Origin of the sequence: Cryocola sp. 340MFSha3.1, assembly GCF_000383315.1 — a bacterium.
GTDB lineage: Bacteria > Actinomycetota > Actinomycetes > Actinomycetales > Microbacteriaceae > Leifsonia.
On sequence record NZ_KB911087.1, the window covers coordinates 904,310 to 1,017,349 of the forward strand.

Genomic DNA, 113,040 nt, shown 5'->3' on the forward strand with positions numbered 1-113,040 from the left:
AGGCGATGGCGCAGATCTCCCTCGCCCTCGCGCTCCTCGCCGGCGAGAAACCGGACACCGACCGCGCATCGGACGTGATGGAGCGGAGCCTGCGGCTGTTCCGCGAGACCGGCGACGTGTGGGGCGAGGCGATGGCGCTCGTCCTCCTCGGCCGGGTGGCGCTGCTGCGGCAGGAGCTGCACGCCGCCTTCGAGCGGTTCGACGAGTCCCTCGCCCTCACGCAGCGGGCCGGGGATGCCGTCGGTGGCCGGATCGCCTCCTACCACCTGGGCTGGGCGCACCTCCTGCTCGGTTCGCCCGAGGACGCCAGGAAGGACTTCTCGCTGAGTGTGACCCTGTCCACGTCGCTCGGACACATCGAGGGGATCGCATACGGGCTCGAGGGCCTCGCGGCCGTGGCCGCCCTCGCCGGCGACGTCGAGCGGGCCGGGCGCCTCGCCGGGGCCGCACACGCGCTGCGGGAGCGGTCGGGAACCCACAACGGGCCGACGTTCACCTTCCACCAGCGGTACCTGGACCGCCTCGCCTCCGTGGCGCCGGCCGGGCGGCTGGCGGCCGCGGTGTCCGAGGGTCGCGAGCTCAGCGTCGAGCAGGCCGTCGCCGAAGCCCTCGCGGAGCCGAGCCTGAACTGAGCGCTCGTCAACGATGGGAGCCCCGGCACCAGAAGAGGCGCCGGGGCTCCGTCGGATCCCGGTTGGCGCACCCGAAACGCCGGCCGGGATGGTTCAGGGGGTCAGGCGATCAGCGCCTGCTCCTCGGCCGGTGCCGGTGCGACCCAGGCGCCGTAGACGGCGACGCGTGCGGACTCCAGCGTCCCGTACACGCCCAGCTCACGGCCGGTGCAGTCGGTGGCGACGAAACCGTCGTGGTTGCGGTCCACCATGCCCACGTACGCGGTCGGCGTCGAGGCGACCCAGAGGGCGGCCGCCGGCGAGTGCCACGAGACGTACTCGGTGGGCAGGTCGACGATTTCTGCGAGGGACTCGGCCATGGCTCTTTCCTAACTTCTCTTCCGTCGTGGTGCGATTCGAAGATCTAGTTAGATGATCGAACTACCCGCTCGGTGAAGCAAGAAAATCGGGGGGCCTTGTTTTCGCGAAACGCTTCCGCTATAAGCGCTGGGCCAGCCTCAACGACCCTGGTTCGGGCGCATCTCGGACTCCTCCATCACGATCATCCCGGAGGCCCTGCTGGCGGTCTGGATCATGGCCTCGATCCAGTCCTTGTTGAGGGTCGGGACCTTGGAGCCGGAGAAGAAGATGTGCAGGGGGACGCCGTTGTCGACCCAGACGGTGTGACGACCGCTGCCGAGCTCTGCCGGCACCGGCCAGGTGAGGAAGAAGTTCTCCCCGCGGCGGAGCTTGGTGCTGATCGCGATCTGCATGTGGAACAGCAGGCGGTCGTCGAGTTCGTAGCTTTCGCCGTCGTAGCGCAGTGTGCCCACGGATGCCTTTCCTCTGGTCGTTCGTGGCGCCTTGCGGCGCTGCTGCGAGCTTACCCGTCCGGAATACAGGTGTATCGTGACCGCGCGATAGTCTTCTACATCATCCCCACGGAAAGGATCGCCGCATGATCGTTCACCGCCTCACGGTCGATGGAAAGGACTACTTCCTCCCCGATCCGGTGGACGACCTGCGCGGGAAGATCCTCGAGGCCGTACGAGCCGGCGGCGGCTACGTCACCATCCCCCCGCTTCGCGGCGGCCCCGGCGTGGACGTGCTCTTCTCCCCCGGCATGCCGGTCACCTGGGCGCAGATCGAGGTCGACCCGCCCGCTCCCCGTCAGGAGGAGTCGCGCGTCGACATCGACTCGTTCGACGCACTCTGAGCACCGCTCACCGGACGACCTGGACGCGCTCGGCCTGACCACAGGCCGGGCGCGTTCTGTGTCAGGACTCGCGGGTGCGCATCCGGTACCACGAGAGCAGCGACGTGGCCGGTTGCGGGCGTGCGATCCAGTACCCCTGGGCACGGTCGCAGCCCGCGGCGGCCAGCCGGTCGAGCTGCCCGCGGCTCTCGACGCCCTCGCCGACGACGCGGATGCCGCGGCGGTGCGCCTCGCCGATGATCTGGGCGACCTCGTGAACCCGGTCATCCGCCTGCACCAGGCTCTTGTCGAGCTTCAGCTCGCTGGCATGCAGGGATTCGACCCGCGCGAACGACGAATGCCCTGTCCCGAAGTCGTCCACCGAGATCGTGACGCCGGCCGCGGCGAGCGCCTCCAGTGGAGCAGCGACCCGCTCGGGATGCTCGATGCTGTAGCTCTCGGTCACCTCGACGATCAGCGTCTCCGGGTCGCACCGGCCGGTCGCGAAGGCGCCCTCGAACATGTCGTAGAGGGAGGGATCCTCCAGCTGGGTCGCCGAGACGTTGACCGCCACATCGATGGTGCAGCCCGGGATGTACTCCGACGTCACGTCGGAGATGATCCGAGCCGTCAGCAGCGGGAGCAGCCCGGTCTTCTGCGCGACGTCGACGAAGACGTCGGGAGCGACCTCGCCGTGCTCCGGATGCGTCCAGCGAGCGAGCGCCTCCACGCCGACGACCGTGCCGTCGGCGACGTCGATCTGCGGCTGGTAGGCGGCCGTGACCTGGCGCTGCGCCAGCGCGATCTCGAAATCGCGGGCGAAGTCCTCGAGGGTCCCGTCCACCAACGTCACCTTCGTGATGATTCCCACGCCAGGCTGGGTTGTCAACTTTTGAGGGACCCCTTGCGGAGAACGGGGGTGTGGCGCTAGCGGGCGCGTCGGCGGCGGTGCCGCTGACCTCCCGCGATGCTCAAGAACGTCGCTGCGGCCGCCCCCGCGACCCCGGCGACCACCAGATCCACCGCCTGGACGACAGGCGACACCGCCTCGCCCACGGGCGCGAGCAGCAGGACGATCGCCGCGACAGCGACCGCTGCGGCGAATGCTCCCGCCGATGACAGACCGTACATGGCCCTTCCCCCTCCGGATGGCCTTCCCCCCCGAACGATCCGAAGCATAGCCAGTCCACAGCTTACGGGGCAGACCTGACTCGGCCTGTTCACCGAATCGTCATCACCGCATCCGTGGCGGTCCCCCGGTACTCCGCCGAGAGGAGGCGGTAGGAGCGGGTGAGGAACGCGCCGAGCGCCAGCGCGACCATGATGAGGCCGGAGACGAGGAACACGAGGGCGATCCCCCGCGCGCTGCCGTCGCCGAGGAGCCAGCCCCACGTCGCCGAGCCCGACTCGGACGCCATGTACGGGATGATCAGGAACTGCGCCACCGGCGCGATCAGGAACGCGGTGATCGGGGCCGCGGCCGACTCCAGCGCCTGCGCGAAACCGAACACGCGACCCTGCCGGGCGAACGGCACGATCTTCTGGATGACCGTCTGCTCCGACGCCTCCACGGCCGGGATGAGCGCCATGTACGCCCAGATGCCGGCCGCGTACAGCAGCCACCACTCACGGAGGGTGAAGGTCGCGCCGAGTAGTCCCATGATGGCGACCAGGATCAGCATGGTCCGGATGGGGTTCTTGCCGAGGCCGACCTTCGCCACGACCAGCCCGCCGATGATGAACCCGGTGGAGGCGACACCGAGGACGATGCCCCACACCTCCACGGCGAAGAGCTCGAGACCGTACGGGTCCATCAGCGCGAGGTAGACGCCGCCGATCAGGTTGTTGAACGTCGAGAAGATGATGAGGGCGAACAGTCCGGGCGCCTGGCGGATGGCCGCGATGCTCCCACGCAGGTCGACGGCCGACGCCGACGCGTCGCGCTCCGGGAGCTCCTCGGGGATGCGCAGCATGAGCAGGTGGAAGGCGGCCAGCCCGGTCAGGACGATCGCGATGACGAGCGTCCACCCCATCCCGAGCAGGCCGATCGAGAGGCCGCTGAACACGCTGGTGACGATGAAGGCGAGACCCTGGACCGTGCCGACGAGACCGTTGGCGTTGGCGTGGCGCTCGACGGGGACGAGCAGGGTGACCGTGGTCGACAGGGCGATGTTGCGGAGGTTCTCGACGACGGCGCCGAAGAGGATGATGCCCGCGAAGATCCAGAACATCGGGCCGCCCAGGTCGAGCAGCGCCTCCTCGGGGAAGATCAGATAGAGCACACCGGCGATCGAGAAGGACGCGAGCGTCAGCAGCGAGGCGAGCATCATGACGGACTGCTTGCGATGCCGGTCGACGATCGTGCCGAAGCCGATGGAGAACACCGCGACCAGGAGCATGTAGGCACCGCCTACGATGCCGGTCGCGAGCACCGACCGGGTCTCGAGGTAGACCCAGAAGGTCAGGGCGAACCAGAGGTAGCTCGTCGTGACGTTGGCCACGGCCGTGTTGACGAGCACCTGCGCGAAGGTGCGCATGCCCCGCTCAGCTGACGCCGCCGTCATACGCGAACCCTACCCGCCCCTCCGCCCCACCGTCGAGTACGCACAAACTGCACGCGGAACGCCGCGGGGATGTGCAAAGTTTGCGGACTCGACGGTGGTGCGGAGGGGCGCGAGAGGGTCAGGCGGCGGGCGGGAAGGGGACGGGGTAGGGCTCGGCGGCGTCGGCGGAACGCGAGACGGGCGCCCACGCGAGGTCGGAGGCCAGGAGGCGACGGTCCTGCGCGACGCTCATCTCGGTGGCGTTCACCCCGAGCGGGAGGTTCTGCGGGATGTCGTCGCTCTTGGCGAGGCGGACGAGGATCTCGGCCGCGCGGTCCGGGTCGCCGGCCGGTCCCTCGTCGGACTGACGGACCCGGCGGTTCATCGCGCCGACGGTGCTCTCGTATCCCTCGGGGATCTCGCGCACCTCCATCGACGAGCCCGCCCAGTCGGTGCGGAAGCCGCTCGGCTCGACGACGAGGACCTTCACCCCGAACGGAGCCGTCTCCGTCCGGAGCACGCGGCTGAAGCCGTCGATCGCGAACTTCGCGGCCTGGTAGGAGGCGATGCCGGGCGACCCGCCGACGCGCCCGCCGACCGACGAGAACTGGATGACGAGCCCCCCGCCCTGCGCACGCAGCAGCGGGATGGCCGCCTTGCTGATGTTGTACACGCCCCAGAAGTTGGTCTCGAACTGGGTGCGGAAGTCGGCGTCGTCCGTCGTCTCGATCGGCGACACGTTCGCATAGCCGGCGTTGTTGACGATCACGTCGAGCCGGCCGAACCGGTCGTATGCCTCGCGGAGCGCCTCGGCGGCGCGGGCGGGGTCGGTGACATCGAGCCGGAGCGGCAGGATGCGGTCGCCGAACTCGGCGACGAGGTCGTCGAGCTGTTCTGGGCGACGGGCGGTGGCGGCGACGCGGTCACCGGCGCGGAGCGCGGCGACGACGAGGGAGCGGCCGAAGCCGCGGGAGGAGCCTGTGATGAACCAAGTCTGTTCCATGACGTTAATGAAACACCGTTTCTTTAAATAATGCAACTCGGTTGCGCTAAACTGGCGGCATGACCCAGCAGGAGACGCGAGAGAGCGGGCAGCGACGAGCCCGATCCCCCGAGGCGAAAGCCGCCCGCGAGCAGGCGATCCTCGACGCTGCCCGCGCCCTCGGCCGCGATCGGGGCATCCGTACCGTCACCCTGACCGACATCGCCGACGCGGTCGGGATGCACAAGTCGGCCATGCTGCGGTACTTCGAGACCCGGGAGGAGATCTTCCTCCGGCTCACCGCCGAGGCGTGGCGGGAGTGGACGCCCGTGCTGTGCGAGCGGGTCCGTCGCGCCTCCACCGCCGACGGCGTCGCCACCGCCTTCGCCTCCACCCTCGCCGCGCGCGGAGCGTTCTGCGACCTGCTCGCGCAGGCGCCCCTGAACCTCGAGCGCAACGTCTCCGTCGAGGCCGTGCGCAGCTACAAGCTCACGAGCGGCGAGAGCCTCGCGGCGATCAGCGACGCGGTCCGGGATGCGCTCCCGGCCCTCTCGGACACCGCCGCACGCGATCTGGTCGCCGCCGCCACCTCCCTCGCCGGCACCTTCTGGCAGATCTCCACCCCGCCGCCGGAGATCGCCGAGCTCTACCGGACCGACCCGCGGCTCGGGCACGCGCTGATCGACCTGGAGCCGCGGCTCCGCCGCATCCTCCGCGCGTACCTGACCGGAGCGCTCGCCGACTGAGCGAGGCGTACGGTGTCGGCGTGACCGACGTTTCACAGGGCCCCTCCGGAGAGGACACCGCTCAGGGAACCGTGCGGCGCGCGGTCCGGCCTTCGCGGTCTGCATCGCCGTGGGCGCACTGACCATCCTCGATCTCTCCGGTGTGAACGTCGCGCTGCCGTCCATCCAGCGCTCCCTGCACGCCGACTCGACGCAGCTGCAGCTGATCGTCGCGGGCTACGCGCTCGCCTTCGGCCTCACGCTCGTGCCCTCCGGGCGCCTCGGTGACACCCGATCACGCCGGGCGATGTTCGTCATCGGCCTGGTCGGCTTCAGCCTCGCGAGCGCCCTCTGCGCGCTCGCCCCGAACATCCTCTGGCTGACCATCGCGCGCTTCGTGCAAGGGGCCGCGGCCGGCGTCCAGATGCCCCAGGTGCTCGGGATGATCCAGCAGCTCTACCGCGGACCGGAGCGCGGGCGCGCGTTCGGGGTCTTCGGTGCGATGGTCGGCATCGCCACGGCGATCGGCCCGAGCCTCGCCGGCTCCCTGATCGCGCTCGGCGGCGCGGAGGAGGGCTGGCGGCTGCTCTTCTGGTTCAACGTGCCGTGCGGAGCCGTCGCGCTCTTCTTCGCTCTGCGGTTCCTGCCGCGCAGGCAGGAGAGGCCCGCGGGAGGGACGCAGCTGGATCCGGTCGGGCTGATCCTGCTGGCCGGGGCCATCCTCGGCCTGATGCTGCCCTTCCTGCTCACCACGGGCTCCCCCACCGACGACCCGCTCCGCTGGCTGTGGCTCATCGCATTCGCGGCCTTCGGGTCGGCATTCCTCCTCTGGGAGCGCCGCTACGCGAAGCGCGGGCTCTCGCCGATCGTCCACCTCGACCTGTTCCGGCTGGCGTCGTACCGCAACGGCATCCTCATCGCCGCGGTGTATTTCGCCGGTCTCCCGGCGAGTTTCCTCGTCACCACCCTGTTCCTCCAGGAGGGGCTGCACGCTCAGCCGCTGGCCGCCGGACTGGTCAGCGTCCCCTTCGCCCTCGGCGCGGCGGTATCGGCGTTCATCGGGGGCCGTCTCGTCCAGCGCTTCGGACGCGCCCTCGTCGTCGTGGGGCTCGTCATCGTGATCGTGGGCATCGGCGCCCTGCTCGCCTCGGCGACCCTGGCACCGCCGGCCGCGGCGGAATGGCTGATGGCCGCATCCACCCTGGTCGGCGGCATCGGCGGCGGGTTCGTCATCTCCCCCAACCAGACGCTGACGCTCTCGGAGGTGCCGCCGGAGGAGGGCAGCGCGGCCGGGTCGATCGCGCAGCTGGGCCAGCGGGTCGGAACGGCCGTCGGCGTCGCACTGGTCACGGCGGTGTTCTTCGCGACCGTCCCGGGCGGCGGCGACCATCCGATCGATCAGTACCACCAGGCGGTCCGGGACGGCTACCTCGTCACCCTCGCGCTGCTCGCGGTCGCCCTCGTCGTCGGGTTGGTCGACCTCCGTGCCCGCAAGAAGGCAGGGAAGACCGGCGTCTGACCCGGCAGCCGTTCCCCGCAGAGCGCGCGTCACTCCGCCGATCGGCGCGACCGACGCCGTAGCCTATGCAAGTATTTACGCCCGTTCGGGGATGGGGTGGTTCCGATGGTCTCGCAGCTCGGGCGCGTGCGCGCGCTCACCGTGGCGGCGGCCGTGCTCGCGCTGGCGCTGGCCGGTTGCGCGCCGGAGTCCGGCGCCGACGCCGGGACCCAGACGCCGTTCCCGACGTCGACGCTCACCGCCAGCCCGACGCCGACGCCGACGGCCCCCGCGACGCAGACTCCCGCGCCGACGACCGGCCCGGATGCCACAGACGCGCCGGACGCCCCCGCACCGACCGGGGCGCCCGTCGACACCGCCGGGGCGAAGGCGCTGGCCGTGCAGGCGTGCCAGCAGGTCGCCGACGGCTTCGCCGCGACGCGAGTCGCCGCCGCGACGCCTCTCGCCGCCGCTGCCGCCGAGAAGGACGGCGTCTGGAAGCCGCTGGCCGCGAACCTCGCCTTCATCAATGCCAACCCCATCAATCCGGAGACCGGCGCGGGCCCGCAGAAGACGGTGGACGACTCCTCCGCCGTCGCACGCGACTGCTTCACGCTCGCCGGCGTCACCGTGAGTCAGGACTGACATGCGCCGCCTCCGCCGAACGTCCCTCCGCGTCGCCTTCGCGCTGATCGCGGTGCTCGTGGTCGCCGGGTTCTCCGCCGCAGCGCCCGCGCCCTCCGCCCGGGCCGCTCTCGCGCAGCCGGCGGAGAGCACGTGCGTCGAGACGTGCGTCGACGTGCCCGCGACGGCGCAGGCCGCCGCACAGAAGCTGCTCGAGGACTACAACCAGGGCACGCTCATCATCGAATGGGCCGAGCGCGCCATCATCCCGAACGAGTTGCAGCCGATCGCCAACGGCACCATCGGGCAGACACCGCAGTGCAACATCGACAAGCGGACGCTGCAGACGCTGGTGATCATCATCCGCAACTACGGCTCGGTGCAGGTGAGCGACCTCAACCGGCACTGCGCCAACGACGGCGTCGCCACCTGCGCGAGCAACCCGACCTCCCGCCACTGCACGCCGCCGGGCGCGCCCAACGCGATGGACCTCACCTACATCGGCTCCGCCAGGACGCGCGGCAACGACGGTCCGACGAACATCCTGCTCCCGTTCCTCGACTCCTTCCTGCCGGCCGGATCGCGCGCCGGGCAGGCCTCGGGGGCCGACGGCTGCGGGGCGTACTGGATGCCGCCGCTGCGCAACATCTCGCGCTTCGCCGACTACTGCACGCACATCCACATCGACTTCGGATCGTCGACCGGTGAGCTCCGCGGCCTGACCCGCTCGGGCGGCTGACCCGCTCGGGCGGCTGACCCGCTGCGCCTACTTCACCGGGTCGACGGGGTTGGTGCGCCCGACGATCAGCGGATCGACCGGTGTGAACGGGAACTGCGGCAGTTGCGCCTCCGGCACGCCGAACGCCGACGACAGCACCTCCCGCGAGAAGGCGGATGCCGTGGCGCGGTATCCGATGTCACCCGGCGTCGGCTGGTCGAAGAAGATCAGGAAGTGGATGCCCTCGTCGCCCAACGCCTCGATGTGGTGCGGGTACGCGCGCGGGATGAAGTAGGCGTTCCCGGGCTCCAGCTCGTACGTGTCGAGCGAGCCGTCCGGGTCGAGCACCGTCATCCGCGCGTGCCCGCTCTGTACGTACCCGAGCTCGGCCGTGACGGGATGCCAGTGCGGCTCGCGCATCCCGGTGTTCGCGATCTCGAGCGAGTACATGGAGAGGTCGTCGAGCGCCGCCCAGAACTGCTTACGGGCGAGCCGCGCGCTGCCGTACGCGTACGAGAGCGGTGGATTCTGCCCCGCGGCATCGAACAGGTGGGCGTTCGGCAGGCCGGCGGTGTCCGGGATGCGGGCCGGGCCCTCCCGACGCACGATCTGCTGCGCGTCGTGCCGGTCGAAGGCGGCGAACGCCGACGACGGAAGGTCGTAGGTGTTGCCGAGCACCGCATCCGTCATCGCATTGAAGCTGTTCTGCAGCGAGAAGTGCGCCGGACGCGAGGTGCGGAGGGAGGCGATGATCTCCGCGGTCTCCTCCCCCACGTTCTCGATGTGGTAGATCGCGCCGGACGCGACGTGGTACATCTGCCCCGCCGTCACGACGAATGACGCGAACTCGTCCGCGTTCGCCAGCATCGACACCAGCACCGTCCCGCGCACCACGTAGGCGATCTGGTTCGCGTTCACGTTCCACTGCGGCTCGCGGACGCCGCCCGGTTCGAGGACGATGCGCTTGAGCGACATGCGCTTCAGGATCGGGAAGTCGTCGGCGGTGAGCTGCGAGATGCTGCCGAAGTCGTTCTCGTAGGTGTCTGTGGCATCGGTGAGCGAAGCGACGTGCGGCGAAGTCGTGGGCATGCGGGTCTCCCTGTCGATGGTGTTGTGTCACCGTCACGCTAGGGGCGACCGGGCCGTCAGGACAACGCTTGTGTTGGCACGCCTACTGCGGGTAAGGCGTCTCGCCGCGCTCGAGCATCCCGATCAGCTTCGCCAGCCGGTTGCCGCGGGTGGTCGCGTTCGGTGCGGTGGTCACCCGCCACAGCACGGCGTAGCGGTTCTGGGCGTTGAGCCGCTCGAACGTGGCCGTTGCCGCCGGTGAGGCCTCGAGCGCGGCCACCAGATCCTCGTGCATCTCGATCCGCCCGGCGCCCGCGTACGCGCGTTCCCAGCGACCGTCCGCCTTGGCCCGATCGATCTCCGCCTGCCCGGCCGGCCGCATCCGCCCCTCGGCGATCAGCGTCTCGACGATGCCGATGTTGCGCTCCGACCACAGCGAGGTCTTGCGCCGCGGGGTGTACCGCTGCACGAAGGTCGTGTCGTCGCGGGATCGGCGCTGCCCGTCGATCCAGCCGCTGCAGAGTGCCTCGATCAGGGCCTCCTGATAGCCGAGGGACGTCGGGTCGGTGACGCCCTTCTTGGCGAGCACCAGCCACACGCCGTCGGAGCTCTGCTCGTTCTCGTCGAGCCAGGCGCGCCACGCCGCCTGGTCGGCGACCACCAGGGGTTCGGGAGCTGTTCGCTGCGGGTCGTCGGCCATGCCCCGATCGTAGGGGCGACCGCCGACGCCGGGCGGCGGCGTGGCCGCTATGCCGGCCCGGCCAGGCGCGATCAGGGACGGGCAGGCGCGCTCAGGGCTGCGCGGTGGCCGCCGTGTCGGTGTCCTCGGTCGCCTGCAGCGCGCGGATCAGCGACTGAGCATCGTACGGACCGACGTGACGGCGGCCGTTGATGAAGAACGTCGGGACGGCCGTGATGTCCATCGCCTCCGCATCCAGCATGTCGTCGCGGACGCGCGCGGCCACCTCGGGCGAGCTCAGGTCGGCCTCGAAGCGATCGAGGTCGAGGTCGAGCTCCTGGGCACGGCGCAGGATGTCGGACGGCAGCTGGTGCTCCTGATCGGCGAAGAGGGCACGCTCGAACTCGAAGAACTTGCCCTGCCGCGACGCCGCCTCCGACGCCTCCGCCGCGGCGAGGGCGTTGGGGTGGTACCGCGTCAGCGGCGCGTGCCGCCACACGTAGCGCAGCCGGTCGCCGAGCTCCCGCTGCACCTCGAACACCGAACCCGTCGCCTTCAGGCAGAAGCCGCACTGGAAGTCGCCGTACTCGACGATCTCGTACGGCGCGTCCAGCGCACCGAAGATGTGGTCGCGTGCCGGGTCCACCGGGCGCACCAGGGTCAGGCCCGCCTCCTCCTTCGGCCGGCGCGCGTCGGAGATCCGGAAGACGATGGTCGCGACGACGAACGCCACGATCGTCGCCGCGAGCACGCCGACGCGGGCGGCGTTCTGCGCCGCCTCATCCGGGACGCCCAGATCGACGATGAACAGCGAGATCGTGAAGCCGATGCCGCACAGCGCCGCTCCGCCGGCCAGGCGGTCGAGGGTGAGGCCCGGCCCGAAGTCGCCGATCTTGAGCAGGCGCAGCACCGCGGCCGAGCCGAACACCCCGACGAATTTGCCGACGACGAGCCCGGCGAGCACACCCCAGGCGATCGGCGAGACGAGCGCGCCGGCGAGGATGTCGCCGTCCAGCCGCACGCCCGCGTTGGCGAGGGCGAACAGGGGCAGCACGACATACGCCACGTACGGACCCCACGCCGACTGCAGCCGCTCGTTGATGGAGATGGACTCGCGCAGGCTGTTGGCCGCCGCCCGCGCGTACTCCGTGTTCGGTGACTGCCGGAAGGTGCGGGCGAGATCGAGGGCGTGCTCCACATCCCGCCGGTTGGGCCGGTAGACGGGCACGAGCAGGGCGATCGCGACACCGGCCAGCGTCGGGTGCACGCCCGAGGCGAGGAACGCGAGCCAGACGATGATGGCGAGGGTCGCGTAGACCGGGCCGCGGCCGCCGCGCAGGTAGCGGGTGAAGTAGACGCCGACCAGGCCGACCGCGGCGATGATCAACGGATACGGGTTGAAGTTCTCCGTGTACACGAGCGCGATGATGCTCAAAGCGCCGATGTCGTCCACCACGGCGAGCGCCAGGAGGAACACCCGGAGACGGCCGGACGCGCGCGGGCCGATGAGGGCCAGGGCACCGACCAGGAACGCGGTGTCGGTGGAGATGACCACTCCCCACGCGTGCTCCATGCCCGTCCCGAGGGTGAACAGCACGAAGATGACCGCAGGGACGGCGAGCCCGAAGACGGCGGCGACTACCGGGACGACGGCGCGCGCCCAGCTGGTCAGCTCCCCGATCGCGAACTCTCGCCGCACCTCCAGGCCGACGGTGAAGAAGAAGATCGCCATCAGGGCGTCGTTGACGAGCGCGTGGAGGGTGAAGTCGAGCTGCAGGTCGCCGACCCCGACGATCAGATGCGTGTCCCAGAACTGCTCGTACCCCGTGAACGAGATGTTCGCCCACACGATCGCGATGAGCGTCGCCGCTACGAGCAGCAGCGCGCCGATCCGGCTCCGGCCCATCGAGCGGAAGCGCTCGGCGATGCTCGGCCGGCGGTCGCGCGACTGCCCGACCGACTCCGGGTCGGGAGAACGCTGGATGAGCGTGAGCGGGGTGGTCACGGAAAAACTCTAGCGACTCCCGCGCCCGCGGTCACTCGGCGGCGAGGACGGCCGCGAGCTCGCCGAGGGTGAAGCTCCAGCCCTGCCGGTACGACTCGGCGGGCGACGCATCCGTCCAGGGCCCGGTGTGGCGAACGACGAGCCGTGTGCCGGAGCCTTCGTCGGTCAGCCGCAACTCCACGGCTTCGTCGGTGGTGGGACCGTCGTCGTCGCTCCACCTCCATTCGAACGCGAGGCGCTCCAACGGCTCGACGGCGAGATAGTGCCCCTCCACGACGATGCCCGCGCCTGGTGCGACGATCCGGTAGGCGCCTCCCACCCGCACGTCCGCGACGATCGACACGTCGTGCCAGTGCCGCCACCACCACGTGCGCAGTCCGTCGGCCGAGGCGATGGCGCTCCAGACCCGGGACCGGTCCGCATCGATCGTGCGCGTCAGTTCGAGGGGATGCGAGGCGAGCGTCCGCCAGACATCTCGCCCGGCCGCGCGTCCGGCAGAGCCGCCTGCGTCATCCTCTCGGCCCGAAAGCACCCCGTCGAGCACGGAGAGCGCGTCATCCCATCCGCCGCCCGCCGTCACGATCTCGTCCCGCCGTGCGAGCCGATGGTGCAGGGTCAGTTCGGCGCGTCCGTCGGCGGTGTCCCTCCACTCGGCGGTGACGATGCTCGGCGGCTCCCCGTCGACGGTCCAGGACACCCGCAGGGCGTCCGTGCCGCACTGCAGCACCCGGCCTTGCGCTCGGGTGTCTTCGTCGAGCTGCACGGTGAACTCCGACCCGACACCCGACGGTTCGCCCGCGACGACGCCGAACCAGCGGGACAGTCGTTCCGGCGACGTGCATGCGTCCCTCAGCTCCGCGGCGGTCGAGCGGTACTCGTGGCGGAGGATCAGCTCGGGATGGTCGTCGGTGCCGACGAGAGCGCGGATCGTGCGCGCATCCATCATCGTCCCCCGTCGGGCCGTGCGCTCCCGTGTCCGCCGCTGCTCCCGCGGGCGAGCTCGGTCTCCAGGGCGTCGAGCCGTTGAGACCACAGCCGCCCGTACCGGTCCACCCAGGCCGCGATATCGTCCAGCGCGCCGGGGACGATGCGATAGATGCGCTGCGATCCCTGGCGCTCGGCCGAGACGATCTCCGCCTCCCGGAGCACGCGCAGCTGGTTCGAGACGGCCGGCTGGCCGATCCCGAACTCCGCCATGACGACGGCGCCGATCCGACCGGCGGGCGCTTCCACCTCGGAGAGGAGTTCCACCATCCGGCGACGGACCGGGTCCGCCAGCACCGCAAACGAGTTCATGGGTGCATGATATCACCGCTCACTGATATGACGTAGGCATGCCTTGCCCCTTCCGCGGACACGTGGCAGCGTGCACGGTGAACGGGACGGAACGGAGCGCGCATGGCGAAGCAGAAGAAGCTCGAGAAGGCGGCGAAGAAGGCGTTCGAGCGGGCGGAGGCGGCCGTCGCCGACGCCAGGAGAGCGGCCGAGAAGCTCGACAAGAAGAAGGCGAAGAAGCGTGTTCGCACCCTGGAGCAGGAGCTGGCGACGCTCGCCGGCAGCAGCACGGCCGAGCACGCCGACAGCGCTGCGGACACGGCCGACCTCGACCTCACCCCGCCGCTCCCCTCCGTCCGCGACGAGACCGTGGAGGCGACGGTCGAGTTCGCCGGGTCGGTCACCACATCCGTCACGCACGACCCGGAACTCGACCAGCTGACCGTGCAGGCCCTGCGCGATGCGGCACGCGCCCGCGGCCTCCTGAACGTCTCCCGGCTGACCAAGGGGCAGCTGATCGAGCGCCTCAGCGAATGACCGGGTGAATCCCACCGCGCCGTTCGGCAGACGCGGACCGTTTCGGGGGTTACGTTTGCAGTCACGGAAGGAGACCAGGTGGACGACGAGGCACTCGAGGTGACGGAGCAGGACGCGGTGACGGCACCCGACGAGGCAGCTGCTGAGGAGCAGGCGGCGCCGGAGGAGATCACCTACGACGAACAGCTCTACCCCGCCCGGCCCCGCCGGCTGCGCCCGCGCGCCAACCTGCGCGGCGGCAGCATCCGCCGCACGTTCTCCGACCCCCGGGCGGCCAACGGCCAGAACCCGGCCTACGTCGAGTGGCTGGTGCGCCAATCCATGCTGAAGGATGCGGACGTGCTCAGCCGGCAGCTGTCCGGCTCACCCAGCATGTGGCGCAACCCCTACGCCCGGCCGGACGCCCGCCGCGCCGTCTCCACCTCGGACGTCTGGTTCACCGCGTACCCGATCTCGCTGATCACGCGACCGGGCGAGTCGTTCCTCACGGCGCTCGCCGACCCGGAGCTGTGGCGGGCGTTCCAGCGGATCGGGATCAACGGCATCCACACCGGTCCGGTCAAGCGGGCCGGCGGCATCCGCGGCTGGCAGGAGACCCCGAGCGTCGACGGCCACTTCGACCGCATCGGCACCCAGATCGACCCCGCGTTCGGCGACGAGGAGACGTTCCGGCGGCTGACCGACGTCGCCGAGGAGCACGGCGGCAGCGTCATCGACGACATCGTGCCGGGCCACACCGGCAAGGGCGCCGACTTCCGCCTCGCCGAGATGGCCTACAAGGACTACCCCGGGATCTACCACATGGTCGAGATCCCTCCGGACGAGTGGCACCTGCTGCCGGAGGTGCCCGAGGGCCGCGACTCCGTCAACCTCGACGAGTCGACGGAGGCGGCGCTCGCCGAGCGCGGCTACATCATCGGCGAGCTGCAGCGCGTCATCTTCTACGCCCCCGGCGTGAAGGAGACGAACTGGAGCGCCACCGCTCCCGTCATCGGCGTCGACGGCATCACCCGACGCTGGGTGTACCTCCACTACTTCAAGGAGGGCCAGCCGTCGGTGAACTGGCTCGACCCGACGTTCTCGGGCATGCGCCTGGTCATCGGCGACGCCCTGCACTCGCTCGGCGACCTGGGCACGAGCGCCCTGCGACTGGATGCGAACGGCTTCCTCGGGGTCGAGAAGAGTGCGGAGGGGATGCCGGCCTGGTCGGAGGGGCACCCGCTGTCGCACGCCGCGAACCACATCATCGCTGGGATGGTGCGCAAGGTCGGCGGCTTCACCTTCCAGGAGCTCAACCTCACCGTGGAGGACATCCGCGACACCGGCGCTGTCGGCGCGGACCTCTCCTACGACTTCATCAACCGCCCGGCGTACCACCACGCCCTCGCAACCGGCGACACCGAGTTCCTGCGGCTCACGCTGCGCACCTCACTGGAGCTGGGCGTCGAGCCGGTGAGCCTGGTGCACGGGATGCAAAACCACGACGAGCTGACCTACGAGCTCGTCCACTGGGCGACGCTGCACCAGAACGACCTCTACACGTTCCGCGGCGAGGAGATCAGCGGCGGCGAGCTGGCCCAGCGCATCCGCGCCGACCTCGTCGAGGCGATCACCGAGCCGACGGCAGACTACAACCTGGTGTTCACGACCAACGGGATCGCCTGCACGTCGGCCTCCCTCATCGCCGCCACCCAGGGGCACGCGACCCTCGACTCGATCACCGAGGACGACATCCCGGCGATCCGGGACGCGCACCTGCTGCTCGCCGCGTTCAACGCGTGGCAGCCGGGCGTCTTCGCGCTGTCGGGATGGGACCTGCTGGGCGCACTGACCGTGCCCCGCGGCGAGGTGGCCGACCTGATCGCGGAGGGCGACACGCGCTGGGTCGAGCGGGGAGCGCACGACCTGCTGGGGTCCGCCCCCGACGCCGAGCGCTCCGCGTACGGGATGCCGCGGGCGCGCTCGCTGTACGGGCCGCTCCCCCAGCAGCTGCGCAACCGCGACTCGTTCGCGAACCGGCTTCGGGAGCTGCTGCGCATCCGCGACCGCTGGGGCATCGCGAGCGCGCGCCAGGTCGACGTGCCGGATGTCGCGCACCCGGGCATGCTCGTCATGGTGCACGAACTCGAGACGCTCGACGAGCAGGAGCTGCCCATCGTTCAGCTGACCGTGCTGAACATGACCGACTCGGCGGTCGACGGCACCGTCCGCTCGGAGGCACTGCCGCATCGGGCGACGGTGACGGACGCCGCCGATGGCAGCGAGGTCGGCACGGTGGATGACCTGGCCAGTTTCCCGGTCAGCGTGCCCGCCTACGGCGCGCGCTTCCTCATCCTGAGCCGCACCCCCCTCGACCAGTAGCCCCCCCCCCCCTCGCTCCATCCCCCCACCGTCGAGTCCGCAAACTTTGCACGCTCTGACGGCGCGTCGCGTGCACAGTTTGCGGACTCGACGGTGGGAGGGGACGGGATGCGCGGGCGGCTAGACGCGGACGGCCGCTTGGGCGGCGGCCTCGATGTCGGCGTCGCTCGCCGCACTGAGGTCGAGCTCGGTGAGCGCGGTCACGCGACCCGCGACATCCGCGTGGGCCGCCCGCAGCCGCTCCACGAACTCGGCAGCGACATCCGCCTTGCCCGACCCGTGGCCGATCACGACGAACGAACGCTCCGGGGCGGTCGACCGGAGCGCCTCGGCGACGGCGTCGAAGAAATGGTTCAGGTCGCGCTCGTCGTCGTGACCGGTGTGCCGCTCCACCGTGCGCAGGTGGTGGGCGCGGCGGTCCTCGTCGGCGACCGTGTGCTCTGTGTCGCTGACGGTGCGCGCATCCAGGTCGAAGTCGAAGATGCGGGCGTGCTCGGCGTCGATCGCGACCGCGAGCAGGTCGCCGTGGCCCTTCGGCTCCGGGGTCGCCGCCAGCAGGTGGCGTGCGCGCTCGATGTCCTCGATGGAGACGCTGCCGTCGTGCTGGCGCCGGAAGACCTCGCGGTGCCCGTTGAGCTTCACGGCCAGACGATCGCCGGTCTCCTGCTCCACCTGGTCGGCGCGGTCCTGCCAGAAGCTGATGAACTCGGTCCACTCCAGGTCGCGCGGCGCCGGGGAGCCGGTGATGCGGGCGTAGGTCTTGTCGGCGTGCGTCGTCATGCGTCCTCCTGAGCTCGGTGTGTCGGTTGGGTGCAGGCTAGCAGCCGTCGAGTCCGCGAACTTTGCACGCGACGCGCCGTCGGGGTGTGCAAAATGTGCGGACTCGACGGTGGGCGGATCCGCGAGGGAGGAGGTCAGGCGAGGAGGGCGCGGACGCGCGGGACGACCTCGGTGCCGTACAGGCGGATCGCCGCGAGGAGCGACTCGTTCGTCATCCCGGGGATGCCGTACTTGAGGTCGAAACGGTTGGCGCCGACAACGCGCAGGTTGGCGGCGATCTTCGCGGCGACCGTCTCCGGCGAGCCCACGTAGAGGCTGCCGTCGGGGCCCAGCTCGCGTTGGAACGACGCCTCGGTCGGGATCGCGAAGCCACGCGTCGCGCTGACCTTCGTGATCATGTCGCGGTAGTGCGGCCAGAACTCCTCGCGCGCCTGCTCGTCGGTGGCCGCCACGTGGCCGGGCGAATGCAGGCCGATCTGCTGCGGCTCGCGGCCGAACTGCTCCAGCGCCTTGTGGAAGAGCTCGCTGTACGGCGCGAAGCGGGAGGCCGGTCCGCCGATCACCGCCAGCATGAGCGAGAAGCCGTAGTGGGCGGTGCGGATGACGGATTCCGGGCTGCCGCCGACGCCGATCCACGTCGGCAGCGGTGTCTCGAGGTGCGGCACCACATCCTGCTCGCGGAGTCCGCTGCGTGTGCTCCCCTCCCAGGTGACCGGTCCGCCCTCACGCAGGTGCGCGAACAGGTTCGTCTTCTCCTCGAACAGCTGCTCGTAGTCGGACAGATCGAAGCCGAACAGCGGGAACGAGTCGATGCTCGAACCGCGGCCGAGGATGATCTCGGCGCGGCCGTCCGACACCGCGTTGAGGGTGGAGTAGCGCTGGAACACCCGGACGGGGTCGTCCGAGCTCAGCACGGTGACGGCCGACCCGACGTGGATGCGCTCGGTGCGTGCGGCGATCGCGCTCAGCACGATGTCGGCCGCCGAGAGGGGCATGTCGTCGACGTGGTGCTCGCCGATGCCGAAGAAGTCGATCCCCGCCTGCTCGGCGGCGACGCCGTGGCCGACGAGGTCGCGAATGGTCTGGGCGTGCGAGATGGGCCGGCCGCCGGCGTCGCTCGTGACGTCACCGAAGGTGTTCAGGCCGAAGGTGAGCGGAAAGCTCTGGGGTGCGTGTTCATTTGTGTGCTTTCGGGTGTGGATGCGAGGGAAAAGATGCGGTCGCCGCCGGGTCAGGCGGCGGCCTCGGCGGAGGCGAGCTCCGACTCGCTCTCGCCCGCGACGGCGGCCCGGAAGCCGCCCGCGTCGAGGCGCGCACCGAAGACCGGGCCGCCCGGCTCGAACGTGACTCCGTCGCGAAGACTCTCGACGAGGACGGTGTCGTAGCCGACGTCCTGGATGAGGGAGGCGACGAGTGCGGCCGCTTCCGGGTCGTCCGAGGCCACGCCGAGAGCGCGGCGGTCCGGATCTCCGGGGAGGCGGCGGTCCTCCTCCATCTCGTGGTAGCCGATGTGGTTGAACGTCTTCACGACGGTGGAGTTCGGGAGCTCGCGCTGGACGATCTCGCTGCTGGTGAGGGACGTGTCCTCGAACAGCGGCTGCACGCCGTCGGTCGGCGCCCAGTAGTTCATGGAGTCGATGACCAGCTTGCCGTCGAGCATCCCGCGGTCGAGTCCGGCGAACCGGTGCAGCGGGATGGCGAGGATCACGACATCCGCCGCGGACACGGCCTCCGCGGCCCACGCCGGACGGGCGCCCGGCATGACGACCGAGGCGATGAGCTGGATGCGCTGCGGGTCGCCCGAGGCCGCCACCTCCACCTCGTAGCCGGCGCCGAGCAGGATGCGCGCGAGCGCCGAGCCGACATGTCCGACGCCGAGGATCGCGACGCGGGGTCGCGCGGTAGCGGTGGTGGTCATCGGCGGTGTCCTTCTGTCGTGTCGGTGTTGGTATCGGTGTTGGTGTTGGTGTTGGTGTCAGGGTCGGCCGCGGCGCGGTCGAGGTGGTTCTGGATGCTCTCGAGCGCCCCCGCGAGCGCGTCGAGCTGGTCGGGGCGGAGCGCGTCGGCGAAGAGCCGCTTCACGGCCCGCAGGTGGGGCCCGGACGCGCGGCGGATGGCCTCGTAGCCGTCTTCGGTGAGGACGACGAGCGCCCCGCGGTTGTCGCCGGGACACTCGGTGCGGCGGATGAGGCCGCGCTTCTCCATGCGCCCCAGGTGGTGCGACACCCGGCTGCGCTCCCAGTCGATCGCGTCGGCCAGCTCGGACGACCGCAGCGTGCGGTCGTCCGCCTCCGTGAGCGCGAGCAGCACTGCGTAGTCGCCGGTCGAGAGCTCCACGCGCTGCAGCTCGGACGACAGCAGCCGGCGCAGCTCGCCGGTCGTGTCGAGCAGCGAGCGCCACACGGCGAGTTCACGGTCGGTGAGTCGCTCAGTGGCTGTAGTGGGGGTCATGCGGGTCCTCGTTCTCGATCACGCCAGCCGGATAGCTGACGTGTCAATCAACCGCTGGCCGAGTGGATTTGTTCCCGCCATGGCGCGCGCCTTGTAGCGTTGCATCATGAGCGATCTGCCCGACGCCCTCCCCGCCGATTACGACCCCGCCCACGTCTTCCGCGTGGTCGCGATGCCGGTCTCGCAGGGCTGGGGTGTGTGGCTGCGCGCGGCGGACGACAGCATCATCCACAGCTTCGGCCTCGGCTTCCCGCCCGGCACCCCGTTCCAGCCAGACGTGCTCGATGTGCTCGGCCCGCTGCTCAACGTGCAGTATCGGCTGGCGTTCCACGGCCCCGAGTCGTGGGACGAGCTTGGCGACCACTGGTCCGCCGTCGTCTACGAGTACACCCCGCGCTGACGCCCGAGTTTCGTGCCGAATGTGCGGAATGCGGCGCGCAAAGCGCACATTCGGCACGAATGTTGCCGCCCTCTCCCCATCGCTGCGTGTGAGATTTGCGCCAAATCGTGGTTTTGGGCGCCGCATTCCCGCGATTTGGCGCACATCGTGCGGGTGATCCGCCGTTGTCTGCGAGCACCCCGCGCTAACAAGCCCCGAGTATTCGTGCCGAATGTGCGGAATGCGGCGCGCGAAGCGCACCGCCCTCTCCCCATCGCTGCGTGTGAGATTTGCGCCAAATCGTGGTTTTGGGCGCCGCATTACCGCGATTTGGCGCAAATCTCGCGAGGGGATCAGGCGTCGGCGTCCTCGCGCGCGGGGACGGGGGCGTTGCGGAGGGGCTGCAGGCGGGTGAGTTGGGTGACGTGGTGGGGGCCGAGCTCGGCGAGCGAGGTGACTTGGAGGAGTTTCATGGTTCGGATGAGTTGGTCGGTGAGGATGTGGATGGTGCGGTCGACACCCTCCCGCCCGCCGGCCATCAGCCCGTAGAGGTAGGCGCGTCCGATGAGGGTGAACTTGGCGCCGAGGGCGTAGGCGGCGATGATGTCGGCGCCGTTCATGATGCCGGTGTCGATCGCGATCTCCGTGTGCCGGCCCACTTCCCGTGCAACGGACGGGAGCAGGTGGAACGGGATCGGGGCGCGGTCCAGTTGCCGGCCGCCGTGGTTGGAGAGCACGATCCCATCCACCCCATGGTCGACCAGGGTGCGCGCATCCTCCAGGGTCTGCACGCCTTTGATCACGAGCTTCCCCGGCCACATGTCCCGGATGATCTTCAGGTCCTCGTAGTTGATCGACGGGTCCATCGCCGCATTCAGCAGATCCCCGACGGTCCCGCCGGTGGAGGACAGCGAGGCGAACTCGAGTTTGGGGGTGGTGAGGAAGTCGTACCACCACCACGGCCGCGGGATCGCGTTCACGATCGTCCCCAGGGTCAGCTGCGGCGGAATGGAGAACCCGTTGCGTTTGTCCCGCAACCGGGCTCCGGCGATCGGGGTGTCCACGGTGAAGAACAGGGTGTCGAACCCGGCCGCCGCCGCCCGCTCCACCAGGCCGTAGGAGATCTCGCGTTGCCGCATCACGTACAGCTGGAACCAGTTCCGGCCGTGCGGGTTCGCCGCCTTCACATTCTCGATCGACGTGGTCCCCAGGGTGGACAGGGTGAACGGGATGCCCGCCGCACCGGCAGCACCCGCCCCCGCGGTCTCCCCCTCGGTCTGCATCAACCGGGTGAACCCGGTCGGCGCGATCCCGAACGGCAACGCCGACGGCCCACCCCAAATCTGGCACGACGTATCCACGCTCGACACGTCCCGCAGGATCGACGGATGGAACTCCACATCCTGAAACGCCTGCCGCGCCCGCGCCAACGACAACTCCCCCTCGGCGGCGCCCTCGGTGTAGTCGAACGCCGCACGAGGGGTCCGGCGGCGCGCGATCCGCGCCAGGTCCTCGATCGTGAGCGCGGACTCCAGCCGCCGTTTCTTCCCATTCAGCTCCGGCCTCCGGAACTGCATCAACTCCAACAACTCCGCCGGACGAGGCAACTGGCGATCAACCATGGGCAAGGATCCTAACGGGGTCGTAGCGCGTGATCTGAGTGGTGCGGGCGACCAGGGCGCGCAGCGTTTCGAGGTCGCCGGTGAGGAGGCCGGCAGCGCGAGCCTGCACGAGCACGTTGCCGATCGCGGTCGCCTCGACAGGTCCCGCGAGCACCGGCAGCCCACTGCGGTCGGCGGTCGCCTGGCAGAGCAGGGCGTTGCGGGCTCCCCCGCCGACGATGTGGATGGTGTCCACACCCACGCCCGTCAGCGCGGCCGCGCGGTGCACCGCGTCGGCGAACGCCGCAGCGAGGCTCTCGACGATCACGCGCACCATCCCGGCCGGCGACGCCGGTGCGGTCGACCCGTGCTCGGCGAACCACTCCGCGATGCGCGACGGAAGGTCGCCCGGCGCCATGAAGCGCGGGTCGTCGGGGTCGAAGAGGTCCGACGGCCGAGGCAGCTCGGCCGCCTCGGCGAGCAGCGACTCCAGCGTCACCCGCAGCCCGCGGCGCTGCCACTCGCGCACGGACTCGCTCAGCAGCCAGAGGCCCATGACGTTGTGGAGGTAGCGGATGTGCCCATCTACGCCGCCCTCGTTGGTGAAGTTCGCGGCCCGGCCCTCCTCCGACACGACGCGCTGCGGAAGCTCTACACCGACCAGTCCCCACGTTCCGCAGGAGATGTACGCGGCGCGGGATGCGTCCATCGGCACAGCCACGACCGCCGAGGCGGTGTCGTGCGAGCCGACCGCCGTGACGACCGGGCCCGCGCCGTCGAACGGCAGGTCGCCGCGCAGGGACGGCAGGAGGCGCCCGACCGGCGTCCCCGCATCCACGAGCGGCGGGAACACGGACCGCGGAAGCCCGAGCCGCGCGATGAGCGCGTCGTTCCACGCGCCGTCGGCCGTGAGCAGCCCGGTGGTGGAGGCGTTGGTCCGCTCGGCTTGCGCGACCCCGGTCAGCCAGAAGGTGAGGAGGTCGGGGACGAGCAGGAAGCGGTCCGCGCGCTCCAGAGAGCCGCTCGCGGCATCCACCGCCAGCTGGTAGAGGGAGTTGAACGGCAGGAACTGGAGTCCGCCCTCGCGGTACAGCTCCCCCGGTTCGACGGCGGCATGCGCCGTCGAGACCCCGGCCGCCGTACGCTCGTCACGGTAGTGGTACGGCTCGCCCAGCAGCCGCCCGTCGCGCAGCAGGCCGTAGTCGACGGCCCACGCGTCTACGCCGATGCTCGCGAGCGCCGGGTCGGACCGCGCGACCGAGGCGAGCCCGTCGAGCACGTTCGCGTACAGCCCGGTCAGGTCCCAGTGCAGTGCAGCGCGGTCGCCCTCCCACACCCGCACGGGCGTGTTCGGGAACCGGGCGGCCTCGGTCAGCTCCAGTGTGTTCGCGCCGACGCGGGCGTGCATGACGCGTCCGCTGGTGGCGCCGAGGTCGACGGCGGCGACCGTGCCGACCCCGGGAGGCGCGGCATTCATCGGAGGAAGGCGGCTGCGACTCCCGCATCCACCGGGATGTGCAGGCCGGTCGTGTGGTCGAGGTCGCTGGTGCAGAGCACGAACACGGCGTTGGCCACGTGCTCGGGCAGCACTTCGCGTTTGAGCAGGGTGCGCTGCGCGTAGTACTGGCCCAGCTCCTCCTCCGGCACTCCGTAGACGGCGGCGCGTTTGGCGCCCCAGCCGCCAGCGAAGATGCCGGACCCGCGGACGACTCCGTCGGGGTTGATGCCGTTGACGCGGATGCCGTGCTCGCCGAGTTCCGCGGCGAGCAGCCGCACCTGGTGCGCCTGGTCGGCCTTCGTCGCCGAGTAGGCGATGTTGTTCGGTCCGGCGAAGATCGAGTTCTTGGAGGAGATGTAGACGATGTCCCCGCCGAGCTTCTGATCGATCAGCACGCGCGCGGCGGCGCGGGAGACCAGGAACGACCCCTTGGCCATCACGTTGTGCTGCAGGTCCCAGTCGGCGTTCGTGGTCTCCAGAAGCGGCTTCGAGATCGACAGGCCGGCGTTGTTGACCACCAGATCCAGCCCGCCGAACGCGAGCAGCGCCTCCCGGATGGACGCGTCGACCGCCTTCTCGTCGGTCACGTCCGCGGCCACGCCGATCGCGACATCCGCGGTCCCGATCTCGGCCGCGGCGGCCTGCGCCTTGACCAGGTCGAGGTCGGCGATGACCACGCAGGCGCCCCCGGCGGCGAGCCGGGTCGCGATGGCCTTCCCGATCCCGGACGCGGCCCCGGTGACCAGGGCGATGCGCCCGGCGAGCGGCTTGGGCTTCGGCATCCGCTGCAGCTTGGCCTCCTCGAGCGCCCAGTACTCGATGCGGAACTTCTCCGCCTCGTCGATCGGCGCGTACGACGACAGCGCCTCCGCCCCGCGCATCACGTTGATCGCGTTGACGTAGAACTCGCCCGCGACCCGGGCGGTCTGCTTGTCCTTGCCGTAGGAGAACATCCCGACGCCGGGGATCAGGACGATCGCCGGGTCCGCACCGCGGATCGCCGGCGAATCCGCCGTCGCGTGGCGGTCGTAGTAGGCCTGGTAGTCGGCCCGGTACTGCTCGTGCAGCTCCTCCAGCCGCGCCACCGACTCCTCGATGGTTGCGTCGGCCGGCAGGTCGAGGACCAGCGGCTTCACCTTCGTGCGCAAGAAATGATCCGGGCACGAGGTGCCCAGCGCCGCCAGCCGCGGATGCTCCGCCGACGCCAGGAACTCCAGCACCACGTCCGCGTCGGTGAAGTGCCCCACCTGCACCCGGTCGGTGGAGGCGATCGCGCGCAGGTGCGGAGCCAAAGCCGCCGCCTTCGCCCGCCGCTCGCCCTCCGGCAACGGCTCGTAGCCCGGCAACACCGGCCCGAACGGCTCCGGACGACCATTGGCGGCGATGTAGTCCGCCGCGGTCTGGATGATCCACAGCGAGTTCGCCTCCGCCTCCTCGCTCGTGTCCCCCCACGCCGTGATGCCATGCCCGCCGAGGATGGTGCCGATCGCCTCCGGGTTCGCCTGCTTGATCGCCGCGATGTCCAGGCCCAGCTGGAACCCGGGACGCCGCCACGGCACCCACACCACCCGGCCGCCGAAGACCTTCCCGGTCAGCTCCTCCCCGTCGGCCGCCGTCGCGATCGCAATACCCGCATCCGGGTGCAGGTGATCCACGTGGACCGCATCCACCAGCCCGTGCATCGCCGTATCGATCGACGGAGCCGCACCGCCCTTCCCGTGCAGCGTGTAGTCGAACGCGGCGACCATCTCGTCCTCGCGCTCCACACCCGGGTACACGTTCTGCAGCGCCCGCAGACGGTCCAGCCGCAGCACAGCGAGCCCGGTCTCGGTCAGCGTGCCCAGGTCACCGCCCGAGCCCTTCACCCACAGCAACTCGACCGGCTCCCCCGTCACCGGGTCGATCTCAGTCCCCTTCGCGGACGTGTTCCCGCCCGCGTAGTTCGTGTTCGCCGGGTCCGACCCGAGACGGTTCGAACGGGCCAGCAGGGATGCGACAGCGTCGTTCGTCATGCTCAGGCCCCCCATCCGGCCTGGGTGCCGCCGACGCGGTCGGCCTCGATCTTCTCCTGGTACCCGGAGGCCTTGTACGCGGCCATCGGATCCGCGGGCAGCCCGCGCGACTCCCGCCATGCAGCCAGGTCGGCACGCACGTCGGTGTTGAACGCATCCATGAACACCGTGTTCGCGGCCAGCACGTCGTTCGCAGCCTGCGCGGCGGCCAGCGCGTCGGTGTCCACCAGCAACGCCTTCGCCGTGGCCTCCTGCACGTTCAGCACCGAACGGATCTGGCCCGGGATCTTCGCCTCCAGGTTGTGGCACTGGTCGAGCATGAACGCCACCTCCGGGTTGGCGTAGCCGCCGCCCTGGATCACCTCGAAGATGATCCGGAACAGCTGGAACGGGTCCGCCGCCCCCACGATCAGGTCGTCATCGGCGTAGAACCGGCTGTTGAAGTCGAACGACCCCAGCTTCCCGAGCCGCAGCAGCTGCATGACGATGAACTCGATGTTCGTTCCCGGGGCGTGGTGGCCGGTGTCCAGGCACACCACCGCCCGGTCGCCCAGCGCCGCGGTCTGGACATAGCTGGTCCCCCAGTCCGGAACATCCGTGTGATAGAACGCCGGCTCGAAGAACTTGTACTCCAGAACCAGCCGCTGACCCTCGCCGATCCGCTCGTAGATCTTCTGCAGACTGTCCGCCAGGCGGTCCTGCCGGGCGCGCATCGAATCCTGACCCGGATAGTTCGTGCCGTCCGCCAGCCAGATCTTCAGATCCCGCGACCCGGTCTCGTTCATCACATCGATGCACTCGAAATGGTGGTCGATCGCCTTCTGCCGGATCCGGTCATCCGCGTGGGTGACCGAACCGAACTTGAAATCGTCGTCCTGGAACGTGTTCGAATTCACCGTCCCCAGCTCGACCCCGTTGTCCTCCGCGTGCTTCCGCAGATCGGCGTACGAATCGACCCGGTCCCACGGGATGTGCAGCGCGACCGTCGGCGCGAGCCCGGTGTGCTTGTGCACCTGCGCGGCGTCCGAGATCTTCTCGAACGGGTCACGGGCGGTGCCCGGCGTCCCGAACACACGGAACCGGGTGCCCGAGTTGCCGAACGCCCAGCTCGGCAACTCGATCGCCTGCAGCGCCAGCTGGTCCCGGATCTCGACGGGGAGGGTCATGGGAGTTTCGCTTTCTCTCTGCCGCTGCGGGATGCGCGGCCGCGGTTGTGGTCGGAGCGGTCGCCGGTCAGCGGGCCACGTCTGCGACCGCCGGGAGGGCGGTCGTCTCGGTCGTGCGCCCGGCGCCGATGGTCTGGTCGTCGCGTCCGGGGAGCCGGAGCACACCCTCCACGCCGTCGGGAAGCTCGGCATCGACGGTGAGGTCGTCGCCGTCGAGCGACCACCGCACGCTGACCGTGCCGTGCGGGGTGGCCAGCGAGGTCTCTGCCTCGGTCAGACCGCCGCCGGGCTGCGGTGCGACGAGCACGCGGGCGTAGCCGGGCTCCAGGGCCGAGAGGCCGCCGACGACGCGGTGCATCCAGTCGGCGACGGCGCCGAGGGCGTAGTGGTTGAAGCTCGTCATCTCGCCCGGGTTGATCGTGCCGTCCGGCAGCATCGAGTCCCAGCGCTCCCAGACCGTCGTCGCACCCATCGTCACCGGGTACAGCCACGACGGGCACTCGCGCTCGAGCAGGAGTCGATAGGCGTCGTCCAGGTGGCCGGTCTGCGTGAGGGCGTCGGTGATGAACGGCGTGCCCGCGAATCCGGTCGAGATGCGGTAATCTGCCTCGGCGACCAGCTCGGAGAGCCGGGTGCCGGCGAACTCCTCGTCCGCGACGCTCAGCAGCCCGAAGACGATGGCGAGGGCGTACACGGTCGTGCAGTCGCTCTTCACGACGCCGTCGCGCACGTACTCGGCGTTGAACGCCTGACGCAGGCGCGCGGCCAGGGCCTCGAACTCCGCCTGCTCCTCGGTGCGGCCGAGCAGCTTCGCGGTCTCGGCGACGATCGTCGCCGAGCGGTAGGCGCAGGCCGTCGCAACGACGCCCGTGTCGGCCTTCGCCTTCGCCGGGTCCTCCGGCGGAGCGTCCGGGTCGAGCCAGTCGCCGAACTGGAAGCTGGTGTCCCAGACCCCGGCGGGCGAGAGCAGCGACTCCACCCGACGGACGTGGGCGGCCATCGAGCCGAACTGCCGCCGCAGGACCGCGTCGTCGCCGTACGCCTGGTACAGCGTCCACGGCACCCAGACCGCTGCGTCGCTCCAGATCGCCGTCGAATCGACCGGTCCGAAGTCCGTCGGCTGGTCGATCATCTTCAGGATGTCGGGGATGACGAAGCCGACGATCCCGTCGTGGTGCTGCTGCTCCAGGTCGAGGTCGACCAGCCAGTCCGAGAGGAACCCGTCGACGTCGTAGAGGAACGCCGCGGTCGGCGCGAACGCGGCGATGTCGCCCGTCCAGCCGAGACGCTCGTCGCGCTGCGGGCAGTCGGTGGGCACGTCGACGAAGTTGCCGCGCATCCCCCACACCACGTTCTCGTGGAACTGGTTGAGCAGCGGGTCGGAGGTGCGGAACTCGCCGATCCGCGTCAGCTCGGAGCCGATCGCGATCGCCGTCAGGTCCTCCGCCTTCAGCTCGCCCGGCCATCCCTCGATCTCGGCGTAGCGGAAGCCGTGGAAGGTGAACGTCGGCTCGAACTCGTCGACCCCGCCGCTCAGGATGTAGCGGTCGGTGGCCTTCGCACTGCGCAGTGGACGGGTACCCAGTTCGCCGTGCTCGAGCACCTCGGCGTGCCGGACGACGATCTCCGTTCCGGCCTCGCCCTGCACCCGCAGCTTGATCCAGCCGACCAGGTTCTGACCGAAGTCGACCAGGGTCTTGCCCGACGGGGAGGTCGTGATCTCCTGCACGGGCAGCGCCGCCCAACGGGTCACCCGTGGGCCGATATACGGCGTCAGCGACGCCGTGTCGAATTCGAGCTCGCGCACGCCGATCCATCCGTCGCCCGCGAAGCCCGGCCTCTTCCACGCGTCGTCCCGCAGGCGGGCGTCGATCGTCTCGCCGTCGTACAGGTCGTTGGCGAGCACGGCGCTCGGGCCGGAGGTCCACTCCTGGTCGGTCACGACGAGCTGCGTCGTGCCGTCGGCGAACTCGACCTCCAGCTGGGCGAACGCACCGAGGCTGTCGCCGTAGTACGAACCGCCGCCGGCCCAGCCGAGGCGGCCGCCGAACCAGCCCTTGCCGAGGGCGAGCCCGAGCACCGACGTGTCCTCGAGAAGCTCGGTCACGTCGTAGTCCGCGTACCGGAGACGCCACTCGTAGGCGCTCCAGCCGGGGGTGAGCAGGTCTCCGGACACCGGGCGGCCGTTGATCCAGGCCTCGACGATGCCGTGCGCGGTGAGGTGCAGCGTCGCACGCGTCACCGCCCCGTGTCCCGTCTCGAGCGCGAACTCGCGCCGGAGCAGCGGTGCTCCGTCGAAGGTCTCTCCAGCGGCGATCATAAGGGCGTGCCAGTTCATTGCGTTGTCTCTCCGGTTCTGTGTCGTGTCGTTCGCGGTGTCGGTGCACATGGCGGTGTCGGTGCTCGTGGCGGTGTCGGCGAGCATGGCGGTCAGCCCTTGACCGCGCCGCTCGTCATGCCGGCGATGATCTGCCGGTTGAAGAAGATGTAGGCGACGAGGGGCGGGATGGTGATGAGCAGGAAGTCCATGAAGAGCAGGTTGTAGAAGCTCAGGTTCTGCCCCGCGAAGCTGTACAGCGTCGTCTGGACCGTCGCGTTGTCGGCGCCGGGGAGGAAGTACAGCGGGTTCTGGAAGTCGTTGAAGACGAACACCGACTGCACGACGATGACGGTCACGATCACCGGCCGGAGCAGCGGGAGGATGACCTGGAAGAACATCCGCACCCGTCCGGCACCGTCGAGCACTGCGGCCTCGTCGACCTCGCGGGGGACGGTCCCGAAGAACGCGCGGAACATGAGGATCGAGAACGACAGCCCGAAGGTGGTCTCGATGAGGATCATGCCCGGCATCGTCTTGAACAGCCCGAGCCCCTGCAGCACCCAGATCGTGGGCACGACCGCCGGCGGCACGATCAGGCCGGCGAGGACGAAGAAGTTGACGACCGGGCCCCACTTGCTGCGCTTGCGGGCGAGCACGTAGCCGGCCATCGCCGCGATGATCACCATGAGTGTGACCGAGAAGACGGTCAGGACGGCCGAGTTGAAGAACGCGCGCCAGATCAGGCCGTCGCCGCTCTCCAGCACCGCGACGAGGTTCGGGAAGAAGCTCCACTCCTTCGGCCAGGTGAAGGCGAGGCTGGATGCGTCGTCCGGCGTCTTCGCCGCCTGCAGGAGCACGAAGGCGAGGGGGACCAGGAAGACGATGACGGAGACCGCGATCGCGATGATCCCGATCGTCCAGGAACGGATGCGCTGCCGCTTCACAGCTCCACCTGCTTTCTGTTCAGGAAGGACGACAGCGGCACCATGATGATCGTCACGACGAGGAACAGCACGACGTTGCCGGCGGTCGAGAGGCCGTAGAAGCCCGCCTGGTACTGCTTGTAGATCACCGACGCGAGCACGTCGCTGGTGAAGCCCGGACCGCCGCCGGTGGTCGCCCAGATGATGTCGAACGAGCGCAGCCCGCCGATGAGCGAGAGGATGATGACCGTCGCGGTCGCACCGCGACTGAGCGGGATGGTGATATCCCGCAGGATGCGCCAGCCGCTGGCCCCGTCCATCCTCGCCGCCTCGAAGTACTCGCCGGGGATGGCGACGATGCCGGCCATGAAGATGAGCGTCGCGATGCCGACGCCCTTCCAGATGTCGACGCCGGCGATCGTGTAGAGCGCCAGGTTGGGGTCGGTGAACCAGCCGGGCTGCGGGAGCCCGAAGAACCCGAGCACCCCGTTGACCATGCCGTGGAACGGGTCGAGCAGTGCCTTCCACAGGATGCCGACGCCGATCGTCGACAGCAGCACCGGGAAGAACACGATGGCCCGGAGGTAGCCGCGACCGACGACCGGGGAGGTCAGCAGCAGGGCGAGGAAGAAGCCGATGATGACCTTGGCTCCGGAGGTGAGGACCGCGTACACGAGCGTGTGGATGAAGCTGGTGTAGAGCTGCGGATCCTGGAAGAACTGGACGTAGTTCGCGAACCCGATGAACTGGGCGTCGAACAGCGACCACCGCGTGAGCGAGAAGTAGAACGACGACAGCGACGGGATGGCGAAGAAGACCGCGTAGAGCACCAGCGCCGGGATGAAGAACCAGGTCGGGTAGTGCGACCGCGTGGCCTTGCGTGCTGTCTTCCGCCCGCCGGGCCTCCTCCCTCCTGGACTCTTCACGTCCGTCAGGATCTCGGCCGCCTGTGCCGCGGTCGAAGGGGTAGCCGTCGACATGTCCGCTCCTCGTCGAGTGTCTCGTGTGGCCGTTACCGGGTGCCTGCGGCCGGGCCGACGTCATCCGCCGACCCGGCCGGGCGGATCACCAGCCCTTGAGCCCCAGCTGCTGGGCCTGGGCCTTGACGTCCTGGTCGTAGAGGGCGGCGCCCTCCTTGGCCGAGGAGATCCCGGAGCCGACCTGGATCAGGATCTTCTCCAGGTTCGGGCCCTTGATCGGCGAGAGGAACTCGAGCGCGAGCCCGGTCTTCTTGGCGTCCTGGTAGGCCAGCTCGTCCTTGACGAGCGCAGGGGCGTCGTCGGGGATCTTGCAGGTGCTGATCGCGAACGGCCCGGCGGGGGTGCCTGCGCTGTTCTGGATGTCGCATCCCTCGGACGTGTTGATGAAGGCCACCAGCTTCTTCGCGGCCGTCAGCTTGTCGCCCGACGTCGACTTCGGGATGTACGCCGCGGTGGGCTCCCAGACGGTCGCGTGCGGCTCGCCCGCGTCGGTGGGCATCGCGAAGTAGCCGATGTCGTTGATCTGGTCCGGGTTGCTCTGCAGCACGTTGCTGATGACCGCGGTGATCATCGGATACTGCGCGCCCTCACCGGTCGCCAGCATCTTCAGGGCGTTCACGTTGGTGAGCGACGCGTAGTCCTTGTTCAGCAGGTCCTTGTCGAAGACCTCCTGGGTGTGCTCGAACCCGGCGAACGCCGGTTCCTTCGAGTATTTGGCGTCGGCCTTGTTGGCCGTGTAGTCCTTGGCCCAGTTCGGGTCCTGCGCGCTCACGTTGGCGAAGTCGCCGAGCACGAAGAGCTGGCTGGTCCAGGTGTCGCCGTACGACTGGATGATCGGCGCGATTCCGGCGGCCTTGATCTTCTCGCTGTTGGAGATGAACTCGCTCCAGGTCTTCGGAACGGTCAGCCCGAGCTTCTCGTAGACCTTCTTGTTGTACATGATGCCGCCGTTGAAGGTGGTGCCGGTCGGCGCTCCGTACAGGCCCTTGTCGGTGCTGACGGAGTTCTTGAAGTCGTCCGTCACATCCTTCGCCCACGACTCGTCGGTGAGGGGCTGGAGCTGGCTGTCCGGGCGAAGAGCCTGGAACAGCGAACCGGAGTTGTACAGGAAGACGTCGTTCATGTCTCCCGTCGACAGGCGCGTCTTCACCAGGTTGTCGCCGTCGGTTCCGCCGGGGCGGGTCTCGACCTTGACGGTGATGGACGGGTTGGCCTTGTGGAACGCCTTGGACAGGTCTTTCGCGAAGCTGGTGCTGGCCGGGTCGTTGCCTGCGGCGAGCAGGGAGATGGTGGTGCTGCCGGACCCGCCGGATGAGCTGCAGCCGGCCAGAGCAGCGCCGATGAGCGCGACGCCGCCGAGCGTGGCGGCGACCCGTGTCGCCGTCCTCCGAGAGAACATCAAATACCTCCTTGTATTTTGTGAGCGTCGACGCCCCGGGGGAATTTTCGGGTCCGCTTGAAACGCTTCACTGACCATAAATGCATTCGTCGGCTCCCGTCAAGCGGGGAATATAACGATTCAAGACACGCGTTCCGATCGTGCAGGATTGATCGATTCAATGCATCCATCCGCTACGATCGCAGCCAGGGAGGAATCGCATGGCTTCCGCAAGCGTGAAAGACGTCGCCGCACTGGCGCAGGTCTCGGTGGGCACCGTCTCGAACGTGCTCAACCGTCCGGAGATCGTCGCGCCCGAGACCGTCGAGCGCGTGATGTCGGCCATGCAGAAGCTCTCCTACGTGCGCAACGAGGCCGCGCGGCAGCTGCGGCTGGGGCACAGCCAGGCGCTCGGGCTCGTCACACTGAGCGGCGGCAACCCGTTCTTCACCGACCTCGCCACGGCGGCGGAGGATGCGGCCGCCGACGCCGGCTACAGCGTCATCGTCGGCAACAGCAACGAGAGCACCACCCGCGAGTCGGGCTACCTCAACCTCTTCGAAGAGCTGCGTGTGCGCGGCGTCCTGCTCTCCCCCGTCGGCGACCCCGCACGCCGGCTGCGGCAGCTGCGGGATCGCGGAATCGCCGCCGTCCTGGTCGACCGCGTGAGCAGCGACGACTCGTTCAGCTCCGTCTCGGTCGACGACGTGGCCGGGGGCGCTCTCGCGGCGGCCCACCTCATCCGCTCAGGACGGACGCGGCTCGCGTTCGTCGGCGGCCCGCTGCAGATCCGCCAGGTGAGCGACCGTCTCGCGGGGACTCGGCAGGAGGTCGAGAAGCACCCGGGCGTCTCCCTCGAAGTCGTCCCGGTCGACGCCCTCACCGTGCTGGAGGGACGACGGGCCGGAGAGGAGCTGGTCCAGCGGAGCGCGAACCGCCGCCCGGACGCCGTGTTCGCCGCCAACGACCTCATCGCCGTCGGACTGCTGCAGGGGCTCTTCATCAACGGCCGCATCCGCATCCCCGAGGACATCTCGCTCGTCGGCTACGACGACATCATGTTCGCGAGCGCGTCCGTCGTGCCGCTCACGTCCATCCGGCAGCCCAGCGCTCTGATCGGTCGCACCGGCGTCGAGATCCTCATCGAGGAGGCGCAGGACCCGGACCTCGAGCCCCGGCATGTGCTGTACCAGCCGGAGCTCGTCGTGCGCGGGAGCAGCTCGGCGGACGCGGCTGAGTAGCGCGTTCGTCCCGACGCTTCTGCCGCGACAGGCGCGTGGCCCGCTAGTCTCGACACGGACACCGCGACGAAGGGGGACGCTCGTGACCGAATCCAAACTGCGACCGAAGGTGGTGCTGTGGTGGGGCATCGGCCTCTCTGCGGCCGGCCTGCTGTTGAACCTGCTGCTGCCGCAGGTCGGCTATGCGCTCACCGTGCAGGTGAATGCATCCACCCGTGTGGACCAGGGGATGCTCACGGCCTTGAGTGTGGTGCTCGACCTCGTCCGACAGACGCTGCTTCCGCTCGGGATCGCCCTGATCGCCGCCTCCGTGGTGATGGCGTACATCGCCCGCCTGCTCGGGGTGCGCGCGTATGCGGAAGCCGACGAAACCGGCGACCCGGAGAGCTGACGTGGATCCGTTCAGCGCTCTCGCTCTGACCGTTACCCTCTCCGGCGCTGCTCTGTACGCGCTCTACTGGGTGGTCCGCCGCGGGGTGGCGGACGGCATCCGGGATGCGCGGGGTGCGTCCGGCGATTCGCCCGCGAGCGACAGGGTGGTCGAGTGAGGGACGACACGTCCCCGCAGATCGGTTCGTACGACGTTGACGCGGCGGCCCTCGCCGGCGATGGCGAACCGCTCGTTGACGTGCTGGCGCGGCTCGGGGTCTCCGAGTTCGAGGGCGGGGACGTCGTGCCGAACGGCTGGCGCGTTCTCGGCCCGCCGCCTGCCGCGCGGGTTCCCCTGCTGATCGGCGCACCCGTCTCCAGCGACCATCGGTCGTGGTCGGTTGGGCAGGTGCATGGCGCCCGGGATGGGGCTCCCGCGCGAGTCTCGTTCTATCCGCATGCACTGCCGGTCCGCCCCAGCGTCGCCGAACGCCGCGGCGGGCTCGCGCTCCGCTGGCCGGCATTGACGCGCGAGCTGGCCGACGTCGATCGCCTGTCGATCGACATCGTCAACGAGGCTCGACCCGCTGGCTGCCCACCGGCGACACGTTCAACACGTTCGCGTCGATCGTGGCCGCCGTCGGCGGTGTCAGCGACCTCTCGCGGACGCCCCGGACGACCGGGCTGCCGTCTCCCGTATCGCCGCTCTGCTCGAGTGCGACACCGACTCCGCTCGGGCGGTCTACTCGGCGCAACTCAGGCGCTTCCGCATCGGAGGCGCCAACGGGCTCGATGGCGAGATCGCGGATCTCGAGCGCGCTCTTTCGGAGGAATGACCGGCGCGCATCGGCCCCGACCGCCGCGAACGGAGGACACCCGCCGCTCCGCCCCGGCGACGTCCTCCCTTTCCGGCATCCGTTTTCGGGTCGCACCCGGCGCGTCGCCCGCGGTGACCTCCGTTTCCCGCGCGCCGCGAACGGAGGACTTCCGGGTCGCTCGGTCCGCCGGCCCCTCCCTTTCGCGCTCCCGCCCGGCGTGTCGGCCGTTGTTTCCTCCCTTTCCCGCAGCGAGGAAAAGGGAGGAGTTCCGGCTCGACTCGCCGCAGCCGAGCGGGAAACGGAGGCCTTCCCATCCCGTGCCGCGCGGATCGCCTCCGAAAACGACGAAGGCGCGGCCCCCGTCGGATGACGGGGCCGCGCCCGAGGCTGTCGCCGCGCTCAGCTCTGCTGCTGCGCCGCCTTCAGCTCGTCGTACTGCTTCCGGACCTCGGTCATGTCGAGGGCGCGGATCTGCTCGATGAGGTTCTCGACGGCCTCGCCCGGGAGGGCGCCTGCCTGCGAGAACAGCGGGATGCCGTCGCGGTACGCGACGAGGGTCGGGATCGACTGGATGCCGTACGAAGCGGCGAGGGCCTGCTGGGCCTCGGTGTCGATCTTGCCGAACGTGATGTCGGAGTGCTGCTCGGACGCCTTCTCGAAGATCGGGGCGAACATGTGACACGGGCCGCACCAGTCGGCCCAGAAGTCGAGAAGCACGATGCCGTCGGCGACGGCCTGGTCGTGGTTGGTCGACGTGATCTCTGTGGTTGCCATGGTGGATGAAACGCAAGCTCACCAGGCAGTATTCCGGCTCAGCTCCCCCGCCGGCCTGTGAAGACGGTGAATGCGAGAGGCACGACCGACGCGATCATCAGCACCGAGCCGAGCACCGCGTCCGACGCGTGCACGATCGCTCCGGCGATGATCGCACCTCCGAAGACGACCGCCGCTACGAGACGCCGCGCCGCGCGTTCGAGCCGGCCGACCCGCTGCTCGAGCCGTGGCGAGGTGACCGCCACCGTGCCGTCCTCGACCCGGGTGACCAGCGCATCCAATCGTTTGGGCAACCGCCAGGCGATCCCGGCGATCTCGAGCGCCTGCTGGCCGAGGTCCTGCACCAGGTTGCCGCGCTCGTCCCGGAGCAGTTGGGCCGCATACGGCTCGACCGAGTCCCACAGGTTGAACGCCGGGTCGAGCGCGCTGCACACGCCCGAGGTCAGCGACATCGCCCGGATGATGAGGAGGAAGTTCTCGGGCAGCTGGAACGGCAACGAGCGGACGACGTCGCCGAACTCGACCGCGAACTCCCGGAACTCGCGAGGGTCGACCTCGCGCAGCTCGGCGAATCCCATGCCGCCGAACCGGGCGAACAAGTGGGTCATCGCGCGCTCGAGCTCAGCCGTGTCGGCGGTCGGGAGGAGCACCCCCACGTCGCGGATCGCATCGACGAGGCCCTTCCCGTCGCGCGATGCGGCGGCGATGAGCAGTTTCCGGAGCCCGCTGCGGGTGCCCGCCGGAACCTCGCCCATCATTCCGAAGTCCACGAACGTGAGCAGCCAGGGTCGCTCCCCCGCCACCGCGGGCCGCGGCGTCACGAAGATGTTGCCCGGGTGCGGGTCGGCGTGGAAGAACCCGTTGGTGAAGAGTTGGTCGAACATCACCTCGGCGAACACCGGCGCGACCTCGGCGGGGTCGATGCCCGCGGCGCGCAACGCGTCGGCGTCGGTGATCTTGATCGCCGTCACGTCCTGGAGGGTGAGGACCCGGCGGGTGGTCCGTTCCCAGACCACGGCGGGGACGGCGACGCGGTCGTCACCGGCGAACTCTTCGGCGAACCGCGCGGAGTTCGCGGCCTCGTGCAGGTAGTCGATTTCCTGCAGGCTGGTGCGCGCGAACTCCTCCACCAGTCCGGGTGCGTCGACGCGGTCGGAGACCAGCCGGACATGGCTGAGCCAGCGGCCGACCCTGCGCAGGGCCGCGAGGTCCACATCCACGATGGTGTCGATGCCGGGACGCTGCACTTTGAGCACCACGGCGTCCTGCCCGGTTTCCGCCGCCACCTCGGCGGTGAGGCGCCCGCGGTGGGCCTGCCCGAGGGATGCGGCGGCCACCGGCGTCTCGTCGATGAACGCGAATGCGCTCTCCAGCGGCACGCCGAGCTCGGCCTCCGCCAGCGCCCGGATCGCCGGGAACGGGACGGCCGGCACCTCATCCTGCAGCCCCTCCAGCTCGCTGGTGATCTCGGGCGGCAGCACATCCAGCCGGGACGACATGAACTGCCCGACCTTGATCATCAGGCCGCCCAGCTCGACGGCGAGCCCGTGGAACCGCTGCGCGAACCTCCGCATCCGCCGCGACCGGCTGCGCGCGGCGACGCTGGCGAGCCCGATGCGTGGCAGGAACAGCTCGTACCACCAGGTCACGGCGAGATTCCAGCCGGCGAACCGGAGGATACGGCGGTAGCGCGCGCGGGTGGCCGGCGTCCCCGCCGGAGCCTTCGACGGCGCGGCGGGCGCCTGGTCCGACGTCACCCCGGTCAGCCCTGGGCGAGGATCGCGTACAGCTTCCGGCGTGCCTCGTCGAGCACGTCGGCGGCTTCCTTGACCTGCTCGGGCGTCCCGCTGCGGTGCACCTGCGCGGCCGCCTGGGCGAGTTCGACGCCGGCCTTCGGGAGGTTGGCTCCGCGACGTTCTCCGGTCGTTGTTCCGGAGTCGCTCGTGCCGGTCTGCCAGGGTGTGGATGCTTCGGCGGCGGCGACCTCGCGCCCCGCCTCGGTCAGCGCGTAGGTCTTGCGCCCGTTGGATTCCTCGGCCGAGATGAGTCCTTCGTCGGCGAGCAGCTGCAGCGTCGGGTAGACGGAGCCGGCGCTGGGCTTCCAGCTGCCTCCACTGCGCTCCTCGATCTCGCGGATGATCTGGTAGCCGTGCATCGGCTTCTCGCTGAGCAGCGAGAGGACGGCCGCGCGGACATCGCCGCGGCCCATTCGGGTGCCGACCTTCTTCTCGAACGTCGACCGCAGTTGTTCGAACGCCTGCCACATGGCGTCCGGGTCCATGCGGGCGCCGAACCCGCCGGTGGGGAATGAGTTGGACATGGTGCCTCCTCGATCAGGTAGCGATAGTCAACGATATATCGTTCATGTGCGATTGGGAAGGGAGAGCCTGCAGCGCCACCCCCGAGTTGGGGCTGTACCGAGGATTGCTCACTGTCCATCCGTCTGGAAGGATCACCCTGTCCGTCTCCACCCCGAGGCGGCGAAGGGAGCAGAATGGCCGGACTGCCGGGAGGTACTCTCACCGCACATCTCCTGCACCGGCATCCGCGATCCGTCCTCACAGTGGTCATCGGAGTGGTCGCCGTCACAGCTTCGATAGCCGTGCCGGTATCCGCGTCCGCCGCTGCCCATGACAGCGAGCTCGCCTCCTACCGGGACGCACGCGCAGCCCTTCCCGCCCTGTCGGAGCAGCTGACCGAGGCGCGAGCTCGATTCGACACCGTGCACGCGCACGCTGTCGCGCTCGCCGGATCGCTCGACCCCGTGATCACGGCGTCCGACGGCCTCCTTTTGCCCAGTCAGCGCGACGCGCTGGCCGCTGCGTCCGACGGACTTGCCCGGACGATCGCACTGACTCCCGGCGAGAATCCGACACCCGCGGAAGCCTCAGCGGCATCGACCTCGTCCGGCGACGACCTCCGGGCAGCCACGCTGACCCTGCGCCACCAGATGGAGCGAGAACGCGGCTGGCTGCACACGACCCGCTGGACGACGGAAGCACTGCTGACGCAGACGGGACTCGCGGACGCCCTTGTTGCCGGGGTGATGACCGGTATCCCGGCCGACGGTGACCGCGCGGCGATTCCCGGCATCGACGCTACGGCGACCTCGCTGCGCGACCTGTTCCCCCGCTCTGACCAGCCCGCGAAGGATGCTCTCAGTGCGTCCATTCGTGCGGCTGTCGACGCCGTGCGTGCCGGTAAGCCCGCCGTTCCCGCCCTCGCCGACATCGTCGCCAAAGCGCGAGCGGTTCGCGACTCACAGACTGCGGTGGACACAGCGGCGGCCGCAGCAGCGGCGGCGGCGGCTGCAGCTGCGGCCGCCGCTGCCGCTGCCGCCGAGGCGGCCGAACACTCGGAGCACTCGACGCCGTCCCCGTCTCGCAGCTCGGGCGGCGCGACACCGCCCGTAGGCGTCATGCCGCCTCCCCCGGACTTCACCCTGATCACGCATAATCCCCAGGTGCTGACGAGCGGCTACTACTCGCCCGGCTGTACTCCGTCTTCCCAGTTCCAGATCGTCGCGGCGAACCACGGCTACCAGATCGTCGGCCTCGACTACGACTACGCCTACGACTACTCGACGTTCACGACCGCCGACGGCTGGGGCGTCACGGTCTACAACTGCAGCTGATCCAGACGACCTCAGGTCAGATCGAGCACACCCACGACCTCGCCGAACAGCTCCTCCCCGGTCGGGACGAATCCGCAGGCGAGGTAGAAGGCTTCAGGGCCGCCGTCGCCGCGCTCCCAGAGCACGGTGATGCGCGGGATGCCGCGCCGCCGCGCCTCCGCGGCGACCTCATTGACGGCGAACCGACCGACTCCGCGACCTTGCGCCTTCTCGTCGACGTTGAGCCGCCAGATGCCCGCGCGGAACGCCTCCAGCTCGCTGTCCGGATCCCAGTTCGCCATCACGAAGCCGACCACCTCACCGTCACCGACGATGGCGCGCGGCCACGCCGTCGGCGTCACGTACGCCTCGGCGATCGACTCGAGGACCGGCGCGACGAACCGCTCCTGGCCGGGCGCGAGCCGCAGGTCGCGCAGCCCGCGCAGGTTCGACGTCGACAGCTCTTCGATGCGCAGGTCCATGGGTGGACGGTAGCGCGATCCACCGACATTGGGCTCACCCCGTCATCGTCTCTTCTTCAACGCGCAACGCTGCCGAAATACCCCCTCCGTAGCGTGGTCTCATGACCTCGTTCACGTTCAGGGAATGCGCACACTGCGGCGAGCAGCAGCCGGTGCTTGCGGACGGTCGGACGGCGATCCACTTCACCGGGAACGGCGAGCGCTGCGCCGGCTCCGAGCGCCGCAGCCAGAACGAGGGCGTCACTGCGCAGCAGGCGCGCGTCATCGAGGCCGAGCTGCGCCGTGCGCTGCGTCAGGTGATGCGGGAGCAGGCGTCGTAGGGAAAGGTGGACGGAGTCATCCGCCTGGCTTCTCTTCACGGAGTCCGCTCGTTGTCCGGCTGGCATATGCCGGCGGTATGGCGTCGGCAATCCAGATGAGTTCTCCACGCCGCTGGAATCGAACACCGGCCTCGAACGCTTCGCGGCTTCGAACGGTCAGCAGGACCGTGTCCGTCCCGTGCCGACGAGCAACCTCGTGCGCCGTTGCCGAATCCGGCGAGAGGTGAACATGCTGGCGCTTCATCGGCAGGATTCCCGCCTCCAGGATGCTGCTGACCGCTTCGGCGACCGTGCCGTGGAAGAGCTCCACCGGTGGTTCCTGGTTGACGAGATCATCCGCAATGCGGATCGAATGACCATACGTCGCGCGAATCCGGTCGCCCACGACTTCGTGCCGGACCTTCGACGAGTTCGCGATCATCCGAAGCACCGCGTCCTCCGTCAGACCATCGAAGCCGGCCGCGCTCAGCGCATTCACCAATGACCGCATCTCCACCCAGCCATCGTTGTCCACCGCAAGCCCGTACTCGCCCGGCGCATGACGCAACGCATGGGTCACCGCGCGACTCAGGTCCGTCTCGCTGAACACCGGCATGCCCCCTCTTCACCTTCGCCTTCGTCGAGGCGGCTCCTCACCGTACCGTGCAATCGCTGGCGACCTCAGTTGGCTGGGGTGTTCGCGAGCGTGAACTGGTCGGCGTCGATGTGGCCCCAGCTTCCCGTGTTGTGGTCGATGATCTGAACGGTCGCGTTCTGCCCTTGCAGGTCTGTCACGTCCCAGGTGGACCAGGCAAGGTGCTCACTGTCCTGCCCTGTGCTGGTGCGAACGGTCTTTCCGCCGACGATGAGGTTCACCGTCGTCTGGTCGTCGGGCTCCCCGACTGTCGCCCCTGGCCTACTGCTCACGAGGATCTGGTCGACCATGAGGTGGCCCCATCCGGTGGTTGTCTGATCGGTGATCTGGATGTGCGCGGTGTGGCCGATGAGACTGTGCACGTCCCAGCTGACAGGCGTCATGGTGGAGCTGTTGGCACCTGTTGCGGTTCGGTGGACGGCGCCATCGACGATGAGGTTGACCGCTGTCGCACCGGGGGCGCCCCACGGATGGTTCCCGCCTGCGACCAGGAGGTCGATGTAGTCCCGGGTGATGGTGAAGGCAGGCGACGTGATGGTGCCCATCGATCCGTCACCACCACCGACATAGGTATCCAGCACCTTCGCACCGACCTGGCCGGGAAGCGTCTCAGTGGACGGGCCCTGCCCTGCGAAATCGCCGGTTGCGGTCCATCCGGCACCCCAGGTGCTCCCCTCGAAGTCCGCGAAGAGGGACGACGGCGCTGGATGGTCACCTCCGCCGGCGAGGAAGTTGAGGAAGGGTTTGTTGATGTTGAAGGCCGGTGAGGTCAGCGTTCCGGTAGAGGCGTCGCCGCCGTTGAAGCTGTTGACCAGTCTGTTCCCCGCGTACCCGCTCACCGGCTGTTGGTTGGGCAGAGTGCCGGAGGCTGGTCCGCTCCCGAACGCGGCACCGGTTGTTGTCCAGGCGCCGTAGCTGCCGCCCTCGAAGTCTGCGAAAGGAGCTGTCGGCGCGGCGGCGGTGGAGGTGTTCGCAAACTCCTTGATGGTCAGGTTGGAGAAGGTGGCGGAGCCGCCGTCGGTGTACAGGGAGACTCCACGGTCGGAAGACTGGAAGAACACGTTGTTGGAAAGCACGCGCTCGCCGTCGTTCACAAACACTTCAACACTTGATCTGTCGACGAAGATGCGCAGGTGGACGCTCTTCGCCGTCGGGTCGATGGGAGCCTGAGTGTGCTGGAATGCTGAGCCGAAGCTGTACGCCGCCTGGTTCGAGCCGGACCTGTCGACGTAGACGTTCCCCTGGTAGACACCGACGTTGGTGTGCCTGCTCTCGTCGGCGGACTGACCGATCGAAATGCCGACGTTGTTCAGCTGCTGCCAGGAGATGTCGGCGTCGAGTTCGTAGGCCGAGCCGTGATAGTCGAGGTCCGCGGACCCGTTCACGGTGACGTCGGCGGGATGCACGGTCTTGGTGACGATGTCGTCGAGGCCGGCGGTCGGCTGCGAGATCAGGCTGTACGTCGTCCCCTTCTTCGCGAGGTTGAGCTTGCGGACGATCGACATCTGGCCGTTGTACCCGTCGCTTGCATCGGTGGGAACGGCGTTGGGCGCGTAGTTCCAGTTGTTCATCCAGCCGAGGGCGAAGCGGGATGTGTCCGGGTTGTCATGGTCAGGCCAGGAGACGGCGGCGTACCAGTCGGAGCCGTAGTCGAGCCATTGCGGGTCGCGGGCGTCGGTGATGAAATTCGTTCCATCCCAGGTGCCGGTCCAGTAGGCGTAGGTGTCCGGCTGCCCGGAGTAGTCGCCCTGCATACTGCCGGCGAGCACCCAGTGACTCGTACCGTCGTCTGCAGTGATCTGATAGATATCGGGGCATTCGAAGCCGCCGATGTTCGGGGACGAGTATCCGAACTGCGACTTGTACGTCCAGTTCTTGAGGTCCGGAGAGGTGTAGAACCACAGCTGTTGCTGCCGGCCGATCACGGCAACCCAGGTGTTGTGCGCGCTGTCCCACACGATCTTCGGGTCACGGAACCAGTCATTGCCGTCGGGGTTGGCGATGACCGGCGCCCCGTAGGCGGTGAAGGTATCCCCACCGTCGGTGGAGTACCAGAGGTACTGCGACTGTTGATACCGGTCACCGCCGGGAGGCTGAGTGGCGAGCACGACCACGGCGCCGGCACCGAACCCGGCTGTGTTGTTCGTGTCGACCACACCCGAGCCGGTCCATACGGGGAAGGTGCCACCCCCGCCGAGGGGAATGGCGACTCCCTGATCCTTGAAGACGACGTTGTCCACCGTCGTGGCGTGACGCCAACCCCCGGGACTGTTGTTCGGGCTGCTGTACAGGTAGTAGAGGTTGTATTTTCCGTTTGCCCAGACCGGCCTCTGCGGGTCGGAGAGCCAGTGATCGGGCGGGGTGAGATGGTACTGCGCCCGCAACGATTGGTCCGGTGGATTCACTGCGGTGGAGGTGGCTGCCGGCACGATCACGAGCGCTGCCGCCGCGGCGAGAGCTGCGAGTCCGCTGACGATGCGTCGTGGAGTGATCAGGTGGCGAGAGGGCTCGTTGACACGCATGGGCTTCCGTTCATCGATGAACTGGTTAAACGCTTAACCAGATTCTAGTCGACACAAGATTGCGCGGTCAAGCGTTTAATCACCGCGCGAAGTTTCGCGAGGTCGGGCGAGAGCGTTGCGCTACGCCGTCGGCACGCGGCGGGCTTCGCCGATCGACTCGCGAAGAACAGGCGGGCACGCGACGGTCACCAGTTCGTCGCGTCGGTGCTCGTCCACTCCCAGGAGCATCCGGACACCCTTTGCGCCCAGTTCGTAATGCGGGAGCGCGACCGTCGTCAGTGGGGGGCGCAGGTGAGCGGCGATGACTTCCTGGTTGTCGAAGCCGACAACGGCCATGTCCTCCGGAATCGAGAGCCCCCGGCGGCGCAGACCGTCGTAGAGCCCCATCGCGACGCGGTCGTTGTGGCAGAAGACCGCGGTCGCACCGCTCGCGAGGAGGGCGTCGACCGAGTCGTATCCGCCTTCCTGCTCCGGCAGCGCGTCGAAGACCAGGGACGGATCGAAAGCGACGCCTGCATCCTCCAGCGCCTCGCGATACCCGAGGAGGCGCCCTTCATGCGCCGGCGACGGTGTCGTCGTGTTGATGATGGCGATCCGCGTGTGACCGCTGTCGATCAACAGCTGCGTCGCTGCCCGACCCCCTTGGACCTCATCCGGGACGACGGCGGGTGCGTCGCCGTCGGGCGAGAAGCAGTCGACGAGGACGAAGTCCGTCTCACGGAGCGACTCAGGAACGGCCGCCGCCCGGTGGTACCAGGTGGAGTAGAGGATCCCGCGGACCTTGTGCTCGAGCATCATTCCGATCGCCTCGCGCTCGGCGTCCGCGTTGCCGTCGGTGTTGGCGACCAGGAGGACGTACCCGTGCTTCCACGCCTCGTCCTGAGCGCCGTGGATGATCTGGCCGGCGAACGGGGTCGTGGCGATCGCGTCGGCGACCAGGCCGATGAACTTCGAATGCCCGCTGACGAGATTCTTGGCGAGAGCATTCGGCCGGTAGCCGAGGGTGCGGATCGCCTCACGGACGCGCCTGCGAGCGTCGTCGCCGATGCGGGCGTTCTTCTTGTCGTTGATCACGAGCGACACCGTCGCGATGGAGACGCCGGCTGCTTCGGCCACGTCGCGCATCGTCACCGGATGCCCGGAATGCTGGGTTGTCTCGGACGTCATTGCCCCCTCCTGCTTCAGCTTAGCGACGCGCACGCCGTCACCCCTTGGTCGCGCCGCTCTCCAAGCCGTACCGCATCGCCTTGTTGAGCACCAGGAACACCAGGAGCAGCGGGGTGATGGTGACGCAGACCGCGGCGAACGTGGCCGTCCAATCGACCTTCCCCATCGCGCCGATGTAGTTCTGCAGCCCCAGCGGGATCGTCTTCAACCCGTCGGAGAGGACGAACGTGTTCGCGAAGATGAAGTCGTTCCAGATGAAGATGCTGTTGACCAGCACCACCGTCACGATCGTGTTCACCGACAGCGGGAAGGTGATCTGGCCGAAGATCCGGTACGGGCCGGCGCCGTCGAGGGATGCCGCTTCATAGGTCTCGCGCGGGATGTACTCGAAGAACGAGGAGAACAGGTACACCGACATCGGCAGGGCGAAACCGGCGAGCGGGATGATCATCGACTGATAGGTGTCCAGCAGGTTCACCGACGAATAGTCGATGAACAGCGGCACGAGGGCGATCTGCACCGGCACGATGATCCCGATGAGGAACAGCCCGCGCACCGCCCGGCTGAACCGGAATCCCAGGACCTGGATGGCGTAGGCGGCCATCATCCCCAAGATGACGATGAGGATGTTGGCGCCCATCGTCACGATGAAGCTGTTGAGGATGTTCAGGCCCAGATTGCCTGTGCCGAACGCGCGCGCGTAATTGTCGAGGGTGAACGAGGTCGGCAGGGCGAACGGGTTTCCGGTCGTGAAGTCGTGCTCGGTCCGGACGCTGGTGAGGAACAGCCAGGCCAGCGGATAGACCTGCACGACAACGATGACGGCGATGATCACGCCGTTGAGGCTGCGGTAGATGTTCGGCCGGCGCCGCCGGCGGACCGGTCGGCGCGGCGCCGCCGTCGCGATCGGTGACGGAGCGGGGCGGGTCAGCTGGGCGGTCATGCGTCGGCCTTTCGACGAAGCAGTACGAAGATCAGACCGACGGCCACCAGGCACTCCACGACGATGAAGACGGAGATGCTGCTGGCGTATCCGTAATTGGTGCTGGTGAAGGCGGTCTTGTACATGTAGGTGGTCAGGAGCTCGGAGGATTGGCCCGGACCACCGTTGGTGAGCAGGTACGGGATGTCGAAGCCGCGCAACGCGTAGGTGGTCGCCATGATGACCGTGGTGATCCACACCGGCCGGATGTACGGGAACCGGATCTTGGTGAAGATCCGCCACGCGTTCGCGCCGTCGAGCCGGGCGGCCTCTTCCAGCTCGGCGGGTACAGCGATCAGAGCCGCATAGATGATCAGCACATACAGCCCGGTGAACCGCCAGCCTTCCGGGATGGACACCGCGGCCAGCACCGTGTTCACATCGGACAGCCACGGCCGAGCCAGGTCGCCCAGTCCCACCCACTGCAGCACCTGGTTCAGCAGGCCGACAGGGTCGGACGAGTAGATGCGGGCGAACAGGAACGCGATCGCAACCGTGCTGATCACCGCGGGCAGCAGGTAGAGCGTCTTCACGAACTCCCGTCCCCGGCGGAGGGAGGTGAGCAGGCTGGCGACGACGAGGCCACCGCCGAGCTGGAGCACGAGGCAGATGAACAGGTAGCCGAGCGCGTTGAAGAACGCCCGCCAGAACACCGTGTCGCCCGTGAACATGTGGACGTAGTTCTCGACTCCCACGAACTGGAGGTCGCTGATCCCATCCCATTCGAAGAAGGAGAGGAAGAGCGACTGCAGGATCGGGAACAGCACGGCGATGCAGTACAGCGCCAGTGGTGGGATCAGGAAGACCAGCACCGAGAGCCGGGAGCGGCTGGGAAGCATGGGATGCCTTTCAGGGCTGGTGAGGGCGGCACCGGGGATGCGCCGCCCTCACCGAGCTCGGGTTACTTGAACGCTTTCGGACCGTTCTGCTGAATCGTCTGATCCATCGTGCTGATGAACTCCTCCGGCTTGATGTTCCCCTGCACGAGGAGGGTCAGCTCCTGCTGCAACCGGGTGTTGGAGGTGGGGTCGAGCTGCGTGTCCCAGGGCATGGCGATCTTGTCACCGAGATCGTTCGCCTGGTCGACCGCCTTCTTGTACAACGGGGTCGCATTGTCCGGGATGGTCGTCTCCACATTCGACGTCGGAGACAGCGCACCGGTCGCGGCGTACCGCTTCGGGTACTCGGTCAGCGCGTACTTCAGGAAGTCGCGCACGAGCGGGTCGAAAGTCTTCGCGTTCACGGCCATGCCGATGCCGGAGGGAGAGACGTACTCGTTCGCCGCGGTCACCGAGTCCTTCGTGGTCGGGAGCGTGAAGTAGTCGACGTCGGAGCGGACCGACGGGTCGAGCTTGTCGGTCGCGAGGCTGCCCAGCTCCCACGTGCCGATGTTGTACATGGCCGCCTTCCCGGAGGTGAAGAGACCCTGCGCATCCGAGTAGCCGGTGGAGGAGAACCCGTCCTCGAAGCACTTCGCCTGGCCGAGCTGGTTCAGCCAGTCGACAGCGGCGGTGCCGGTGGAGTCGCTGAGCTTGGCGTCACCCTTCTTCAGCTTGGTGATGTAGTCGGGGCCGGCGGTACGGAACGGGTGATAGGCCATGTACCGCTCCAGCGGCCACTGGTCCTGACCGTCGAGCGCGATCGGGGTGATCCCCGCCTTCCGCAGGGCGGTGCACATGGCCGGGATGTCATCCAGCGACGTCGGCACGGCCACGCCCGCCTTCTCCAGCAGCGCCTTGTTGTACCAGAAGAACTCCAGCTGGAACTCGAACGGAACCATGTACAGAGACCCGTCGTCGAAACGCTGATAGTTCAGCGCAGCCGGCCGGTAGTCGTCGTACAGGCCGAGGCTCTTCAGCAGCTTCTCCGCGTCGATCATCCTGCCCTGCTTCGCCAGCTTCGCCGCGAACGGGGTGGCGTCGGTGTCGAACAGTTCGGGAAGCTTGTTGGCTGCAGCGAGGGTCTCGTACTTCTGGATGTAGGAGGGGCGATCCGGGGTCGTGATCAGGTTCAGCGAGAAGCCGGGGTGCTTCTTCGCGTAGTCGGCTGCGATCTGCTTCATAGTGGTGATCACGCCGCCGTCGGCAGGGCGGGACAGCAGCCAGGAGATCTGTCGCGGCTTGATCTCCCCGCTGGGGTTCACGTTGCCGGCGTTGCCTCCTCCTCCGCCGCTGCAACCGGCGAGCGCGAGGGCGACCGCCGCGGTCGCGGCGATGGTCCCGAGCAGTTTCTTCATGGTGTCTCCATCTTCTTTGATTGGAATCGCTAGGCGGTTCGGGTTACTGGTGCAGGGTGTCGGCGCGCTGGTACACGTGAAGCGCCTGGAGGGTCGCGCCGCCCTCTCCGGCGAAGAATCCGAGCCGCCCGTCCGGGTGGCCGTAGATGCGGGTGCTCAGCGACACCGCCCGGTCGATGACGGCGACCAGGATGTCGTCGTCGGCGATGATCTCCACGGTGTGGCGACCGGGTTCCAGCGTGCAGGGCCGTTCCAGCTCGATTTCGAACGGGACGTCGCCGGAGATGTGCCACTGAGCATCGCCGGTCTGCTCCCGGGGCCACCGGTCGAACACGACGCGGTTCCGGCGGGGCTCCAACCGGAGGACGTAGGAGCGGTCGCCGTCCTCGGTCGCCCTCAGCAGGAAGCCCGTCTCCGTCGTGTCCGGCTCGATGTCGATCTCCGCACGAGCGTAGAAGGTGTCCGGGAGCTCATCGATGGACACCGTGTCGGCGTACCCGTCCGGTGTGGAGAAGCCGACCGGCAGCGGCTCCGGGAAACGCAGCGGAACCTCCTCATCGAAGCTGTCGACGAGCTCCCGCGGGAATCCGAAGCCCAGCGTCCCGTCACCACGTTGCGTCGCCTCGAGGATCGACATGGTGCCGGCCCACTGCCAGGGCCCGTCGTCGACGTCGCCCTCCTTGGTGGCGATCCACCCGAAGAAGAACCTGCGGCCGTCCCGTTCCGCCGTCTTCGCCGCGTAGTACGCGCGGCCGTCGATGCTGTCGTGATCGGGAACGACCCACGGGCCGTCCGGGGTCCGGGCCATCCGGTACCGGGTGGTGAACGACTCCGAGAACTCCGAGTAGACGAGGTACCACCAGTCACCCCACTGGAACACGTCAGGGCATTCGTGGGTGATGTACCGGCGCGGATCCCAGAACGGCGCTGTCGGCGTCCAGGTGTACAGGTCCGTCGATCGCAGCTCCGCGATGACGCCGCGGCGACGCTCCGCGCCGTCCGCGTGACGGGCGGCGACCAGCATCCGCCACAGCCCCTTTCCGTCATCCCAGAACACGAACGGGTCACGCCAATCAGCGGGCTCGTAGCCCGATGGAGCACCGAACGTCAGCCGGGGATGCTTCTCCCACGTCGCCATCCCATCCGAACTCGTCGCGTGGGCGACCAGCTGAAGCGGAAGCCCGTCCGCGCCCAGCCGGTGCGGGTTCTGTGCGGTGTAGAACAGGTGGACGAGCCCGTCCGGCCCCTCCACGACACTTCCCGTGTACGCGTTGAAATCGGCATCCTCGGCGCTGCCGGCCGGAAGAGCGACACCGCGGTCGCGGAAAGTCACGAGGTCGTCGGTCACGACGAGGTTCCACGGCGTCCCCGGCTTCGGCGTCTCCCGGAGCTCATGGAGGTAGTAGAGGAAGAACCTGCCGTCCTTCTCGAACGGGATGATGTCTCCTACCCAGCCGTTGGCCGGGCGGAAGAAGACGGGGCGTGGCATCGGCGTCGATGACCTTTCTGAACCCACCAGCGAGTCCTGCTAAAGCGTTTGACCAGCTCACGATAACTCAGGCTACAATCCTGGTCAAGCGTTTAAGCAGACGACGATGTCACGAAAGGTTCACGATGTTCTCTTTGCCGGACTCCTGGGTGTGGGACTTCTGGTTGGCCGACGACGGCGAGCGGCACCACCTGTTCTTCCTCTACGCATCGCGCGCGTTGAAAGATCCCGAAGCCCGCCACTATCGGGCGTCCATCGGGCATGCGGTGTCCACTGACCTGACGGACTGGACCCGTGTGGAGGACGCCCTGGTGCGATCGGACGCACCCGCGTTCGACGACCTCGCCACCTGGACGGGGTCCATCGTCCGCGGCGACGATGGCCTCTGGCGCATGTTCTACACCGGGTCGACGCTTGCACCGGATGGGGTGAAGAACATCCAGTCGATCGGCGTCGCCACCTCCGAAGACCTGCGCGACTGGACGAAATCGGCCGCGAACCCGATTCTGACCGCCGACCCGCGATGGTACGAGACCCTCTCCCCCGACTGGCACGACGAAGCGTTCCGCGACCCCTGGGTGTTCCGGGATCCCGCCGGCGAAGGGTGGCACATGCTGATCACCGCGCGCGCGAAGACCGGCGACCCGTTCAGCCGAGGGGTCGTGGGACACGCGACCTCCACGGACCTGGACCGCTGGGTTCTGCAGCCTCCGCTGACCTCCCCCGTCGACCACGGTTTCGGGCAGCTCGAGGTCACTCAGACCGAGTCGGTGGAGGGTCAGTCGGTGCTGATCTTCTCGTGTCTGGCGGAACACGCGAGCGCCGCGCGTCGCGAGCACACCGGCGGCGTGTGGGCTGCGCCGGCCGGCGGACTCGTCGGCTCGTTCGACATCGATGCCACCTACCCGATCACGGACGCGAACCTGTACAGCGGCCGTCTCGCCCGCCTCCGAGACGGCTCGTGGGCGATGCTCGCTTTCCGCCTCACAGGAGAGCACACACCCTTCGTGGGCGAGATCACGGATCCCCTGCCGGTGGCGTGGGACGGCGGCCGGCTGGTGGTGGCGACGGGACTCTAGCGCTCGCCACTCGGCGCGAGAGCCGGCAGGTTGCGCTCTGCGACGAACAACACGATGAGTACGCCCACCACGCTCGCAAGCGCGATCAGAGGGGAGAGCATGCCGAGCACGGGCGCGAGAGCGACGAAGGCCGCGGCGATCACGAGACGGACGACATTCCAGCGGCCGAGGAGGCGTCGAGCGAACGCTGCGGTCCCCGCGAGATAACAGGCGACTCCCCCGCTGAGCGCGGCGGCGCCGAACAGTCCGAAGCCCTCGTTCGACTCGGCGTGTGCCATCGCGACCTCGAGGCCGAGCGCCGCGAGCACGATGCCGCCGACCAGGGCCAGGTGGAGGTAGGTGTACGCGTCGGTGGCAGCCCGGCCGCGGTCGACGACGGGGACAGCCATGAGAGCCCGCTCGGCGTCGCCGGCGAGCCGGGTGAAGTAGGCCCACCACAGAGCGATGCAGATCAGCATCGACAACACCACGCCGAGAAGGATGGCGAGGCTGATCGGCTCGGTTGAGGCCCCTGTGCCGATGCCGAGAATGGACTCGCCGAGGGCGAGGATCACGATCAGTCCGTGTCGCTCCGTGAAATGAGCGGTGGAGCGCACCGGCCAGGCGACGCCGACGCTGGTGCGGTAGGAGACGATCGGCTCGATCACCACCGCGGCGATGGTGCACCAGATCTGCCACGGGGCACCGAGCAGGGCTCCGGCGACCAGCAGTCCTCCGGACGGAACGACGGAGAGAGTGACGGTGATCAGCGTGCGTCGGCGGAGCTCGGGGGCGGCGAGCCAGACGAAGACGATCGCGTGGGTGATCCGAGCGACGAGGTAGGCGCCGACGAACACGAGGGGGCCGAACAGGCCGTCGGGCAGGTCGTCGTAGGCCTCCAGGACGACGATGCCCGCGACGAACATCGCCGTCATGCCGATGATCATGGCCACGCGGACCACGCCTTGGTCGGCGTGGGCGATGTTCGAGAGCCACCCGTAGGCGGTCCAGGCCCACCACAGCAGGGCGAGGATGACCAGCGCCTGAAGGATGCCGAGGGCATCGTGCTGCTGCGCCATCAGGCGGCTGAGCTGAGTGAAGGCGAACACGAACGCGAGGTCGAAGAAGAGTTCGAGCGTCGTGACGCGGTCGCCCTCGCGACTGGTGACGGCTCGGATCAGCGGATCACCTGAACCCTGTTGGCGCCCTCTCATGGCGTGGCCCGGACATCGCCGCGAACGACGAAAGGCGACAGCCGCTCCCGGAACACTGCGGCGAGCCGGGCGCGGTTGCCCGGATCGAGGCTGTCAGCGCTGGGACGGACGACGTGGCCGTTCTCGAGGTAGCTGCCCGACGGAACAGCTGCGCGGCTCGCAGCGAGCACCAGCTGCGCGCCGCGCGACGCAGGGCCGCCGATGCGACCCATCATCGCGGCGCTGAGCGGGGTGTCGTTGAGCCCCGGGCACAGTGCGACGACATCGTGGGACGAGGCGGCCTCCTCCTCGGCGAGGAGCGACGACCACGTCACCATCGCCAGTTTCGCCCGCGCGTAGGCGGCGATCGGGGTGTAGTCGTGTTCCAGGTCGACGTCGTCGAAGTCGAAGTGCTCGACGCGGTGCGCCGAGGAGCCGACGTTGACGATCCGAGCGCCCTCGGCGAGTCGGGGGATGAGGAGGCGGGTGAACAGCGCCGGTGCGAGTGCGTTGACCTGCAATGTGCGTTCGAATCCGTCGGGGGTGACGATCCGCTCCGCAGCTCCAGGAACACCCGCGTCGTTGATGAGCAGATCGATCGATCGTGCCACCGTGCCGACCCGCTCCGCTGCCGAGACGACGTCGGCCAGGCGGGTGAAATCCGCCGAGATGTAGTGGACCTCGGCGTTACCCGCACGGCGGATCCGTTCGAGGGCGGGAGCGGCATCCCGCTCCGATTCGATGCCGAGCGCGATCAGGATGGTCGACATGCCGGCGAGTCGGAGGGCGGTCGCCTCGCCGATGCCGCTGGTCGCCCCGGTGAGGACGACCGTCCCGAACCCGGCGCTCACAGTGCGTACCCGCCGGTCGCCAGGATGTCTTCGCCCGTGATCCACGCCGAGTCGTCGGAGACGAGGAACGCGATGACCTTCCCGACATCGGCCGGCTCGCCGATGCGGCCGAAGGCGGTCTTCGCTGCGAGCCCGTCGATCACCTCGGGGAAGCGCTCGAAGGCGTTGTCGCCGAGGCGCGTCCGGGTCGGGCCGGGGCTGATGGAGTTCACGCGGATCGACCGGCCGGCGAGTTCCTTGGCCAGGTACCGTGTGGCCGTGGTGAGACCGCCCTTCATCGCCGCGTACCCGGAGTAGCCGGGCTCGGTGTCGCCGGGGCGCACAGAGCTGCTGGAGGTGTTCACGATCGCGCCGCCGTCTTCGATCAGAGGCAGGAGGGCCTGGGTGAGGAAGTACGGACCGCGCAGGAGTACCCGGTAGTAGGCGTCGAACGCGTCCTCCGTCATCTCCTCGAAGCCCATCCCGCCGCCGAAACCGGCGTTGTTCACCAGCGCATGAATGCCATCCGCTCCCCACTCCGTTCTCACCACGCGGGTGAGCGTGTTCGCGAAGTCGGCGAAGGTGTCCGTGCGGCTGATGTCGAGCGGAAGCGCGACCGCCGTGCCTCCGTTCTCCCGGATCTCCTCGACGGTCCTCTCAGCGCCCTCTGGGCGCGCGTTGTAGGTGATGACGACGCCCATTCCGCGGGCGGCGATCTCAATGGCGGCGCCGCGCCCGATGCCGGAGCTCGCTCCGGTGATGACGACGATCTTCTGGTCGGATGTCTGTTCGCTCATGCTTCAACACAACCGTCAGCCCCCTGCGGCGAGTTAGGGGAATCCCATCGACTCCTTGCACAAAACTGTCATCTTCGACAGGAATGGATGCCTTCCTCGAGGGATGATGTTTCACTCTTCCCATGTCCTTCGATGAGTTCCGCGCCCTCGTGGCGCAACACGCCCCGGGTGGCGTCAGTCCGACGGCGATCCCCGGCGTGGTCGTGTCGCGGATGGACCACGGCGGTTCGCAGGACGAATCCACGACGGGCACGATCCTCGCCATCGTCGCGCAAGGCACCAAACGACTCTCGGTGGGAGGAACAGTCCACGACTACGGAGCCGGGCAATATCTGGTCGCCTCCGTGGACCTCCCGGTCTCCGGGCACTTCACCGACGCCACCCCCGAGCATCCCGCGTTGGGATTCGGTCTGGAGCTGCGCTCGGAAGTGATCGCCGAACTCATGCTGACCGCCTCCGCGGCAGAGTTCCCGCGGCCGTCGCGCGGGGAGTCATCCCCTCCGGCGATCGCCGTCGGAGAGACCTCGCCGCGGCTGCTGGACGCGACCATCCGCATGCTGCGACTGCTCGACCACCCCCGGGACATCCCGGTGCTCGCCCCCATGATCGAACGGGAGATCCTCTGGCTGATCATGTCGGGCGACCAGGGCGCGACCGTGCGACAGCTGGGACTCGCCGACAGCAGCCTCAGCCGCGTCCGCCACGTCGTTCGCTGGATACGGGAGCACTTCTCCGAGCCGCTCCGCGTCGACGAGCTCGCCGAACGCGCGAGGATGAGCCCCTCAGCGTTTCACCGAGCGTTCCACGCGGTCACCTCGATGAGCCCGATCCAATACCAGAAGAGCATCCGTTTGCAGGAAGCGCGGCTGCGCCTGATCGCGAACCCGGGCGACATCGGCGCGACCGCCTACGCGGTCGGATACGAGAGCCCGTCGCAGTTCAGCCGGGAGTACCGGCGCGAGTTCGGCGCGTCGCCCAGTGAAGACGCGGTCGCGCTGCGCGGGTCGGCGCGGGCGTGACCGTCTTCGGAGAGAACCTCGTCACGTAAGTGAGGTCTTACGCCTCCGACGGTCCATGGATGTAGAAGGCGATGTCATCCGCGGAGATACGTGCTCTGACGGGCGCGAGATCATCTCGGTAGACCTCTAGTTCCGCTAGCTTGCCGTTCACGACATGCAGCAAGAGATGTATGAACACCCCATCGGTATCGGCGACCTCCGCATCCGCAAAGACTCCACGGACATCGCCCAACTGCACACCCTGAGTCGGAGTCAATCGGAAACTGTCCGTACCGTGAATGCCACTCACATCAAGGTTGGGGAGCTGTGAGCTCAGCAACCGATCATCTCCCCGGAGACCTTCGACAGCCCGAGTTACGAGCTCAATCACAGTGGACCGCGAGAGGGACACGTCGACTGACACCTCCTACTTCGGCAATGATTTATCGGTCTTGTGCGCGCGGACGGCCACCACTTCACCGGTCGCAATCGCCCGACCTTCCCAGAGTGCCATGACGTCGCCTACGGAAAAGCGATCGAGCCATGCATCCGGGTCCAGCAGCGAAGCCTCCACATCGTAGGTCTGACCCAACCGCAGGACCCTTCCGCGGAGCCAAACGCGACAGTCGTACATGGTCGGGTCACCACGACCGATCGGGCAGGAGTAGTGGTCGGCATTCCCGCCTATGTCCGTCATGCGACCCCCCTCCTCGGTGCTAAGGAATCGAACCTTCATCACCAGATCGGGTAGAGCCTCGCTAGGTTTCACTCTCAGCACCAATCCACTTGGCCCTCGACCCGAGAGTCGAAGGGCGGCAAGACGCGCCTAGGCGCCCGTTTGCTGGCCGCATCAGTGGCCCCTCAATTCGTAAACGGGAGGGATCGCGCCACTTTCGATGTGAGCGAGGAAAATATCTGAGGCCTCTTGATAGGAGAAGGCTTCGCTCTGTTCGACCTGTACCTCAAAGTTCGACCACTGCACCTGTACCTTCGAGGCACTGCCCTCGCTACGCGAGCGCCTCCCGACCGTGAAGAGACGCCCGGTGCCATCGAACTGAAGTCGCACTTCAACGGTCAGCTTGTCGGCTGCGCCCGCACACTGAATAAAACTCTCCGGGAAGTAATCAGCACTCAGGTCAGCTACGCTCTTGACACCCTCGGGTAGCTTCCAGACCAGCACGGCGAACGAGTTGCTTCCGTCAAGTTGGGACAACAAAGCGGGAATCGTCTGGTTGATTGGCCGGAAGTCCTCGGTGAGGTCCATCGTTACCGCGCCGTCAAGCTCGATTCCGAACCGTTCTTGCATCTCCCTCATCGCCTACGTGGGCCGGTCGGGCCATGGTCCGCTACAACACTGCCGACGGACCCCGTCGAATGGCGTCATTCGCCGCTCGCTCTCGAACGCTATCGACTCGACGAATTGATCAACAAGCTCGCTCGCCTGCGAAGCTTTACAGAGAGCAACGACATGTTGCATTGCGTGAGAGCCATTGCCCCGTCGAGCCCTGCGTCGGGCTGCGCCCCACCCGCTCCCCCAAACGCCGGCTCTCGCTGCGCTCGGGTCGGCGCCCGGAGCCCCTCGCGCGCGGGGACCCCAATAGACAGCAGCGAGCAGTGAAAAAGCCGGTGGGCACGTCGGTCGCGAAGCGACCTCGTGCCCACCGGCTTTTTCACTGCGTCGGGCTGACAGGATTTGAACCTGCGACCCCTTGACCCCCAGTCAAGTGCGCTACCAAGCTGCGCCACAGCCCGTTGTCGCCGCCCGAGCCGAGGCTCCGCGCGGGGCAACTCGACCATCCTACCGTGTCGGAGAGGTGCCCCGCGCACGCCGGGTCAGATGTCCTTCGTCACCCAGTCCATCAGCTTCGGCGAGCCCAGGGTGCCGCCGAGGTGACAGATGACGACCACGCGGCCTGCGCGTCGAGCGGGTCGTCGGGCGACGCGGTGGCCGGAGCCGGCGTCGCGGTGGCAGTCGACGTCAAGGTCACCGTCGGTGTCGGCCCCCGCCGCGAGCGTCATCGCCTGTCTTTCGTGCCGGCAGGGATGCGGTGCGCCACCCGAAGGCACACGGATCCCCGCCGGCACTGCGCCGTCGCACCGGCCGAATGACCTGTGCGAACGGGCGCCCGGACCGCCCCGCCCCGCAGCGGGTGTCCAGGTATGAGTCGGCGACGGGGCGCGAGTGGGGGGAGTCAGCGTCCCGCCGCCGAGCTGGGTTCAGCGGCTGGAGCCGCCGATGATCTGGTCGACCTCGTCCTGGCTGAGCGGGGTCCAGGGCGACGAGTCGGGGTTTGCGCTGGCGGCCTCGGGGCTGTCGCCCTGCGTCCACCACTTAGCTTCGTAGGGTACCCCGTCGAAGAGGACGCGCTGCCCCTTGTCGTAGGCGCTGGTCCCGGCCCAGGTCGGGTACGTCCCGGCGGGCAGGGTCGGCTGCGGGATGGGCGTCTCGCCCGGGAGCACCGGGCCGACGAGCTCCCACGGCGTCTCCCACGCGTTCAGCACGGGGTTGTCGGGCACGTCGCCCTTCGTCCACCACTTCGCCTGGTACACGTTGTGGTGCCAGACGACCTTCGTGCCCTTGAGGTACGAGTTCTTCGACGCCCACACCGGGTACGGCGAGTGGGCCGGGTCGTCCGCGGTCGCCGTGGAGGTCGGCTCGGCCGTCGTGACAGCGCCCTCCCCCAGCGCGATGTGTCCGTCGAAGCCCTTCGCCAGGACGGTCGCGAACGACGTCTTGCCCTGGTCGACGCCGCTGCAGGCGTCGGAGACGACGGTCACATCCACATAGTTCGACCCACAGGTCTTGTCGCGGTTCGCCGACCACATCGACATGCGCCCCAGGCCGTTCGACACCGCCCAGCTGTTGAAGGAGGCGGCGTCCGCAAGCGTGAACACCTCGCCCTCGATGTCGTTCTGGCCGATCATCGGGGTGGCGCCGAGCTTCGCCCAGAGGCTGGGGTCGCTCTGGTGCAGCTTCGCGCGGTCGTAGAGGATGCCGAGCTGGCGCTGGGCGGCGGACACGGCGGACTCCGCGGTCTTGGCCATCGAGGTCTTCGCGTCCTTGGCGTCGCCGAAGTCCATGGTCATCACGTTGACGCCGGCGATGTCGACCTTCGCCTTCAGCATGGCGGCGATCGCATCCGTGCCGTCCGAGGTCATCCCGGTGGGCGCCACGGGCAGGGTCAGCCACACGGCGAGGCTCTTGCCCGCGGCACGGCGCTCCTGCTGCAGTGCGGCGATCGCCTCGGCGCGGCGGGCGGCGGCGTCCTTGTCGGCGAGTCCGCCGCCCTCGAGGTCGAGGTCGATCGTGCCGATCTTGTAGCGGTCGACGACGGACGCGTACGCGTTCTTCAGCGCGGACGGGTCGACGCAGTGCACAGCCAGCTCGTCGTTCCGCTGGCCGCCGAACGACACCGCGACGGTGCCGCCCTGCTGCTGGAGGCGCGCGATGCGGCGGTCAAGATCCAGGGATCCACGAGCCTGGTCGAGCGAGTAGGCACCGCCCCAGCTGGGCGCGCACGGGTCCGACGGCGACGACACGACGAACGAGAGGACGGCATCCTTCGTCGTCGTGCCGCCCAGGTTCTCGAATGCGAACCGGGGCGTCGCCGTCACATCCACGTAGGAGGCGAACCACGGCTTCGCGTCGACCGCCGCGCGGGCGCTCCACCACTGCAGGCCGACCGCGCCGGCGGACACGACGACGATGGCGACGAGGGCGGCGCCGATCACGCGCCACGGCGACAGGCGGCGGCCGCTCGCGGACTCGGGAGCCTGTGCGCGCTCGACGGCGTCCGCCGAGATCTTCTTCTGGGATGCGCGAGCCATCAGGCGGCCTGCCTCTCGCCAGAGACGGACTCGGCCGGAGCGGATCCGTTCGCGGCGGCCGCTGCCTCGGAGCCCTCGGCGCCGGACGCCTCCACCGCCTGGGCGGCAGCGCCATTCACGGGGACCTCCGAGCCCTGCAGCGGCACCTCGGCGTCCTCGGTCCGGGCGTCGACGACCGCGCCGACCCGGGCGAGGTGCGGCACCTCGCCGCCCGCGTGGCCGTGGTAGAGCACGGAACGCCAGTCGATGGATGCGGTCTGCGGTGCGGCCTCCTCGGTCGAACGGCGGCGCGACTTGTCCACGTACAGCGGCTTCGTCATCCCGATCCAGATGTCGACGATGGTGTTCCAGATGCCGATGTAGGCGACGATCGCCCAGATCGCCAGGGTGGCGTTGAACGCGGCGAACGCAGCGTTGCCCCAGTTCTGCGCGTTGACGTCACGCCACAGCGTGAACAGCGAGAAGGCGACGATCGCGAGCGGCGCGATCACGTACAGCAGCGGCGACGCCGTGCGGTTCTTGACCTTCGGCGTGCGGGCGAACGGGATCTTCTTGCCTGTCAGCGACTGCTGGATCGACTTGAGGACACCGGCCAGGTTCACCGGAAGCAGGATGAGGTTGAAGCCGTAGATCCGGAAGATGTCGGTGGCCTTGTACCCGCTGTAGCGCAGGTCGGCCGCCTGGCTGATGAAGTACGGCAGCGCGGCGAGGAGCACCATCGGGCTGAGCAGCCGGCCGTCGTACGGGTACGCCAGCAGGAAGATCAGGCCGAAGCTGGCCCAGCTGATCGACGCCATGTAGTTGACGCGCAGCAGCAGCTCGATGCGCGAGACGGTCTCGCCGCGGCGCTTCCGCTCCTTCACCTGACGCCACAGCTTCGGGAGGATCAGCAGACCGCCGTTCGCCCAGCGGCGACGCTGCACGATCAGCGAACCGAAGTCCGGCGGGGTCGCGGAGTAGCTGAGGCGCTCGGGGTAGTTGGACAGCGTCCAGCCGTGGGTGCCGAGGTCGATGCTCGACTCGGTGTCCTCGATGACGGTGCGGTCCTGGATGTAGCGGCGCACCTCGAAGCCGCCGACGAACTCGGTCTCGACGATGTCGTCCAGCGCGCTCTTGCGGATCACCGCGTTCGCGCCCACCCAGAACGTCGCGCCGTAGTACGACTTGCCCTGGTGCAGGATGTGCTGGATGTCGGTGGTCGCACCGGCGAGACGCTCGATGCGGGTGCCGGCGCCGCGGAACGACGAGTACGGCGTTTGCGTCACAGCGACGCGGGCGTTGTCGGGCTGCTGCAGGAAGTAGGTGAGCCGGAGGCAGTACTCGCGCAGCAGGATGGAGTCGGCATCCAGGGTCAGCAGGAAGTCGCTGTCCGGGATCTCGATGTCACCGGGGCGGCGCTGGCCGGCGGCGACCGGGCTGAGGATCTGTCCCTCCGGCGTCTCCTCGACGCGGTAGGTGCCGCCCATCAGGCCGATGTAGGCGTTGAGGTTCATCGCCTTGTTCGCCTCGTGCGAGAGGGACGCCCACTTCTTGCGCTCGAAGACGGCGAGGTCGGCGTCGAACGTCCACGACAGGCGACGGTACAACTGCGCGACGCGCTTGCTGGTGAGCGAGGCGCCCTCGGCGATCGCGGCCGAGACGGCCTCGCCGGTCAGCGCCAGGTCGTCGCCGAGAGCGCGGAGCACCTGGTCGGCGAAGAAGACGTCGACGTGGTCCTCGACGGTGTGGGCGTCCGCCTGGGCGTAGAGCCACTGGGCGGCCCAGCGGTAGTGGTCGGCGAGCTCCCGCGCGGCCTCGTCGGTCGCATACACGCCGGTGTCGCCGAGCTCGTAGCGCATCAGTGCGTCGGAGAACCGGAAACGGGGCTCGGCCAGCGTTGCGCTGATGTCGTGCGCGAGGTCGCGGGTCGCCTCGAGGCGCTCACGAACATCCGGGTCGCTCGGGTCGGGGTTGTCGTCGAGGAGCAGCACGACCCGCTTGGAGGGGAACTCCTGCAGGGCGGCGGAGAGCAGCGTCATCCGCACCACCTCGGGCTCCTCGGCGTACGACGGGACCAGGACGGTGATCGACGGCTGGTTGTCGGCGAAGTGGCGGTCGAGTTCGGCACGCGGCACGCGGACGTGCTTCTGGAAGCGCTGGAGCGCTCCCTGCCGGGCCACCAGATACATGAGGGCGGAGAAGGTGAGGAAGGTCACGACGACCGTGTAGCCGATGGCCTCCATCGTGAAGCGGAAGTTCTGGCTGCCGCTGTCGATGAACTGGCGGATGATCGTGGTGACCACGTAGATCGCCCAGAAGAGGACGGTCAGCACGATGGCGACGCGGCTCCAGGTGATCTTCCGGTCGGAGGGCTTCGGGTGGACCGTCGGGAGCGGCTCTGTGCGCTTCTCGGAGCCGAGCTGGCGCTTTCGGGCAGGGGTGTATGCGGTTGTAGAACTCATGATCGGGTATGCGTCCTTCAGAAGACGGGAGCCCGGCCCTCGGGTGGGCACGGTCGGGTGGCTCCCGGTTGTCCACACTAGTGAGGACAATCCGGGGTACAAATACCCCTTTTAGGGTCGCCCCCTCTTTGGGGTGGCTTCCCTGCCTCCTTTCTCAGATTCGGCCGGTGTGTCGCGCTTGCGCTGACCGATCTCCATGCATATGCATCAAAGGTCGGGAGCGTGTCGGAGGGTGCGGTCTAGGCTGGCCGCATGCCGTCGCAGCCGTCACCGCAGCTGTGGCGGGGGCGCAGCCCGCTCGGAACCCTGCTCCTGCTCGTGGGCCTGGTGGTCGGAATCCCCGTGGCCCTGCTGTTCGGGATGCTGCTCCTGGCTCTCGGTGTGCTCGGCGGTGTCCTCGCGGCGGTCGGCTGGCTGCTCTCCGTAGCGGCGGCGTGGGTCTGGTACGCGGTGCAGCGCACCCGGCGCATCCCGTATCCCTTCGGCGCACCGCCGCCCACGACCCGACGTAACAGACGCGTCGCGCTCAGTGGCCTGTACCTGTCGCTCGTGCCGCGGACCGTCGGAGGCGTCGCACGCGTCACCGGGTGGCTGCTCTCGCCGCTCGCTCTGCTGGTGTCGCTGGTCGGGCTGTTCCTCCCCCGCTGGCGGGCGAAACCCTACCTCGCGGTGTTCACGCTGCCCTCGCTGCTGCGCAAGGTGGTCAACCTCGGTCGCAGGCGCGGGCTGCTGCGCGACGGCCACGACGCGGTGCTGACCGGCTATGACGACTTCCTCGGGCGCGCGTTCCCGCTCATCCGTGACGTCCTCGACTGGTGGAACGACCCGCTCGCCGGCGACGACTATACGCCGACGCCGGGACTGCCCGACGTGCCCGCGGGACTGCTGGGGCTGCCGCTGGGGCCCTCCCCCGATCCCCTCGGGCAGCCGGGCATCGCCGCCGGAGCCATGCGTCGCCGGTCGATCCGCTCGCTGCGGGATGTGCTGCTCAGCCAGCGAGAGATCGACGACCTCTGCGACCCGGACCTCGACGACCGCGCCGACGTCGCGACCGTACGGATCGTGGAGGTGCCGCCGTCCGGGCATTCCGGCCGGCGCTGGATCGTGCAGTTCGCGAGCACGAAGTCCTGGCATCCGCGGGCCGGCGCGGCGCCCAACGACCTCACGGCGGACCTGCTGATCGGGGCAGGCGACGAGCCGACCGTGGCGCGCGCGAGCTTGGCGGCGATGCGGGAGGCGGGCATCCGGCCGGGTGAGCCCGTGCTGCTGGCTGGGTTCAGCCTGGGCGGGATGGTCGCCGCGCAGATCGCCGCCTCGGCGGTCGCCGATGGGCTCGATGTCACGCATCTGGTGGTGGCGGGCTCACCGCTCGGGCGGATCGTCGTGCCGCCGACGGTGAGCGTGCTGGCGCTGGAGCATGTGCTCGATCCGGTTCCGCGGATCGAAGGGCGCGAGAATCCGCTTCGTGGGTCGCTCGGGGCGCCCTTCCTCACGGTGAAGGCGCGGCCGCCGCTGTCGCTCGGATTCCGGATCGGAGCGCTGCACCAGTCGACCGCCTACGCGGACACGGCGGCGATGGTGGAGGCCGACCCGCCGGATGGGTCGGTCGCCCTGCTGCTCGCCGGGCTGGCGCCGTTCTTCGGGCCGGGCCAGCGAATCCACGACCGGGCCGCCGTGCGTGCGGGCGGGCTGCCGCCGCGGCCATCGGTCCCGTTCTACCTGCACAGCACGGTCGAGGAGGGCATCACGCGCGGGACGCTGCGGCAGACCGTTCGGCGGCTGCCGGGCGTCATCGCGGTCGACGTCTACCAGTCGCGCAGCGGGTTCGCGACGACGATCCTGTGGAACGCCGACATGCTGGTCCGCGAGCTCGATCCGTGGCTGATCGCCGCCGGACGCACCGCGGTGTACCGGGGACTGCTGTCGTTGCTCGCGCGGCGGCGTGCTGTCGGCATCCACCTGCGGCTGCAGGCACGGTCGACGCCCGGGATCACCTGGGAGGCGACGGTGCAGCGGCTCTCGGACGGGCGCTGGCGCGAGTCCATCGACGTCACGGTCGACGACCGCGCCGATCCGGATGCGGTGCGCCGCCTCTTCCCGGGAGGGACCGCCCCGGTCGTGGTCGTCCACGACCCCGACGCGTTCGACCCCATCCTCGACGTGGCCCGCCAGCGCTGACGTCGCCCCTCCGCCACTCCGCCCCACAGCCACACCGTCGACTCCGCACAGACTGCACACCGCGGGGCGGTTTTGTGTGCAGTTTTTGCGTACTCGACGGTGGGTGGACGGGGACGGGGTCAGCGCTTGCGCTTCTCGCGGACGCGCATGTTGAGGACGATCGGGGTGCCCTCGAAGCCGTAGACCTCGCGGAGGCGGCGGATGATGTACCGCCGGTAGCCCGGGTCGAGGAACCCGGTCGTGAACACCACGAATGTCGGCGGGCGGCTCGTCGCCTGCGTGCCGAAGAGGATGCGCGGCTGCTTGCCGCCACGGACCGGGTGCGGATGCGCGGCCGTGAGCTCGGCGAGGAACGCGTTGAACTTGCCGGTCGGGATGCGGGTGTCCCACGACTCGAGCGCGAGCTCCAGCGCAGGGACGAGCTTCTCGAGGTGGCGCCCGGTGCGCGCGGAGATGTTGACCCGCGGCGCCCAGGAGACGTGCGCCAGATCCTGCTCGATCTCCCGCTCCAGGTACCGGCGACGGTCGTCGTCGAGGAGATCCCACTTGTTGAACGCGAGCACGAGCGCGCGGCCCGACTCGAGCACGAGGTCGATGATCCGGACGTCCTGCTCGCTGATCGGCTCGCTCACATCGAGGACGACCACGGCGACCTCCGCCTTCTCCAGCGCGGTGGATGTGCGCAGCGACGCGTAGAAGTCGGCGCCCTGCTGCAGGTGCACGCGGCGGCGGATTCCGGCGGTGTCGACGAACCGCCAGATGCGGCCGCCGAGCTCGACCTGCTCGTCCACCGGGTCGCGCGTTGTGCCCGCGAGCTCGTTGACGACGACGCGCTCCTCCCCCGCGGCCTTGTTGAGCAACGACGACTTGCCGACGTTCGGACGACCCAGGATCGCGACGCGGCGCGGACCGCCGACCTCCTGCTTGGCGACGGCCGACACCTCCGGCAGCACCTTCAGGAGCTCGTCCAGCAGGTCCGCGACACCGCGGCCGTGCAGGGCGGAGACGGGATGCGGCTCGCCGAGGCCGAGCGACCACAGTTCGGTCGCATACGGCTCCTGGCGTGCGTCGTCGACCTTGTTCGCGGCGAGGAAGACAGGCTTCTTCGTCTTGCGGAGCAGCCGGACGACGTGCTCGTCGGTCGACGTCGCGCCGACCGTCGCGTCCACGACGAAGAGCACCGCGTCTGCGAGATCGATGGCGACCTCCGCCTGCGCGGCGACCGAGGCGTCGATCCCGCGGGCGTCGGGCTCCCAGCCGCCGGTGTCCACCAGGGTGAACCGGCGACCGTTCCACTCCGCCTGGTACGAGACGCGGTCGCGCGTCACACCCGGAGTGTCCTCGACGACGGCCTCACGGCGGCCGAGGATGCGGTTGACGAGCGCGGACTTGCCGACGTTCGGCCGCCCCACGATCGCGAGCACCGGTAGTGCCGGCAGGTAGGTGATGCCGTCGACGTCCTCGCCGGCGACCTCGAGGATGTCGAGGTCGCTCTCGTCGAGCTCGTACTCTTCGAGACCGCTCCGCAGCGCGTTGGCGCGCTGGACGGCGAGTTCCTCGTCGAGCTCGGAAAGCCGGGTGACGAGGTCGTCGTCGCCGGTCGGCTCGTTTTCGATGTCAGACATGTGCTGCTTTCTGTACGACCTGGATGACCGCGTCGACGGTCTGGTCGAAGTCGAGGTCGGTGGAGTCGACGGTGGTCACACCGTCCGCGGCGTTCATGAAGTCGACGACACGGGCGTCGGCCTCGTCGCGTCTCCGAAGTGCCTCGCCGACGTGGGCGGCGGAATGGCCGGCCAGCTCGGCGGAACGCCTGGCCATTCTAACGGCTTCGTCGGCGGTCAGCAGGATGCGCACCGGCGCATCCGGGCAGACCACGGTCGTGATGTCGCGGCCCTCGACCACGATCCCGTCGCGGTCGGTCGTGCGGATGATGTGCCGGAACAGCCCGGTGAGGAACTCCCGCACCTCGGGGACCCGCGCGATCGCACTGACGACGGCGGTCACTTCCGGCGTCCGGATGGCCTCGGTCACGTCGGCGTCGCCGACGAACACGTGGTACGTGTCGGGGTCGGTGCCGATCCGGTAGTCGAAGTCGGGAAGGGAGTCGATCACCGCCGCGGCGTCCGTCGGGTCGACCTGCCGCTCCACGACGTACCAGCTGAGCGCGCGGTAGGCGGCGCCGGTGTCGAGGTAGGCCCAGCCGAGCCGCTTGGCGGCCGCCTTGCTCACGCTCGACTTGCCGCTGCCGGCCGGTCCGTCGACCGCGACCACAATTGTCTCGGTCATCCGGTGATCCTCCATCCACGTTCGGTCAGGTCTTCGACGGTGCGGTGCAGCACCTCGGGCAGCACCGCGATATCGGCGAGGCCGAAGGCCGCGCCGGGCGAGTGCTCCAGGCGCAGGTCCTCCATGTTCACGCCGAGTTCGCCGAGCTCGTGCAGCAGGCGCGCCAGTTCGCCCGGGCGGTCCTCCACCATCACCACGAAGCGCGAATATTTCCGGTCCTGGCCGTGCTTGCCCGGGAGCCGGGACACCCCGATGTTGCCGCCCGCGATCTCCTCCGCGATGGTGCGGCGGGCTCCCGCGGCGTCGAGGTCGCCGAGGGCGATGAGCACGCGGTCGAGGTCGTCGCGGTAGGCGCGGAGGATCTCGACGATGGCGGGCGCGTTCGCCCCGAGGATCTGGACCCACAGTTCCGGCTCGCTCGCGGCGATGCGCGTGACGTCACGGACGCCCTGCCCCGCGAGCGCGAGGGCCGTGTCCGGTGAGTCCGCCAGGCGCTTCGCCATGAGGGAGGAGACGAGCTGGGGCGCGTGCGAGACGAGAGCGACGGCGGCGTCGTGCTCGGCCGCATCCATCTCGACCGGGGTGGCGCCGAGGTCGAGGATGAGCGCCTCCACCAGGCTCACGGCTGGTCGCGGGTTCTCAGGGCGCGCGGCGACGACCCAGGGCCGGCCGATGAACAGGTCGGCGCGCGCGGACGAGGGCCCACCGCGCTCCCGCCCGGCGAGCGGGTGGCCCCCGACGTAGCGGGCGAGGTCGACCCCGGCGTCCTGCAATTCGGCGAGCGGAGCGACCTTCACACTGGCGACATCGGTGACGATGGCATCGGGATGCGCGGCCAGCTCTTCCGCGACGACCTTCCCGGTGAGGTCCGGCGGCACGGCGACCACGATGAGCGCGGGCTCCGCTCCCCCGTCGTCGAGCCGACCCGCCCCATAGTCCGCCGCCAGCCGCAGGTGCGCGGGCGACGCGTCGGCGAGCAGCACGTCGACGCCCCGGGCGCGCAGCCCGAGTCCGACGGATGCGCCGAGCAGCCCCGCGCCGACGACGCGGACGGGGCCGGAGAGGCGGGCGGAGATCTCAGTCACCCGTCCACCTTAGCCAGCGCGTGCCGCCCGTTTTCGCACTCGACCGGTCTCGGAGGAGGCTTCGGCGATATCCGTCACGGATCCCCTCCGTTTTCGGCGTACGCCCGGCGCGGCGCGGGAGGAGACCTCCGTTCGCCACAGCTGAGGTGGGTACGCGCAAACGGAGGAGTCTCGGGCCGACACGCCGGCGCCCGACGATGAACGGAGGTCGCAGCGGCGGGCACGCGCCGAACCGCCTCCGTTCCCGCCGAGGCTGCCGCGGGGATGAGCCGGAGGGCGCTCAGCGGTTCTCGCGCGAGATGGTGAGCAGCTGACCGAGTTCCGCCTTCGTGAGGTCGCGCAGCTGACCCGACTTCAGCGTGCCGAGGTGCAGCGGCCCGAACTGCCGCCGGACCAGCTCGACCACCGGGTGCCCGACCTCGGCGAGCATCCGCCGGACGATGCGGTTGCGGCCCGAATGCAGGGTGATCTCGACGAGCGAGTCGTCGCCGCGCGGGTTCGACTGCAGCAGCTTCGCCCTGTCGGCGGCGATCGGGCCGTCCTCCAGCTCGACGCCCTTCGTCAGCCGTCCGATCGTCTGCGGCGTGACGACGCCGCGCACGCGGGCGATGTACGTCTTCGTCACCCCGAACGACGGATGCGCGAGCACATGCGCCAGCTCGCCGTCGTTGGTGAGGATGAGCAGCCCGGAGGTCTCCGCATCCAGCCGGCCGACGTTGAACAGCCGCTCCGGGTAGTCCGCCGTGAAGCGCGAGAGGTCGGGCCGGCCCTGCTCGTCGCGCATGGAGCTCACAACGCCCACCGGCTTGTTGAGCATCACGTAGCGGCGGGAGGTGTCGAGCTGGACGGCCGTGCCGTCCACCGCCACCTGATCCACCTCCGGGTCGACTCGCGTTCCGAGCTCGCGGACGACCTTCCCGTTGACCGTCACGCGGCCCGCCACGATCATGTCCTCCGACACCCGGCGCGAGGCCACACCGGCGGCCGCCATCACTTTCTGCAGGCGCTCGCCCTGCATCGACTCAGCGGACATCGCCCTCGAACCCGTCCGCACCGTCTGCGAGCAGCGGCGAGATCTTGGGCAGCTCGTCGATCGAGTTGATGCCCAGCTGGCTGAGCAGCAGATCGGTGGTGCCGTAGTTGATCGCGCCGGTCTCGCTGTCGGTGAACAGCTCGGTGATCAGGCCGCGGCCCAGCAGCGTCCGCACCACGGAGTCCACGTTGACGGCTCGAATGGATGCGATGGCGCCGCGGCTGATCGGCTGCTTGTACGCGATCACCGCGAGGGTCTCCAGTGCCGCCTGCGAGAGCTTGGTCGGGTTCTGCTGCAGCACGTAGTCGGCCACGACGTGGTCGAACTCCTCGCGGACGTAGATGCGCCATCCCCCGCCCACCTCGCGCAGCTCGAAGCCGCGGCGGACACCGCCGCCCTCGCCGTCGAAGTCGGCGACGATCGTGGCGAGCGCCGCCCGGACGCGCTTCACCGGCGCTCCGACGGCCGTAGCCAGCGTGACCACACTCATCGGCTCGTCCGCGACCATGAGGATCGCCTCGAGGGCGCGCTCGATCTGCGCGTCCTCGACCGGCGCGGGCACTTCCGTGGTGTCGGTCACCTCGGTCGTCTCGGTCGCATCCGCGACGTCCGTGTTCTCAACCGTCATAGTCGGCTCCCAGATTCGACAGGTTCTCTTCTGACCAGTGCTCGGCGGTCCACCTCAGCGTGAGCTCGCCGAGCGGCTCCAGCTGCTCGAAGGCGATCGCCGCTCGCCGGTACAGCTCGAGCACGGCGAGGAACCGCGCGACGACGACGCCCTTCTGCTCGGCGCCGGCCACCAGCTGCCGGAAGCTCATCGGCTCGCCGTGGCGCAGCATCCCGACGACCACGGCGGCCTGCTCGCGGATGCTGACGAGCGGCGCGTGCAGGTGGTCGAGCCCGACGACGGGGACCTCGCGCGGCGTCATCGCCAGCGTGGCGAGGGCCGCGAAGTCGTCGAGGCTGAGCGTCCAGACGAGCTCAGGCGTGCGCTGGCGGAACTTGTCCTCTAGGCGCACCAGCCGGGCATGGCGGGCGCCCTCGGCCTCCAGCTGCTGCGCGAACCATGCGGAGGCCTCCTTGAAAGCGCGGTACTGCAGTAGCCGCGCGAAGAGGAGGTCGCGGGCCTCGAGCAGGGCGACGTCCTCCGCATCCACCAGCTCGCCCTGGGGCAGCAGACCGGCCACCTTCAGGTCGAGCAGGGTCGCCGCGACCAGCAGGAACTCGCTGGCCTCGTCGAGGCTCTCGTCGGTGTCGAGCTGGCGGAGGTAGGCGATGAACTCGTCCGTCACCCGGCTGAGCGAGATCTCGGTGATGTCGAGCTCGTGCTTGGTGATCAGCGAGAGCAGCAGGTCGAACGGGCCCTCGAAGTCGCCGAGGGAGACGCGGAAACCGGACGACTCCTCGGCGGCAACGGTCGCCGCCGGTTCGGTCGCCGCCGGTTCGGTCGTCCCCGGTTCGCTCGTATCAGGCGACGGCGCCACGGAACACCAGTTCCCGCGCCAGCTGGCGGTACGCCTCCGCCGCCTGGTGCTCGGGCGCGAACTGCGTGATCGGGGTGGCCGCGACCGACGCGTCCGGGAACTTCACCGTGCGCGAGATGACCGTCTCGAGCACGCGGTCGCCGAAGGCGTCGACGACGCGCTCCAGCACCTCGCGCGAGTGCAGCGTGCGCGAGTCGTACATGGTGGCGAGGATGCCGTCCAGCTCGATCGCGGGGTTCAGCCGCTCGCGCACCTTGTCGATCGTCTCGATGAGCAGAGCGACGCCGCGGAGGGCGAAGTACTCGCACTCGAGCGGGATGAGCACGCCGTGGCTGGCGGTGAGCGCGTTGACGGTCAGGATGCCGAGCGACGGCTGGCAGTCGACCAGGATCACGTCGTAGTCGTTGGCGACCTTGCGCAGTACGCCGGCGAGGATCTGCTCGCGGGCGACCTCGTTGACCAGGTGCACCTCGGCCGCGGACAGGTCGATGTTTGCCGGGATGATGTCGAGCCCGGGCGTCGACGTCGTCTGGATCGCTCCCTGCACGTCCGCGTTGCGGTTCAGCAGCAGGTCGTAGATGGTCGTCGCGTCGTGCGTGTGGGCGCCGAGGCCGGCGGACAGTGCACCCTGCGGGTCGAAGTCGACCGCGAGGACGCGACGGCCGTACTCGGCGAGGGAAGCGCCGAGGTTGATGCTGGTCGTCGTCTTGCCGACCCCGCCCTTCTGGTTGCAGAGGGCGATGATCTTCGCCGGACCGTGCTGCTTCAGCGGAGCGGGCACCGGGAACGCACGCTGCGGACGGCCGGTGGGTCCGGGCTTCGTGGCGATGGATGCGACATCCATGCCCGGCAGCTCGGTCTCGACCTCGTCGTTGCGCGTCACCTGGGTGTTCCTCGTCCCTCTCGTGGCCGGTCTTTCAAGGGGACAGTCTATCCGCGCCGTGCCCCGCTTGCGGGGCGCGCGCCCGGCGGTTCGGTACGCTGGCGGCGTGCAGCCGATGCCGTCCGCCCTCGAGACCCCGCGCCTGCGTCTGCGCCCGCGCGATGGGCGCGATGCCGAGTGGAACCTCGCACTGCTCGCCGAGCATCCCCTCGGCCGGGCTCCGGGCTCGGTGGAGGTCGAGCGGGAGCGGCTGGATGCGGAGCGCGCGACGTTCGAGGAATCCGGCTTCGGCCTGTATGCGATCGAGCTCGCCTCGACGGGTGAGGCGGTCGGGTACTGCGGGCTCGTGGTCGGGCGGGCCAGCGCATCCCAGCCGGAGGTCGCCTACGAGCTGCTGCGGGGCCATGTCGGGCACGGCTACGCGACCGAGGCCGCGGCTGCCGTCGCGGACGCGGCGTTCGACGCGGGGTTCCCGACCCTGTGGGCGACGGTAGCGACGTGGAACGCGCCCTCGTTCGGTGTGCTCGCGAAGCTCGGCTTCGCCGGGACGCGCCGCGCCGGCGGGGACGCACGCTCCGTGTTCGTGTGGCTGCGCTGCCGGGCCCCACGCCGCCGGCATCGCACGGCTCCGTAGGCGAAGATTTGCGCCAAATCGCGGTTATCGCAGCGCCAAAACCGCGATTTGCGCCAAATCTCGCGACTCCCGACTGCGGGACGGAGGGCGGCTCGCAGGGTTCAGCGCGCGCGCGGGTGGGAGGCGGTGTAGACGTCGCGGAGGGTGTCCGCGGTCACCAGCGTGTAGATCTGCGTCGTCGCGACCGACGAGTGGCCCAGCAGCTCCTGCACGACCCGCACGTCCGCTCCCCCGGCCAGCAGGTGCGTGGCGAACGAGTGCCGCAGCGTGTGGGGCGAGATCTCCAGGTCGAGCTTCGCCCGTTCTGCGGCCGCCCGGATGATGAGCCAGACGTTCTGGCGCGACAGCCGCGCCCCGCGCATGCCGAGGAACAACGCGGGGGTCGCCCGTCCCTTCGCCGACAGCACCGGCCGGGCGCGCACCAGGTAGGCGGAGAGCGCGGCCTGGGCGTAGCCGCCCAGCGGCACGATGCGCTGCTTGCTGCCCTTGCCGGTGAGACGGACGACGTCGGTGTCGATGACGTCGTCGACGTTGAGGTCGACGGCCTCACTGACGCGGGCGCCCGTGGCGTACATCAGCTCGAGCAGCGCCTTGTCGCGGAGCGCGGCCACGTCGTCGCCGTCCGTCGCGGCGAGCAGCGCCGCCACCTGGTCGACCGTGATCGCCTTCGGCAGGCGGCTGGGCAGTTTCGGCGGGCGCAGGTCGCGGGCCGCGTCGGCCTGCACGCGCCCCTCCTCGAGCAGGAACCGGTGGAACCCGCGGACCGTGGACAGCATCCGGGCGAGGGATGACGCCGTCAGCGGCGACTCCTCCCGCGTCCCGAGGTGCACGGCGAACTCGGAGAGGGTCGCCGGGGTGACGACCGACACATCCCCGATGCCCTGCTCCTCCAGCCAGGAGGCGTAGACGACCAGATCGCGGCGGTAGGCGGCTACGGTGTTCGCCGAGAGGCCGCGCTCGATGGCGACATGCCTCAGGAAGGCGTCGACATCGGCCGCGACGGTCATCTCGCGAGCTTGGGGTGGCTCGGCCAGGGCTCGTCCGCCGAGCCGAGCGTGGTCCATCCGCCGTCGCGCGCGGTGCGGGCGGCGAGCAGGGCGATGATCAGCGGAGCGTTGTGGACGCGGCGCTGCAGCACAGCCTCCACCGCCTCGTCGAGGGGCACCCAGCGCACCTCGATGTCGGCCTCCTCGGCTTCGCGGGCGAACGCGGAGCCGGTCGAGCTGACCCCGCGAGCCAGATAGATTCGCACCACCTCGTCGTTGCCACCGGGGCTGCTGAACATGTCGGCGAGCACATTCCACTCGTCCGCCTGAAGGTCGGCTTCCTCGCTCAGCTCCCGCTTCGCTGCTGCGAGCGGACTCTCCCCGGACATGTCGAGGAGTCCGGCCGGGATCTCCCAGTCGCGATGACGCACGGGGTGCCGATACTGCCGGATCAGCAGCACACGCCCGTCGTCGTCCATGGCGAGAATCGCCACGGCCCCTGTGTGATCGACGTACTCGCGCGTGATCTCTTCGCCGTTGTAGCGGAAGACATCGCGGCGCAAATCCCACACCGCACCCTCGAAGACCGTCTCGGATGAGACGATCTCCGGGCGGAAGGGCTGGTCGTTCAGCTCGGCTGCAGCGGTCTCGACGTTCTCCGTCATCAGGCTTCGGCGACCATCTCGGCGTCCGCCTCGGCGACCTCGAACAGGAGGCTCGCCTTCTGGCGGTCGAGGGCGGCGCCGACGAGCCCGGCGAAGAGCGGGTGCGCGCGGTTCGGGCGCGAGCGGAGCTCGGGGTGGGCCTGCGTGCCGACGTAGAACGGGTGGACGTCGCGCGGCAGCTCGACGTACTCGACCAGGTGGCCGTCCGGCGACGTGCCGGAGAACCAGAGACCCGCGTCGGCGATCTGCTCGCGGTAGTTGTTGTTCACCTCGTAGCGGTGGCGGTGACGCTCCGACGCCTCGTTCGAGCCGTACAGCTCAGAGACCAGGGAGCCCTCGGCGAGGTTCGCCGGGTACAGGCCCAGGCGCATCGTGCCGCCGAGGTCGCCGCCGGCGATGATGTCCACCTGCTCGGCCATGGTGGCGATCACGGGGAACTCGGTGTCCGGGTCGAACTCCGACGACGACGCGCCTCCGAGGCCGGCCTCGTGCCGGGCGTACTCGATGACCATGCACTGGAGGCCCAGGCACAGGCCGAGCGCGGGGATGCCGTTCTCACGCGCGAACCGGAGCGCGCCGACCTTCCCCTCGATGCCGCGAACGCCGAAGCCGCCGGGCACGCAGATGGCGTCGACGTCCGACAGCTGCGCCGCGGCGCCCTCGGGCGTCTGGCACTCGTCGGAGGCGATCCACTTCAGCTTCACCTTGGTGCGGTGGGCGAACCCGCCGGCGCGCAGGGCCTCGGTGACCGAGAGGTAGGCGTCGGGCAGGTCGATGTACTTGCCGACCAGGCCGATGGTGACCTCGTGCTTGGGGTCGTGGACCGACTCCAGCAGGCGCGCCCAGCCGTCCCAGTCGACGTCGGCGGCCTTGTCGAGTCCGAGCTGGTCGATGATGTACGCGTCGAGGCCCTGCTCGTGCAGCATGGTCGGGATGTCGTAGATGCTCGGCACGTCGACGGCGTTCACGACGGCCTGCTCATCCACGTCGCACATCAGCGCGATCTTGCGCTTGTTGCTGTCCGACACCGGGCGGTCGCTGCGCAGGACGAGCGCGTCCGGCTGGATGCCGATGGAGCGGAGGGCGGCGACCGAGTGCTGCGTCGGCTTGGTCTTCTGCTCGCCGGACGCGTTCATGAACGGCACGAGCGAGACGTGCACGAAGAAGCAGTTCTTGCGGCCGAGCTCGTGGCGCACCTGACGGGCCGACTCGATGAACGGCTGCGACTCGATGTCGCCGACGGTGCCGCCGATCTCGGTGATGATGACGTCGGGCGCGGGCTCGCCGTCCGGCCCCGGCTGCGCCTGCAGCCGCATCCGGCGCTTGATCTCGTCGGTGATGTGCGGGATGACCTGGACGGTGTCGCCGAGGTACTCGCCGCGGCGCTCCTTCGCGATGACGTTGGAGTAGATCTGCCCGGTGGTGACGTTGGCCGACTGCCCGAGGTTGATGTCGAGGAAGCGCTCGTAGTGCCCGATGTCGAGGTCGGTTTCCGCACCGTCGTCGGTGACGAAGACCTCACCGTGCTGGAACGGGTTCATCGTGCCCGGGTCCACGTTGAGATAGGGGTCGAGCTTCTGCATGACCACGCGGAGACCGCGGGCCGTCAGAAGGTTGCCGAGGGAGGCTGCCGTAAGGCCCTTCCCCAACGAAGAAACGACACCACCTGTCACGAAGATGTGCTTGGTAGTGCCGTTCGATGTGCCCGCGTCTGAATAATCCACCACGGGCTTATAGCCTATCACCCACCGGGGCTCCGGCTGACCGTCAGCGCCGCGCGGCGGACGCCATGTCGACCAGCTCGCGGGCGTGGGCGAGGCCGCTCTCGGAGTCCGGAAGGCCGGAAAGCAGGCGGGCCATCTCGGCGATGCGCTCGTCGCCGTCGAGTCGCCTCACGGACGACTCCGTCACGGCGCCGTCGCTCCCCTTGACCACGGTCAGGTGGTTGGTGGCGAACGCGGCCACCTGGGCCAGGTGCGTGACGACGATGACCTGCGCGGTCTCGGCGAGCCGCGCGAGGCGGCGGCCGATCTCGATGGCGGAGGCGCCCCCGACGCCGGCGTCGACCTCGTCGAAGATGAAGGTGGGCACCGGGTCGCTGCCCGCGATGACGACCTCGATCGCCAGCATCACGCGCGACAGCTCGCCGCCCGATGCACCTTTGCCGAGCGGGCGGGGCTCGGCGCCGGGATGCGGCTGAAGCAGGATGGCGACCTGGTCGCGGCCGCTCGCGGTGTAGGCCTGCGGGTCTGCGTCGTCGCGCTGCGTCACCTCGACGACGATGCGCGCGTCGGGCATGGCCAGCGCGGAGAGCTCCTCCGTGACCGCTTCGGACAGGCGTGCGGCGGCGGCCGTGCGCTCGGCGCTCAGGCCGGCGGCGAGCTCGGCGACCAGCGCGGCATCCGCCTCGACCTCCTGCGTCAGCTCTCCGATGCGGTCGGCGTCGCCGTCGAGCTCCAGCAGGCGCAGGCTGCCCGTCTCGAGCGTGCGGATGACGTCGTCGAGGGTCGGGCCGTACTTGCGGATCAGGATCGCGAGCTCCGAGCGGCGCTCCTGCACCACCTCCAGCTCGTTGGCCCCGTCGGCGTCGAGCGTCGCGAGGTAGGTCGACAGCTGCGCCGCGATGTCGGAGATCAGGTAGTTCGCTTCCGCGACCGACTCGGCGAGCGGCTGGAGGGCGCTGTCGTGGGGTGCGACGCGCTCCAGCTGGCGGCGTGCGTTGTCGAGCAGGCCCAGAGCGTCTGTGCCCTCGGACTCCTCGGCGCTCAGCAGCTCACGGGCGGCGCCCGCGGCGAGCCGGAGGTCTTCCAGGTTGGTGAGGCGCTCGGCGCGTTCGGCCAGCTCGTCGTCCTCGCCCGGCTGCGGTGCTACTGCTTCGATCTCGGCCATCGCGACCCGCAGATCCTCCGCCTCACGTGCGCGGCGGTCCTGATCGGCGATCAGCTCGTCGAGTTCGGCGCGGTTGTCGCGCCAGCGGTGGAACACTTGCTCGTAGGTGGCCAGCTGCTCCGCGAACAGCGGACCGGCGAACCGGTCGAGGGCGGCCCGCTGGGCGATCGCCGAGCGCAGCCGGATCTGATCGGACTGCCCGTGGACGACCACGAGCTGCTCGCCGAGCTCGGTCAGCACCGAGACGGGCGCGCTGCGACCGCCGACGACGGCGCGCGAGCGGCCCTCGGCCGAGACGGAACGGCTCAGCACGAGCTCCGCCTCCGCGGTGTCGATGGGGTCGACGTCGCCGCCGGCGTCGCGAACACGTGCGACGACCTCGCCCGACGACGGCACGCGCCAACGGCCCTCCACCCAGGCCTGCGGACTGCCGAGGCGGACCGCGCCGGTGTCGGCACGCTCCCCGAGCAGCAGGCCGAGCGCCGAGACCACCATGGTCTTGCCCGCGCCGGTCTCGCCGGTGATGGCCGTGAATCCCGCGCCGAGCGGGAGGGAGGCGTCGGCGATGACGCCCAGGTCTTTGATCGAGATCTCCTCGATGCCTCCGCGTGCGTCAATCACGACCGACCGGCCCCCTCCAACCCGTCACGGGGAGGTCGAACTTGTGCACAAGACGGTCGGTGAAGGGCCCGGGGTGGAGCCGAGCCAGCCGCACCGGGATGGGCGAGCGCCGCACGACGACACGCGCCCCCGGCGGGAGGTCGAACGGACGGCGGCCGTCGCACCAGAGGATGCCGGCGCCGCCCGCACGGTCGAGCAGCTCGACCGCGAGGGAGGAGTCCGCATCCACCACCAGGGGCCGGGAGAACAGGGCGTGCGCACTCAGCGGCACGAGCAGCAGCGCGGCGACGCCGGGCCAGACCACCGGGCCGCCCGCGGAGAACGAGTACGCCGTCGAGCCGGTCGGCGTCGACATGACGACGCCGTCGCAGCCGAAGCTCGACATCGGGCGGCCGTCGACCTCGATCACGACTTCGAGCATCCGCTCGCGGCTGGCCTTCTCGACCGTGGCCTCGTTGAGAGCCCAGCTCTCGTAGACGACCTCACGGCCGACCTTCACCCGGGCCGACAGCGTCATGCGCTCCTCGACCTCGTAGTCCTTCTCCAGCCCGCGGGCGACCGCGGTCTCGAGGTCGTCGCGCTCGCTCTCGGCGAGGAAGCCGACATGACCGAGGTTCACGCCGAGGAGCGGAGCCGAGCAGCCGCGCACCAGTTCGGCCGCGCGCAGGATGGTGCCGTCGCCGCCCAGGACGATGACGAGCTCCAGTTCGCTCGGGGCCACGTCGTCGCCGAGCACCGCCACCGCGTCGAGCGACGGATCGGCCTCCAGCAGGTCTCGTCGCTCATCGGCGCTCAGCACCGGGACGACGCCCGCGTCGAGCAGCTGCCGGGACACCCGGACACCCGCCTCGAGGGAGTCCTGACGACCGGTGTGCGCGACGACGAGGATGTACCGCGTCGCTGCACCCATCAGTGTCACGTTCCCTCCTGTCGAAAAGCCGTTCTCCCATTCTGTCTGTTTTCACGCGCAGGGCGAGGCCACGCGGCCAGGTTTGTGGAGAACGTTCACCTAGCGCGAAAGTCGCACGACCTCGTCGCGCAGCCCGGACGGGTCCGGCGCGCCCGAGCGCAACCAGACCAGGAACTCGCGGTTGCCGTGCCCTCCGGCGATCGGCGACGGGATGAGGCCCGCCGTTCCGAGGCCGACGTCGTGAGCCGCCCACAGCACGTCGGACACCGCGTCGGCCCGGAGGCCCGCATCCCGGACCACGCCCTCGCGGATGCCCTGCCGCCCGACCTCGAACTGCGGCTTGATGAGCAGGAGGAAGTCGGCGCCGCGGACGGCCGTGGCCACCAGTGCGGGAAGCACCTGCGTGAGCGAGATGAACGACAGATCGGCCACCACGAGGTCCGGGCGCACGTCGTCGCCGGTCAGACCGGCGAGCACCTCGGGCGAGAGGGAGCGGACGTTGACGCCCTCGTACGATTCGAGGCGCTCCTCCCCCGCCAGCGCGGGCGACAGCTGGCCGTGCCCCACGTCGACGGCGATCACGCGGGCGGCGCCGCGTTCCAGCAGCACCTGCGTGAAGCCCCCGGTGGATGCGCCGGCGTCGAGAGCGATCCGGCCCGCCGGGTCCACTCCGAAGCCGTCGAGGGCGGCGATGAGCTTGTGAGCGCCGCGGCTGACGTAGTGGTCGGCTCCGGCGATCCGCAGTTCCTGCCCGTCGCCGACCTTCGCCGCCGCGCGGACCACCGGCTGCCCGTCGACGGTGACCAGCCCCTCCGCGATCAGAGCGGCCGCGTGCGACCGAGAGCGGGCGAGGCCGCGCTCGGCCAGGGCGACGTCGAGCCGCTGCTCAGCTCCGGCCATGGTCGTCGTCGCCCTCCAGGGTGCGACGGAGCTGCTCGTGGAGGTTCGCGTAGGCGTCGGCCCGTGCGGCCAGCGGCTGCTCCTCGATCACATCCAGCCGGTCGACGAGGCCGCCCTCGTCGACCGATCCCTGCGGTTCATCGGACATGGCTCAACCGTACGTCAGCGCCTCACGCGACGAAGACACCCGCGAGGGTCTTCTTTCCGCGTCGCAGCACCACCATGTCGCCGGGCAGCACCGAGGAGCCGATGGGCTGCTCCGCGTCCTCGACCTTTGCGTTGTTGACGGAGACGCCGCCCTGGGCGACCGCGCGCCGCGCCTCGCCGAGGCTCGACGTCAGCCCCGTGTCGACGAGCGCCTGCGCGACCGTCGTCGACGGCGCGGTGGTGGTCGTGTTGGGGAGTTCGCGGAGGGCGGCCTCGAGCGTCGCCGCGTCCAGGTCGGCCAGTTCGCCCTGGCCGAAGAGCGCCTGGGAGGCCGCGATGGCCGCCTCGGTCGCCGCGACGCCGTGCACGAGCGAGGTGACCTCGAACGCGAGCCGTCGCTGCGCCTCGCGCTTGAACGGCTCGTCGGCCACCTTCTGCGCCAGCTCCTCGATCTCGGCCCTGGACAGGAAGGTGAAGATCTTGAGCCGGTCGATCACGTCGGCGTCGTCGGTGTTCAGCCAGAACTGGTACATCGCGTACGGCGTCGTCAGCGTCGGATCGAGCCAGACGGCGTTGCCCTCGCTCTTGCCGAACTTGGTGCCGTCGCTGTTGGTGATCAGCGGCGTCCCGATGGCGTGCACGTGCGCGCCCTCGACCTTGCGGATGAGCTCGGTTCCGCTGGTCAGGTTGCCCCACTGGTCGCTTCCGCCGGTCTGCAGCACGCAGCCGTACTGGCGGTAGAGCTCGAGGAAGTCCATCCCCTGCAGGATCTGGTAGCTGAACTCGGTGTACGAGATGCCCTCGTCGGAGTTGAGGCGCGCGGCCACCGCATCCTTCTTGAGCATGGTGCCGACACGGAAGTGCTTGCCGATCTCGCGCAGGAAGTCGATCGCCGACATCGGCGCCGTCCAGTCGAGGTTGTTCACCAGCCGGACGGCGTTGTCGCCCTCGTCGGAGAGGAAGCGGGTGACCTGCGCCTGCAGGTAGCCGACCCACTCCGCGACGGTCTCCTTGGTGTTGAGGGTGCGCTCGGCCGTCGGCCGGGGGTCGCCGATCAGGCCGGTGGAACCGCCGACCAACCCGAGCGGCCGGTGGCCGGCGAGCTGGAGGCGCCGCATGGTGAGCAGCTGCACCAGGTTGCCGAGGTGGAGGCTCGGCGCGGTCGGGTCGAAGCCGCAGTAGTACGTGATCGGGCCGCCGGCCAGGAGCTCCTTGAGGGCGGTCTCATCCGTCGACACGTGGATGAGTCCGCGCCACTTCAGCTCGTCCCAGACGTCGTCGAAGGACGCGTCGTTGGCCTGTGCGGCGAGCCCGTGCGCGCGGACGCTGTCTGCGCTGCTGCTCGGATCGCGGGAGAGGGCGGTTTCTGACACGCGTTCAGGTTATCAGCGGGTGTCCCGGCGGATGCAGCGCGGCAGGCGACCCGCGATCAGGGCAGCAGACCTGATGGACTGGTCATCAGGCTGAGAGACCTGATATCATCCTCATCAGGCCCACGGCCCTGATGAAGGAGGCCCGGATGTTCGTGATCACCGCCGACCAGGTCGACAGCCGACGGCGCGCCGACATCGTCGCCCCGACGCTCGACGCCATCCATGAGCGCTACGGCGAGCGTCTCGCCCTGCCACCGGACCGCAACGCCGGAGACGAGCTGCAGACGCTGACGGCGGATCCGGCGACGGCACTCGACCTCGTCCTCGATCTCACCCGCGACGGGGCCTGGAGTGTGGGGCTCGGACTGGGCGACGTGCGCCTCCCCCTGCCGGGCAACACCCGGGAGGCCACCGGGGATGCGTTCATCGCGGCGCGCGCGGCGGTCACCCGCGCAAAGCGCACCCCTGCCCGATTCGCCGTCGAGGCGGTCGCCGCCGAGGAGCCCGCAGCGGACGCGGAGGCGCTGCTCACCCTGCTGCTGACCCTCCGCGAGGGGCGCACCGCCGCCGGCTGGGAGCTCTACGACCTCGTCTCGTCCGGACTCACCCAGGCCGAGGCGGGCGCCCGGCTCGGCATCACCCCGCAGTCGGCCAGCGATCGTGCGCGGGCCGGGGCGCTCCGTGCAGAACTGGCGGCCATCCCGGCGCTGACTAGGCTGTTGGCACGTGCCGACGCGGCCCAGGCCGATCGACGGAAAACCGAGGAGGACGCATGACCACGTGGCCGCCGGTGCCGGTGCTGCTGAACCAGGTGGCGCCGCACGCGCTCTGGGTGCTCGCCCTCCTCCTGCTGCTCGCCTCACTCGGCTGCATCGTGGCCACGTTGCGGACACCGCGTCGCCCGCTGGTCTACTGCGCGACCGCATTGCTGGCCGCTTCCCTGGTGATCGTCCTCATCCCGGCGCAGCACGCGCCCTTCGTGCTCAGGCTGCCGATCGGTGCAGCCGCCCTCGCCCTGGCGGTGCTCGGCGGCTGGCCCGTCTCGCAACTGGTCCTCGCGCTGGCCACTCGAAGCACGACCGAGCCGAGCGCCCACGGCGGCATCCTGGTGCGAGCGGTGACGCCAGAAGGCGACACGACGACCCGCGAGGTGCTCCGTGGCGGCACCACCATCGGCCTGCTGGAGCGGCTGGCCGCGGCCGGGACGATCATGGCCGGCTTCCCCGAGGGGCTGGCCGTTTTGGTCGCCATCAAGGGCGTCGGCCGGTTCACGGAGCTCGAGGAGGCCGAGGCGCGCGAGCGCTTCATCATCGGCACCCTGACCAGCATTATCTGGGCGTGCGTCTGCGCGGCCGTGTTCCGGATCGTGGCCGGCTGAACCGCGCCGCCACGGCATCCCGTCAGTCGTCGGACTTGGGATGCCGCTTGTACGGCGAAACGGTGGGGTCGCCCGTCAGCCAGTAGCGCCACGGGTACGCGAGTCCGCCGCCCGCCCCGGAGACTCCCGTCCTCGGTCCGGTGGAGTACTCCGCCTGCTCCGTCGGCAGCAGCAGCTCGAACGGCGGGCGGAAGAGGTCGGCGCCGTCGTCGGCGAGGCTCATCCCGGCGGCGACGACGAGTCGTGCCGGTCCCCGCGCGAGGTCGCGGTGCGGGATGCGGCGGCCGCTGCCCCCGACCCGCCGCGCCTCGGCGAGGTCCTCCCCCTCGATCACCTCCGCCGCGCGCAATAGCACGGCGGTCGCCTCGCCCTCCGGCGAGCAGACGACGTTGGCGCACACATGCATCCCGTACGTGAAGTAGGCGTACAGGTGGCCGGGCGGCCCGTACATGACGGCGTTGCGGCGGGTGCGTCCGCGGAAGGCGTGCGACCCGGGGTCGAGGCCGTCGCCGATGTACGCCTCCACCTCGGTGATCCGCAGCCCGACCGTCCCCTCCGGCGTCTCGTGCCGGAGCACGGCGCCGAGCAGCTGCGGCGCGACCTCGAGCGACGACGCCAGGAAGACGTCGCGCTCGGGCCGGTACAGCGTCACGTCAGAAGATCCGGCCGCCCGCGGCGACGGCGACGACCAGCCCGATCACGATGACGGCGACGGCGAGCACCACGACGGCCGGGATGATCCAGGGTCGCTTCCGCTCGGGTTCGAAACGCGCCATCAGACCAGGTCCCTTCTGGATGCGCGGAGGGCCAGCGCGGCCTTCCTCACGTGGTCGGTGAGAGCCGCCAGCTGCTCGGCGACGCGGTCGGGCGCGGTGCCGCCGACGCCGTCGCGGCTCGCCACCGATCCCTCCACCGAGAGCACGGAGCGGACCTCGGGCGTCAGCAGGGGTGAGATCGCCGCCAGCTGCTCGTCGTCCACCTCGTGCAGCTCCAGCCCGTTCTCCTCGGCGAAGCGCACCAGGCTGCCGCTCAGTTCGTGGGCGGTGCGGAAGGGGACGTGCTGCTTGACGAGCCACTCGGCCACGTCGGTCGCGAGCGAGAAGCCCTGCGGTGCCAGCTCCGCCATGCGGTCCGTGTGGAAGCGCAGTGTGGCGACCATGCCGGTGAAGGCGGGAAGCACCGTCTCGAGCGTCCGCACCGAGTCGAACACCGGCTCCTTGTCCTCCTGCAGGTCGCGGTTGTACGCGAGCGGCAGTCCCTTGAGGGTGGTGAGGAGACCCGTGGCGTTGCCGATGAGGCGACCGGCCTTGCCACGCGCGAGCTCGGCGATGTCGGGGTTCTTCTTCTGCGGCATGATCGACGAGCCCGTCGAGTAGCCGTCGTCGAGGGTGACGAACCCGAACTCGCGCGTGTTCCAGAGGATGATCTCCTCGGCGAACCGCGACAGGTCGACACCGATCTGGGCGGCGACGAACGCGAACTCGGCCACCACATCCCGTGCCGCCGTGCCGTCGATCGAGTTCTCGGAGCTGCGGGCGAAGCCCAGCTCGCGCGCGACGAGCAGGGGGTCGAGTCCGAGGGTGGAACCGGCGAGGGCGCCGGAGCCGTACGGAGAGACGTCGGCCCGGCGGTCCCAGTCGGCCAGACGCTCCAGGTCGCGCACCAGCGGCCAGCAGTGCGCGAGCAGGTGGTGCGCGAGCAGCACCGGCTGGGCGTGCTGGAGGTGCGTACGCCCTGGCAGGATGGCGGCGGGATGCGCGTCCGCCTGGGAGGCGATGGCGTCGATCAGCGCGATGAGCTGCTCGGCGATGACGCCGGCGTGGTCACGCAGGTACATCCGGATGAGCGTGGCGATCTGGTCGTTGCGGCTGCGGCCGGCGCGCAGCTTGCCGCCGATCTCCGCCCCCGCCCGCTCGATCAGTCCGCGTTCGAGGGCTCCGTGCACGTCCTCGTCGGTCTCGGCCGCGACGAAGGCGCCGGACGCGACATCGCGGTCGAGCTTGTCGAGAGCGGCCAGCATCCCGTCGAGCTCCTCGGGCGTGAGGTACCCCGCCGCGGCGAGCGCCCGGGCGTGCGCCCGGGACCCGGCGATGTCGTACGCGGCGAGCTGCCAGTCGAAGTGGGTCGACTTGCTCAGCGCCGCCAGCTCGGGCGATGGACCGCCGGCGAAGCGGCCGCCCCAGAGGGACCCCTCGCCGGTGCGGCCGACGCCGCCGGTCTCGCCTGTTTCGCCCGTGTCGGTCATGCTGCCGTCTCCTCGTTCTTCGCGAGCAGCCAGGCGAGCAGCGCCTTCTGCGCGTGCAGGCGGTTCTCCGCCTCGTCCCAGATGACGGACTGCGGGCCGTCGAGCACCTCCGCGCTCACCTCGTAGCCGCGGTAGGCGGGCAGGCAGTGCAGGAAGACGGCGTCCGGAGCGGCCAGCCCCATCAGTCGCTCGTCGACCGTGTAGTCGCCGAAGACGGCGACGCGCTCCGCCTTCTCGTCCTCTTTGCCCATCGACACCCAGGTGTCGGTGACCATGACGTCCGCACCGGCGGCGGCCTCTGCCGGGTCGGTCAGCACCGTCACCGAGCCGCCCGTGCGCTCGGCGATGGCGCGCGCATCCGCGACGATCGCCTCGGCGGGCGCGTAGTCGGCCGGCGCCGCGATACGCACGTGCATGCCCGCGGTCGCCCCGCCCAGCAGGTACGAGTGCGCCATGTTGTTCGCTCCGTCGCCGAAGTAGCTCATGGTGAGCCCCGCCGTACGGCCCTTGTGCTCGCGGACGGTGAGCAGGTCGGCGAGGATCTGGCACGGGTGGAAGTCGTCCGACAGCGCGTTGATGACCGGGACGCGCGTCCCCTCGGCCATCTCCTCCAGTCCCGCCTGCGCGTAGGTGCGCCAGACGATCGCGGCGACCATGCGCTCCAGCACCCGGGCGGTGTCGGCCAGCGACTCCTTGCCGCCGAGCTGGCTCTCGCCGCTCTGGATGATCAGCGGGCTGCCTCCCAGATCGGCGATGCCGACGGAGAACGAGACGCGGGTGCGCGTCGACGTCTTGTCGAAGATCACCGCGACGGTCTGCGGGCCGGCGAGCGGCTTCGCCGAGAAGCGGTCGCGCTTCAACACGGCTGCGAGGTCCAGGATCTCCGCCTGCTCGGCGGGCGCGAGGTCGTCGTCGCGGAGGAAGTGCCGGGTCATGCTGGCCCTTTCGTGGATCGGGGGTGGTACGGCGCGGAGTTACAGGGTGGCGAGAGCCCGAGCGAAGCGGTCTCGGAACTCCGCGAGCTCGGCGTCGCCGACGATGAGCGGCGGAGCCAGGCGGATGCTCGACTCGTTGGGGGCGTTGATGATGAGACCGTTGGCGAGCGCGGCGTCGGAGAGGCGGTGCGCCTCGCCGTCCGTGAGGCCGATGCCGATGAGCAGGCCGTGGCCGCGCACATCCCCGATCAGCGGCGACTCGAGCGACCGGATGATCTCCTTCAGCTCCTCCCCGCGCCGGGCGGCGTTGCCGACCAGGTCGGAGCGCTCGATCTCGGCGAGCACGGCGTTGCCCGCCGCGGTCGCGAGCGGGTTGCCGCCGAACGTCGATCCGTGCTGACCCTGGGTGAACAGGTCGGACGCCCAGCCGAACGTCACCAGGGCGCCGATCGGCACACCGCCGGCCATGCCCTTCGCGACGGTGACGGCATCGGGAAGGATGCCCTCGTGCTGGTACGCGAACCACGCGCCGGTGCGGCCGACCCCGGTCTGGATCTCGTCGATGATCAGCAACGCTCCGTGCTGCTCCGTGAGCTCGCGCGCCCGCTTCAGGAAGCCCGCCGGCAGGTCGAGGACCCCGGCCTCGCCCTTGATCGGCTCGACGAAGAGCGCGGCCACGTGATCGTCGATGGCCGCTTCGAGCGCCGCGATCGTGGAGTCGATGTGCTGCACTCCCCCGGGCAGCGGCTCGAACGCCTCCCGCATCGGCGGCTTGCCGGTGAGCGCGAGCGACCCCATGGTGCGGCCGTGGAACGCGTTGTTGAGAGCCAACACCCGCGTCTTCCGGCCGTGCGGGCCACGATTCAGGCGGGCGAGCTTGAACGCGGCCTCGTTGGCCTCCGCGCCCGAGTTGCCGAACAGCACCCGGCCGCGGTCGCCGGCGCCCGTGATGGTGCGCAGACGGCCGGCGAGCTCCAGCTGTGGAGCGGTCGAGAAGTAGTTGGAGACGTGCGCGAGCGTCGCGACCTGACGGCTGACCGCATCCACCAGGACCGGATGTGCGTGCCCGAGCGAGTTGACCGCGATCCCGGCGAGGAAGTCGAGGTACTCGTTACCGTCGACGTCCCACACCCGGCAGCCCTGGCCGTGCGACAGCATCACCTTGGGCGTCGCCAGCGTGCGCATGATCGTCTCGCCGAACGGCGTGCGCCAGGCTCCGTCGCGCCACTGCGCTCCGGGTGCCGGGCTCTCGGGCTCTTCCGTCATGGTCCTGTTCCATTCCTGGTCCTCGCTCACGCGGGCACCACCTCCGTCCCGATGCCGGCCTGCGTGAACACCTCGAGCAGGATCGAGTGCGGCACCCGCCCGTCGATGATCGCCGCTTTCTCCACTCCACCGTCGACCGCGTCCAGGCACGCCGCCATCTTCGGGATCATGCCCGACTCCAGCGACGGCAGCAGGTCGCGGAGCTCGTCCGCGCCGATCTTCGACAGCAGCGAGTCGCGGTTCGGCCAGTCGCTGTACAGCCCGGCGACGTCCGTCAGGATCACCAGCTTGGCGGCCCCCAGCGCGACCGCGAGCGCCGCCGCCGCTGCATCCGCGTTGACGTTGAGCGCCTGGGCCGCGTCGTCGATGTCCGGCGCGATCGACGACACGACGGGGATGCGTCCGGCGGCCAGCTGCGCCAGCACGGCTTCGGGATCCACGGCGACGACGTCTCCGACGAGGCCGAGGTCGACCTCTTCGCCGTCGATCACCGCCGCGCGTCGCCGGCCCTGGAAGAGCCCGGCGTCCTCGCCCGAAAGTCCTGCCGCGAGCGGGCCGTGCTTGTTGATGTTGCCCACGATGTCGCGGTTGATCTGCCCGGTCAGTACCATCCGGACGACCTCCATGGCCTCCGGGGTCGTGACGCGGTAGCCGCCGCGGAACTCCGAGTCGATGCCGAGCCGGTCGAGCATGGCGGAGATCTGTGGACCGCCGCCGTGCACGACGACCGGGCGGAGACCGGCGTAGCGCAGGTAGACCATGTCCTCGGCGAAGGTGCGCTGCAACTCCTCGTTCACCATGGCGTTGCCGCCGAACTTCACCACGATGATGCGGTCGTGGAAGGTCTTGAGCCACGGCAGCGACTCGATGAGGGTCTCGGCCTTCGCCGCAGCGGCCGCGTGGTCGCGTTCGGCGGCGTCCGCAGCCAGGTCTCTCTCGGTCTGGTCGGTGTCCATGTCGTCCGTCGCGGTCATCAGCTGGCGTACGCGCTGTTCTCGTGCACGTAGTCGTGCGTGAGGTCATTGGTCAGGATGGTCGCCGTCTCCTCGCCCGCGTGCAGGTCGATGAGGATGTGGACCGCGCGCGGCGTCAGGTCCACCAGCTCGCGGGGCTGGTCGGGCTCGCCCGCCGTGCACACCTGCACGCCGTTGATCGCGACGTCGATCCCGTACGGGTCGAACTCGGCGTCGGTCGTGCCGACGGCGGCGAGCACCCGGCCCCAGTTGGGGTCGTTGCCGAAGATCGCGGCCTTGAACAGGTTACTGCGCGAGACCGCCCGGCCGACGACGACCGCGTCGTCCTCGCTGGCGGCGTTCACGACCTCGATCGCGATGTCGTGGGACGCGCCCTCCGCATCGGCCTGCAGCTGCTCGGCGAGGTCGCGGCAGACGTCCGTGAGCGCCCGCGCGAACTCGTCGTCGCCCGGCTCGACACCGCTCGCTCCGGAGGCGAGGAGCGCGACGGTGTCGTTGGTCGACATGCAGCCGTCCGAGTCGAGGCGGTCGAACGTGACGCGCGTCGCCCGGCGGAGGGCCGCATCCAGCTGGTCAGAGGTCCGCACGGCGTCGGTCGTGATGACGACGAGCATGGTGGCGAGACCGGGCGCGAGCATCCCGGCGCCCTTCGCCATGCCGCCGACCGTCCAGCCGTTCGGCGACCGGAACTGCGCCTCCTTGGCGCGGGTGTCGGTGGTCATGATGGCCTCCGCCGCGCCGAGACCGGCATCGCGGGCGAGCGCGTTGGCGGCCGTCGTGACACCGGCGACCAGCTTGTCCAGCGGCAACTGATCGCCGATCAGACCGGTCGAGCAGACGAGGACGTCACCGGCCGAGACCCCCAGTTCGGTGGCGACGGCCTCCGCGGTCGCGTGCGTCACCTGGAAGCCGTGCGAGCCGGTGTAGCAATTGGCCCCGCCCGAGTTGAGGACGATGGCGGAGACCACGCCGTCTTGGATGACCTGCTCGCTCCAGAGCACCGGGTTGGCCTTGCACCTGTTGGTGGTGAAGACCGCGGCCGCAGCGTTCAGCGGGCCGAGGTTCTTCACGAGGGCGAGGTCGCGCCGCCCGCTGGCCTTGAGGCCGGCGACGACGCCCGCCGCGGCGAACCCGGAGGCTGCTGTGACGCTCACGAGTGTGCTCCCGTCGCCGGCGGTTCCGCCGTCTGGGCAGGGCTCGACGTTCGCGTCACGGTGCGACTCCGTTCACGGTCAGGCCCGCGGTCTCGTCGAGTCCGAGGGCGATGTTGACGGATTGGATGGCCGCTCCGGCCGTCCCCTTGTACAGATTGTCGATCGCGAGCACGGTCACGACCCGGCCCGATGCGGCATCCAGCGCCACTCCGATCAGCACGGTGTTCGCTCCGAGCACGTCGGAGGTGCGCGGCACCACGCCCGCGGGCAGCACCTGCACGAACGGCTCCCCGGCGTACGCCTCCTCCCACGCGGCCTGGACCTGCGCGGCGGTGACGCCGGGCTTCACCCGCGCGGTCGAGGTCGCGAGGATGCCGCGTGACATCGGCACCAGCACCGGCGTGAACGACAGCGTCGGCGATCCGGCGCCCGCCTTCCGCAGATTCTGCTGGATCTCGGGGATGTGCCTGTGCGTCCCGCCCACCGCATACGGGTTGGCGGAGCCGAGGATCTCGCTGGCCAGGTACATCGTCTTCAGCGACTTGCCCGCGCCCGACGGGCCGACCGCGAGAACCGCGACGATGTCCTCGTCATCGATCAGCCCGGCCTGGATGCCGGGAGCGAGGGCGAGAGAGACCGCGCTCGCGTTGCAGCCGGGAGCGGCGATCCGCCGTGCGCCGACGAGGCGGTCGCGTTGCTTGCCCGACACTGCGGCGCCACTGCCAACGGGCAGCTCCGGCACGCCGTACGCCCAGGCGCCGAAGTGCTCGCCGCCGTAGAACGCCGCCCAGTCGGCCGGGTCCTCCAACCGGTGGTCGGCGCCGCAATCGACCACGACCGTGTCGTCCGGCAGCTGCGCCGCGATCTCGCCGGACGTGCCGTGCGGGAGCGCGAGGAAGACGACGTCGTGCCCGCTGAGCGTCTCCGGGCTCGTCTCCTGCAGGGTGAGGTGCGCGAGGGAGCGCAGGTGCGGCTGGTGCGCGATGAGCGGATGGCCCGCGTTCTGGTGCGCGGTGACGGTGCGGACCTCGAAATCGGGGTGCCCGGCGAGGATGCGCAGCAGTTCACCGCCCGCGTATCCGGAAGCGCCTGCGACGGCGACCGAGAAAGTCATGCTTGTTCCTTGTTCGAGTGGACGACGGTTGTCTCGGCGACGGCGGCGCCCACGTCGATCCACTGGTCAGGACCGCCCGGAACGCCGCCTAGCTTCGGCGGTCGCGCAGGCGTCGGCGCATGGCGCGGGCGGCGAGAGCCGCACGCGTCGAAACGGTGCACCGGACGGAAAGCATGGGACAACCCTAGCGCTCCTGCCCGGGCGGTCACCAAATCCGGGCCGCGATGCACGCGACCGGCATGCACGCGACCGGTCCGGGTCCGCGGCGAGGGGATGTGTCTCGCTGCGGTCCGGGACCGGTCGGGGGTGTCGCGTCAGGATCGCGTGACGGCTACTCGCGGATCGTGGCGCCGAACAGCTCGCCGGCGCGCGCGGCGCCCGCCAGCTTGGCCTCGCTCGCCTCGGCGGCGGTGAGGGTGCGGTCGTCCGCGCGGAAGCGCAGCGCGAAGGTCAGGCTCTTGTGCCCGTCCGGGAGTCCTGGGCCGCGATAGTCGTCGACCAGCCGGATGTCTTCGAGCAGCTCACCGGCACCCGCGCGGACGGCACGGAGCAGCTCTCCTGCCGGGACGTCCTCGCGCACGACGAGCGAGAGGTCCTGCGTCGCGGCCGGGAAGCCCGCGATGACGCCGGCGACGATGTCGACCGGTGCAACGGCGATCAGAGCGTCGAGGTCGAGCTCGAACACGGCGACGACGCGCGGCAGGTCGAGGTCGTGAGCCAGGGCTGGGAGCAGCTCCCCCGCGTAGCCGACCGGGACCTCGGCTCCGTCGGCGCCGAGGGCGACCAGGCGCGCCGTGCGGCCCGGGTGCAGCGCCTGGTGAGACGACTGCACGAGGTCGACCGTCACGCCGACGGCCGCGGCGGTCTGCCGCACCATGTCGAGCGCATCCACCAGTCCGGCCGGCACGGCGGTCAGGCCCGGCTGCTTCTCGACGGCGTTGCCGACGACGAGGCCCGCGAGGTGGCGCGGCTGCGCCGGGATGCCCGCATTGAGCCCGGCGAGGATGTCGGCTCCGGGAAGCGCGGCACCCGGCGGAAGCGTCTCGCTGCCGATCGAGCCCTCCGAGGGGCGGAAGACGGTGCCCAGCTCGTAGACCTTGAGGTCGACGAGCCCGCGCGCGAGGTTGCGCTTGGCGGCATCCAGCAGGCCGGGGAGCAACGACGTGCGCAGGTACGGCGCGGTGGCGTCGAGCGCGTTCGCCAGCCGTACGGCGAGTACGCCGCCCGCCTCGGCGGAGCCGAAGAGGTCGTTCTGAGCCTCGCTCACGAACGGGAAGGACAGCACCTCGGTTGCGCCGTTGTCGGCGAGCGTCTGCGCGACAGCACGACGCAGGCGCTGCTCGCGCGTGAGCCCACGGCCGGGAGGCGCGACCGGCAGCACCGACGGGATGCGGTCGTAGCCGACGATGCGGGCGACCTCCTCCGCCAGGTCGGACTTGTCACGGAGGTCGGGGCGCCACGTCGGCGGCACGACCAGCAGGTCGTCGCCCGACTCGGTCACCGTCCCGCCGATCTCGGCGAGCGCTCCGCGCACCTCGTCGTCGGTGAAGTCGACGCCGATCAGCGAGGCGATGTACCCCTTCGGCAGGCGGATGGCCTCGGCGGTCTCCGAGGCGTCCAGCAGCGAGCCGAGGTCATCCGCGCGGCCGCCGGCGAGCTGCTCGAGCAGCTGGACGACGCGTGCCGCCGCGGCGACGGCGACCTGCGGGTCGACCCCGCGCTCGAAGCGCTTGGACGCCTCGCTGGGCAGCTTGTGACGGCGTGCCGTCCGCGCGATCGACACCGGGTCGAAGTTGGCGGCCTCGATGAGCACGTTGCGGGTGCCGTCGCCGATCTCGGTGGAGGCGCCGCCCATGACGCCCGCCAGGCCGATCGCGCCGGAGTCGTCGGAGATGACGAGGTCTTCCGGGTCGAGGGTTCGGGTCTGGTCGTCGAGGGTGACGAGCTTCTCCCCCGGCGTCGCGCGTCGCACGACGATGCCGCCGGACAGCTTGTCGAGGTCGTAGCCGTGGATCGGCTGGCCGAGCTCGAGCATGACGTAGTTGGTGATGTCGACGATGAGCGAGATCGACCGGATGCCGGCGAGCTTGAGGCGCGCGATCATCCACGGCGGGGTCGGGCGGGACCCGTCGACGTCACGGACGACGCGGGTCACGAAGACGCTCGCGCCGACTCGGCCGCGGATGGGCGCGGTGTCGTCGACCGTCACGCTGAAGCCGCTCGGGTGATCGGCCACGGAGCCGACGGGCACCGCATCGGCCGGGTCGCGGAAGGCCGCGCCGGTCGCGTGCGAGTACTCGCGGGCGATGCCGCGGATCGAGAACGCGTACCCGCGGTCGGGCGTGACGTTGACCTCAACGGCGGCGTCGTCGAGCCCGAGCAGGGCAACGGCGTCCGCCCCGACCTCCGGGTCGAGCCCGAGCGTGGACAGGCGGAGGATGCCGTCGTGGTCCTCACCGAGGCCGAGCTCGCGGGCTGAGGCGATCATCCCGTCGGAGACGTGCCCGTAGGTCTTGCGTGCGGCGATCGGGAAGGGCCCGGGCAGTACGGCGCCGGGCAGGGTCACGACGACCTTGTCACCCTCGAAGAAGTTGCGGGCGCCGCAGACGATGCCGCGCACGTCGGCACCGCCGTCGGCGGCGTTCTGGCCCTCGGGCGCGACGCGCACCTGGCACCAGCGGATGGTCTTGCCGTTGCTCTGCGGCTCCTCGACGAACTCGAGCACCTGACCGACGACGATCGGGCCGCTCAGCTCGAAGGTGTGGATGTCCTCCTCCTCGAGTCCGACGGACACGAGGGCGGCGTGCACCTCCTCCGGGGTCGTGCCGGGCTCCAGGTCGACGAACTCGCCGAGCCAACTCAGGGGGACGCGCATCAGACCACCATTCCGAACTGCTGGGAGAACCGGACATCGCCCTCGGCCATGTCGCGCATGTCCTTGACGTCGTTGCGGAACATCAGTGCCCGCTCAACGCCCATCCCGAACGCGAAGCCGGAGTAGACGTCCGGGTCGATGCCGGCGGAGCGCAGGACGTTGGGGTTGACCATGCCGCAGCCGCCCCACTCGATCCAGCGGGCACCACCCTTGAAGGTGGGATGCCACAGGTCGAGCTCTGCGCTCGGCTCGGTGAACGGGAAGTAGTTGGGGCGCAGGCGCACGCGCGCCTCGTCGCCGAACAGCGTCTTGACGAAGTGGTCGAGCGTTCCGCGCAGGTGGGCCATGGTGAGGCCCTTGTCGACCGCGATGCCCTCCGTCTGGTGGAACACCGGGAGATGCGTCGCGTCGAACTCGTCGGTGCGGAAGACCCGGCCCGGGGCGATCCGGTACACCGGCAGGTCGTCTCCCAACAGGGCCCTCAGCTGCACCGGGGAGGTGTGCGTGCGCATCACGAGGTGCGCGTCCGTCGGCTCGACGAAGAAGGTGTCCTGCATGGCGCGCGCCGGGTGGTCGGCGTCGAAGTTGAGGGCGTCGAAGTTGTACCACTCGCTCTCGAGCTCCGGGCCCTCCGCGACCTCCCAGCCCATGCCGACGAAGACGTCGGCGATGCGCTCCTGGAGCAGGCTGAGCGGGTGCCGGGCACCGGGCGTCCACCGCGACGGGAGCGCCGTGACGTCGACGGTCTCCGCGGTGAGCTGAGCTGCCTCCTCCGCCGCGGCGATCTCGGCCTCCTTGGCGGTGAACGCCTGGGTGACGCGTGCTCGTGCGCCGCCGACGAGCTTGCCCGCCGCCGCCTTCTGATCGCCCGGGAGCGAGCGGATGCTCGCGTTCAGCCGGGCGAGGGGCGAACCCTCGGCCGTGTGGTCGTGGCGCACCGCCTTCAGGGCCGCCGAGTCGTGTGCGGCGTCGATCGCGGCGAGCGCCGCGCTGACCGCCGACTCGACCGCGGATTCGGTGATCTCCGTGGAATCTGACACGGTCACCCAGTCTAGTCGGCGCGAGCCCGCGGTCTCGGCGCGGCGACCGGCCTGTGGATGGAGCCTGTCTGTGGAGAAATCGCGCTCAGGAGCGCTGTGCGAACGCCGACTCGTACAGGCAGACGGAGGCGGCCGTCGCCAGGTTCATCGACTCAGCCTTGCCGTAGATCGGGACGGTGACCACCCGATCCACGAGCTCGAGCAGCTCGTCGGCGAGCCCGTGCGCCTCGTTGCCGAACACCCACGCGGTCGGCCGCGCGAGCTCCCCGTCGCGTCGGGCGGAGAGGAGGTCCTCCCCCTTGATGTCGGCGGCGAGCACCTGAAGGCTCGCAGTGTGCGCCCGTCCGACGACGTCGGCCAGGTCGGCGCCGACTGCGACCGGCAGGTGGAAGAGGGATCCGGTCGTCGAGCGGACCACCTTGGGGTTATAGAGGTCGACCGTGCGGCCGCTCAGCACCACCGCATCCGCCCCCGCCGAGTCGGCCGCGCGGATGATCGTGCCCGCGTTGCCGGGGTCGCGCACCTCTTCGAGCACGGCGACGAGCCGCGGCGAGCCGGCGAAGATGTCGCGGATGGAGGTGGGGAACTGCCGCGCCACGGCCACGAACCCCTGCGGCGTGACGGTGTCGGCCATCGCATCCAGCACGTGCTCGGAGACGAACTCCACCTCCATCCCGGCGTCGGACGCCGCGCGTGCGATCTCCGGGTACCGCTCGAGCGCCGTCGGCGTCGCGAACAGATCGACGACGAGCTCCGGACGGAAGGCGAGGGCCTCCTCGACGGCCTGCGGCCCTTCCAGGAGGAACAGCCCGGTCTCGGCACGGGCCGGGCGCTTGGCGAGCTTGGCGACGGCCCTGACGCGCGGTGAGCGCGGGTTGTCCAGCATGGCACCAGCTTAGGGGCGGAGGGCCCCGCGCCTGCGGGTCGCAACACGCCGTTATGGCCGGGCCATAACGGCGTGTTGCGACCTACAGGCGTGACGGGCACGCAGAACGGCCCGGCCGACGTGAGTCGACCGGGCCGTTCGTGGATGCGTGCGTTACGCCGCGGCGTCCGCCTTCGGGGCCGACGTGTCGGCCGGCAGCGCCTTCTTGGCGGTCTCGACGAGGGCCGCGAAGGTCGCGGGCTCGTTCACGGCCAGCTCGGCGAGGATGCGACGGTCCACCTCGACGCCCGCCAGGGCCAGGCCCTGGATGAAGCGGTTGTAGGTGAGGCCGTTGGCGCGGGAGGCCGCGTTGATCCGCTGGATCCACAGACGACGGAAGTCGCCCTTGCGCTTGCGGCGGTCGTTGTAGGAGTAGACCAGGGAGTGGGTGACCTGCTCCTTGGCCTTGCGGTACAGGCGCGACCGCTGACCGCGGTAGCCCTCGGCGCGCTCGAGGATGACCCGACGCTTCTTGTGGGCGTTGACCGCCCTCTTCACTCTTGCCATTAGTCGATTTCCTTCTTAAGTGCGTGTCGGGGGTTACTTGCCGAGCATCCGGCGGATGACCTTGGCGTCCACCTCGGGGACGACCTGCTCCTGGTTCAGCCGGCGGGTGCGACGGCTGGACTTGAGCTCCAGGTTGTGGCGCATGCCGGACTGCTGCTTCATGACCTTGCCGCTGCCGGTGATCTTGAAGCGCTTCTTGGCGCCGGAGTGGGTCTTCTGCTTGGGCATTACTTCTCCTCGTTCGTCGCCTGGGCGGGCGAACTCTCGTCGGACTGAGCAGCGTCGGCTGTCTCAGCAACCGCGTCCTGGTCGCGCCCCTGGGCGCGCGCCTTGGTAGCGGCACGTACTGCGTTGGCCTCGGCCTTGGCCTCGGACTTGTTCTTCACCGGGCTGATGATCATCACCATGTTGCGCCCGTCGATCGTGGGGTTGGACTCCACCGTGCCGAGCTCGGCGACGTCCTCCGCGAAGCGCTGCAGCAGACGCACGCCCTGCTCCGGACGCGACTGCTCGCGGCCTCGGAAGAGGATCATGGCCTTCACCTTGTCGCCGGACTTCAGGAAGCCTTCGGCGCGCTTGCGCTTGGTCTCGTAGTCGTGCTTGTCGATCTTGAGGCGGAAACGGACCTCTTTGAGGATCGTGTTCGCCTGGTTGCGCCGGGCCTCCTTGGCCTTCTGCGCAGCCTCGTACTTGAACTTGCCGTAGTCCATGATCTTGGCGACCGGCGGCTTGGAGTTGGGCGCGACTTCGACCAGGTCGAGGTCGGCCTCCTGCGCGAGTCGCAATGCGACCTCGATCTTGACGACACCGACCTGCTCTCCGCTGGGGCCGACGAGTCGTACTTCGGGGACGCGGATACGGTCATTCGTACGGGGTTCGCTGATGTCTGTCTCCTCTGATCAAGCGATTCTTCGCGAGCCACGGGCCGTCGGTGACGGTCCGGCGAAAGAGGAGGTTCCACGCACCAGCGTGGCCTGCGATCTGACGATCACAGGCCTGGTACAGCACCCTGACTACCCTCGCGTTCGCACGCGGTGGCGGAGTGCAACGACCCGGTAACCTATAAAACGGTCAAGCGCGGGTGGGAGGAATCTCCACTTTCGTACCGGGACAGAAGTCCCGGAGCCCGAACGATTCTAACAGAGGAATGCAGTGAGCGACACATCCTTCACCTTCGACGACTCCGGCCACGACGAGGACGGTGTGGCCGAGGCCACCCGCGACATCGCCGAGGTGCCCGCCGTCGAGGTGATCACCACCACCGCAGTGCACCTGATGAGCGCCGCCGCCGTCAAGTGCGGGCTGGCGGACGACCCGGAGCACCAGACGGATCTGGATGAGGCGCGCAAGCTGATCGACGCCCTCGCCGGACTCGTCACGGCGAGCGCGCCGCACGTTGGCGACCAGCACGCCAGGAGCCTCCGCGACGGGCTCCGCTCGCTGCAGCTGGCCTTCCGCGAGGCGTCGGCGATCCCGGACGAGATCGGCAAGGGCCCCGGCGAGAAGTACACCGGCCCGGTCAGCTGATCATGGCGTTCACGCCGCCTCCCGCGTTCACGACGCGTCCCACCCTGCAGGGGACGTTCGGCATGAGCGCGTCGACGCACTGGCTCGCGACAGCGGCCGCCCAGGCCGTGCTGGAGCGCGGCGGCAACGCCTTCGATGCGGCAGCCGCGGGCGCCTTCGTGCTGCACGTCGTCGAACCGCACCTCAACGGCCCGGGCGGCGACCTCGTGGCGCTCTTCGCCACGGCGGACGACCCGACGCCGGTCGTGCTCTCCGGACAGGGCCCCGCACCGGCCGGGGCGACCCGCGAGCACTACCTCGCGGAGGGGCTCGAACTGGTGCCGGGCTCCGGCGCGCTGGCCGCGGCCGTCCCGGGCGCCGTGGATGCGTGGCTCCTCCTGCTGAAGGACCACGGCACCTGGGAGCTCGCCGACGTGCTCGCGTTCGCCATCGGCTACGCGGAGGGTGGGCATCCCGTACTCGAGCGGGTGTGCGCGACGATCGAACGCGTCGCACCCCTGTTCACCGAGCACTGGCCGACGTCGGCCGAGCGGTGGATGCCGGGAGGCCGCATCCCGGTGCCCGGCGAGCTGATCGTCGACCCGGCGTATGCGCGGGTGCTGCGCGGCCTCATCGCCGCGGGCGACGGCGCAGCGAGCCGGGAGGAGCGGATCGAGGCGGCGCGCACGGAGTGGGCGACGGGATTCGTCGCCCGGGCCGTCGAGGAGTTCGTGCGCACCCCGCACCGCCACTCCGACGGAGGCGACCATGCCGGCGTTATCGCGGCATCGGACTTCGCGGGGTACCGGGCGTCGTACGAGCCGGCGGTGACCCTCGAGTTCCGCGGGAACACCATCGCGAAGACGGCCGCGTGGAGCCAGGGGCCGGCGCTGCTCGCGACCCTCGCCATCCTGGACGGCTTCGACGACGACCGCCTCGATCCGTCGACCGAGCTCGGCGCGCACACGGTGCTGGAGGCGCAGAAGCTCGCCTACGCCGACCGCGACGCCTACTTCGGCGACGACGACGTTCCTCTCGGCACGCTGCTCTCGCCCGCCTATGCGGCCGAGCGTCGCGCACTGATCGGCGACCGGGCGTCCGCCGAGTTCCGTCCGGGGGTGCTCCCCGGCCGCGAGCCCTTCGCACCGCCGCTGCGCACCGCGTACACCCCGCCGTCCGGTGTCGCGGCGGAGGGCGTCGGAGAACCGACGGTGTCGCGGACCGGCGAGACGCGCGGAGACACCTGCCACATCGACGTCGTGGACCGCTGGGGCAACATCGTCTCGGCGACGCCGTCCGGCGGCTGGCTGCAGTCGTCCCCGACCATCCCGGAGCTGGGGTTCTGCCTCGGCACCCGCCTGCAGATGACCTGGCTGGAGGAGGGCTCCGCGTCCACCCTGACGCCCGGGCGCCGGCCCCGCACGACGCTGACGCCGACCCTGGTGCTGCGCGACGGCGTCCCGGTGACCGCACTCGGCTCCCCCGGCGGCGACCAGCAGGATCAGTGGCAGCTGCTGTACCTGCTGCGCACGATCGTGGGCGGCTACTCCCCGCAGCAGGCCGTCGACGCTCCGGCGCTGCACACCACCTCCATCGCGGAGTCGTTCTGGCCGCGCACCTGGGTTCCCGCCGGCGCCGTCGTCGAGGACCGTCTCGGCGACGACGTCATCGCGGGTCTGGAGGCGCGCGGCCATTGGGTCACCCGCGCCGGCGAGTGGACGCTGGGCCGCCTGTCGTCCGTCGGCCGCGACCCGCAGACGGGCGTGCTGAGCGCCGCCGCCAACCCGCGCGGCCAGCAGGGCTACGCCGCCGGCCGCTGACGGCGCGGCGCGTCAGGCCACGGCCTCGACCGCGCGACGGACGGCGGCGACCGTTCGGCCCGCCTCCTCTGCGTCGGTCAGCCAGTTGCTGACGGAGAAGCGCAGCACGGCCCGGCCCTGCCAGGTGGACGGGGAGGCGAGGGCGGCGCCGTCGGCGAGGAGTGCCGCTCCGACCGCGCGGGTGCGGTCGTCGCTGCCGAAGGACGCGCAGACCTGCGTGTAGACGACCTCGTTGAGCACCTCCGCACCGGGGATGCCGCGGATGCCGTCGGCGATCACCGTCGCCGCGTCCGCCAGCTGCTGGACCAGCTCGGCCACGCCGAGGCGGCCGAGCTGCGCGAGCGTCGCGTACGTCGTCAGCCCGCGGGCGCGGCGAGAGAGCTCCGGGACGCGGTCGCTCGGGTCGGCCACGTCGGCGGAGGAGGCGAGGTACGCCGCGTGCTGGGCCATCGCACCGTGCAGGGCGGCAGGATCGGCGACGACCGCGATGCCGCAGTCATAGGGGACGCTGAGGGTCTTGTGCGCATCCGTCGCCCACGAGTCCGCGCCCTCGATGCCGTCGGTCAGCGCGCGCAGGCTTGGGGCGGCGGCGGCCCAGAGCCCGAAGGCGCCGTCCACGTGCACCCAGGCTCCGGCGGCGTGCGCGATCTCGATCAGTTCCGCGAACGGGTCGAACGCGCCCGAGTGGATGTTTCCCGCCTGCAGCACGACGAGCGCCGGCCCGCCTCCGTCCGCCAGGGCCTCGCGCAGGGCCTCCGGCAGCATCCGCCCCTGAGCGTCCGCCGCCACGACCCTCCCGCGCCCGAGCCCGGCGAGGTGAGCGGCGCTGTCTACCGAGCCGTGCCGTTCGGCGCCGACCAGCACGCGGATGCGCGGTGACCCCGCCAACCCGTCGCCTGGGTCCCATCCGGCCCGTCGCAGGAGTTCGTCGCGACCGCAGGTCAGTCCGACGACGTTCGCGACCGTCGCGCCCGTGACGAACCCCACTTCCGCGGTGTCGGGCAGCGCGAGCAGGTCGAGGAGCCACTCGGCCGCGAGTTCCTCCGCGCCGGCGACCCCGGGCGTGACAGAGCGGAGACCGGTGTTCTGGTCCCACGCCGAGGTCAGCCAGTCGGCGGCCAGCGCAACCGGCTGCGCGCCTCCCATCACCCAGCCGTGGAACCGAGGCGAGTGGATGCGCATGAGCCCCGGCTCGATCGCCGCCGACATCCGGCGGATTACCTCGACGGGGGCCGGTCCGCGGTCGGGCAGGGTGCGGCCGAGCGCATCCTTCACCCGCTCCACGTCGGTCTCGGGCGGGATGCGCCCGTCGCGGATACCGTCGAGCCAACGCTCCGCCGACCGCACCGCTTCGTCGAGCGGCTCGCGAAATCCCTCCGGATCAGTCACACGCGCATGCTAGTGCGGCCCGTGGTGCTCGTTGATGCTGCGTTTCGGGGGCCGAATGCAGCGCCGGCGAGCGCCTCGTCACCAGACGGGCGGGCGGCGATCGGCCCAGCGGAGGCGACGCTCCAGCTGCGCGGCCAGCGAGAGCAGCGTCCGCTCGCCGCCGGGGCGCCCGATCAGCTGCACGCCCATCGGCAGGCCGTCGGCGGTCTGCGACACCGGGAGGACGATGGCCGGGAGGCCGGTGACGTTCAGCATGGACGTGAACGGCGTGTACTGCACCTGCTGCTCGAAGTTGCGCTCCCCGTCCTCCTGGTCGTACCAGCCGACCGGGCGCGGGGTGAGCGCCATCGCGGGCGTCAGCACGGCGTCGAACGACGACAGCTGACGGATGAAGGACCGCTCGTACGCGGTGAGCGCCGAGAGCGCCTCGCTGAGCTCGCGGGCGCTGAGCGCGCGGCCGCGCCCGACCAGCCACGCCGTCAGCGGCTCGAGAAGCGCGAGCGTCTCCCCCTCGGCCGGGATGCGCGCCGCGCCCGCCTGCCAGATCGTCCGGAACGCCGGAGCGTACGTGTCGTCCGGCTCCAGCGCCGTCTCCTCGACGCCGTGCCCGAGAGCGGAGACGGCGTCGACGGCAACGGCGAGCGCCTCGCGCGCCTCCGGCGAGATACGGATGTCATAGGCGCTGTCCCAGGCGGACGTCGTCATCACGCCGAGCTGGAATCTGCCCTCCCCGCGCACGGCGGTCCCCAGGAACGGACCATCGTCGTCGTAGGGCGCGCGCAGCGTGTAGTGGTGGTCGATCCGGCCGTTGCGCTTCGCGATGATCCCGTCGAGCAGCAGTGCCGCATCCGCCGTGGTGCGCGCGATCGGCCCGTCGACGACGAGCCCCGCGAGCGACTCGATCCCGCTGCCGGCGGGCACCAGCCCGCGGGAGGGCTTCAGTCCGACGAGTCCGCACGCGGCGGCGGGGATGCGGATGCTGCCGCCGCCGTCGGACCCCGGGGCGAAGGGGAGCATCCCGGCCGCCACCGCCACCGCAGCCCCGCCGCTCGACCCGCCGGCGCCGAGCTCCGGATTCCAGGGGTTGCGGGCGGGCGGCGCGGCGAGCGACTCCGTGTAGGCCGGGAGCCCGAACTCGGGCGCGTTCGTCTTGCCGAGGCTCACCGCGCCCGCCGCATCGAGGGTCTCGACGATCTCGTCGCTCGTGTCGGGAACGAAGCCGGCCATCGCGCGGGAGCCGAACCCGGTGGGAACGCCGGCGCGCATCCACAGGTCTTTGTCGCCGGAGGGCAGCCCCCACAGCGGGGCGGTCTTGGGCACGCGCTCGGCCACCTCGTCGGCCCGCTCGAGAGCCTGCTCGCGCGTGACGGTGACGAATGCTCCCAGCTCGGGGTTCAGGCGTTCGATGCGGTCCAGGTAGTGAGTGGCGAGCTCCCGGGGCGACACCCGCCCGGACTGGAGTTCCTGCCAGAGTGCGAGCGCCGTCAGCTCGTGGAGGTCGGCCATGGGGCCAGGCTAGCCGACCGCGCCGTCCTCCCGCGCCGGCTGCAGGAACTCGATGACGGCGGCGTTGAACGCCGCGGGGTCGACGTTGTACTCCCACGTGTGCTCGGCCGGAGGGAGTTCCACGAGCCGGACCAGGCGCGGGTTGGCCATAGCGAACAGCAGGGACGACGACAGCGGCACCTCGCGGTCGCCATCGGAGTGCAGCACGAGTGTCGGGACGGTGAGCCTCCCCGGTCGCGACCAGTCGAGCAGGTCGAAGTCGATCGGCTCGGGCAGGCCCGACTTCGCGGCCGTGACCGGATCGGCGAGCGCCCGGATCGCGAGCGACCCGACCCACCCGGGAAGCCCGCGCTCGGCTGCCACGTTGCGGATCGCCGCGCGCCAGTCGGTGACCGGCGCGACGAGCACGAGCCGGTCGATGGCCGCCCGGTGCGCGCTCCGCTCGGTGAGCTGCAGTGCGAGCGCTCCCCCGAGCGACCAGCCGACGAGCACCACCCGCTCGGCGCCGTGGGCGAGCGCGAAGGCGATCGCCGCATCCACGTCCTCCCATTCGCGCTGCCCGAGCTGGGAGGCGCCGCCCGGCACGGTCGGCCCCTCCCCGTCGCCGCGGAACGAGACGACGAGGGAGGTCATGCCCAGGGCGTCCGTCGCCGGCACGGAGCGGAGGGCCGTCACGCGCGTGCTGTTGTGCCCGTGGATGTGGATGGCCCAGGTGACCGGATGCCGGGGCTCCTCCGGCACGATCACCCACGCCGGCGCCGCTCCGCCCGGCACCGGGAGCTGAACCTCCCCGTATCGTCGCCGAAGCGCGGCCGGATCGGGGTGGAGGTGCCCCGTCCACACCCCCTCATCCGCCGCCGACAGATCGCCGGTGACCTCCAGCAGTTCCCGGGCGACGGTTCCCGCATCGCGGTCGTAGGCGACGGCGTGACCGACGACGGCGTGCCCGCCATCGCCGAACCAGAGGCCGAACTGGCCCCGGTGGAGCGTGCGCCGGTCGGCCTCGAGCGTGACGGTCGTGTCGGTGCTGCCGTGGATGCGGGTCTGCGGCCGCGGGCCGGGCGCGACGATTGCACGCGCGAGCGCGACTCGGGCACGCCGGACGCACCACAGCCCGCCGGCCCAGAGCAGGCCGGCCGCTGCGACGGCCACGAGAATCCACCCCATACCCGGGGGACGAGACGAGGTGCCGCTTCGTGACGCGGAAACCGGCTCTTGACATCGCACGCTCAGCCTGGTTGGTTAGTTACATGAGTAACGAACCGGTGAAGCTCGCGTGATCGACGAAGGCAAGCCGATCTTCGTCCAGATCGCCGAGCAGATCGAAGACGACATCATCGACGGGGTCTACCCCGCCGAGACCCAGGTGCCGTCCACGAACGAGTTCGCCGCCTTCTACCGGATCAACCCGGCAACGGCGGGCAAGGGCGTGAACCTCCTGGTCGACGACGGAATCCTCTACAAGAAACGAGGCATCGGAATGTTCGTCTCCGACGGCGCGCGCGAGCGGCTCGTCGCCAAGCGCCGCGACGCGTTCAGCGACGAGTACCTCCGCCCGCTGCTCGCCGAGGCCGCGAAGCTCGGCATCGGCGCAGAGCAGCTGACCCGCATGATCCAGACGGCCGCCGATGAGCGACCGGCCACCCCGCACATCCAGACGACGCCGCCGGCGTCCCCGCCGAAAGGAGTGAGCGCATGAGCGCCGCCCCCGCCCCGACCTCCATCGCCCCGGCGGTGCAGGTGTCGGGCCTGACCAAACGGTTCGGATCGTTCACAGCGATCGACGACGTGTCCGTCACCATGAAGCCGGGCCGCATCCACGGCCTCCTCGGCCGCAACGGCGCAGGCAAGACGACGCTGATGCAGCTCATCACCGGGCAGGACTTCGCCACGCAGGGCGACATCCACGTCTTCGGCGAGAAGCCGACCGAGAACCCGCGCGTGCTGCAGAACATCTGCTTCATCAAGGAGAGCCAGCGGTACCCCGAGGACTTCCAGCCGAAGCACGTCCTGCGCAGCGCGCCCTGGTTCTTCGAGAACTGGGACGCCGAGTACGCGGAGCAGCTCGTGGACGAGTTCCGGCTGCCCCTCAATCGGCGCATCAAGAAGCTCTCCCGCGGGCAGCTCTCGGCGATCGGCGTGATCGTCGGACTGGCGTCGCGCGCGCCGCTGACGTTCTTCGACGAGCCCTACCTCGGACTGGACGCCGTCGCGCGTCAACTGTTCTACGACCGCCTCCTCGAGGACTTCTCCGAGCATCCACGGACCGTGGTGCTCTCGACCCACCTGATCGACGAGGTGGCGAACCTCCTGGAGCACGTCATCGTCATCGACCAGGGCCGCATCCTGATGGATGAGGATGCCGAGACCCTGCGCACCTCCGCCACCACCGTGGTCGGCCCGCGCGGAGCCGTCGACGAGTTCGTCCGCGCACGCGAGGTGCTGCACCGCGACGGCGTCGGCGGCCTCGCCTCCGTGACCGTCGCCGGCCTCAGCGCCTCCGACCGTTCCCAGGCAGCGGCGGCGGGGCTCGAACTCGCGCCGGTGTCCCTCCAGCAGTTGATCGTCCGCAAGACCGACGTCCGTGAGACAGGAATCGAGCAGACAGCATGACCATCGCGAACCCCGCCCCCGCCCTGATCGCCGCTCCCCCGCTGGGGCGCCGCGTCTGGCGCGTCGTGCGCCTCAACCTCGTCAACAAGTGGACGGTGATCTGGATCCCGGCCATGATCATGTTCTTCATCGGGCTGGTGAACTGGCTGATCTGGTGGATCATCTGGGCGGCGACGAGCCCGGCCGACCGTGCCGACGCGATGGACGGCACGCAGTGGAGCGGCGGCGCGTTCTACATCTTCGTCTACATGCTCGTGGTGGGCATCCAGGTCATCACGGGGACGTTCCCCTTCGCGCTCGGCTACAGCACCACCCGGCGCGACTTCGCACTCGGCTCCGGGCTGACCTTCCTCATGCTCGCCGCCGGTTACGCCGTCGGGTTCACCCTGCTCTCGGCCATCGAGGAGTGGACGAACGGCTGGGGCCTCGGCGGCCACCTGTTCACGTCGGTCTACTTCGACGGGGAGAGTCTCGGCGGCCGCCTCTTCACGGTGTTCGCCACCATGCTGTTCTTCTTCGCCGTCGGTGCGTTCTCCGCTGCGCTCTTCATGCGCTGGCGGATGAACGGCATCCTCGCCGCCGGTGCGGTCTTCATCCTGCTCGTTGTCGGCGCCATCGCGCTGATCACCCTCACGCAGAGCTGGCCGGCTGTGGGCGACTGGTTCGCCGCGAACGGCCCCCTCGGTGTCTCGGCGTGGCTGCTGCTCCCGACCGCGGTGGCGGCGATCGCCGGGTACGCGGTGCTCGGGCGGGCGACCCCGCGCAGCTGAGCGGACCGGCGGATGCCGGGCATGGACGTGGCCGGGAGTCTCGCACTCCCGGCCACGGTTTCATGCCATCGGCCTCACTCGGCCGGCGCGGTCTCCACGCCGTCCGACGATGTCGTCGAGGTCAGGCTAAGCCGCGCCGGCGACGCGCGACAGAACGTGCGGTGAACTCATAGCGGGATGCGAGAACGCGCTCACCGTTCGCTAGCGTGTCTTCCGTGCTGGGCTACCTGTTTCTCGCCGTCGCCATCGCGACCGAGGTCGTCGCGACGACGTTCCTCAAGTTCACCTCCGGCGACAACCCGAAGTGGTGGGCGTTCGTCATCGTCGTCGTCGGCTACGTCGCGTCGTTCTTCGCACTGTCGTTGGCGCTCGGCCGCGGCGTGCCCCTCGGAATCGCGTACGCGATCTGGTCGGCCGTCGGTGTCGCGGCGATCGCGATCATCTCCTGGGTGTTCTTCAAGGAGTCGCTCACCTGGGTGCAGATCGCCGGACTTGTGCTCGTGATCGGCGGCGTCGGACTGCTCGAACTGGGCGCGAAGCACCCGGCCTAGCGGTCGGTCAGGCCGAGCCGACGAACGCGCCGAGCGCCTCGTCCAGCGTCCGGGCGGGGGCGATGTACTCGTAGCGGGCGCCCTCCCCGGCCGGGATGTACTCCCCCTCCGGCGTGACGGTCACCGCGCCGAGCAGCCGGCCGCGGCCGAGCTCCGCATCCTCGTCCGGGAACGAGTGGTCGTAGACGTCGTAGCGATCGCCGTCCTCGTAGACGGTCAGGTCTTCCAGCAGCGGCATCAGAACCTCCTCGTGAACGGCAGCGGTTTGCGCATCCGGATGAGCAGCAGCAACGGCACCAGCACGTACGGCCCGTTGTAGAGCAGGAAGACGACCGGGTTGGGCGTGCGCTGCCCCACCGGACCGAAGAACTCGACCCCGAAGATCGGGATGGCCGTGAGGCTGATGATCATCGTCGCGTAGATCACCGCGAACAGCTGGATCCAGTTGAAACCCTTCACGAGGCAGACGACCAGGAGCACGTAGAACGGCAGATAGACGAAGGCGCTCGTCCCGGTGATGAACCGCAGCCAGAGCGGCTCCTGCATGTAGAGCGGGTCGTACTGCGACGAGTACGTGTAGTTCCACTGCGCCAGGATGTTCGTCGTCGTCGCGGTCTGCGGGATCCCGAGCGTGGGGATCGCATCGCTGATGATGCAGGTCACGATGAACAGCGAGAACATCACGATGAAGAAGATGTCGACCGGACGCTTGCGCAGAGGCAGGTTGGCGGGCGTCACCGGTGCGGTGGCGACTCCGCTCGTCGCGGTTCCAGGGGTCACGGTGCTCACGCGGCGAGCCTAGCGCCCGTCAGCCGCTGTAGCCGACGTTGAGGAGCACCTGTTTCGCCAACGCCGTCTGCTGCTCGGGCGTGACGCCGTCGTAGCCGTGCACCTGTACCCAGCCGCCGTCCGCGATCACATTCAGCTCGCCGTCCGGGCTCCGGTACGCGGATGCCCCGACTCCCGGAACGTCGACGGATCCCGCTGGGCGCACCTTCTTCGCATACTCGGCCCCTCCGGGCAGTACGCCGGCGCTGATCGAGGCGGTGTCCGATGCATCGTCGGACACCCACGTGCACCAGTACCCGCCGACCTGGCGGTCGATGTCGAACACCGACAGCGAGTACTCCCCGGCGTCGCTCTTGACCTCCCGCGCGGAAGGCAGGCCGCCGAGAGAACCGAGCTGGTCCGCCGTCGCCAGCCCGTCGCATCCCGTCGCACCGGTGAGCGTCGGGGACGGCGTCCACAGCGGACCAGGGGCTGCGAGAGCCGAGACCACGCCGGAGACCTGATTAAGGGCGATGGCGTCCGCGTCGGACGGGAAATGTGCGCCCAGCCCGGCCACGAGATTCGCGGCGACCCCGTAGTGCGGGGTCAGGAAGAAGAAGCCGACGGGCCTGTCCTGAACCCGTAACGTGTACGAGTCCGGTCCGCCCGCCGGGTAGTGGATCCCTGCGCCCTGCTCGCCGTTGAGGAACCCCTCGAAGCCCTCGCGCGTGACCTCGGGACCGACCGTCACGACGAGTCGCAGAAGATCGGCGCTGGACACGTCGGCACCGTTCGACCACGAACAGGTGAGCGCACCGACGCGCTCGTTCATCCACGACGACAGGTACGGGGTGTGCGACGCCTCCTCGGGAACGAGACCCGTACCGATCCGGGCGAGCACTCCCGCCGGCACGAGCTGGTCGCATGTGGTCGGGACGCGGACGGGCTGCGTCGTGATGACCGGGGTCGGCGTCGGAGTGGGCGACGCCGTATGCGGCGTCGGCTGAGCCCCGGGAACACTATGTGCACATCCGGTCAGGACCAGCGCCAGCGCAGCGGACACCACGAGACTTCGAGCAATGCGCCCGTTCATATTCCCCCCTCGGCATGCGCCCGGAACGGGCGCTCAGGAGAACGCTAGTGGATGCCCGAGCCCGTGATACCGTGCGTTGCCGAAGCGTTACTTCAGCGACTTCTGCATCAGCACCGTGCCGAGCCAGCGATCGAACTTGTAGCCGACGCGGCCCATCCGGCCGATCTCGGTGAAACCGAAGTTCTCGTGCATCCGGATGGACGCCTCCGCGCCCTTGTCGGCGATCACCGCGATGATCTCCTTGAGTCCCGCCGCCTTGGATCGGTCGATCAGCTCCTGCATCAGGACCGGACCGAGGCCCTTGCCGGTGGATGCGGCGCCCAGGTAGATCGAGTTCTCGACCGTGAACCGGTACGCGCGCTTCTGCTTCCACGGCTGCACCAGCGCGTAGCCGAGGATCTGGCCGGACGGCGACTCGGCCACGATGAACGGCATCCCGAGCTTCTTGAGGTACGCGTACTTGCTCTTCCACTCGCGCAGCGTCATCGCATCCTCGTCGAAGGTGACGGTGCTGTTGGCCACATAGTGGTTGTAGATCTCACGGATGTGCGGGAGATCCTCGGGCCGCGCCTCGCGGATCGCGTACTCGAACGGCGCCTCGGTGGGCGCGGGCTTCCGCAGGTGCCGCGGCAGCACCCGACGTTCCTGGTATTCCTCTTCCAGCACCCGTCAAGCCTACGTCGCGCGTATTGCGTGCGGGTTACGGTTCGAGCGACCAGTCGACCGGTTTCTCGCCCAGCTTGGTGAGCAGGGCGTTGGCGCGCGAGAAGGGCTTCGACCCGAAGAAGCCGCGCGACGCCGACAGCGGGCTGGGGTGCGCCGACTCGATCACCGGGTTGCCGTCGAGCAGCGGAGTGAGCGTCGCCGCATCCCTCCCCCACAGGATGGACACGAACGGCCGGCCGCGCGCGACGAGCGAGCGGATGGCGTGCTCCGTCACGGCCTCCCATCCCTTCCCGCGGTGCGAGGCCGGCTCCCCCGGCCGGACCGTGAGCACCCTGTTGAGCAGCATGACCCCGTGGTCGGACCACGCGCCCAGGTCGCCGTGCGGCGGCGGCACCACGCCCAGATCGTCGCGCAGCTCGCGGTAGATATTCTGGAGGCTGCGCGGCAGAGGGCGCACGTGCCGGTCGACGGCGAACGACAGCCCGATGGGATGCCCGGGCGTCGGGTACGGGTCCTGGCCGACGATCAGAACGCGGACGTCGGCCAGCGGAGCGCGGAAAGCCCGCAGGACGGCGTCGCCGGCGGGCAGGTAGGGGCGGCCGGCGGCCACCTCGGCGCGGAGGAAGTCGCCCATCGCGGCGATGCGGTCGGCGACCGGCTCGAGGGCGGCCGCCCATCCCGGGTCCATCGAACCGTCGGCGGCCAGCTCCGCCAGCGTCTTCGGCACGGTCCCGCTCAGTGGGTCGCGGCCGTCACCGGCGGGAGGGCGGACCACGGGAAGGTGATCCAGCGGTCGGTGCGTCGCCAGACGAAGTCGGGCTCGAGCACGGTCCGCGGCTTGGAGTAGAGGCACACGGTGCGGACGTCCGCGCCGGAGGCCGCGATCAGGTCGACGACCATCGCGAGGGTCCGGCCGGAGTCGGACACGTCGTCGACGAGCAGGACGCGCTTGGACTGCAGGGCCGCGGAGTCGAGCATCGGCGGGAGGACGACGGGCTCGGGAAGACGGGTGTCGACGCCCGTGTAGAACTCGACGTTCAGGGCGCCGCACGCCTTGATGCCGAGGGCATACGAGATGGCTCCCGCGAGCAGCAGGCCGCCGCGGGCGATCGCGACCACCATGTCCGGCTCGAACCCGGACTCCACGACCTCACCGGCCAGATGACGTGATGCTTCACCGAACTCCAACCAGCCGAGGACCTCCCGTTCCGCCTCCTGAAGGACGTCTGCACCGGAATCGTCGAGTTCGCTGGCCATTGCTCTACCGTACCGGGGCCACCCGGGTGTTAGCATCCGCGCATGACTTCGGAGAAGACGTCGGCCCAACGCCGGGCGGCGGTCGTCATCGGCACTACGGCGGGCCTGATCGGCTGGCTCGCCCTCGTCGAGCTGACCAGCGGCATCCTGCAGGGGTACTACGTCCCGCTGATCTCAGACATCGTGAAGCACCTCGGCATCCACGACGCCGACTACAACTGGTTCGAGGCCGCCCAGCTGCTCGTCTCCGCCCTGGTGGTGCCCGTGCTGGCGAAGCTCGGCGACATGTTCGGGCACAAGCGCATCCTGCTGATCGCCACCGCCGTTACCGCCCTCTCGACGTGGTGGCTCGCGTTCGCGGGCGACTTCACGACCTATCTGCTGGCGTTCGCGCTCCAGGGCTTCTACGTGGTCTGGCTTCCGCTGGAGGTCGCCCTGATCTTCGACCGTGGACGCCGCACCGGGACGGCCGCGTCGGGCACGCGACGCGCCGCCGGTCTGCTCGTCGTCGCCCTGGAGGCCGGGGCGATCGTCGGCGCGGTGGGCGCCGGACTGCTCTTCGAGGCCCTCGGCGGGGATGTGACGCTCACCCTCCTGGTGCCGGCGGTGGCGGTCACGCTCGTGTTCTTCGCGATCCTCTTCGGCGTTCCCGAGTCGGAGCCCGTCCCCGGCCGCAGCCTCGACGGCGTCGGCTTCACCTTGCTGGCGCTCGGCCTGCTCCTGATCACCTCAGGCCTCACCTTCCTCCGCCTCAACGGTGTCGGGACGTGGTGGGTGTGGGTGCTGATCGCGGTCGGCGTGCTCGCGTTCCTCCCGTTCGGGCGCTGGGAGCTGCGCCAGGCCGACCCCGCCATCGACCTGCGCGTGCTCCGCCGCCCCACCATGTGGCCGGTGCAGCTCACCGCCGGCCTCATCGGGATCAGCCTCCTCGGCGCGCAGGCGCCGCTCAGCACGTATGCGGGCACGGATCCGGCGAACGGCTACGGGCTCGGGCTCTCGGCCGGCCAGCGCAGCATCCTGATCGGCGCGTACCTCATCTCGATGATCGTCGGAGCGCTGCTGTTCCCGCTCGTGTCGTCGTGGCTGACGCCGCGGGTCACCCTGATCGGCGCCGCCTTCCTCGTCGCGATCGGCTACTTGATGTTCCTGCCGTTCCACCTCCAGACCTGGGAGGTGTTCACCAACATGGCGATCGCAGGAATCGGCTCCGGCGCGCTCGTCGGCGCGCTCCCCGCGGCGGCCGCGGCCGCCGCACCGCGCGGGCAGACCGGCGTCGCCACCGCCCTGACGAACACCACCAAGACCATCGGCGGATCGTTCGCGTCCGCCGTCTTCGGCGTCGTGCTGCTCGCGGGCGCCGCCACCGTGACGGCCACGGCCGCCAGCCTCTTCGGCTACATGCTCGTCTGGACCATCTGCGGCCTCGGCGCGCTCGTCGCCGCGGTGCTCCTCTTCTTCGTGCCGCGGCTCGCGTTCGCGGATCCCGAACCCGCCCTGGAGTGACCATGTCCGAGCAGCAGCTCCCGCCCGCCGTCGCCGACGCGCTCACCGCGTTCCTCCTGGAGCAGAGACGCCTCGCGCCCGGACTCGTGAGCCGCGCGATCGTCACCGGCTCCGCGGTCGCCGGGGACTGGCATCCGGGAGTAAGCGACATCGATGTCGTGTTCGTCGTCACCCGCGACCCGGTCGACGACCTGCCCGCGCTCGCTGAGCTTCACGCCTCCTCCCAGCCGCACATCGACGGCGTGTACCTGACCGAGTCGGAGATCGCACGCGGGCCGGATGTGGTCCAGACCGCTCCCCAGGTGGTCGAAGGCGTGCTGGTCTCCGCGCTCGCGGGCGCGCAGCTCAGCTGGATCACCTGGCGGGAGCTGGAGTCTGGTGTTCAGGGCATCGTCGACGGCGGCGACGTCATCTGGTCGCCGGTCGCCGACCGCCACCCGCAGACCGCGGAGGGGGTCGTCGCGTTCTCGCGCGACAACCTGCTCGACTACTGGCAGCGGATCGGCGACGGCCTCGAAGCCGAGCTCGCCGACCGGCCGGACGAAGGCCCTGTGCGCGCGGAGACCGTGCGCTGGGTGGCGCTCGGCCCCATCCGGCTGGTCGCCACCATCGAGACGGGCGAGGTGCTCTCGAAGACCGCCGCCGCCGCGTTCGCCGCCGAACGCTGGCCGGAGCACGCCGAGCTTCTCGAGCGGGCGGTGCGCGACCGGGCGGGCGAGCGTCAGGAGTTCTCGGTGCAGGACGCGCGCCAGGCCATCCAGCTGCTGCGGGCGTGCGTGGCCGTCGCTGACGGCTGATGCGCTTGGGCCACCGCGTCAGCTCGGGGCGTCGTTCTCCTCCTCCGGGCCGGGATGCGCGTCGTGCGGCCGCGGCTCGTGGTGGCGCAGGTGCTGCGTGCGGTCGTTCAGGTAGCTGACGATCGTCGCACTCGCGGTGCCGACGATCGCGACGCCGCCGATCATGAGGACGACCGCGAGGACCCGGCCCGGGATGGTGACCGGGTAGTAGTCCCCGTAACCGACCGTCGCCATGGTCACGCATGCCCACCACACGGCGTCGCCGAAGGAGCGGATGTTCGACCCAGGCGCGTAGCGCTCGGCCTGGAACTCGGCGAGCGCGATGACGTAGATGAACATGACGATGAAGCTCGACGCGATGATGACGATGCGACGCCGCAGGTGAGACCCGCTGTTGCCCTGCAGCCCGTTCAGATGACGGAGCCCCGTCAGCAAGCGGAAGGGTCGCGCCATCGGGATGAACACCGACAGCAGGTCCACCGGATTCCGGCGGATGAATTCACGTTTGTGCTTGGCGAGCAGCAGGCGCATCACGTAGTCGATGAAGAAGAACAGCCACACCGCCACGAGCACCACCAGCAGGGTCACGTGCACGGCGGTCGATTGGGACTCGTCCAGGATGTTCCACGAGTAGGCGACGAGGAAGAGCGCGCTGGCGGCGATTCCGGGCCAGGCGGTCGCGCGCTCCCAGCGGAGGCGCTTCGCGTCGTCCTCGTCGGTCATGTCAGCCGCGGACCGTCAGCTCGCCCTTGTGCAGCCGGTACGGCGCCGCCTGGGCGACCGGCTTGACCACGATCAGGTCGAGGTCGACGTGGCGGGGGCGGGTGAGCGCGTGGACGATCGTGTCGGCGACGTCCTTGGCCGAGAGCGGCTCGGGCACATCCTCGTAGACGGCATCCCTCCTGGCCTTGTCGCCGCCGAAACGGACCAGGGAGAACTCCTCCGTCGCGACCATCCCCGGAGCGATCTCGACGACGCGGATCGGCTCCCCGTTCAGCTCCAGCCGCAGCACCTCGGTCAGGGCGTGCTCGGCGAACTTCGCGGCGTTGTATCCGCCACCGCCCACGTACGTGGTCAGGCCGGCGATGGAGGTGACCACGGCGATGTCCGCGTGACCCGTCTCGGTCGCGCCGGCCCGCAGCAGCGGGAGGAGGGCGGAGATGACCCGCTTCGTGCCGATGACGTTGATCTCGTACATCCACACCCAGTCGTCGACGCTGGAGGCCTCAACGGAGTCGAGCCCGTGCGCGCCTCCCGCGTTGTTGACGAGCGCGTGGATGCCGCCGGTCGACGCCAGGTGGTCGCGGAGCGCATCCACGTCATCCTGCTTCGTCAGGTCGGCGACGACGAACTCGGCGCCGGTCTCGTCGGCCAGCGCCCGCAGGCGGTCCTCCCGGCGGGCCACCGCCACCACGTCCCAGCCCTCGCTGCGGAAGGCGCGGACCGTCGCCGCCCCGATGCCCGAACTCGCTCCCGTCACGACCACACGTCTGCTCATGCCCTCATTGTCGCGGGTTACGGCGTGTTTCGGATACGTTGCCCGCGCGGGACGGCGCGTCTAGCCTGCTGACAACGGCGGTGGCCGACCGCTCGCAGACCCTGCGCATCATGCGCTCACAGACCCGAAGGAGAGACGCCATGACCGACGCCGCAGACTGGCAGTTCGAAACCAAGCAGATCCACTCCGGCGCTGCTCCCGACCCGGTGACCAACGCCCGCGCGACCCCGATCTACCAGACCACGTCGTACGTGTTCAACAACGCGGAGCACGCGAAGAACCTGTTCGCCCTCGCCGAGTTCGGCAACATCTACACCCGCATCCAGAACCCGACCCAGGCGGTCGTCGAGGAGCGCGTCGCCGCGCTCGAAGGGGGCACCGGCGCCCTCCTCGTCGCCTCCGGTCAGGCCGCTGAGACCTTCGCGGTGCTGAACATCGCGCAGGCGGGCGACCACATCGTCTCCTCCAGCTCGATCTACGGCGGCACGTACAACCTGTTCAAGTACACGCTCGCGAAGCTCGGCATCGAGACCACCTTCGTCGAGAACCAGGACGACGCCGAGGAGTGGCGTCGCGCGGTCCGCCCGAACACCAAGCTGTTCTTCGCCGAGACCATCGGCAACCCGAAGATCAACATCCTCGACATCGCCCTCGTCGCCGAGGTCGCGCACGAGGCGGGCGTCCCGCTGATCGTCGACAACACGATCGCGACTCCGTACCTGATCCGCCCGTTCGAGCACGGCGCCGACATCGTCGTCCACTCGGCGACCAAATTCCTCGGCGGTCACGGCACGGTCATCGGCGGCATCATCGTCGACGGCGGCTCGTTCGAGTGGTCGAAGAACGTCGAGAAGTTCCCGGGCCTCACCGAGCCGGACCCGTCGTACCACGGCGCCAGCTACACCGCAGCGGTCGGAGACGCCCTCGCCTACATCATCAAGGCGCGCGTGCAGCTGCTCCGCGACCTCGGTGCGGCGATCGCACCGGCGAGCGCCTGGCAGCTCATCCAGGGCATCGAGACGCTGTCGCTCCGTGTCGAGCGTCACACGCAGAACGCGCAGGAGATCGCCGAGTTCCTCGAGTCGCACCCCGATGTCGCGTCGGTCAACTACTCGGGTCTGCCGACCAGCCCGTGGTACGCGACCGCCAACAAGTACGCCCCGAAGGGTGTCGGCGCGGTGCTCTCGTTCGAGCTCAAGGGCGGTGTGGATGCGGGCGCTGCCCTCGTCGACAACCTCTCGCTGTTCAGCCACCTGGCGAACATCGGCGACGTCCGCAGCCTCGTCATCCACCCGGCGTCGACCACGCACTCGCAGCTCACGCCCGAGCAGCAGCTGACCGCCGGCGTCACCCCGGGCCTCGTCCGCCTCTCGGTGGGTCTGGAGAACGTCGACGACCTGAAGGCGGACCTCTCCGCGGGCCTCGCCGCTGCGCGCTCCGTCGCCGAGGCCGCCCGCGCGTAACCCTCCGCCCCTCCGCTCGGCGCGCACCGTCGAGTACGCAAAAACTGCACGCGAGACTCCGGTTTCGCGTGCAGTTTTTGCGTACTCGACGGTGGGCGGGAGTGCGCGACGTAACAGAGCGAGGGCGGAGCGCGACGTCCGGGAGAATGAGCGGTATGGAGTGGCAGACATCCGCCGACACGGCGCCGTCGAGTTTCATCACGGAGGCGCAGGCGAGGACGCTGCTCGGGAAGCCGCCGGCGAGCGGCGCCTGGAAGGAGTCCGATCCGGCCGGCGACCGGCAGTTCGCAGGGATCGGCGCGTTCTCCTTCGAGAGCGGCGAGACCCTCCCGTTCGTCCGGGTAGCCTACGAGACCTGGGGCACGCTGTCGCCGGAGCGCGACAACGCCGTGCTGGTGCTGCACGCCCTGACGGGTGACTCACACGCGGTCGGGCCCGCCGGCCGCGGACACCGCACGGCCGGCTGGTGGCAGGGCATCATCGGACCCGGCAAGGCGATCGACACCGACCGCTGGTACGTCGTGGCGCCGAACATGCTGGGCGGCTGCCAGGGCACGACCGGTCCCGCCTCCCTCGCCCCGGACGGCGCCGAGTGGGGCGCCCGCTTCCCGTTCACGACCATCCGCGACCAGGTCGCCGCGCAGGCCGCCCTCGCGGACGCCATCGGGCTGGACCGCTGGGCTGCGGTCGTCGGCGGCTCGATGGGCGGGATGCAGGCGCTGGAGTGGGCGGTCATGTTCCCGGAGCGCGTCGAGCGGCTCGCGGTGATCGCCGCTCCCCCGTATTCGACCGCCGACCAGATCGCCCTCAACTCGGTCCAGATCGAGGCGGTGCGCACCGATCCGCTGTTCCGCGGCGGCCAGTACTACGACGCCGAGGACGGCGACGGCCCGCACCGCGGACTCGCGCTCGCCCGGCGGATGGCCCTGCTGAACTACCGCAGCCCGTCCGAGCTGAACGAACGCTTCCAGCGGGCATGGCAGAGCGAGATCAGCCCGCTCGGCGGCGGCGGACGGTTCGCCGTCGAGTCGTACCTCGACTTCCACGGCAACAAGTTCACGCGCCGCTTCGACGCGAACAGCTACATCACGCTGGTGGAGGCGATGAACTCCCACGACGTCGGACGCGGCCGCGGTGGCCTCGCCGCAGCGCTGTCACGGGTGACGGCGCGCACCCTTGTCGTCGGCATCGACAGCGACCGCCTGTTCCCGGTCGAGGGACAGGAGCAGATCGCCTACCATGTTCCGGT

General features: G+C 69.7%; 113 protein-coding genes and 1 tRNA gene (2 of these 114 only partly in view). 30 read left to right on the top strand and 84 right to left on the bottom strand.

Annotated elements, in window-relative coordinates; all coding sequences use genetic code 11:
* Positions 1–632, top strand: partial view of a DUF4062 domain-containing protein gene (locus tag H284_RS0104355; RefSeq protein ID WP_029042813.1) — the end only. The gene continues 1,930 nt to the left of window position 1, outside the view; the window shows 632 of its 2,562 coding nt (coding positions 1,931–2,562); its start codon lies off the left edge, out of view; the stop codon is at positions 630–632.
* 101 nt (positions 633–733) lie between these two features.
* Here H284_RS0104355 and H284_RS0104360 read toward each other — a convergent pair whose 3' ends face one another.
* Both H284_RS0104360 and H284_RS0104365 read right to left on the bottom strand, forming a co-directional pair.
* Entirely contained in the window at positions 734–991 is a 258-nt protein-coding gene (locus tag H284_RS0104360; RefSeq protein ID WP_018190253.1) for a hypothetical protein, read from the bottom strand.
* A 138-nt stretch (positions 992–1,129) separates the two neighbouring features.
* Entirely contained in the window at positions 1,130–1,444 is a 315-nt protein-coding gene (locus H284_RS0104365; protein ID WP_020075297.1) for a DUF7882 family protein, read from the bottom strand.
* A gap of 125 nt (positions 1,445–1,569) precedes the next feature.
* On the opposite strand from H284_RS0104365, the gene H284_RS0104370 reads away from it, so the two are divergent.
* A complete protein-coding gene (locus tag H284_RS0104370) occupies positions 1,570–1,827 on the top strand; it encodes a hypothetical protein (protein WP_018190251.1) in 258 nt (85 codons plus the stop codon).
* A 61-nt stretch (positions 1,828–1,888) separates the two neighbouring features.
* Here the strand turns inward: H284_RS0104370 and H284_RS0104375 are convergent, their stop codons facing one another.
* The 4 genes from H284_RS0104375 to H284_RS0104390 form a co-directional block, all read right to left on the bottom strand.
* The gene (locus tag H284_RS0104375) at positions 1,889–2,677 is read right to left on the bottom strand and encodes an EAL domain-containing protein (RefSeq protein WP_020075298.1); all 789 of its coding nucleotides are present in this window, start codon (positions 2,675–2,677) and stop codon (positions 1,889–1,891) included.
* A 56-nt stretch (positions 2,678–2,733) separates the two neighbouring features.
* Complete coding sequence (locus H284_RS0104380) at positions 2,734–2,937, bottom strand: hypothetical protein (RefSeq protein WP_018190249.1); 204 nt, start codon at positions 2,935–2,937, stop codon at positions 2,734–2,736.
* Between the two features lie 89 nt (positions 2,938–3,026).
* Positions 3,027–4,370 carry an MFS transporter gene (locus H284_RS0104385; protein ID WP_020075299.1) on the bottom strand — a complete coding sequence of 448 codons (1,344 nt, stop codon included), beginning with the start codon at positions 4,368–4,370 and terminating at the stop codon, positions 3,027–3,029.
* Between the two features lie 118 nt (positions 4,371–4,488).
* On the bottom strand, positions 4,489–5,352 hold the full coding sequence (locus tag H284_RS0104390; protein ID WP_020075300.1) for an SDR family NAD(P)-dependent oxidoreductase: 864 nt from the start codon (positions 5,350–5,352) through the stop codon (positions 4,489–4,491).
* A 59-nt stretch (positions 5,353–5,411) separates the two neighbouring features.
* On the opposite strand from H284_RS0104390, the gene H284_RS0104395 reads away from it, so the two are divergent.
* The 4 genes from H284_RS0104395 (at position 5,412) to H284_RS0104410 (ending at position 8,917) form a co-directional block, all read left to right on the top strand.
* Positions 5,412–6,077: a TetR/AcrR family transcriptional regulator gene (locus H284_RS0104395; protein ID WP_020075301.1), complete on the top strand. Its 666-nt coding sequence runs from the start codon at positions 5,412–5,414 to the stop codon at positions 6,075–6,077.
* Positions 6,078–6,186: 109 nt separating this feature from the next.
* Positions 6,187–7,575, top strand: coding sequence for an MFS transporter (locus H284_RS0104400; RefSeq protein WP_020075302.1), 1,389 nt, complete (start codon positions 6,187–6,189; stop codon positions 7,573–7,575).
* A 105-nt stretch (positions 7,576–7,680) separates the two neighbouring features.
* Entirely contained in the window at positions 7,681–8,199 is a 519-nt protein-coding gene (locus tag H284_RS0104405) for a hypothetical protein (protein WP_018190244.1), read from the top strand.
* A gap of 1 nt (position 8,200) precedes the next feature.
* Complete coding sequence (locus tag H284_RS0104410) at positions 8,201–8,917, top strand: hypothetical protein (RefSeq protein WP_018190243.1); 717 nt, start codon at positions 8,201–8,203, stop codon at positions 8,915–8,917.
* 27 nt (positions 8,918–8,944) lie between these two features.
* Here H284_RS0104410 and H284_RS0104415 read toward each other — a convergent pair whose 3' ends face one another.
* From H284_RS0104415 to H284_RS0104435, 5 genes are all read right to left on the bottom strand, one after another.
* Positions 8,945–9,985, bottom strand: coding sequence for a cupin domain-containing protein (locus H284_RS0104415; protein WP_020075303.1), 1,041 nt, complete (start codon positions 9,983–9,985; stop codon positions 8,945–8,947).
* An 82-nt stretch (positions 9,986–10,067) separates the two neighbouring features.
* On the bottom strand, positions 10,068–10,664 hold the full coding sequence (locus H284_RS0104420; protein WP_020075304.1) for a YdeI/OmpD-associated family protein: 597 nt from the start codon (positions 10,662–10,664) through the stop codon (positions 10,068–10,070).
* Positions 10,665–10,755: 91 nt separating this feature from the next.
* Complete coding sequence (nhaA, locus tag H284_RS0104425; protein WP_020075305.1) at positions 10,756–12,648, bottom strand: Na+/H+ antiporter NhaA; 1,893 nt, start codon at positions 12,646–12,648, stop codon at positions 10,756–10,758.
* Between the two features lie 31 nt (positions 12,649–12,679).
* Complete coding sequence (locus H284_RS0104430; protein ID WP_231371066.1) at positions 12,680–13,594, bottom strand: SRPBCC family protein; 915 nt, start codon at positions 13,592–13,594, stop codon at positions 12,680–12,682.
* Positions 13,591–13,944: an ArsR/SmtB family transcription factor gene (locus H284_RS0104435; protein WP_020075307.1), complete on the bottom strand. Its 354-nt coding sequence runs from the start codon at positions 13,942–13,944 to the stop codon at positions 13,591–13,593. The genes H284_RS0104430 and H284_RS0104435 overlap by 4 nt, the downstream gene beginning before the upstream one ends.
* Before the next feature lie 102 nt (positions 13,945–14,046).
* On the opposite strand from H284_RS0104435, the gene H284_RS0104440 reads away from it, so the two are divergent.
* Positions 14,047–14,460, top strand: a complete 414-nt coding sequence (locus H284_RS0104440; RefSeq protein WP_018190237.1) for a Rho termination factor N-terminal domain-containing protein — start codon at positions 14,047–14,049, stop codon at positions 14,458–14,460.
* Positions 14,461–14,538: 78 nt separating this feature from the next.
* Positions 14,539–16,821: a maltose alpha-D-glucosyltransferase gene (gene treS, locus H284_RS0104445; RefSeq protein ID WP_018190236.1), complete on the top strand. Its 2,283-nt coding sequence runs from the start codon at positions 14,539–14,541 to the stop codon at positions 16,819–16,821.
* Between the two features lie 120 nt (positions 16,822–16,941).
* On the opposite strand, the gene H284_RS0104450 is transcribed toward treS, so the two are convergent.
* The 4 genes from H284_RS0104450 to H284_RS0104465 all read right to left on the bottom strand — a co-directional run bounded on the left by H284_RS0104450 (position 16,942) and on the right by H284_RS0104465 (position 20,052).
* A complete protein-coding gene (locus H284_RS0104450) occupies positions 16,942–17,601 on the bottom strand; it encodes a hypothetical protein (protein WP_020075308.1) in 660 nt (219 codons plus the stop codon).
* Positions 17,602–17,735: 134 nt separating this feature from the next.
* Positions 17,736–18,803: an LLM class flavin-dependent oxidoreductase gene (locus tag H284_RS0104455; protein WP_029042908.1), complete on the bottom strand. Its 1,068-nt coding sequence runs from the start codon at positions 18,801–18,803 to the stop codon at positions 17,736–17,738.
* A 29-nt stretch (positions 18,804–18,832) separates the two neighbouring features.
* Positions 18,833–19,519 carry an NADPH-dependent F420 reductase gene (locus tag H284_RS0104460; protein ID WP_020075310.1) on the bottom strand — a complete coding sequence of 229 codons (687 nt, stop codon included), beginning with the start codon at positions 19,517–19,519 and terminating at the stop codon, positions 18,833–18,835.
* Positions 19,516–20,052 carry a MarR family winged helix-turn-helix transcriptional regulator gene (locus H284_RS0104465; RefSeq protein ID WP_020075311.1) on the bottom strand — a complete coding sequence of 179 codons (537 nt, stop codon included), beginning with the start codon at positions 20,050–20,052 and terminating at the stop codon, positions 19,516–19,518. The genes H284_RS0104460 and H284_RS0104465 overlap by 4 nt, the downstream gene beginning before the upstream one ends.
* A gap of 106 nt (positions 20,053–20,158) precedes the next feature.
* On the opposite strand from H284_RS0104465, the gene H284_RS0104470 reads away from it, so the two are divergent.
* Positions 20,159–20,452 (top strand): hypothetical protein, encoded by a 294-nt coding sequence (locus tag H284_RS0104470; RefSeq protein ID WP_020075312.1) that lies wholly within the window; start codon positions 20,159–20,161, stop codon positions 20,450–20,452.
* 332 nt (positions 20,453–20,784) lie between these two features.
* On the opposite strand, the gene H284_RS0104475 is transcribed toward H284_RS0104470, so the two are convergent.
* The 8 genes from H284_RS0104475 to H284_RS0104510 all read right to left on the bottom strand — a co-directional run bounded on the left by H284_RS0104475 (position 20,785) and on the right by H284_RS0104510 (position 32,330).
* Positions 20,785–22,053, bottom strand: coding sequence for an alpha-hydroxy acid oxidase (locus H284_RS0104475; RefSeq protein WP_029042814.1), 1,269 nt, complete (start codon positions 22,051–22,053; stop codon positions 20,785–20,787).
* Entirely contained in the window at positions 22,046–23,509 is a 1,464-nt protein-coding gene (locus H284_RS0104480) for a rhamnulokinase (protein WP_020075314.1), read from the bottom strand. The genes H284_RS0104475 and H284_RS0104480 overlap by 8 nt, the downstream gene beginning before the upstream one ends.
* Complete coding sequence (locus H284_RS0104485) at positions 23,506–25,542, bottom strand: bifunctional rhamnulose-1-phosphate aldolase/short-chain dehydrogenase (protein ID WP_029042815.1); 2,037 nt, start codon at positions 25,540–25,542, stop codon at positions 23,506–23,508. The genes H284_RS0104480 and H284_RS0104485 overlap by 4 nt, the downstream gene beginning before the upstream one ends.
* 2 nt (positions 25,543–25,544) lie before the next feature.
* The gene (rhaI, locus tag H284_RS0104490; RefSeq protein ID WP_020075316.1) at positions 25,545–26,708 is read right to left on the bottom strand and encodes an L-rhamnose isomerase; all 1,164 of its coding nucleotides are present in this window, start codon (positions 26,706–26,708) and stop codon (positions 25,545–25,547) included.
* Positions 26,709–26,775: 67 nt separating this feature from the next.
* Positions 26,776–29,133: an alpha-L-rhamnosidase gene (locus H284_RS0104495; protein WP_020075317.1), complete on the bottom strand. Its 2,358-nt coding sequence runs from the start codon at positions 29,131–29,133 to the stop codon at positions 26,776–26,778.
* A 5-nt stretch (positions 29,134–29,138) separates the two neighbouring features.
* Positions 29,139–29,972, bottom strand: a complete 834-nt coding sequence (locus H284_RS0104500) for a carbohydrate ABC transporter permease (RefSeq protein ID WP_018190224.1) — start codon at positions 29,970–29,972, stop codon at positions 29,139–29,141.
* Positions 29,969–30,931, bottom strand: coding sequence for a carbohydrate ABC transporter permease (locus tag H284_RS0104505; protein ID WP_020075318.1), 963 nt, complete (start codon positions 30,929–30,931; stop codon positions 29,969–29,971). The genes H284_RS0104500 and H284_RS0104505 overlap by 4 nt, the downstream gene beginning before the upstream one ends.
* 85 nt (positions 30,932–31,016) lie before the next feature.
* The gene (locus H284_RS0104510; protein ID WP_020075319.1) at positions 31,017–32,330 is read right to left on the bottom strand and encodes an ABC transporter substrate-binding protein; all 1,314 of its coding nucleotides are present in this window, start codon (positions 32,328–32,330) and stop codon (positions 31,017–31,019) included.
* 200 nt (positions 32,331–32,530) lie between these two features.
* Here H284_RS0104510 and H284_RS0104515 point away from each other — a divergent pair, with 200 nt between their 5' ends.
* The 3 genes from H284_RS0104515 to H284_RS21000 all read left to right on the top strand — a co-directional run bounded on the left by H284_RS0104515 (position 32,531) and on the right by H284_RS21000 (position 34,098).
* Positions 32,531–33,550, top strand: a complete 1,020-nt coding sequence (locus H284_RS0104515) for a LacI family DNA-binding transcriptional regulator (protein WP_020075320.1) — start codon at positions 32,531–32,533, stop codon at positions 33,548–33,550.
* Positions 33,551–33,632: 82 nt separating this feature from the next.
* Positions 33,633–33,941 (top strand): hypothetical protein, encoded by a 309-nt coding sequence (locus tag H284_RS0104520; RefSeq protein WP_020075321.1) that lies wholly within the window; start codon positions 33,633–33,635, stop codon positions 33,939–33,941.
* Between the two features lies 1 nt (position 33,942).
* Positions 33,943–34,098: a hypothetical protein gene (locus tag H284_RS21000; RefSeq protein ID WP_196802821.1), complete on the top strand. Its 156-nt coding sequence runs from the start codon at positions 33,943–33,945 to the stop codon at positions 34,096–34,098.
* Between the two features lie 1,038 nt (positions 34,099–35,136).
* Here the strand turns inward: H284_RS21000 and trxA are convergent.
* The 3 genes from trxA to H284_RS0104540 are packed head-to-tail and all read right to left on the bottom strand — an operon-like array spanning position 35,137 to position 37,831.
* Positions 35,137–35,511, bottom strand: coding sequence for a thioredoxin (trxA, locus tag H284_RS0104530; RefSeq protein ID WP_018190217.1), 375 nt, complete (start codon positions 35,509–35,511; stop codon positions 35,137–35,139).
* Between the two features lie 38 nt (positions 35,512–35,549).
* Positions 35,550–37,268: an ABC1 kinase family protein gene (locus H284_RS0104535; protein ID WP_020075323.1), complete on the bottom strand. Its 1,719-nt coding sequence runs from the start codon at positions 37,266–37,268 to the stop codon at positions 35,550–35,552.
* Between the two features lie 5 nt (positions 37,269–37,273).
* Positions 37,274–37,831, bottom strand: coding sequence for a PadR family transcriptional regulator (locus H284_RS0104540; RefSeq protein WP_020075324.1), 558 nt, complete (start codon positions 37,829–37,831; stop codon positions 37,274–37,276).
* A 282-nt stretch (positions 37,832–38,113) separates the two neighbouring features.
* Here H284_RS0104540 and H284_RS0104545 point away from each other — a divergent pair, with 282 nt between their 5' ends.
* On the top strand, positions 38,114–39,145 hold the full coding sequence (locus H284_RS0104545; protein WP_029042816.1) for a serine/threonine-protein kinase: 1,032 nt from the start codon (positions 38,114–38,116) through the stop codon (positions 39,143–39,145).
* Positions 39,146–39,156: 11 nt separating this feature from the next.
* On the opposite strand, the gene H284_RS0104550 is transcribed toward H284_RS0104545, so the two are convergent.
* Complete coding sequence (locus H284_RS0104550; protein ID WP_018190214.1) at positions 39,157–39,606, bottom strand: GNAT family N-acetyltransferase; 450 nt, start codon at positions 39,604–39,606, stop codon at positions 39,157–39,159.
* A gap of 101 nt (positions 39,607–39,707) precedes the next feature.
* Between H284_RS0104550 and H284_RS0104555 the strand changes: the two genes are divergently transcribed.
* A complete protein-coding gene (locus tag H284_RS0104555; protein WP_018190213.1) occupies positions 39,708–39,926 on the top strand; it encodes a hypothetical protein in 219 nt (72 codons plus the stop codon).
* A 16-nt stretch (positions 39,927–39,942) separates the two neighbouring features.
* Here H284_RS0104555 and H284_RS0104560 read toward each other — a convergent pair whose 3' ends face one another.
* The 7 genes from H284_RS0104560 to H284_RS0104590 form a co-directional block, all read right to left on the bottom strand.
* Positions 39,943–40,521 carry an RNA 2'-phosphotransferase gene (locus H284_RS0104560; protein WP_018190212.1) on the bottom strand — a complete coding sequence of 193 codons (579 nt, stop codon included), beginning with the start codon at positions 40,519–40,521 and terminating at the stop codon, positions 39,943–39,945.
* Between the two features lie 65 nt (positions 40,522–40,586).
* Positions 40,587–43,082, bottom strand: coding sequence for a glycoside hydrolase family 32 protein (locus H284_RS0104565; RefSeq protein WP_018190211.1), 2,496 nt, complete (start codon positions 43,080–43,082; stop codon positions 40,587–40,589).
* A 120-nt stretch (positions 43,083–43,202) separates the two neighbouring features.
* The gene (locus H284_RS0104570) at positions 43,203–44,249 is read right to left on the bottom strand and encodes a LacI family DNA-binding transcriptional regulator (RefSeq protein ID WP_018190210.1); all 1,047 of its coding nucleotides are present in this window, start codon (positions 44,247–44,249) and stop codon (positions 43,203–43,205) included.
* A 37-nt stretch (positions 44,250–44,286) separates the two neighbouring features.
* Positions 44,287–45,192, bottom strand: a complete 906-nt coding sequence (locus H284_RS0104575) for a carbohydrate ABC transporter permease (RefSeq protein WP_018190209.1) — start codon at positions 45,190–45,192, stop codon at positions 44,287–44,289.
* Positions 45,189–46,070, bottom strand: coding sequence for a carbohydrate ABC transporter permease (locus tag H284_RS0104580; RefSeq protein WP_018190208.1), 882 nt, complete (start codon positions 46,068–46,070; stop codon positions 45,189–45,191). The genes H284_RS0104575 and H284_RS0104580 overlap by 4 nt, the downstream gene beginning before the upstream one ends.
* A gap of 62 nt (positions 46,071–46,132) precedes the next feature.
* Positions 46,133–47,467, bottom strand: a complete 1,335-nt coding sequence (locus H284_RS0104585) for an ABC transporter substrate-binding protein (RefSeq protein WP_018190207.1) — start codon at positions 47,465–47,467, stop codon at positions 46,133–46,135.
* A gap of 43 nt (positions 47,468–47,510) precedes the next feature.
* Positions 47,511–48,956 carry a glycoside hydrolase family protein gene (locus H284_RS0104590; RefSeq protein WP_018190206.1) on the bottom strand — a complete coding sequence of 482 codons (1,446 nt, stop codon included), beginning with the start codon at positions 48,954–48,956 and terminating at the stop codon, positions 47,511–47,513.
* 125 nt (positions 48,957–49,081) lie between these two features.
* Between H284_RS0104590 and H284_RS0104595 the strand changes: the two genes are divergently transcribed.
* On the top strand, positions 49,082–50,035 hold the full coding sequence (locus H284_RS0104595; RefSeq protein ID WP_018190205.1) for a glycoside hydrolase family protein: 954 nt from the start codon (positions 49,082–49,084) through the stop codon (positions 50,033–50,035).
* Here H284_RS0104595 and H284_RS0104600 read toward each other — a convergent pair.
* The 3 genes from H284_RS0104600 to H284_RS0104610 are packed head-to-tail and all read right to left on the bottom strand — an operon-like array spanning position 50,032 to position 52,834.
* Positions 50,032–51,228: a low temperature requirement protein A gene (locus H284_RS0104600; RefSeq protein ID WP_018190204.1), complete on the bottom strand. Its 1,197-nt coding sequence runs from the start codon at positions 51,226–51,228 to the stop codon at positions 50,032–50,034. The two genes, H284_RS0104595 and H284_RS0104600, sit on opposite strands and share 4 nt — an antisense overlap.
* A complete protein-coding gene (locus H284_RS0104605) occupies positions 51,225–52,058 on the bottom strand; it encodes an SDR family NAD(P)-dependent oxidoreductase (protein ID WP_020075325.1) in 834 nt (277 codons plus the stop codon). Before H284_RS0104605 ends, H284_RS0104600 begins: the two co-directional genes overlap by 4 nt.
* The gene (locus H284_RS0104610) at positions 52,055–52,834 is read right to left on the bottom strand and encodes an SDR family NAD(P)-dependent oxidoreductase (protein ID WP_020075326.1); all 780 of its coding nucleotides are present in this window, start codon (positions 52,832–52,834) and stop codon (positions 52,055–52,057) included. The genes H284_RS0104605 and H284_RS0104610 overlap by 4 nt, the downstream gene beginning before the upstream one ends.
* 122 nt (positions 52,835–52,956) lie before the next feature.
* Between H284_RS0104610 and H284_RS0104615 the strand changes: the two genes are divergently transcribed.
* Positions 52,957–53,853 carry an AraC family transcriptional regulator gene (locus H284_RS0104615; protein ID WP_018190201.1) on the top strand — a complete coding sequence of 299 codons (897 nt, stop codon included), beginning with the start codon at positions 52,957–52,959 and terminating at the stop codon, positions 53,851–53,853.
* A gap of 37 nt (positions 53,854–53,890) precedes the next feature.
* Here H284_RS0104615 and H284_RS21310 read toward each other — a convergent pair whose 3' ends face one another.
* From H284_RS21310 to H284_RS0104650, 7 genes are all read right to left on the bottom strand, one after another.
* On the bottom strand, positions 53,891–54,256 hold the full coding sequence (locus H284_RS21310; RefSeq protein WP_502685484.1) for a DUF6984 family protein: 366 nt from the start codon (positions 54,254–54,256) through the stop codon (positions 53,891–53,893).
* A 3-nt stretch (positions 54,257–54,259) separates the two neighbouring features.
* Positions 54,260–54,424, bottom strand: a complete 165-nt coding sequence (locus tag H284_RS21145; RefSeq protein WP_231371067.1) for a hypothetical protein — start codon at positions 54,422–54,424, stop codon at positions 54,260–54,262.
* A 258-nt stretch (positions 54,425–54,682) separates the two neighbouring features.
* On the bottom strand, positions 54,683–55,138 hold the full coding sequence (locus tag H284_RS0104630) for a hypothetical protein (protein ID WP_231371068.1): 456 nt from the start codon (positions 55,136–55,138) through the stop codon (positions 54,683–54,685).
* 372 nt (positions 55,139–55,510) lie between these two features.
* Positions 55,511–55,584 (bottom strand) — tRNA-Pro (locus tag H284_RS0104635).
* 81 nt (positions 55,585–55,665) lie between these two features.
* A complete protein-coding gene (locus tag H284_RS0104640) occupies positions 55,666–55,851 on the bottom strand; it encodes a hypothetical protein (protein ID WP_018190197.1) in 186 nt (61 codons plus the stop codon).
* A 198-nt stretch (positions 55,852–56,049) separates the two neighbouring features.
* Complete coding sequence (locus H284_RS0104645; RefSeq protein WP_018190196.1) at positions 56,050–57,660, bottom strand: chitinase; 1,611 nt, start codon at positions 57,658–57,660, stop codon at positions 56,050–56,052.
* Positions 57,660–60,101 (bottom strand): glycosyltransferase family 2 protein, encoded by a 2,442-nt coding sequence (locus tag H284_RS0104650; protein ID WP_020075327.1) that lies wholly within the window; start codon positions 60,099–60,101, stop codon positions 57,660–57,662. Before H284_RS0104650 ends, H284_RS0104645 begins: the two co-directional genes overlap by 1 nt.
* Positions 60,102–60,353: 252 nt before the next feature.
* On the opposite strand from H284_RS0104650, the gene H284_RS0104655 reads away from it, so the two are divergent.
* Positions 60,354–62,279: a hypothetical protein gene (locus tag H284_RS0104655; protein WP_029042817.1), complete on the top strand. Its 1,926-nt coding sequence runs from the start codon at positions 60,354–60,356 to the stop codon at positions 62,277–62,279.
* A 119-nt stretch (positions 62,280–62,398) separates the two neighbouring features.
* Here H284_RS0104655 and der read toward each other — a convergent pair whose 3' ends face one another.
* From der to H284_RS0104690, 7 genes are all read right to left on the bottom strand, one after another.
* Complete coding sequence (gene der / locus H284_RS0104660) at positions 62,399–63,904, bottom strand: ribosome biogenesis GTPase Der (protein ID WP_020075328.1); 1,506 nt, start codon at positions 63,902–63,904, stop codon at positions 62,399–62,401.
* Positions 63,897–64,568: a (d)CMP kinase gene (gene cmk, locus H284_RS0104665; protein ID WP_029042818.1), complete on the bottom strand. Its 672-nt coding sequence runs from the start codon at positions 64,566–64,568 to the stop codon at positions 63,897–63,899. The genes der and cmk overlap by 8 nt, the downstream gene beginning before the upstream one ends.
* Entirely contained in the window at positions 64,565–65,653 is a 1,089-nt protein-coding gene (locus H284_RS0104670) for a prephenate dehydrogenase (RefSeq protein ID WP_020075330.1), read from the bottom strand. Before H284_RS0104670 ends, cmk begins: the two co-directional genes overlap by 4 nt.
* Before the next feature lie 280 nt (positions 65,654–65,933).
* Positions 65,934–66,686, bottom strand: coding sequence for a pseudouridine synthase (locus H284_RS0104675; RefSeq protein ID WP_018190191.1), 753 nt, complete (start codon positions 66,684–66,686; stop codon positions 65,934–65,936).
* A complete protein-coding gene (gene scpB / locus H284_RS0104680) occupies positions 66,676–67,314 on the bottom strand; it encodes an SMC-Scp complex subunit ScpB (protein WP_018190190.1) in 639 nt (212 codons plus the stop codon). The genes H284_RS0104675 and scpB overlap by 11 nt, the downstream gene beginning before the upstream one ends.
* Positions 67,304–68,170 carry a segregation and condensation protein A gene (locus tag H284_RS0104685; protein ID WP_020075331.1) on the bottom strand — a complete coding sequence of 289 codons (867 nt, stop codon included), beginning with the start codon at positions 68,168–68,170 and terminating at the stop codon, positions 67,304–67,306. The genes scpB and H284_RS0104685 overlap by 11 nt, the downstream gene beginning before the upstream one ends.
* A complete protein-coding gene (locus H284_RS0104690) occupies positions 68,154–69,053 on the bottom strand; it encodes a ParA family protein (protein WP_018190188.1) in 900 nt (299 codons plus the stop codon). Before H284_RS0104690 ends, H284_RS0104685 begins: the two co-directional genes overlap by 17 nt.
* 115 nt (positions 69,054–69,168) lie before the next feature.
* Here H284_RS0104690 and H284_RS0104695 point away from each other — a divergent pair, with 115 nt between their 5' ends.
* A complete protein-coding gene (locus H284_RS0104695; protein WP_231371168.1) occupies positions 69,169–69,687 on the top strand; it encodes a GNAT family N-acetyltransferase in 519 nt (172 codons plus the stop codon).
* Positions 69,688–69,788: 101 nt separating this feature from the next.
* On the opposite strand, the gene xerD is transcribed toward H284_RS0104695, so the two are convergent.
* The 8 genes from xerD to tyrS all read right to left on the bottom strand — a co-directional run bounded on the left by xerD (position 69,789) and on the right by tyrS (position 78,067).
* Entirely contained in the window at positions 69,789–70,694 is a 906-nt protein-coding gene (gene xerD / locus H284_RS0104700) for a site-specific tyrosine recombinase XerD (protein WP_018190186.1), read from the bottom strand.
* Positions 70,691–71,338 (bottom strand): NUDIX domain-containing protein, encoded by a 648-nt coding sequence (locus tag H284_RS0104705; protein WP_020075333.1) that lies wholly within the window; start codon positions 71,336–71,338, stop codon positions 70,691–70,693. The genes xerD and H284_RS0104705 overlap by 4 nt, the downstream gene beginning before the upstream one ends.
* The gene (pyrG, locus tag H284_RS0104710; RefSeq protein ID WP_081626597.1) at positions 71,338–73,065 is read right to left on the bottom strand and encodes a CTP synthase; all 1,728 of its coding nucleotides are present in this window, start codon (positions 73,063–73,065) and stop codon (positions 71,338–71,340) included. The genes H284_RS0104705 and pyrG overlap by 1 nt, the downstream gene beginning before the upstream one ends.
* A 40-nt stretch (positions 73,066–73,105) precedes the next feature.
* Positions 73,106–74,848 carry a DNA repair protein RecN gene (gene recN / locus H284_RS0104715; protein ID WP_020075334.1) on the bottom strand — a complete coding sequence of 581 codons (1,743 nt, stop codon included), beginning with the start codon at positions 74,846–74,848 and terminating at the stop codon, positions 73,106–73,108.
* Positions 74,841–75,758: an NAD kinase gene (locus tag H284_RS0104720; RefSeq protein WP_018190182.1), complete on the bottom strand. Its 918-nt coding sequence runs from the start codon at positions 75,756–75,758 to the stop codon at positions 74,841–74,843. Before H284_RS0104720 ends, recN begins: the two co-directional genes overlap by 8 nt.
* A 99-nt stretch (positions 75,759–75,857) precedes the next feature.
* Entirely contained in the window at positions 75,858–76,658 is an 801-nt protein-coding gene (locus H284_RS0104725) for a TlyA family RNA methyltransferase (RefSeq protein WP_020075335.1), read from the bottom strand.
* Positions 76,645–76,806 carry a hypothetical protein gene (locus H284_RS21005; RefSeq protein ID WP_018190180.1) on the bottom strand — a complete coding sequence of 54 codons (162 nt, stop codon included), beginning with the start codon at positions 76,804–76,806 and terminating at the stop codon, positions 76,645–76,647. The genes H284_RS0104725 and H284_RS21005 overlap by 14 nt, the downstream gene beginning before the upstream one ends.
* Positions 76,807–76,828: 22 nt before the next feature.
* A complete protein-coding gene (gene tyrS / locus H284_RS0104735) occupies positions 76,829–78,067 on the bottom strand; it encodes a tyrosine--tRNA ligase (RefSeq protein ID WP_442911222.1) in 1,239 nt (412 codons plus the stop codon).
* Positions 78,068–78,324: 257 nt separating this feature from the next.
* Between tyrS and H284_RS0104740 the strand changes: the two genes are divergently transcribed.
* Positions 78,325–78,954, top strand: a complete 630-nt coding sequence (locus H284_RS0104740; protein WP_020075336.1) for a hypothetical protein — start codon at positions 78,325–78,327, stop codon at positions 78,952–78,954.
* Positions 78,951–79,556 carry a hypothetical protein gene (locus H284_RS0104745; RefSeq protein ID WP_020075337.1) on the top strand — a complete coding sequence of 202 codons (606 nt, stop codon included), beginning with the start codon at positions 78,951–78,953 and terminating at the stop codon, positions 79,554–79,556. Before H284_RS0104740 ends, H284_RS0104745 begins: the two co-directional genes overlap by 4 nt.
* A 22-nt stretch (positions 79,557–79,578) precedes the next feature.
* On the opposite strand, the gene H284_RS0104750 is transcribed toward H284_RS0104745, so the two are convergent.
* The 14 genes from H284_RS0104750 to infC form a co-directional block, all read right to left on the bottom strand.
* Positions 79,579–80,208, bottom strand: a complete 630-nt coding sequence (locus tag H284_RS0104750; RefSeq protein WP_020075338.1) for a DNA-3-methyladenine glycosylase — start codon at positions 80,206–80,208, stop codon at positions 79,579–79,581.
* A 1-nt stretch (position 80,209) separates the two neighbouring features.
* The gene (locus H284_RS21245) at positions 80,210–80,332 is read right to left on the bottom strand and encodes a hypothetical protein (protein WP_018190175.1); all 123 of its coding nucleotides are present in this window, start codon (positions 80,330–80,332) and stop codon (positions 80,210–80,212) included.
* Positions 80,332–81,801 carry an argininosuccinate lyase gene (argH, locus tag H284_RS0104760; RefSeq protein WP_020075339.1) on the bottom strand — a complete coding sequence of 490 codons (1,470 nt, stop codon included), beginning with the start codon at positions 81,799–81,801 and terminating at the stop codon, positions 80,332–80,334. Before argH ends, H284_RS21245 begins: the two co-directional genes overlap by 1 nt.
* Positions 81,798–82,736: an ornithine carbamoyltransferase gene (gene argF / locus H284_RS0104765; RefSeq protein WP_020075340.1), complete on the bottom strand. Its 939-nt coding sequence runs from the start codon at positions 82,734–82,736 to the stop codon at positions 81,798–81,800. Before argF ends, argH begins: the two co-directional genes overlap by 4 nt.
* Positions 82,737–82,775: 39 nt before the next feature.
* Positions 82,776–84,002, bottom strand: a complete 1,227-nt coding sequence (locus tag H284_RS0104770; protein WP_020075341.1) for an acetylornithine transaminase — start codon at positions 84,000–84,002, stop codon at positions 82,776–82,778.
* Between the two features lie 26 nt (positions 84,003–84,028).
* Complete coding sequence (gene argB / locus H284_RS0104775) at positions 84,029–84,976, bottom strand: acetylglutamate kinase (RefSeq protein WP_020075342.1); 948 nt, start codon at positions 84,974–84,976, stop codon at positions 84,029–84,031.
* Positions 84,976–86,130 (bottom strand): bifunctional glutamate N-acetyltransferase/amino-acid acetyltransferase ArgJ, encoded by a 1,155-nt coding sequence (gene argJ / locus H284_RS0104780; RefSeq protein WP_020075343.1) that lies wholly within the window; start codon positions 86,128–86,130, stop codon positions 84,976–84,978. The genes argB and argJ overlap by 1 nt, the downstream gene beginning before the upstream one ends.
* A 55-nt stretch (positions 86,131–86,185) precedes the next feature.
* On the bottom strand, positions 86,186–87,244 hold the full coding sequence (gene argC / locus H284_RS0104785) for an N-acetyl-gamma-glutamyl-phosphate reductase (RefSeq protein WP_020075344.1): 1,059 nt from the start codon (positions 87,242–87,244) through the stop codon (positions 86,186–86,188).
* 331 nt (positions 87,245–87,575) lie between these two features.
* Positions 87,576–90,119 (bottom strand): phenylalanine--tRNA ligase subunit beta, encoded by a 2,544-nt coding sequence (gene pheT / locus H284_RS0104790; RefSeq protein WP_020075345.1) that lies wholly within the window; start codon positions 90,117–90,119, stop codon positions 87,576–87,578.
* Positions 90,119–91,159 (bottom strand): phenylalanine--tRNA ligase subunit alpha, encoded by a 1,041-nt coding sequence (gene pheS, locus H284_RS0104795; protein WP_029042822.1) that lies wholly within the window; start codon positions 91,157–91,159, stop codon positions 90,119–90,121. Before pheS ends, pheT begins: the two co-directional genes overlap by 1 nt.
* A gap of 85 nt (positions 91,160–91,244) precedes the next feature.
* Entirely contained in the window at positions 91,245–92,045 is an 801-nt protein-coding gene (locus H284_RS0104800) for a TrmH family RNA methyltransferase (protein ID WP_020075347.1), read from the bottom strand.
* A gap of 153 nt (positions 92,046–92,198) precedes the next feature.
* Positions 92,199–92,591, bottom strand: a complete 393-nt coding sequence (gene rplT / locus H284_RS0104805; RefSeq protein ID WP_026307091.1) for a 50S ribosomal protein L20 — start codon at positions 92,589–92,591, stop codon at positions 92,199–92,201.
* Between the two features lie 33 nt (positions 92,592–92,624).
* Positions 92,625–92,819 (bottom strand): 50S ribosomal protein L35, encoded by a 195-nt coding sequence (rpmI, locus tag H284_RS0104810; RefSeq protein WP_018190164.1) that lies wholly within the window; start codon positions 92,817–92,819, stop codon positions 92,625–92,627.
* On the bottom strand, positions 92,819–93,475 hold the full coding sequence (gene infC / locus H284_RS0104815) for a translation initiation factor IF-3 (protein WP_081626596.1): 657 nt from the start codon (positions 93,473–93,475) through the stop codon (positions 92,819–92,821). Before infC ends, rpmI begins: the two co-directional genes overlap by 1 nt.
* 268 nt (positions 93,476–93,743) lie before the next feature.
* Here infC and H284_RS0104820 point away from each other — a divergent pair, with 268 nt between their 5' ends.
* The gene (locus H284_RS0104820; RefSeq protein WP_018190162.1) at positions 93,744–94,118 is read left to right on the top strand and encodes a DUF1844 domain-containing protein; all 375 of its coding nucleotides are present in this window, start codon (positions 93,744–93,746) and stop codon (positions 94,116–94,118) included.
* 2 nt (positions 94,119–94,120) lie between these two features.
* Positions 94,121–95,917 (top strand): gamma-glutamyltransferase family protein, encoded by a 1,797-nt coding sequence (locus H284_RS0104825; RefSeq protein ID WP_020075348.1) that lies wholly within the window; start codon positions 94,121–94,123, stop codon positions 95,915–95,917.
* 12 nt (positions 95,918–95,929) lie between these two features.
* On the opposite strand, the gene H284_RS0104830 is transcribed toward H284_RS0104825, so the two are convergent.
* The 3 genes from H284_RS0104830 to H284_RS0104840 form a co-directional block, all read right to left on the bottom strand.
* On the bottom strand, positions 95,930–97,306 hold the full coding sequence (locus H284_RS0104830; protein ID WP_020075349.1) for a pyridoxal phosphate-dependent decarboxylase family protein: 1,377 nt from the start codon (positions 97,304–97,306) through the stop codon (positions 95,930–95,932).
* Positions 97,307–97,384: 78 nt separating this feature from the next.
* Positions 97,385–98,812, bottom strand: a complete 1,428-nt coding sequence (locus tag H284_RS0104835) for an amidase (RefSeq protein WP_020075350.1) — start codon at positions 98,810–98,812, stop codon at positions 97,385–97,387.
* 9 nt (positions 98,813–98,821) lie between these two features.
* Positions 98,822–99,964 carry an alpha/beta hydrolase family protein gene (locus H284_RS0104840; RefSeq protein WP_231371069.1) on the bottom strand — a complete coding sequence of 381 codons (1,143 nt, stop codon included), beginning with the start codon at positions 99,962–99,964 and terminating at the stop codon, positions 98,822–98,824.
* A 124-nt stretch (positions 99,965–100,088) separates the two neighbouring features.
* Here H284_RS0104840 and H284_RS0104845 point away from each other — a divergent pair, with 124 nt between their 5' ends.
* The 4 genes from H284_RS0104845 to H284_RS0104860 all read left to right on the top strand — a co-directional run bounded on the left by H284_RS0104845 (position 100,089) and on the right by H284_RS0104860 (position 102,746).
* Positions 100,089–100,511: a GntR family transcriptional regulator gene (locus H284_RS0104845; RefSeq protein WP_020075352.1), complete on the top strand. Its 423-nt coding sequence runs from the start codon at positions 100,089–100,091 to the stop codon at positions 100,509–100,511.
* Positions 100,508–101,425 carry an ABC transporter ATP-binding protein gene (locus tag H284_RS0104850; protein ID WP_018190156.1) on the top strand — a complete coding sequence of 306 codons (918 nt, stop codon included), beginning with the start codon at positions 100,508–100,510 and terminating at the stop codon, positions 101,423–101,425. Before H284_RS0104845 ends, H284_RS0104850 begins: the two co-directional genes overlap by 4 nt.
* Entirely contained in the window at positions 101,422–102,195 is a 774-nt protein-coding gene (locus H284_RS0104855) for a hypothetical protein (RefSeq protein WP_020075353.1), read from the top strand. Before H284_RS0104850 ends, H284_RS0104855 begins: the two co-directional genes overlap by 4 nt.
* Before the next feature lie 206 nt (positions 102,196–102,401).
* On the top strand, positions 102,402–102,746 hold the full coding sequence (locus tag H284_RS0104860) for a DMT family transporter (RefSeq protein WP_442911219.1): 345 nt from the start codon (positions 102,402–102,404) through the stop codon (positions 102,744–102,746).
* Between the two features lie 7 nt (positions 102,747–102,753).
* Here the strand turns inward: H284_RS0104860 and H284_RS0104865 are convergent, their stop codons facing one another.
* The 6 genes from H284_RS0104865 to H284_RS0104890 form a co-directional block, all read right to left on the bottom strand.
* Positions 102,754–102,984 carry a hypothetical protein gene (locus H284_RS0104865; RefSeq protein WP_018190153.1) on the bottom strand — a complete coding sequence of 77 codons (231 nt, stop codon included), beginning with the start codon at positions 102,982–102,984 and terminating at the stop codon, positions 102,754–102,756.
* Positions 102,984–103,535: a DUF2781 domain-containing protein gene (locus H284_RS0104870; protein WP_018190152.1), complete on the bottom strand. Its 552-nt coding sequence runs from the start codon at positions 103,533–103,535 to the stop codon at positions 102,984–102,986. Before H284_RS0104870 ends, H284_RS0104865 begins: the two co-directional genes overlap by 1 nt.
* 19 nt (positions 103,536–103,554) lie before the next feature.
* The gene (locus H284_RS0104875) at positions 103,555–104,577 is read right to left on the bottom strand and encodes a hypothetical protein (RefSeq protein ID WP_231371070.1); all 1,023 of its coding nucleotides are present in this window, start codon (positions 104,575–104,577) and stop codon (positions 103,555–103,557) included.
* Positions 104,578–104,694: 117 nt separating this feature from the next.
* On the bottom strand, positions 104,695–105,273 hold the full coding sequence (locus H284_RS0104880; protein WP_026307088.1) for a GNAT family N-acetyltransferase: 579 nt from the start codon (positions 105,271–105,273) through the stop codon (positions 104,695–104,697).
* Positions 105,274–105,307: 34 nt separating this feature from the next.
* Positions 105,308–106,000: a uracil-DNA glycosylase gene (locus H284_RS0104885; RefSeq protein ID WP_026307087.1), complete on the bottom strand. Its 693-nt coding sequence runs from the start codon at positions 105,998–106,000 to the stop codon at positions 105,308–105,310.
* Positions 106,001–106,008: 8 nt separating this feature from the next.
* Complete coding sequence (locus H284_RS0104890; protein WP_018190148.1) at positions 106,009–106,530, bottom strand: phosphoribosyltransferase; 522 nt, start codon at positions 106,528–106,530, stop codon at positions 106,009–106,011.
* 42 nt (positions 106,531–106,572) lie between these two features.
* Between H284_RS0104890 and H284_RS0104895 the strand changes: the two genes are divergently transcribed.
* A complete protein-coding gene (locus tag H284_RS0104895; protein ID WP_018190147.1) occupies positions 106,573–108,033 on the top strand; it encodes an MFS transporter in 1,461 nt (486 codons plus the stop codon).
* A gap of 2 nt (positions 108,034–108,035) precedes the next feature.
* Positions 108,036–108,830, top strand: a complete 795-nt coding sequence (locus tag H284_RS0104900; protein ID WP_020075354.1) for an aminoglycoside adenylyltransferase domain-containing protein — start codon at positions 108,036–108,038, stop codon at positions 108,828–108,830.
* A gap of 18 nt (positions 108,831–108,848) precedes the next feature.
* Here the strand turns inward: H284_RS0104900 and H284_RS0104905 are convergent, their stop codons facing one another.
* Both H284_RS0104905 and H284_RS0104910 read right to left on the bottom strand, forming a co-directional pair.
* Positions 108,849–109,553, bottom strand: coding sequence for a potassium channel family protein (locus H284_RS0104905; protein WP_018190145.1), 705 nt, complete (start codon positions 109,551–109,553; stop codon positions 108,849–108,851).
* 1 nt (position 109,554) lies between these two features.
* Entirely contained in the window at positions 109,555–110,328 is a 774-nt protein-coding gene (locus H284_RS0104910; protein WP_196802822.1) for an SDR family oxidoreductase, read from the bottom strand.
* 140 nt (positions 110,329–110,468) lie between these two features.
* Here H284_RS0104910 and H284_RS0104915 point away from each other — a divergent pair, with 140 nt between their 5' ends.
* Positions 110,469–111,791 (top strand): bifunctional o-acetylhomoserine/o-acetylserine sulfhydrylase, encoded by a 1,323-nt coding sequence (locus tag H284_RS0104915; protein ID WP_018190143.1) that lies wholly within the window; start codon positions 110,469–110,471, stop codon positions 111,789–111,791.
* A gap of 155 nt (positions 111,792–111,946) precedes the next feature.
* Positions 111,947–113,040 carry the 5' portion of a homoserine O-acetyltransferase MetX gene (metX, locus tag H284_RS0104920; RefSeq protein ID WP_018190142.1) on the top strand. It continues 112 nt past the right edge of the window, so 1,094 of the gene's 1,206 nt are visible here — the first part of the coding sequence; the start codon lies at positions 111,947–111,949; its stop codon lies off the right edge, out of view.

Coding starts and splice junctions, on each gene's coding strand:
- trxA (WP_018190217.1), bottom strand. CDS start 35,511: ATGGCAACCACAGAGATCACGTCGACCAACCACGACCAGGCCGTCGCC.
- H284_RS0104645 (WP_018190196.1), bottom strand. CDS start 57,660: ATGGCTCGCGCATCCCAGAAGAAGATCTCGGCGGACGCCGTCGAGCGC.
- H284_RS0104705 (WP_020075333.1), bottom strand. CDS start 71,338: ATGACGGAGAACGTCGAGACCGCTGCAGCCGAGCTGAACGACCAGCCC.
- H284_RS0104895 (WP_018190147.1), top strand. CDS start 106,573: ATGACTTCGGAGAAGACGTCGGCCCAACGCCGGGCGGCGGTCGTCATC.
- H284_RS0104610 (WP_020075326.1), bottom strand. CDS start 52,834: ATGAGCGAACAGACATCCGACCAGAAGATCGTCGTCATCACCGGAGCG.
- H284_RS0104585 (WP_018190207.1), bottom strand. CDS start 47,467: ATGAAGAAACTGCTCGGGACCATCGCCGCGACCGCGGCGGTCGCCCTC.
- H284_RS0104590 (WP_018190206.1), bottom strand. CDS start 48,956: ATGCCACGCCCCGTCTTCTTCCGCCCGGCCAACGGCTGGGTAGGAGAC.
- der (WP_020075328.1), bottom strand. CDS start 63,904: ATGTCTGACATCGAAAACGAGCCGACCGGCGACGACGACCTCGTCACC.
- H284_RS0104380 (WP_018190249.1), bottom strand. CDS start 2,937: ATGTACGGTCTGTCATCGGCGGGAGCATTCGCCGCAGCGGTCGCTGTC.
- H284_RS0104580 (WP_018190208.1), bottom strand. CDS start 46,070: ATGCTTCCCAGCCGCTCCCGGCTCTCGGTGCTGGTCTTCCTGATCCCA.
- H284_RS0104510 (WP_020075319.1), bottom strand. CDS start 32,330: ATGTTCTCTCGGAGGACGGCGACACGGGTCGCCGCCACGCTCGGCGGC.
- H284_RS0104435 (WP_020075307.1), bottom strand. CDS start 13,944: ATGAACTCGTTTGCGGTGCTGGCGGACCCGGTCCGTCGCCGGATGGTG.
- H284_RS0104450 (WP_020075308.1), bottom strand. CDS start 17,601: ATGACGACGCACGCCGACAAGACCTACGCCCGCATCACCGGCTCCCCG.
- H284_RS0104480 (WP_020075314.1), bottom strand. CDS start 23,509: ATGAATGCCGCGCCTCCCGGGGTCGGCACGGTCGCCGCCGTCGACCTC.
- H284_RS0104720 (WP_018190182.1), bottom strand. CDS start 75,758: ATGGGTGCAGCGACGCGGTACATCCTCGTCGTCGCGCACACCGGTCGT.
- rpmI (WP_018190164.1), bottom strand. CDS start 92,819: ATGCCCAAGCAGAAGACCCACTCCGGCGCCAAGAAGCGCTTCAAGATC.
- H284_RS0104570 (WP_018190210.1), bottom strand. CDS start 44,249: ATGACGTCCGAGACAACCCAGCATTCCGGGCATCCGGTGACGATGCGC.
- H284_RS0104395 (WP_020075301.1), top strand. CDS start 5,412: ATGACCCAGCAGGAGACGCGAGAGAGCGGGCAGCGACGAGCCCGATCC.
- H284_RS21005 (WP_018190180.1), bottom strand. CDS start 76,806: ATGTCCGATGAACCGCAGGGATCGGTCGACGAGGGCGGCCTCGTCGAC.
- H284_RS0104540 (WP_020075324.1), bottom strand. CDS start 37,831: ATGTCCAACTCATTCCCCACCGGCGGGTTCGGCGCCCGCATGGACCCG.
- H284_RS0104630 (WP_231371068.1), bottom strand. CDS start 55,138: ATGCAAGAACGGTTCGGAATCGAGCTTGACGGCGCGGTAACGATGGAC.
- pheT (WP_020075345.1), bottom strand. CDS start 90,119: ATGCGCGTCCCCCTGAGTTGGCTCGGCGAGTTCGTCGACCTGGAGCCC.
- H284_RS0104495 (WP_020075317.1), bottom strand. CDS start 29,133: ATGCTCGCCGACACCGCCACGAGCACCGACACCGCCATGTGCACCGAC.
- H284_RS0104360 (WP_018190253.1), bottom strand. CDS start 991: ATGGCCGAGTCCCTCGCAGAAATCGTCGACCTGCCCACCGAGTACGTC.
- H284_RS0104900 (WP_020075354.1), top strand. CDS start 108,036: ATGTCCGAGCAGCAGCTCCCGCCCGCCGTCGCCGACGCGCTCACCGCG.
- cmk (WP_029042818.1), bottom strand. CDS start 64,568: ATGACCGAGACAATTGTGGTCGCGGTCGACGGACCGGCCGGCAGCGGC.
- H284_RS0104415 (WP_020075303.1), bottom strand. CDS start 9,985: ATGCCCACGACTTCGCCGCACGTCGCTTCGCTCACCGATGCCACAGAC.
- H284_RS0104915 (WP_018190143.1), top strand. CDS start 110,469: ATGACCGACGCCGCAGACTGGCAGTTCGAAACCAAGCAGATCCACTCC.
- H284_RS0104390 (WP_020075300.1), bottom strand. CDS start 5,352: ATGGAACAGACTTGGTTCATCACAGGCTCCTCCCGCGGCTTCGGCCGC.
- H284_RS0104370 (WP_018190251.1), top strand. CDS start 1,570: ATGATCGTTCACCGCCTCACGGTCGATGGAAAGGACTACTTCCTCCCC.
- H284_RS0104460 (WP_020075310.1), bottom strand. CDS start 19,519: ATGACCACCACCGCTACCGCGCGACCCCGCGTCGCGATCCTCGGCGTC.
- H284_RS0104910 (WP_196802822.1), bottom strand. CDS start 110,328: ATGAGCAGACGTGTGGTCGTGACGGGAGCGAGTTCGGGCATCGGGGCG.
- H284_RS0104550 (WP_018190214.1), bottom strand. CDS start 39,606: ATGGACCTGCGCATCGAAGAGCTGTCGACGTCGAACCTGCGCGGGCTG.
- rhaI (WP_020075316.1), bottom strand. CDS start 26,708: ATGACCCTCCCCGTCGAGATCCGGGACCAGCTGGCGCTGCAGGCGATC.
- H284_RS0104855 (WP_020075353.1), top strand. CDS start 101,422: ATGACCATCGCGAACCCCGCCCCCGCCCTGATCGCCGCTCCCCCGCTG.
- H284_RS0104615 (WP_018190201.1), top strand. CDS start 52,957: ATGTCCTTCGATGAGTTCCGCGCCCTCGTGGCGCAACACGCCCCGGGT.
- H284_RS0104655 (WP_029042817.1), top strand. CDS start 60,354: ATGCCGTCGCAGCCGTCACCGCAGCTGTGGCGGGGGCGCAGCCCGCTC.
- H284_RS0104465 (WP_020075311.1), bottom strand. CDS start 20,052: ATGACCCCCACTACAGCCACTGAGCGACTCACCGACCGTGAACTCGCC.
- H284_RS0104905 (WP_018190145.1), bottom strand. CDS start 109,553: ATGACCGACGAGGACGACGCGAAGCGCCTCCGCTGGGAGCGCGCGACC.
- xerD (WP_018190186.1), bottom strand. CDS start 70,694: ATGACCGTCGCGGCCGATGTCGACGCCTTCCTGAGGCATGTCGCCATC.
- H284_RS0104745 (WP_020075337.1), top strand. CDS start 78,951: ATGACCACGTGGCCGCCGGTGCCGGTGCTGCTGAACCAGGTGGCGCCG.
- H284_RS0104420 (WP_020075304.1), bottom strand. CDS start 10,664: ATGGCCGACGACCCGCAGCGAACAGCTCCCGAACCCCTGGTGGTCGCC.
- H284_RS0104650 (WP_020075327.1), bottom strand. CDS start 60,101: ATGAGTTCTACAACCGCATACACCCCTGCCCGAAAGCGCCAGCTCGGC.
- H284_RS0104850 (WP_018190156.1), top strand. CDS start 100,508: ATGAGCGCCGCCCCCGCCCCGACCTCCATCGCCCCGGCGGTGCAGGTG.
- H284_RS0104740 (WP_020075336.1), top strand. CDS start 78,325: ATGTTCGTGATCACCGCCGACCAGGTCGACAGCCGACGGCGCGCCGAC.
- H284_RS0104485 (WP_029042815.1), bottom strand. CDS start 25,542: ATGACGAACGACGCTGTCGCATCCCTGCTGGCCCGTTCGAACCGTCTC.
- argF (WP_020075340.1), bottom strand. CDS start 82,736: ATGACCCGGCACTTCCTCCGCGACGACGACCTCGCGCCCGCCGAGCAG.
- scpB (WP_018190190.1), bottom strand. CDS start 67,314: ATGACGGTTGAGAACACGGACGTCGCGGATGCGACCGAGACGACCGAG.
- H284_RS0104600 (WP_018190204.1), bottom strand. CDS start 51,228: ATGAGAGGGCGCCAACAGGGTTCAGGTGATCCGCTGATCCGAGCCGTC.
- H284_RS0104575 (WP_018190209.1), bottom strand. CDS start 45,192: ATGACCGCCCAGCTGACCCGCCCCGCTCCGTCACCGATCGCGACGGCG.
- H284_RS0104675 (WP_018190191.1), bottom strand. CDS start 66,686: ATGTCCGCTGAGTCGATGCAGGGCGAGCGCCTGCAGAAAGTGATGGCG.
- H284_RS0104825 (WP_020075348.1), top strand. CDS start 94,121: ATGGCGTTCACGCCGCCTCCCGCGTTCACGACGCGTCCCACCCTGCAG.
- argB (WP_020075342.1), bottom strand. CDS start 84,976: ATGACCGCGACGGACGACATGGACACCGACCAGACCGAGAGAGACCTG.
- H284_RS0104800 (WP_020075347.1), bottom strand. CDS start 92,045: ATGCTGGACAACCCGCGCTCACCGCGCGTCAGGGCCGTCGCCAAGCTC.
- argC (WP_020075344.1), bottom strand. CDS start 87,244: ATGACTTTCTCGGTCGCCGTCGCAGGCGCTTCCGGATACGCGGGCGGT.
- H284_RS21245 (WP_018190175.1), bottom strand. CDS start 80,332: ATGGCGCGTTTCGAACCCGAGCGGAAGCGACCCTGGATCATCCCGGCC.
- H284_RS0104505 (WP_020075318.1), bottom strand. CDS start 30,931: ATGTCGACGGCTACCCCTTCGACCGCGGCACAGGCGGCCGAGATCCTG.
- H284_RS0104565 (WP_018190211.1), bottom strand. CDS start 43,082: ATGCGTGTCAACGAGCCCTCTCGCCACCTGATCACTCCACGACGCATC.
- H284_RS0104890 (WP_018190148.1), bottom strand. CDS start 106,530: ATGGCCAGCGAACTCGACGATTCCGGTGCAGACGTCCTTCAGGAGGCG.
- H284_RS0104405 (WP_018190244.1), top strand. CDS start 7,681: ATGGTCTCGCAGCTCGGGCGCGTGCGCGCGCTCACCGTGGCGGCGGCC.
- H284_RS0104410 (WP_018190243.1), top strand. CDS start 8,201: ATGCGCCGCCTCCGCCGAACGTCCCTCCGCGTCGCCTTCGCGCTGATC.
- H284_RS0104865 (WP_018190153.1), bottom strand. CDS start 102,984: ATGCCGCTGCTGGAAGACCTGACCGTCTACGAGGACGGCGATCGCTAC.
- H284_RS0104385 (WP_020075299.1), bottom strand. CDS start 4,370: ATGACGGCGGCGTCAGCTGAGCGGGGCATGCGCACCTTCGCGCAGGTG.
- rplT (WP_026307091.1), bottom strand. CDS start 92,591: ATGGCAAGAGTGAAGAGGGCGGTCAACGCCCACAAGAAGCGTCGGGTC.
- H284_RS0104555 (WP_018190213.1), top strand. CDS start 39,708: ATGACCTCGTTCACGTTCAGGGAATGCGCACACTGCGGCGAGCAGCAG.
- H284_RS0104725 (WP_020075335.1), bottom strand. CDS start 76,658: ATGGCCGGAGCTGAGCAGCGGCTCGACGTCGCCCTGGCCGAGCGCGGC.
- H284_RS0104695 (WP_231371168.1), top strand. CDS start 69,169: ATGCCGTCCGCCCTCGAGACCCCGCGCCTGCGTCTGCGCCCGCGCGAT.
- H284_RS0104475 (WP_029042814.1), bottom strand. CDS start 22,053: ATGGTTGATCGCCAGTTGCCTCGTCCGGCGGAGTTGTTGGAGTTGATG.
- H284_RS0104440 (WP_018190237.1), top strand. CDS start 14,047: ATGGCGAAGCAGAAGAAGCTCGAGAAGGCGGCGAAGAAGGCGTTCGAG.
- H284_RS0104560 (WP_018190212.1), bottom strand. CDS start 40,521: ATGCCGGTGTTCAGCGAGACGGACCTGAGTCGCGCGGTGACCCATGCG.
- H284_RS0104770 (WP_020075341.1), bottom strand. CDS start 84,002: ATGACGGAAGAGCCCGAGAGCCCGGCACCCGGAGCGCAGTGGCGCGAC.
- H284_RS0104430 (WP_231371066.1), bottom strand. CDS start 13,594: ATGATGGATGCGCGCACGATCCGCGCTCTCGTCGGCACCGACGACCAT.
- H284_RS0104640 (WP_018190197.1), bottom strand. CDS start 55,851: ATGACGCTCGCGGCGGGGGCCGACACCGACGGTGACCTTGACGTCGAC.
- H284_RS0104835 (WP_020075350.1), bottom strand. CDS start 98,812: ATGGCCGACCTCCACGAGCTGACGGCGCTCGCACTCTGGCAGGAACTC.
- H284_RS0104470 (WP_020075312.1), top strand. CDS start 20,159: ATGAGCGATCTGCCCGACGCCCTCCCCGCCGATTACGACCCCGCCCAC.
- argH (WP_020075339.1), bottom strand. CDS start 81,801: ATGACCGACACGGGCGAAACAGGCGAGACCGGCGGCGTCGGCCGCACC.
- H284_RS0104595 (WP_018190205.1), top strand. CDS start 49,082: ATGTTCTCTTTGCCGGACTCCTGGGTGTGGGACTTCTGGTTGGCCGAC.
- H284_RS0104515 (WP_020075320.1), top strand. CDS start 32,531: ATGGCTTCCGCAAGCGTGAAAGACGTCGCCGCACTGGCGCAGGTCTCG.